A 115343-nucleotide genomic window follows, 5' to 3' on the forward strand; every position below is an offset into this window, starting at 1 on the left:
AAGCGCGGACGCCGCCCTCGATGCGGTTCTTCCACTGGCCGTCTTCGAAGTAGGTGTGCACGTCGCCGTCGGCCATGGGGGAACCCCTTCGCTCGGGTGCTCGACAGCGCAGGCAGGACGGCCGCGCGAGCGGTGGCCGTCGCGGCGCCCGAGCTGGGGTTGAACCCGAGACCACTTCCGAGGGCGGACCGCGGGGATCCGGCGTCGGTCGGTGGCTGCGTGCCTTGACGTCGAGCGGATACCCGGACAGGCGCGATCGAACCCTCAGGTGTGTTCGCGGGAAAACCGGGAAGCCCGCTGTCCGTGCCGGAAGGCGGCACGTCTCTGATGCGGTTCCACGAAGGGAAAGCCATGTCGGCAACCAGTCCTGCTCGCACGCGGACACCGGTGCAGCTCACCGCAATGGTCGTGTCGGTCGTGTTCCTGCTGGTCGGCGTACTCGGGTTCGTCCCCGGCGTCACCACGGACTACGACCAGCTGAGCTTCGCCGGCCACGACTCGATGGCCATGCTGCTGGGCGTGTTCATGGTCTCGGTCCTGCACAACGTCGTGCACCTGCTGTTCGGCGTCGTCGGCCTCGCTTCGGCCCGCACCGCACGAGGCGCGCGGACGTTCCTGATCGGCGGCGGGATCGTCTACCTCGTGCTCTGGCTGTACGGGCTGGTCATCGACCACGGCAGCGACGCCAACTTCGTCCCGGTCAACACCGCGGACAACTGGCTGCACCTGGGCCTGGGCGTCGCCATGATCGCGCTGGGCCTGCTCACCGCACGAGCCGGCGCGAACTCCCGCGCGGCCCGCGGTCCGGGTCTCGGCTAGTCCGGCGTCACGGTCGCCGCGAGACCGATCAGCCCCGGGAGCTCGACGGGGCTGTCTCACCCGGGGTCGGCCTGCCGCTCAGGGCGCCGCGCGCGCTGATCAGCGTGACCACGCTGATCAGGACCCAGACGAAGTTCGCGGCGACCCCGGGCCAGGCACCGCTGGCGGCGGCCGAGACGGCGAGCAGGGCGGCGCCCGACAGGTTGAGCGACTGGAACGTGGCCGAGCCCGATTCGACCACCCGGCCGGAGACCAGGCCGTACGCCGTTGCGGTGCCGAGTGCTCCCAGCCAGCCGGCCGTGGTGGCGGCCAGCGACAACATTTCCTCCATGGCGCCATCGTGACGGGCCGCGGGGATACAACGCAATCGAAGTTATCTGCTCCGGGGGTTAAGCTCCGCTGAATGCAGATCGATCCGCGCCGGCTCGCCGTCCTGCTCGCCGTGCACCGCGCAGGCGGCGTGCTCGCCGCCGGTGATCTCCTGCACCTGACGCCCTCGGCGGTGTCCCAGCAGATCGCCCGCCTCGAGGAGTCGACCGGCACGGCGGTGCTCGACCGCCAGCCCACCGGCGCCGTCCTGACCCCGGCCGGGCGGGTCCTGGCCGAGGCGGCCGAGCACATCGAGGCCGAACTCATCGACGCGCGCAAAGCCCTGGCCGCCCTTGCCGAAGACGTCACCGGCACGGTCGTCATCGCCGGGTTCCAGTCCGTCATCCGCTCGCTGCTGATCCCGCTCGTGCACCAGCTGCGGGAGCAGTTCCCCGCGCTGGAAGTGGTGATCCGCGAGATGGAGACCGGCAAGGCGCTGCAATCACTGCGTTCGGGCACGGTCGATCTGCTCATCCTCGAGGACCGAAGCCTTTCAGGCGAGGGAAAACCGGCGCGCGGCACCCGCGACGTCCCCATCCTGGAAGAACCGTGGCTGGTGGTCCTGCCCGCCGGCACCCCGGACCCGGCCAGCACGGCCGACTTGGAGCACCTGACCTGGCTGGGCGTCGACTCCGAAACGGCGGCGCACACGGCCACCGAGCACGCCCGCCGCGCATTCCCGCCCGCCCCGGCGCCCGGCCACAGCTACTACGACTACAACGTCGCCCTGTCGATGGTGGCGGGCGGCCTGGGCATCGCGCTCGTGCCCGCGCTCGCGGTGCGGGAAGCGGTCCCGGACGGTGCGAAGGCGGTGTCGTTGCCCGGCCTCGGAACCCGCACCCTCGTCGCGCGGCACCGCACCACCCGCTCGGAGCCACGCAAGGAGGTGGTGACGGTCCTCCACGCGATCGTCGCCCTCGCCGCCGGTCTCGACGCCGACATGCCGCGGACCGAAAACCCGGCAGATCCGTCCTGACGCGTCGGTGCCACGCTTGTCATGGCCGGCAGCGCAACCCGTCCAGCACGAGGGTGATGACACCGTCGGCCTCGGCCCGCCAGCCCGGTCGGTCGTGGGCCGCGCCGATGCCGTGCAGCGCCATCATCACGGCACCGGCGTCCACGTCGTCGCGGACGGCGCCGTCCCGCACGGCGGCGGCCACCAGGTCGGCGACCGCCTGCTCCAGCGCCCGGCTGCCTTCGGCGAGGTCGCCGGCCCGATCGGCCATGAGCGTGGCCAGCGTCCGGGCCAAGCCCTCGTGGGCCGCGATGTGGTCGACCATGCCGCGCAGGAAGGTCGCCAAGGCCTCCGCCGGGGGCAACGTGGCCTGCAGCCGGCGGGCGCGGTCGCACAGGGCGGCGACTTCCCCGCGGTAGACCGCTTCGGCCAGCGACTCCCGGGTGGGGAAGTGGCGGTACAACGTGCCGGTGCCCACCCCGGCCAACCGGGCGAAGTCGTCGAAGCGGAGGTCGAAGAAGCCGCCCGCGTCGAAGACCTCCCGGGCCTTGGCGAGCAGGGCGTCGCGCTTGCGCCGGGCATCGGCCCGCAGCGGCTTCTCGGCGGTCACGAACCACCCTCCCGTTGATAAATGGAGATGATCTCCATATTTTCAGAAGTGGAGATGACCTCCAGATCGACAATACCCCACGAGGTGCGGCGTGAAGATCCTGATGTTCGGCCGAGGCGTGATCGCCACCGTCTACGGCTGGGCCCTCCAACGGGCGGGGCACGACGTCGAGTTCTACGTCCGGCCGGGCCGCGCGGCGACGTACGGGGACACGGTGGAGCTCGACCTGAGCGACCTGCGGCGCCGGGTGTGGGGGCAGCGCGTCACCGAGAAGTGGCCGGTGCGCTACCGCGAGGCCCTGGAGCCCGGCCACGACTTCGACCTGATCGTGCTCAGCGTGCCGCACCACCGCCTCGAGGAGGCAACGGCCTTCCTGGCCCCGCGCCTCGGCCAGGCCACGGTTTTGGTCTTCGGCAACATCTGGACGGAGCCCCCGGCGGCGATCGGCACCCTCCCGGCCGACCGCATCGCGTGGGGCTTCCCTCAGGCCGGCGGCGGCTTCGACGCGGGAGGAGTGCTCCGTGGAATGCTGATGCGTTCGGTCGTCTTCGGCACGCTCGGCGAGCCCCCGACCGACCGAGAACTGGCGGCGCGCCAGGCGTTCCGCGAGGCCGGACTCCGCATCAAGGAACGCCCCGACTTCCGCGGCTGGCTGTGGGTCCACTTCGCGTCGGACGCGGGCCTGCTCTCGCAGGGGCTGCGAGTGGGGTCTCTGTCCAAACTGGCCGGGTCGAGGAGAGACCTGCGCGAGGGCCTGCTGGCGGCCCGCGAGCTGCTGCCACTCCTCGAGGCACGCGGCGTCGACCTACGACGTCACCGTGGCGGTGTGCTGCTGTTCCGGGCACCCACCTGGCTGACGGCTCCGGTGCTCGCCTGGCTCACCGCTCACGTCGAGCCGGCGCGCGTGAGTTTGGCGGCGCACTCCGACCCCGAGGCCGAGGAGCCACGCGAGGTCTGCCGGGACACGCTGACCGAAGCACGGCGGTTGGGCATTCCGGTACCACGGCTGGAAGCGGCGGAACCGAACTTCGCCCGGTAGCAGAGCCCGGAACCGCAGCCGTACTCGTCCACGTCCGGCCGACGTCCACTGTGGTCAGCCGGCCTACTGGTTCTCAGTACCAGCCAAGCGTTGAGCGCGGCCAACCCGGCGCCGCCGCCCAGCCGCCCCGCGGGCGACCGTGGATGTGCGACCTGCGGCCGGCTGACGCAGATGTGGCAACATCCCACCGTGTCTCTGGTGACCTGGGAATTCGATGGCGGCTTGTACTGCGCTGCGACCACCGAGACTGGCGTAGGCGAGGATCGGACCACGTATTTCGAGCTCAGTGAGGCGCGAACGGTTCCAGCCTCAGCTGCTATGCCTGCTTCACCGGCTCCAGGACCGACCGCCGTGACGGTGGTTGTCTACGCGCCCGAAGAAGAGAAGCCGGCGGACGTCTTCTTCGACGGGGAGCAGACGCTGCCGTTCGTCGTCTTGCAGCACTTCGTCGAGATCGTCGCTTCACAGGCTGGCGAGCACGCAATCCTGGGGCTGCAGTCCTGACTGCCCCGGACGCAACTGGACCAGACAAGTGCGGCCCCTGCCCAGGTTCTTCCTGGTCAGGGGCCGTTTTCTGCTGGTGCTCGCGAGTGCCCCCGGTGAGATTCCGGCGGCAATCACACCAATCGTCGTGCCCGAAGGGCTGCTAGTTCGGGTCGATGTGCGGCTGGTGATGGAGCGTCGGCCGCGGGGGAGCGCGCGATGAGCGGGGTGGGCAGGTTCAAGCCTTCGGCAGGGTTCTACCTGGACGGTGTCACTCCCGAGCAGCGGATTTCTGTTGAAGCGCGGGTCAACGAACGCAGCTTCGAGATCGATAACCTGGGCGGTGACGCCTGATGATCGCGCCAGAGCGCAGTTCGTCACCCGATTCGGCGATCATCGTGCGAGCAGTCTCGGTGATCATGGGTACCGTTGTCGGGCTGACGTTCTTGTTTGGCTTCGGCAACGTCCTCAGCCTGGCCCTCCGCCTGGACGTGCCGGGGTGGGTGGCGCCGCTCGTTGCTCCTGCAGTCGACTCTCGATCCTCGGCCTCCTGCTAGGCACCCGGCACTTGGCGCTCGCCGGCGCCTCGCGGGACGTGCTGCGTCCGGCGCGCCGGCTACTGATCTTCGCGAGTCTGGTCACGTTGGCGTTGAATGTGGCAGAACCGCTCGTGGCGGGCGAGTACGGCAAGGCGGCGTTCGATGCGGTTGGTCCTTTCCTGTTGATCGGCTGGGCCGAAGTCGGTGGCGGTCTACTGCGGGCGATCGGTGCAGTCAGTCAGCCCGAAGTCTCTGGAGGCGTCCCGGATGTAGGAAACGCTGCACAGCGGCAGCGGGAGGCGCTGGACTGTGCTGGAGTCGCTCAGAGCCACTCTGTCGAGCAAGAGGACGATTGTCCGATTTTGGGCAAGGGTTCGCTCGATGTACGTCTGGATCGTGCTCGACAAGAGGATGCGGTGCATCGCGCAGAACACCAGAAGCCGATATCTGCCGACACGCTGCGTGTTCGTCTACGTATCGGCGCTGGTCGAGCGCGTCGGCTAGTCAAGATCATTCGTGCCGAGCAAAGCATGGTGGAGGTCCATGGTGGCCCGGTTGATGGGAACACCGCGCGTGGTGTAAACCGTGGGTAACGCGGCTGTCACGACCGTCGGGCCGGTCAAGTCGATGTGGGCGGCCTTGTCGTCTAGCGCTTCCATGCGCCAGCCCGATCACTGCATCCGTTCTCAGCATGCCGGACATTCTTAACCGGGCGTGGCCAACGGCTAACCCGAGCTATCCCACGGCCCTCAAACGCCGGTGGCAAAGGCCAGTCCCAGGAGCACGCCGATGACCAAGCCTGTGCCGAGCGTCCACAGGACGATCTTGACGAGCGAGCCGACCGAGCATTGGATCTTCACCTCTGCCTCCGCGGAGTCGGGCTCCGGCGGGCGACGGCGGTCCGCGACAGGAAGGTCTTCATGCCGCGTGACGGTACGACGGACGACCAGTTTTTGTCAATGTGACCATTATGGTCTAGGCTTCGGGTTGTGAAGAGCCTGGATGCTCCCCAGGCCGCCGTGGCCGTCGACCTGGTGGTGCTAACGATCCGAGAGCGTGAGCTGCACGTTCTCGTCGTCGAACGTGCTAACCCGCCGTACCGCGGTCGGAGCGCATTGCCGGGCGGTTTTGTCGAGAACGACGAAGATCTGGACGCGGCAGCGAGTCGTGAACTGGCCGAGGAGACGGGCTTGGACTCGAGCTTGTTGGCGATCGAACAGCTTCGCAGCTACGGAGCGCCAGGGCGTGACCCTCGGGGACGTGTCGTGTCGGTCTGCTACGTCGCCCTTATGCCCGACTTGCCGCTGCCAGTAGCCGGAGGCGACGCGGAGGCCGCTCGCTGGAATCCCGTCGATGAACTCCTGGCCAGCCCAGATCGGCTTGCATTCGATCACCACAAGTTGCTTGCCGACGCGGTCGAACACGCACGGAGTCGGCTCTCGTACACCACGCTGGCTACGACGTTCTGTGCCCCGGAGTTCACAATCGCCCAGTTGCGCGATGTCTACGAGATCGTCTGGGGAACCCGGCTCGATCCGTCAAATTTCCATCGCAAGGTCACCAGCTCCACGGACTTCGTCGTTCCCACCGGTACCCGGGCCGTAGGAGCCGGTGGCCGCCCTCCCATGCTCTACCGCGCCGGTCGTGGAACCCTTCTTCACCCTGCCATCCTGCGAGACAAACCTGAAGGACCGGACCTCCGATGACGACGAACGACACACGCACGCTGGGCACGGTGGTCATCTGCACCGCCCTGGAAGTGGAGTACCAGGCCGTCCGTGAGCACTTGCAAGGCCCACTCAAGGAACACGAGAAGAGCGGCTCCCTCTACGAAGTCGCTCGATTCCCCACCGAGCGGGGAACCTGGACCGTGGTGCTGACCCAAACCGGCGCGGGCAACAGCCCGGCGGGAGCCCACCTCGAGCGCGCCATAGGTGAATTCGATCCCGAGATCGTGCTCTTCGTCGGCGTGGCAGGGGGAATCAAGGACGTCGAGCTCGGCGACGTTGTGGCCGCAGACCACGTGTACGACTACGAGACCGGAAAGGACACCGCAGCTGGATACCAAGCGCGCGCGAAAACCGCGCCCGGTGCCTACCGGCTCGTCGAACGAGCCCGCAAGATCGCCCGAACCGGAGAGTGGCAGCCCCGGATCCGTCCTTCGCAACCGGCGTCCGCGCCCCACGCCCTGATCAAGCCTATCGCCGCCGGAAGCAAGGTGGTGGCCGACCGAGAATCGACCACAGCCCAGCTGCTGCGCGAACGCTTCGGAGACGCCGTCGCCGTCGAGATGGAGGGACACGGATTCCTCTACACCGCCTACATGAACCGCCAAGTGGAGGCGCTTGTAGTGCGGGGAATCTCCGATCTGCTGACCGACAAGAACGAGGTGGCCGACCAGCAGTGGCAACCGATCGCATCACACCACGCCGCAGCGTTCGCCTTCGAGCTGCTGAACCAGTTACCGCCGCCCGACGCAACCACTACCGGGCAGGAGCTAACCCGGCAGAACGACATGGCCGCTGTCCGGGCGGTCACCGAGGCAAACCTCCTGGTCCTTGATGACCACGCCACGTTGCCCGGCGAGGCCGGGCGATTCGCCGTCGACCGGGCGGAAATCCCGATGCTGCTCGATGCGGAAGGCAGCTTCGTCCTCGTCGGGGAGCCGGGTTGCGGCAAGTCCGGTGCACTAAACCGGCTCGCGCACGAGATGATCGATCGAGGCGAGGACGTCGTGCTCCTCACTGTCGACACCATCGGTGCCCGGCCTGGGGAGATCGGCGACGGCGTCGAGCTAAGCCGACCGTTGCTTAATTTGCTGCAGGACTGGCAGGGCTCCTCTCGTGCAACGTTGCTCGTCGACGGCCTGGACGCTTCCCGTGGCGGTCCGCTCACCTGGCTGGTCAACCTCATCCGCGAGCTCAGCCGGTCCCGGTGGCGAGTCATCGCGACGATGCGGCGCTTCGATCTCCGTAACAGCCAAACCTGGACTCAAACCTTCGCCGGCGCACCCGTGTCCGACCAAGTGCAGCATGTCGACAACAGCCTAAGACGTGTTCGGCACTTCCTGCTCGGGGCATTCTCGAGCGATGAGCTCGAGGTGCTCGCCGGCGAGCACCCCGACGTCGCGCAGCTCATCACCGGAGCCAGTGTGCATCTTATTGACCTAGTGCGGACCCCCTTCAACCTCCGGCTCGCGTGTGAGCTGCTGGAATCAGGGGTCAACCGAGCTTCATTGGCCGAGGCACGTGACCAGCTCGAGTTGCTGCAGAAGTACTGGGAAGTCCGCGTGGCTCGTCATGTCGACAGCCCGGCGCGCCTACGAACCCTGGAACACCTCAGTGCGGCGATGCTGACCCGGCGCGCCCTTCGGGCAAACGCAGCCATCCTCCCCGACACGCTCCTCGATGCGAGGACAGCGCTCGTCCAGGATGGAGTCATCAACGAGATCCCAAGCCGATTCAAGGCCGGCGGCGCACCTTCGATCACTTACTCGCACCACATCCTTTTCGACTACAGCGTCGCTGCACTCATTCTGACCCGCGACGACGAGTCCCGGCTCGTAGCTGCGCTGCAAGACGATCCGAACCTGGTACTCGTTGCCCGGCCCAGCATCGACCTCCACCTCGCCGACCTGTGGCACCTCGACGACAACCGTGGGTACTTTGCTCAGGTCGTGGCAGCCATCGCCCAGCACGGCGACAGCCTGACCGGCGTTGCCGCGGTCCGCACGTTCGTCGCTGAAGCACGAAGCGACACCGACGTGCGCTGGCTTACCGAACTCTCTGTCAGCGAACCCAAGACATTTTCGATCGTCATAGGTTGGCTCGCCGGGGTCCTCGGCGCCGACGACGACGCCCTCCGTCAGTGCGTCCGCAATAAGATCGAACTTTGGGTCGATGTTCTCGCCGCCGGTACGGCGCAGATCCAGAAGAATTTCACCCATGCCATGGTCAACCAGGTCGATCGGCTCCTAAAACAACTCCATACCCAGCAAGCCATGACGCTCGAGGTGCCCGGAGCAGTTCTGTGGGCGACGAGCGTCGTGGCGCTCATGCGCGTTGCACTCGAAGCTCCCGCAGACCGGGAACCGCTAGGTATGTCCCTTGTTCGTTATCTGCCGCGAGCGGTCGCCATCGACCCATCGCACGGCGAAGTTCTCCGAGACACCCTCAAGCCTGAGATAGCGGCAGCCTGGCGTCCGCTATACCTCTTCTACTACGTGAGCGAGGCCGAGGGGATCGCCGGTGCTGACCCCGACCTTGCCATCGAGTTGCTCGCGACAGTCCTAGGCCGCGGCGAAGCCGGCGACGAAACCATCCCGTTATTCCAAGGAGTCGTGTCGCTGCTGACAACTCCCAAACAGGATCTCGAAAGCGCCCAGTACGAGGTTGGACGGGTCATACCTAGGGTTCTCGGCGTCACGGGCCTGGCACGCGCCATGGACGTATTGGTGGCCGCTCTACCCGTCGACGTGAACGGGGATGGCTATCCGATCACGTGCAGATCCGTCCACGGCCAGGTCGACATGTTCGGGCGCGAACTTCGGCATGGGCGGGCCCACGGGGTCGCCGCCATAATCGTCACGGGGTTCGCCGACGCTTTGGGAAGCCTTGATCTGCCGACCGACGAGCTCGACGGTCTCGTGAACGACTTTGTCAGCCGGATCCGACATCCCGGAGCGTGGCGGGCCATCCTGACCGCTGCCGCGGGAAGACCCGCCGACGTGGGAGTCGCGTTCCTGCCCACCCTGGCTTCTGGTGGGCTACTCGCGCACTCACACACCCGCGCCGCGGCTGGGAAGCTCATCAAAGCGGTCAGCCCCTTGATCTCACCGGGACAACAGCAGGAACTTGAGCGCGCGATCTTGGCGGCGCCGCAACTTTTCAGCGACCCTTCTGACGAGGAGATCGAGACTCTGCTCGGCCAGCTCGTCGGCTGTCTTACCGTCGACGCAATTCAGGACGCCTCGCTCGCTGAGCGCCGACACCTGCAGCAAGCCGCCGAAGGCCCGCCTACGATCCCCGAACCACAAGGAAGTATGGCGATGCTCAGCCCAACGACGTTGACGGACTACCTCGGAGAACAAGACACCGAGCTGACCGACCCTCAGCAACGAAATGCCCTCGACACCTTACGTGTGACCGTCGAGGGTCTTCCCCCGAATCTCGAACCAGAGCACGCAACAGCGCTCGAAGACGCGCTCCGAGTCGCACTCGCACTCGGCGTTGGAGGACCGCAGCAAACCGAACCCGGTGCAGAACTTGTCTTCCGGGCCATCGAGCACCTCGTTCGCTACGCACCACCGGAGCCAGGATCCGAGCTGGCTTCCTTGGTCATGCCGCTTCTGCTGGCCGCCGCTGCTGGTCAACCCGCAAATGGCTCTGACAGGAAGGCGTGACGCCGTGATGACGTGGTCTCCGACACCGACACGGACAGCCGTGAGCACACTCAGCTACCTGTGGTGTCAGCCTGCGTGGCGTTCCTCGGAATCCGCTCTACAGATCCGCCAGGTACTTGCCGCCAAGCTCGACGATGCCGACGACGTCACTCGACTGCACGTAGCCCAAATTGCTCACCTGCTTGCACCTGACGGCGAATCAGGGCTCGAACTCGTCCGCGACCACCTCCTGCGTGAACAGAACCCTCTGGTCTCGGCGTTGCTGGCTCGAGAGCTGTTCAGGTACGTGGAGAAAGACGCGCCGGAAGTCGATGCGATCCTGCGGACGCTTATAGGTCAAGAACCCTGGTCCACGCTCCTGAACGGAACTGAGGATGGGCCAGACGTGCGAGAACCACTCGAGCTCCTCGCCGAACTCGCGCTGGTCCTGTCGATCCGGTACCGGACCCCCGCGGCTGAGGAACTGGCTCGGACGTGGATGGCTGAACCGACCACTACCGCAGCAGCCGCAACTGCTCTGCTCCTTCTCCGGGCATGGCTGGAGCTGCCGACGGAGCGCCAGCAAGATCGGGAGAGAGCATTTGACTTGCTCGACACCGCAATCAGCTCGCTGACTAGCTTGCGCCCCACCACGACTGATCCCGATCTTCTAGGTCGCCTCTACATCACTGCCGACCTCGTCGCTCGTACCGTGAACTTCGCTTCGGAGAACAGTTGCAAAAGCGGCCCCATCGAACCGCAATTTGCGGCTAGAGCGCTGCCCTCGCTGGCCGGGCTCGCCGAGTTCAAACACCCTTCGATCACCCACTCGGTGATCGAAGCCCTGGGCCATCTCGCTCCGGCTGACCCGTCGGGCGCGTTCCGGGTTGCTGCGGCAGCAGTCAGCACCGGTGATAGCTACACATACGATCAAGTCGCAGCGTCGGCAACCACTACACTTATCGAACGCTACTTGTCCGAATTTCGCGGCGACGTCATCGCAGACGATGACCTGCTTACTGCAATCCGCTCCGTCTTACACGCCTTCGTTGATGCGGGCTGGGCGGCAGCTATCACTCTCGCCTATCGGCTCAGCGAGGCGTTCCGGTGAATTTGGCGGTGATTGCTAGTCCTAGTTGCCTTGGTTGTCGATGTGCTGCTCCAGGGCAACGCGGGCCTCGGCCAAACGCGCCTCGGCTTTGCGCAAGGACGCGATCATGTCCGCGTTTTGTCGTAGGGTTCCTCGTCCAGTTCGTCGGCATCGTCGTCAACTTGAGTCGACTGCCGCCGCCTCAGCTGTCGCACCCACGTCACCAGCTGCGCATTGTCGTCGTCGACTAGGTGCTCCGCTGCGCGAACCCATTCGGCCTCCTATCGATGGCTTCCTCGGAGGGACAGTCTCCGGCATGACGGTTACGTGGCGAGTGCGGCTAGCTTCGCGGGATCGTGGAGACGGAGAAGCTGCCCGCCGGAGAGGTGCGGCGGCGCGCTGACGTCGAGCGGTTGACGCGAGAGCTGGGACACGCCGAGCAGGAGCGGGACCGAGCGCAGAAGAAGGTCGACGCCGCAGCCCGGCGAGTCGGCAAGATCCAGCGCGAGCTCGCGGAGTTTGAGAAACAGGTTTTGCTGGCTGGTAGGTGACTCAGCGGGCGCGGTAGTAGCCCTTGTGGGTATTGCGGTTGATGAACTCGACCAGGTGCTCACGGGAGATGTACTTACGGGTGCCGAGCAAGACATGGTCAATGTCGCCGTGGTTGACCATCTGGTACAAGGTCGAGTAGCTCAGGCCGAGGGCCTTGCCGGCGTCTTTGAGGCTGAGCAGCAGCGGGCCGTCGTCCGCGAGCGAGGTGGGTTTGATGACGGTGTTTTGTTCGGCTTCGATGACGTCGAGTTCGGTGCCGGTAGTTTTCCAGGAGCCGAGATAGCCGTAGGGCCGCTCGACCTCCTCCTGCACTTTGGCGGCGGCGTCTTCCTCGCTGGTCGCGCGGACGAACCGTTCGGCAACCTGGACGCGGGTGACGACGACTTTGTAGCGCATAAAGGTCTCCTGGATGGTCCGCGCTGTGTATTTGACGGGCTGCTTGAGGCGGCGTTCGACGCGTTGCATCGCGCGGGCTGTGGTGTCGGGCACGGGGTGGTCGGCGCGCCGTTGACCGCGGCCGAGCGGCATCGTCGGCAGGTCGGCCGCGGTGGCGTGGTTGGCGATGGCCGGCGGGTAGCGGCCGTGGTCGAGGTAGTAGCGGCCGCGGTCGGTGATCGCCACAGTCCAGGTCTTGTGTTTGCGGCTAATCGTGGCCAGGCCGCGACTTTGCAGGGCTCGGATGGTGATTTTATGGCTGTGGTCGGGCCAGTCGCGGTTGGGGCATCCGTCACTGAGCCAGCGCAGGAGCTCAATCTGGTGGGGGGTCAGCCGGTGTGGCACGGCCGTAGTCCATCAGGCCAACGGCCGCAGCGGGTTCTTTTTGCGCGCGAGTACCAAAAAGGGTGACATGTGCCCGACGAGACGTCGAACATACATTCGTCGCGGCTGTCCTCGCCGGTGGAAGTATTGCTCCGTGCTGTGTTGACTGCGATCAGTCGACCCTGGCAGCTGGATTGGCAGCGCCGCTCACATGTTTGGTGCGGATTCGCTGACCTTGCCCCGCTTGATTGAGCCTGGGTGGTGCTGCCGATGGAGTCAACGCGGCTCGGACGAGGGGGCGACGAGGCAGAGCGGACACTCCGGTCCAAGATGCTGATTAAGCAGCAGCACGAGCTGCCTCCCGTCGAGCGGCTCAAGCTGGGTGTTGCACGGGCCGCGATCAGTGAACACGCGACGGCAGGGTGGCTGGTCAGGACTCGCGCTCGGCGGCAGGCACGGCAGCCGTGGGGTCGGCTGGGGGCGGGTGCAGCCGGACGGCTCCGGTGACGTCGACGAAGCGGTAATCGCGTTCTTCGTCGGGCGTCATCGCGATGAAGTGCAACGGCGGCAGGTTCCCTTCCCACGAACGTGCAGTGTACAGCTCGGTGACGTGTTGGGGGTCGATGTAGACGATTAGCACGTCGAGATCGCGGGGTCGCTCTGTGCGGAGCATAGAGCCGAAGACCCAGAGTTGCAGGTCTGGGAACCGCGTGGCGCACGCGCATAGCACGGCGAGGATTGGCCAACGACGCGTTAGGTCCATGGCTGGCGCAGGGTGCGGACGAATTCGTTCATAGTGAGGAGCTTGACGCCGGTGTCACGGGCTGAAGCGGATACGCGATTGCTGAAACCCTGGACGTTGGGACTGGTCGCGATGTACGCGTCAAGCGCGGGGTGCTGGATTACCGCGTTGGTGAATGCGTGATCGGTGACTTCGTATGCCTCGCTGGTGACAATTGTGAGAGAGCGGAGCCCGCCGGAGCGTTTGAGCACCCAGAGGTTGTGGCCCTTACGCAGTACGCGAGTGACAGCTGGGGGGCGTGTGATGCGGCTGCGCACGTATTTAGCCTCGCGCTCCTCGTAGGTACCGATGTCGTTGCATTCGTGGAGCGCGCTGTTCAGATCGCTGAGGCTGCCGATGGCTAAGCGGCGCTCGCGAACGAATTCGTAGGTCCCGGCGTGGATGTCTTGGCTGCTGGGAAAGATGATGATCATCTGTGTTTGGGGTAGCTCGTGAAGCGCTCGGACTACCACCGCGGTGGTGATGACTTCGATGGTGGAGCGTTCGCAGCAGTACGCGACGGCGTCAGGTCGTCCGGGACGCGTGACGACTAGGCCGTTGTCGCCAATTGGCACGACGACGCGCTTGTCGATGCTGCGCTGCGGATCTGTGCGGATCTGCTGGACCACCCAGTCGCGACTATTCACTGCTCGTCCTCGAGGATTGTGGCCATCTCGAGAGGGAACCGCGTCGAGCCAGCGGTCCAGTTGCCGTCGAGGTGACGTTCTTCAAATTCCTGGGCGTGGATCGCCCACGTGTGAAATGTGGCTTTCTCCTGCGCGGTGAGCAGCTGACGGTTGGCGTGTAGCACTCGCTGGAGCTGCTGGTTGTTGGGGATGATCGTCGTGGCAACGTGTCGCTGCCATTGGTCGGCGCGGTCGTCGTCGAAGACCCCAGTGCGTGGGCCGTAGCGGTCGAAGATTGCCCTGTTGGCTTCGAGTAGCGGTTCGACGTGGACGCGGGCTTCGGCCCGTGTGTCGAATACGGGGGTGCCGAACGCCTCGGCGCGTGCCTTCTGGCTGCGCTGCTTCCACTCGCGCAGCAGGGTGGCGGGATAAGCGTCTGGCGCTTTGTCGATCATTTTGTGACAGGTTGGGCACAGAAGGAGAATGTTCTCGGGCTGTGCCCGGTCGGGCTCGGTGAGTGCGGGGTCTTCGTCTGCTCGGGGACCGATGCTGCTGGCGGGGATGATGTGGGCGAGCTCGCCTAGGTGAAGACGCTGCTGTTCGATGAGAACGTGCAGGTCAGCGCGGCATTGCGGGTTCTGGCAGTGGCCGCCTGACTCCGACCACAGTAAGTTCTTCGCCGGTGTCGACAGGGGTAGGCGCTTGGTGGTGCTGTCGGCCACCTCAGTACCCTTCCCGTCGGGGTGGGCGGGCGCTGTTTACGCAGGTCAGTGGCGTGTTGTGTGGTGATCGACGCGGACGTGCCGGAGTCTGCGAGGTGGCCATGAAGCGACGCTAGCACCGAGAGTCGAGGTGAGGCGATCGCCGACGAGCCGAGCTGTCGAGGCTGGCAGAGTCGCCGACCTCGACGGTTCGGACTTCCGTTAGCGGGCGCCCACATAGGAGCGGACGGCGGACGAAGTCGTTGGAGCTGCTGGCACTGACGTAGGTGGCCCGCCCGCTGCACGTGGTGTTCGGGATGGTGAAGCAGATGGTGGTGTTTGCCGACGTGCCGGCCGTGCACGGGGTGCCGATGTAGTCGTTGCCGGGGAACAGGTAGAGTTGTCCGCCCTGAACACACGAGTACCGCTGAAGGCTCGCGGGTGCGGCGTTGGCGCTGACGGCGTTACCGAGCAGGATCGCGGCCAGGGTGGTGGTGACAGCGGTTCCGGTGGCGAGTTGGCGCGCTTTCATGGTGATCATTATGACCGCTGTTTGGCCGCTGGGGCGGACTTGCCGCGCCGTGAGAGGGTTTCCTGGTGCCCATTCCACAGCGATTTCGGGATAGTAGAATCCCAGTGAGTCGAGGATCGTGTGGCACCGCGGGCACCGTAGCCGCTGGCCGGCCTCCCGGCGGGAGGGTGTCTCCTGCCATTCGTAGCCGCAATTCGGGTCACGCCACCACAGGTTCCTGCGCGAGTTCGGTGAGACCGTGGCCAAGCGGATCTTTCCGTCTTGTCCGGGTGCCACTGGGCGGCGAGCTCACGGTTGATCCGGTGGGCGACCGGTTCGGCTTGAACTCGTCCCGGCGCTGGAGCGATTTGGACAATTCCCGCACGTCCGACCTGCGGTGCAGTCGATACATGTCGACAGTTATGGCATCGATGGTGAACCATCCGTTGGTGTTGGCGACTCTTTGTCAAGCTATCGGCTGTTCGCGGCCGTTATTCACGAAGCTTTCCGTCCAATTCTTGGCGTGCTGGTCAGGGTGTTTTCGCCCGGCGGCCTAAGGGCAAGCAGGTTGACGTGTAACCGGTAGTCCAGTATGCGAGTTCTGGGGCCGAGGTTGCATTGGTTCGCTATATTGACGAATTACACGGGTATCTCAGGGCCGCTGCAGAAACGCCGGTGGTTTTGGTAGCAATAAGGCAGATTCACTTCGGCGGCCAAATGAACGTGAAGCCTCGGCGCGCGCGTCGAGGCTTGGGTGCGCGAATGTGGCCAAACTGGTACCTGGTAGGCATCCCTGCTGGTTATTGATTTAAATTTGGTTCCTGCAGCCTGAGTGTTGATACTGTCGGCTGCGGAATATCTCCTTGTGACGGTTGCTGGTCCTGAACGGGAACAGTTGACATTTTCAACAGGTTGCATCATTAAAAAGTTGATGTATACTGGGTCAAGATCGGCACCGACTGTCGCCATGATACTTAGCTTGTCAGGCCGAAATGGCTAATCGGAGGGATGTCGTTGTCGTTGTCGGCAAGATCGTCGCACGGTCCTGACGACCGCGAGTTGCTGTATTCCGAGCTTGCGGCGCATGACCGTCTCGGCGAAGTGCTTCGCGAGCAACCCGAGCGGACGTTCATATCGGATTGGAATGGCCACCACCCCTTCGTGCGGCCCTTTCTCGGTGAATTCGCCGACGTGCCAATCGTTGATCTCGGTTGGCTCGGTTCATACAGTCACATGGACGAAGATCTTGATCTGGCTGCGGCGATAGCCGACCTGCATGTGCGCCGATACGGGGAACCATCAGTCACTGCCCGTCGATGTGTGCCGGGCGCTGGCGCGACTAGCTTCCTGACCACGTTGTTGATGTACCAGTTCCTCAACGGTGTCACTGAGCTCGCCTACCTTCCACCGGTCTATTACAATGCAGGCTGGTGGATCCGAAAGTTGGGCTTCGCCGTGCGTCGGGTGGCTTCGGACGTCGACTTCGCCGAGGATGTGTGCTTGACGCTTCCATCGGACCGCTGCTTGCTGTGGCTGACTGATCCGGTGTGGTTCGCCGGTGTGCCAGTCCGTCACGAGACGGTGAACGCCATCGCGGACTGGCAGCAACGAACCGGTTCGACGGTAATCGTGGACGGCACATTCCAGTACATGGGATGGGATGGCGCGAATCCGGAGGCGACCGAGCGACTGGATCCTGACCTAACATTCAGGCTTGTCTGCCCGACCAAAACGTTGGCGCTGCATGGGTTTCGGTTCGCTTACGCCATCGTTCCCGAGCAGCATGCCTCAGCGTTCGCGGAGCTGCACGGCAGGTTGCACGGGGCTGCAGGGCTGACGGACCGACGATTCGCCCATCGCGCGGTTGCCGTGTTGGGCACTGACGACGGGGCGTTGCCGCTGATGCGGTTCGCACGTACTCGGTATCTCCGATTACGCGCAACAGGCGCCGTGCCAGACGCCATCGAGCCGTTCAGTGGGTATTTCGCATTCGGCCATCCCGTCGTGGCTGCTGACAGGATCGCTGGGATGGACATTGCTTGCTTCGGCGGGACGGGACATCCGGGGTTCGTGCGGATCAACTTGCTGAACTCGGCGGCTGTGGAGTGCCTGCTGGACCACGGGGCTTAGGCCGTCAGGGCATGACTGGCGGCTAACTGTTGACTGCGTTGGCGGGCTTGGCAAGCATGGAGTTCGCCGATGAGTTGAAAGGCGAACCGATGTGGCAGGGTCGGCGGCGGAGTTGAGCACGTCCGCTGGCCGGCGTCGACAGGATGTGAGCTGATGGTCCGCTCGTCCACCTTCGCAACCGCCGGAATAGGAATGGCCCGCGGGCAGCAGGTCGTCCTCGCCCCAGACGTGCGGATCGAGCCGCTGATCCGACAATGGGCGGCGTGGCTCATGACGCTCGATCCGGTGAACGCCGCCATGTACCTGGTAGGACGCCAGCGTCCGATCCTGCAGTCTTTCCTACGTCACCCAGACCGGCACGTTGCGGCGGCGAAGGACGACCGTACGGCAGGCGGATTGTTCGCCAATCTCAGCGCCCAACAAGGTGGAAATGTTCAGCGGTGGCTTGACGATGGTGAAGTCGCCGATTCTTCCACGCTCGCAGTCGGCGCGGCGCTGCTGGACCTAGTGAAATCTGGTGGTGGGTCGGCCGCATCGGTGCTAAGCGGCGGAGTCGAGCGCGTACACGACCTGGCGGGAGGTGAGTCCAGTCAGTCCATCCGACTACTCCGTCCTGTCCTGCAGCGATCCATCGAGCCGGGTATGGAGAGTGTGGCGGTCTGGCCGGGGGTAGCACGGCCGCACTTCCTCAACACGCCCCGGTTGACCGACGACCAGCGCCTGCTGCACGTGGACTCCGCCTTCGATAGTGACCAACTCGGCGAACTCCTACGCCTGCGGCACTCCCCGGCTCCCATCGAGGTGGCGCTTGCCGCCCTCGGGCTGGACCGGGTGGGTGACCACCCGGCCGTGGCGGCGCTGCTCCGGCCTGTCGAGGCGCCGGCCGTGGAGGGCGAGCACATTGCTCAGACGTGCATCGACTTCTTGGGGCATTGCAGTGTGCTCTTCCGCGACAGCGGCACAAAGCTCCTGGCTGATCCGATCACACCGCCGGTGCAGGACCACGTCGGGCTGCCACAGCGGCTCGATGCAGTGTTGATCTCTCACGGACACCCCGACCACCTCGTTGCCGAAGCGTTGCTGGCACTGCGAGATCGAATCGACCTGGCCCTCGTTCCCGCAACCCGCTCCGACAGCTTCGCGGATCCCAGCCTGCGCGACTGCTTGCTCCGGCTCGGCATACGCAACGTCGTCGAACTCCGACCCTACGATCAGGTCGCGGTCCGGTCCGCCACCGTGACGGCGCTGCCGTTCCAAGGCGAACACGGCGGTCTCGATATCGGAGGCAAGACCACCTGGCATATCCGGATGTCCACCACAACCCTTATTCTCGCTGCCGACTGTGCATGCCAGGAACCGGCAGCGTTCGACGGCGTCGCAGACCAGTTCGGCGCCGTGGACATCCTGCTGACCGCAATGGAACCGCGCGGAGCTCTGGCACGGTGGCTCTATGGTCCACTCGTAGGACGTTCGGGCATCCAGGACCGGCTCGACGGCGCCGACGCTGACGCAGTGTTGCGGTTGGCCGCCGCGGTGGGCGCCCGGCAGGTGGGCATCTACGGCTGCGATGGGCCTAAAGACGCTGGGCACCTGTTCGGTCGGCCGGCTCCGCAAGGCGGAGACGAGCGTACCCTCGACACTAGCGAGCGCGAGGTCGACCGTTTACGGCGCCTTGCCGCCGCCCACAAGCTACCGATTTTCACACTCGACAGGCCCGGCAGAATTACGCCTCCGCCGGGTGAACGGTGACCGGCCGGCTTGTTGGGCCCCCGTATCCGAGGGTGGTCGTCGGTTACAGCGGCTTGCACGGCAGCGCCGAACATCATCGCTGGTCGTTTCCTGGGGCCAGTGCCGCCGAGCAAAGGCATTTCCAGGGATACGACGCCGCGGCTGCGGTGTTCGTCGACGGGCACTTGGTCGCCGCCTGTCAGCAGGAGCGATGGTCCGGGCGCAAATTCGATCATGCGTTCCCCGGTACCGCGGTCCACCAGTGTCTGCGCCTGGCGGGACTGTCGATCACGGACGTCGACGCTGTGGCGCACAATTTCGACCATGGTGGGTTGCGCAAGCTGTACGCGCGCAACCCGCTGGCGGTCGACCGGTACGACGCAGTGCTCGATCCATGCCTGCAGGGCCGTTGGTTCGGTGAGCATTTCGGCCACGTCCCGCCCTTTTTTCCCGTGCGTCACCACATCGCACACGCCACATACGCAGTCGCCGCAGCGGGCCGAGACCGACTGACTGTGGTCATTGCGGACGGCCTGGGTGAGACGGATGCGCTCACTGTCTTCGCCTACCACGATGGTCGGCTGGAACGGGTCCGCTCCTGGCCTTGGCGAGCCTCACTAGGGCTCTACTACAGCCTTGTCACCCAGCACCTCGGATGGCTAGCTAACAGCGACGAGTACAAGGTAATGGGCTTGGCCGCCTATGGCGATCCCGACCGATACAGGCAGATCTTCGACGATGCTGTTGTGCTGCGCGACGACGGCGGAGTCGACGTAACATTTCTCGGCCTGCCTGACGAGCCTGCCCTCCGGGGACTGCATCGCCCGGCCAGCGCTTGGCTCATCGACCACCTCGGCACTACCCGCATGCCAAACGTTTCCGTGGAGCAACGCCACGCCGATGTGGCAGCCGCAGCCCAGCAACGCCTAGAACAAGCTCTCCGACATGTCATCACCGCAGCGGTGACGGAGACCGGAATCGGAGATGTCGCGTTCGGTGGCGGAGTAGCCCTCAACTGTCTGGCCGTCGGACGCCTCGCTGGCCGTGCCTGTGACACCCTGCTGGTGCCACCCGCCCCAGGTGACGACGGCACCGCCATCGGGGCCGCCCTCGCTGTGCTCGATCTCGATGCGGCCAGCGCGTCGTGGCCGCCACTGCCCCTGCTCGGACCGGCACCGAAAGCCCCGATTGCCCTGGCTAATCGCTCAGACCACATTGCCGCTGTCGCTGACCCACAGGTCCGAGCACACGTGGGCGCCCAAGTCTTGGCTGCAGGTGCCGTGGTTGGGTGGGCGCATGGGCCGATGGAGTTTGGACCACGGGCCCTGGGCAACCGCTCGATCTTCGCCGATCCGCGCACGAAAGCCAGCCGAGAGCGGGTCAACCGAGCGATCAAGCAGCGCGAAAATTTCCGCCCATTGGCTCCCGTGGTCAAGGCCGAAGCCGCGCCGCGGTACTTCGATCTCCCCCCGGCGCAACTGCGACACATGACCGCCGTGGCACGCGCGCGGCCGACAGCCTTGCACGACGTGCCAGCAGTAGTGCACGCCGATGGCACGGCCCGAGTCCAGATCGTCCACCGGGCCGAGCATGCCGTTCTATGGCATCTGCTCGACGGGTTCGAGGAGTTGACCGGCGTCCCGGTATTGCTCAACACATCACTCAACATCAACGGTCGGCCAATGGCGTGCACCGCCGAAGACGCTGTCGCGACCTACGAAGCCGGGGCTCTCGACTTGCTGGTGGTCGATAATCACATTCTGGCGACCACGGCATGGCGCCCGCGCGTGATGGACGCCCTGCGGCGGACGGTTACCGGAGCCGAACGCCAGCCGCGCACCAGCCGCGGTGAGGTGTGACCGCAATGGCGGGTACATATCTAATCGGCGGCGGCTGGCCACCTGACCCGCTGCACGACGTGTACGCGGCGTTCGCAGATGAGGTGTCCGATCGCCCAGGCGACTTGGTCTACCTGCTCCAGACTGGCGTCAACCCACGGGGATGGCGTCGTCACTTCCGGGATCTCGGCCTGCCTTCTGCCCGGCAGGTGACGGTGCGGACAGGCAGGGCCGTCCAGCTTGACGATATCGAAGCTGCCGCGGGCGTGTTCGTGTGTGGCGGGGACAACCCCCTGTACCAAGCCGCACTGTCCGAGCACACCCACCCGATACGTGCTTACCTCGCCGAACATGACATCCCGTATGCCGGGTTCTCTGCCGGCGCCGCTGTGGCCGGTGCCGATGCGGTCGTCGGCGGTGCCGTGAGGATCCGACCGGACGGCAGACAGGTACCGGTCGCGCCGAGTGAGCGGGATGAGGGCGTACCGCTCCTTACGATCGTCCCCGGCTTGGGGCTCGTGCCGTTCGGCGTGGACGTCCACGCCACTCAATGGGGGACACTCACCCGGTTAATTCACGCCGTCGCCAGCGGCGTTCTTGACGACGGATGGGGACTGGACGCCCACGCCGCAGTTCGTATCACCCCCGACGGCCGAACCGACATCGTCGGGCCAGGCAACGTCTACCGCGTCCGTCCTACCGGGACCGGCAGCGCCGATGTCAGCGTCGACCGCTGCGTGCAAGTCGAGGTCCTGGCGCCGGGGAAAGGACCTGTCGTGTCACCACGCCTAACGAAGGACAGGAGGGCCTGGCCATGACTAGTGCGGTGCTGCCGTCCCCGCATACGCAGATGCAGTGGTTGTTTGACCATCTTTCGGCCCGAAGCCCGGGCAGCGGCGCGCTAGTCGGAGTGGCGTACGAATGGACCGCCAGCGAAATCTGCGCAGCCGTCGAGGCCTGCGCGGCTGCACTGTGGCCAAGCTTGACCGCCTGCCCAACCGGGGCCCCCGTTGTGCTCAAGGCACCTCGCAGCCGACCAGACGCTGTCGTGGCACTCCTGTCGATCTGGCGGCTCGGCCTCGTGCCCGTGCTGAGCGAAGCGGACTGCACGTGGACACAGGACGGCACGCTGGTCGAACCGCCGATCCTGTCCCCGGCAAGTCCCGCTCGCACTGTGCAAGCGAACGAGACTGCCGAATTCAAGGTTCTTGGGCAACACTGGATGCTCAACGGCACGCCAGTTTCGATGCCCCTGCCGTGCGCCCGGCCTGGGTACATCATCGGCACCAGCGGCACGACAGGCCCATCTGCTCCAGTGCTCAACCACGCCGACGGATTGCAGGGCACGGTCACCGGGCTCGTAGAGCGATACCACCTGAGTGCGAACAGCAGGGCCCTGCTGTTCGCACCATTCGTCTACGACGCCGCGCTGGCCGATCTGCTCCCAGTTCTGCTGGCCGGAGGTGCCGCTGTCTGTTGCGACGACGGGTCATGGCAGCGGCCGTCCGCGCTTGCCGCCCGAATTCGATCAGCCGGCGTGACCCACGCGGTCGTCCCCCCGAGTGTGCTACGCAGCGTGCTGCCTGCCCTGGAAGCCGCCGACATCCGACTCAGAGTGCTGGTCAGTGCTGGAGAGCCGCTTGATCCGGCACTGGCTGATCGACTGACGGCACTCGCGGAAACGGTAGTCAACGCCTACGGACCGTCAGAGGCAGCGATCTGCGTAACCACGTTCGAGGTGGGGCCGGCGGTCGCTGAAAAGATCGACCATGGCGCTGTTCCCGTGTCCGTCCCAGTCGGTCAGCCCCTGCCCGGCGTCGCAGTGCAGGTGATCGACGATGCCGGCACACAGGTCGGTCCGGGTGTGGTCGCGAGGGTCATGGTGCGTGGAGCCAGCGTGGCGCACGGTTACCTCGCTCCGGTGGGCGGCAGGGCTAGGCCTGAGCGGTTTCAGCCGCAAAGTTCGTCATCTGAGCTGTGCCCGCCACAGGTGCTCGACACGGGCGACATCGGGCTGCTGTCCGGCAATGGCGATCTCGTGCTGATGGGGCGCTCAGACGACGAGACTAAGCTGCACGGTCGCAGGATCCGGCTGACCGCGATCGAGGCCGCGCTGCGCATGCTGCCCGACGTTGCCGACGCAGTGGTCGCAGTCCACGAGGACCTTCTGCATTGTCTGTGGGTATCGGCACTGAGCGACACGACCGATTGCGGATCCGCCTATGGCGCAGTCGCCCACGTCGGTCCGCCTGCCCAAGTGGGCTCGCTGCCACCACCCGTGCCTTCTATTTGGTATCGGGTCGCCACCCTGCCAACCACCGCGAGCGACAAAGTCGACCGTGCTGGCGTCCTCAGCCAAATAATGGCGTTGACTCGCTCGCATGTGAGCACGGTTCGACCAGTAACCGAGAGCTCGCTTCGGTCGGACGGCGATGCGGTTGGTGCCGTGATCGAACGGCTGTGGCGACAGCACACGTCCTCACCCGGTGAGTTGGACGAGGACTTCTTTGCCGTTGGCGGTGACTCACTGCGGGCGATGGAGCTGCTCGACGACATTGAGACCGAGACCGGTCGCTACATCGACCTCGCCGACTTCCTAGAGGCACCGACCATGCGCCACCTCGTGACCCTGCTGCATACAGGTGAGCTGGCTAGCTCAAGGCCCAATCCAGCCGGCGGGGAGATGCAGTGAACACGGTCACCCTTACGCCGGCCCAGCGTGACATCTGGGCCGCTCAGCGGTTGGGTCCCCAGGTCGCCCACCACTTGTGCCGGGTGCTCGACCTAACGGGCGCTGGTACACCTGCGGCGCTCCAGGGTGCCGTGGACAGGCTTGTCGCCACCTGGTCAGCGCTAAGGCTAGGAGTAACGGATCAGGGCGGCCAGCCACACCCGTTCGTCAGATCCGAAGCCTCGGTCGTCGTGCATGTGGATCGACTGCCGACAGATGGTGATCTCCCGGCCACTGTAGCTGCGGCCATGGCGGAGCCCTTCGACCTCGGCGAGCCGCCACTCCTACGGGTCTGGCTACTTGAGGGCCAGCGCGACGGCCGGTCCGCGTCCATTCTGGTCGTGGTAGCCCACCATTTGGCCGTGGACGGGGTTGGCTTTAACCATCTGGTGTCGTGCCTCGTCCGAGATTGGGCATGCCATCAGCAGGGAGTGAACGCCGTGGCGGTCCCACCACAAGTTGCCATCGAGCACAGCACCGACATCGACGTGGCGTACTGGACGTCCGAGTTCGGTGGTGCCCTCGAACAGAGTCTGCCTGACCGGGACTGCCGGACACCACCGGGAGGTCGACTCTACCGACGCGACGTGGTCAACGGTGACCTCGATGCGCAGGTGCGAACCTGGGCCCGGCAACACGGGCACAGCCACGCCTCGGTTCTGCTGACCATATTCTCAGCCGCGCTACATCGCTGGTGCGACACCGATGATGTGATCATCACCAGCCAGGCCAGCCTTCGGCGCCGACGGGACGCCAAGATCTCGATGGCGACCACGACGGTGCCATTACGTAGTCGGCTCCACGACGAGGACGCCCCCAGATTCGTTCGCCGGACCCGTGAACGTTTCGTCGCCGCGTTGCGACATCGGGATGAGCCGTTCGCCGACGTCCTCGGCGTACTGCGACCAACCCGGCGGACCGATGGTACGAGCGTGTTCAGCGACTACGAGTTCAACCACATGGTCGCGTGGCGTCCACCTGTGGAGCTCAAGAAGGTCGGTTGGCAGGTCACCGACGTACCGGTGCCTGACCCGGCGACTCAATATGCCGTCACGCTGTCTGTAGTCGACGGTGGGAACCACACCGTGCTTCGCTGGCACGCCGACGGCAGGCGGCTCGACCAGGTCGACCTGGACAGCGTGGCCGCAGTCTTCACCGAACTACTCGGCGCCATAGTCAAGGGAAACGCTGACACGGCCCCGCTGGCGGCACTGCAAGTCGTGGACCAGGCCCAGCATGACGCCCTGCACCGACTGGGAGCCGGCCCTGTCGCAGCGGTGTCGCCGACGACCGTGACTGAGCAATTCCTGAGCCAGCCCGCCACGCGAACGGCTATCCGTCGTGGAGCCGACAGCCTCACCTACCAAGTGTTGGCAGGCATGGCTGGCGGCGTGCAACAGGCGCTGTCCGAGCACGGAGTTGCTGCGGGAGACCGGGTTGCCGTCCACCTGCACCGCGGACCGACATTGGTATCCACGCAGCTGGCGATCTGGGGCCTGTGCGCCGTGTACGTGCCGATCGACATCGCCAACCCCGGAACACGGATACTCCGGATGCTGGACCAAGTCCGACCCAAGGTACTGATCACCGACCAGCAGCTTGATGTCGACGTACGGACGTGGCTTCAGTCGGCCGGGGTGACGGAGTTGGCGGGCGACCAGCCACCCGCAACGCTGGTCGCCCAACCCGCGCCGACCCCAAGGCACCCCGCGTATGTCGTGTTCACGAGCGGGTCGACGGGCGCACCGAAGGGAGTCGAGATCGGGGTCACCGCCATGAACAACCATCTTGAGATGATGCTCGAAATCGGCATCGGTGCTGGCGACTGCGTCGCACAGAACGCGCCCCTCGGCTTCGACGTGCATGTATGGCAGTGCGTGGCGGCACTAACCGTCGGTGCGGCAGTGCGTATCGTTGACGACGCTGAGGCGCGCGACCCCTCGCTGCTGGCGCGTGCCGTGGCCGCCGACCAGATCACCATCCTGGAGGTCGTGCCTTCCCTGCTCGATGTTCTCGCCGCGTTGGCCGCCGCCGGTGCGTTGAACCCGACGATGCTGCGCCCACTGCGGCACCTGCTGCCGACGGGGGAGGCAATGCCGATGGCACTGGCCCGCCGCTTGCTGAAACTGCTCCCCGGAGTCCAGATCACCAACGCGTACGGTCCCGCCGAGGCTGCCGACGATGTAACTCTGCACCGGATTCGTGGCGACGAACCACAACACACAGCACCGCTGGGGCCCGCTGGCCGCAACGTGCACCTCGCCGTGCACGACCGGTGGCAGCGACACCGCCCGCACGGGTATGTAGGTGAGATTGCCGTGGCCGGGCTCTGCGTCGGCAACGGCTACGTCGGACCCGACACCCTGCCGGCCTTCAGCGTCGATCCCTGCGGCGCCGGACCGATGTACCGCACCGGCGACGTCGGCTTTCTCGACGACGGCGGGGTGGTCCATTACCTGGGCCGACGCGACCAGCAGGTCAAGGTGGGCGGTCGGCGGATCGAAATGGGCGAGGTGGAGGCCGCCCTGCGGACCGTAGCCGGGGTCGACGCCGCCGCAGTCGTGTGCGTTCAGCGCCGAGGCCATGCCACTCTGGTCGCCTTCGTGGCGACCGACGCCTCGCCATTGGAGGGTGACCTCAAAGCCGACCTGGCTGCCAGGCTGCCCGCCTACATGGTCCCAGCCAGGGTGCTCGTTGGCCCGGATCTGCCGACAACTGACAACGGCAAGCTCGATCGTCGGACGCTGCAGGAGCGCGCCGCGGCCATCGTCGACACCGATACCGCCCCGACGGATCACACGGACCTTCATGCCTCGGCGGTGGAGGCTTCAACGGTCGAAGCCGTATGGCGAGTCGTGCTTGGGGTCGAAGGAGACCTTGACCGCGGGGCAGGCTTCTTCGCCCTTGGCGGGGACTCCTTCACTGCCCTGGAACTGATTGCCCGCCTTGACGCTCTCGGTGTTACCACTGACCTCGCCACCCTGTACGCCAACCAGTCCCTGGATGCCTTCGAGCGGGCCGTCGCCACGCCGACCACGGTCCTGTCACTACCGGTGCCGACACAGGGCCTCCTGCCGTCCGCAGTGCTCCAGACTGCCACCGCATCGGCGACCACTCGCCCACCAGTTGTGGCTTTCCGGTTCGACCCGTGGATGGTTGACGTGGACACGCTCACTGCGGCACTGAATCGGGTCGTGGCCAAGATCGTCGCACTGCGACTGGCGATCGAGCGGCGCCCTGACGGTCAGTGGCACTACGCGCTGCTGGACCATCCAGCTTTGGTGCCTGTCGTCGAAGCTGACGTCGACGAAGACGGTGTCCTGCTGCACGTCGCAGCGGGCGCGCTCAATGCAACGGCTGGGGTCAACCTCGCAGCCGCGTACTGTCAAAGCGCAGACGGCCGCTTGGAGATCCTGCTCGCCGCCAGCCACGTCGTGGTAGACGTCGCCGCCGTTCCGCAGCTGGTTCACGCCCTCGGGGACGCCTTGAGCGATGACTCGCAGGAAGTTCAGGACGTTATAGCCCATGTCGATGCGCATTCAGGGTTTCTGAACTGGCTCGCAGCCCTCCGCGACGCGGAACTGGCCCGGAAGGCAGCGTCCGACGCCAAGACGGCAGCGGTCGGAGGAAACCCGAGTATCTACAACAGCTCCTCCGACCGGGAGCCGCCGCTATCGGTCACGCAGCTGCAGGTCGAGATTCCGGCCTCGCTGAATCTCGACGACCTCGACGCTGCGGTGCTCACGGCGGCAGTTCTCCTGTCCGGTCAGCCCGCCACCGCAGTCGATGGGATCTGGCGAGAATTCGACGGGCGTCCACTCGTTGCCAACCGTTCTGGTCACATCGAGGTCGGCTGCTACACGTTGTTGACGCCCGCACTGGCCTGGACCGGACTGATCAATCATGTCCGGGAGCTGTCGCCGGCCCAAGCCCTGCCCTTGGTGCGCCACACCAGGGTCACCGGAGTGGACCGTGGCCGCCTGTTCCAGGCGGTTGAGTCTCCGCAGGGTGCCGGCGCTGTGGTCAACACCCTGCATCAACCGATTCGGTTCGGTGCAGCTGCGCTACCGGCAGCTAGGCTGGTGCCAGCAGTCGCCGCTCACAACGCGGTGACGAGCCCGCATCTTGTCCACGTCGACGCCCATCTCGACACCGCAGGGCAGACCCTCACACGGCGGTCAGCGACGCTAACCGTCACATTCCATCCCGCCACGACCGCCCAGTTCCGGCAGGCGTGGATCGACGGGCTGCGCGACTGCGTGACCGACGGGCTGGCCGCCGCCTCGCCGCAATCGGCGTCGGCGGGCACAGTCGCGGTGCCGCCCGGCGCCGAACTGCTGAACCTCAGCCCGGCGTCACTGGAGGACTTGGTGGAAGAGCTGGAGAACCGAACACCGTGACCGCGGCAGCCAAACATAGTATCGAGGCGTTGCTGCCTTGCACGGCGGCGCAGGCCGCCATTGCTGAGGCGAGTCAGGATGCGTACCGGGAACAGACCGTTGTGCGTGTTACAGGACCGTTGGAACCAGGCCGAATGCGGTTGGCATGGGCGCAGGTGCAGCACGATCACCAGGTCACTCGTCTGACGTTGCACCGCCATGACGGTCGCTGGGTCCAGGTCGTCCGGACCGAGGGCCACCCAGCGAGCTGGGCGGTCCACGACCTCCGCCGCATCCCGGCGGCCCAGCGCAGGCTGATCGTCACTGAGTTGACACACACAGCAGCGCAGGCACTCGACGTGCGGGCCGGGCCGCTGCTGCGGCTCGATCTGCTGATCGAATCCGATAATACCGCGCTGCTAGTGCTGACCCACCACCACGCCGCAGCGGACGGCAGCACCATCGGGCTCCTGCTCCAGGCCCTGGCAACCGGATACGCCGGACAGCCCGACCCGCCACGAGTAGATCTCGTGTCGGCTACCCGCCGGCTATGGGCCAGGACGAGCGGCTCTCCGCTCGCAGATTTCGCCGACGACATCGCCGACATGCCCGCGCTGTTGCCGACCTGGCCGGAACCAGTCGGCCTGACCGAACTCGTCACCGAACACCGCACCGTGCCGATCGACATCACCCAGATCAAGTCGGTCGCCGCTACCTATGACGCCACACTCGCAATGGTGGTCCAGGCTGCGCTGCTGGCAGTCCTCGCCCACGGCCGGAGCGAGCCGTCGGCATGCCTTAGCCTGGCAGTCGACCTGCGTGCACTGGTTCCCGAGGCGTTACACACCGGAGGGCTGTTTCTGACCACCCTGCCGATCACCGCGCGGATCGGTCCCACCGACACCGGCCTCACCATCGCCGCGCAGCTCGGACAACGGGGCGGGCACCGGCGGCTCCATCCTGACATCTCGCTGCCGCAGGTGCTGATGGCAGCGTCAGCCGCTGGCCATCAAGGCATGCCGGACACGCTGCTCACCATCCAGGGTTCAACACGCCTGCCGCCCGCGCCACCTGGGCTGTCGTGGCATCGGGTCCGGAGTACCGAGCGCACCGAGTTCGCGTTGAATGTCGACGTCGAGTGGAGCGACGACATCGTGCTGCGGGTGCAGTTCGACCGTGCCCGAGCCCCTGTCCACCAGGTCAGCGAACTGCTTGACCGTGTCGTCGCTGTGCTCACCCAACCGTCCCGACCGGTGGCCACACTGCTGCGCGAGCCTGGATGGCTGCGGATGGTCCGCAGTCAGTCCGAGGTTGGCAGCCCTGAGCTTTCTGACCTGCTCCCTCGGGTCTTGACCACTATCCGGCGAGTCACGCAGGAAGAGGTCGGCCCCGACGACGACCTGCTTCGAGCCGGGCACAGCTCGCTGACTCTGATGTCGATCGTCGTGGGCCTCGCCGAGCAAGGCGTTCCATGCACGGTTGGTGCGCTGCTCGACCAGCCGACCGCGCGGGCGGCGGCGGCATACTCGGCCCAGCGACTGAAGAAGAACCAGGTGCTGACAACAGCAGACGGTATTGCGGCGTCGGCCTTCACCCCGATCGAGGCGGGCCTGCTGGCGCGAACCGACCGCATCGAATGGGGACCACAGCCCATGCACGAGCAGTCGGTCCTGACCTTCGCAGAGGTGCTGGAGCCGATAGCCGCCCGGCAAGCATGGCGGTGGGTCGTCGAACGATACCCAGCGCTAGGGCGCAATTGGAGCGAAACCGTCCAGCTGACAGTGCCGGAGCTGGCCACCGCCAAGGCCGCAGACGCCCACGCCGCTGCCCGCAGCTGGCTCACTGCCCAGCTTGGTACCCCATTCCGGCCTGACGCCCCGCTTCTGCGGGCTGCGTTGTTCGTCGATGCGCGCAGCAGCAGCCTTGCGCTGGCCTTCCACAATGCGTTGCTGGACGGATGGTCATTTCCGACACTGATCCGTGAGCTACAACGGTCCTACGCGGCCGTGGCCGCTGGCACCGAACCTCCTCCGCCGCTGGGGGACGACGGCCACGTGTACCGGAGGTGGCTCGCCGGACGGCAAGACGGTGATCACGAATTCTGGGGTCAGGCGCTGGCCGGATCGGTGTTCCCGCCGCGTTGTGAGACACCACCACCGGGCGAACGGGCCGTCGCACGGTGCCGGCGGGCCCTGCCAGACCTGGCCGCCGTAGCCAGCGAAGTGGGCAGCACCCCAAATATGGTCGCCGCCGCACTTACTGCCGCCGCATTCGCCCACGTTACCGGGCAACCGCCGGACGAACCGCTCGGAGTGCGGGCCTCCGCGCGCCCGACCGAGCTTCCTGGCGCGATGCGCATGGTCGGCCAGTTCACCGCTGAGCTGCCGATGCCCCAGCTCACCAGTACACCCCAGCCGTGGTCGGAGGCGATACGGCACCTTGCCGCTTCCATCGAGGTCGCCCGCCGCCACTCCCATCTCGGTGAAACCGGTATCCGATCCGCCGCAGCATGTCCGCCAGAGGCGGACCTGTACCGCAATCTGCTGGTCGTCGAGGAGTACCTCCCGATCGACGAGTGGGCCGCGCAGGCGGGACCTGATGCCTGGACCCACAGGAACCAGTGGCGCCGGGAGGTGTCTCCCTCGGTCCGGACGCTGTACGTCGAGCCCACCGTCGGCGGATACGACCTGGTGCTGTCCACTTCGGCCCGTGAGAACTCAGCCGATCTGCTTGCCGCCGTCGCCGCCCAAGCGAGCGCCATGCTCGACTCGCCTGCTCGCACCATGCCTACCGTCTTCGGTCTCGCTCCCGCTCTCACCACATCCTGACCCCACCACTTCGGGAGGTCCTGTGCCCGACGAGATCTGCTACATCGACACGCGCACCGTCGCAACCCTGCTCGAAGAAATCGCCGTCGTCGACGTAGTGGAGGAGGCGTTGCGCAGCCACGCGCTCGGACGGACGGTCATGCCCGCCGAGGCATACCTGCGCTGGACCACCGACGACGGGTGGGCCAGGAGTCTCACGTTGCCAGCCGCACTTGGCATGCCAACCGGGACAGCTGGGATCAAGGTGATCAACGGCAACGTGGCTAACCCCGGCAGGGGCGTCGCCCGCGCCAGCGGCCTTGTCCTTCTGTTCGACGTGCTCACGGGGCAGGTGAGGACGGTGATGGCAGCGGCGAACCTTTCGGCGATGCGGACTGCCGCGGTCAGCATCATTGGAGTCCGTCGGCTCGCCCCACGCCCAGTCGAGCACGCGCTGGTGATTGGTGCCGGGCCGATCGGCGCGGCACATGTCCGACTCCTGTGCCAAGAACCCACGGTCCGCACTGTGTGGGTGCATGACCTCGATGGCGATCGGGCTGCTGCGGTCGCGGCTCTCACCAGCGACGTTCGGGTCCGCGTTGATCCGGTCCGGGACCGGGCGTCGGTGATTGGCGACGCTGACGTCATCGTGGCGGCCACCACCAGCGTCAATGCCCACCTGGGGCTCCGGCATATTCGTCCTGGCACGCTAGTGGTCAATGTAGGTCTGGACGACTGTGCGCAAGACCTCCTGCTCGGTGCTGACCACTTGGTGGTGGACAGTTGGGCGCTAGTGGCTGACGACGACAAACGCCTGCTAGGCCAGCTCATCCGCAGCGGGCGGGTGACCGCGGCGGGGGATTCGACGTCGGCAAGGGCAGAGCAGGTGGTTCGAGCTGAACTCGGACAGCTCATTGCAGGTTCGGTGATGGTAAGCCCAAGACAGGACGACCGGGTGGTGCTCAATCCCTTCGGCATGGCCGTGAATGACATCGCCTTGGCAACGGCAGTCGAGCAGTCGGCCGCAGCCAAGGGCTTCGGTCTGCCCTTACCGCGGTAACCGAAGGTCCCACGGCACGTATCGCATCGCGGGCAGCAGGTCCGTATCACTGATCAGCACGTCGCGGTCGGCAAGCCAGTGGTCGTCGTAGATCGTGTTGGCGTACCGGTCAGCGCCGTCGGCGCAGAGGCAGACTACCGTCACATCGTCGGTGGCAGTGGCCAGATAGCGGGCGCATGCGGCGAGGATCGCCCCCGCCGACCCACCCACGCCTACACCGGTCTGGTCCCTTAGCCGGCGCGCGTGGGCGAAGGCTTGTCGGTCGTGGACCCGGGACACAATCACATTATCTGCCAGGGGGAACCCGATCCGTCGACTGCTGCCGATCCCGGTAAGCAAGCGAGGCCCCGGTTCACCTCCAGTGGCCAGCGAACCTATGACATCAACAGCGACCACCGTCGTCTGCGGACTGAGTAAAGCTAGACGTCTGGCGAGCCCGCTCACAGTACCGCCCGTGCCAACAGCAGCGAACACCACGTCTGGAGGCTTGGGGCACTGAGCGAGGAGCTCCGGCGCAGTCTCAGAGTAGTGGGCTAGCGGATTGTCCGGGCTGTCATATTGGTTGGTCCAGACGGCTCCAGGCAAGGAGTCCTGCAACTCGAACACACGCTCCAGGCGGGCAGATAGGTGAGAACCATCGTCGTCACAGCAGTCAACGATGTCGACCCGAGCTGGCGTGGTGGCCAACAGGGCGTGGATCGCCGAGGTGGTCTTGGAGTCGACAACGACGGTGAACGACACACCAAGTTCGGCCGTTAGCAATGCCAACGCGACCGCGAGGTTGCCCGATGAGGACTCCACGACATGACTGCCAGCATGCAGGCGCCTGCAGCGAAGCAAACCCAGCAGCAAGGCCCGGGCCGTGCGCCCTTTCGTTGATCCGGAAGGCGAGCGACCTTCCAACTTGAGCAGCAAGGGGAAGAGCCGAGCTCCCACTTGCACTCCGACCTGCACCATTGGGGTAACATGCTGGCGGTTCAGCGCACGTGCCGCGTGGGCGCGCCATGCCGTGTCAATCAACGGCGGCTCGGAGTCACGCGATCCATAGCACGAGGGCGAAAACCTGGACTTGCGGCGTAGTCCCATCGCCCCGTTCCTCCCCTGCCTGCCAGTGGGGCGCATTCTCTCAGCATCACCCTCCGACCCGCTAGCGGCGCGCTGCGGCGGTCGGCGCTGGGGATGCGCCTGTCAAAAGTGCTGTCTCCTCTTGATCGGCTGCGCCGAAGTTGCCTCAGGCCTCCGACAGTCGATCGCCGAAACCAGCGCACTGGTCGGTGCCGAGGGCGATGCGGGTGTCGAACAACCGGCGCCGGCACGGCGGCTAGTCAAGATCATTCATGCCGAGCTTCAGGCAGAGATCGCAGGCTACCCAGCTGCTGGGACGCAATAAATTAAGTTCGTGATCGCGCTGCCACGTTGGCGGCTTGACGTTGGCAACGACCTGTGCAGCAGCACGGGGGCCTCGTCAACGCCGCCTCGCCGCTGCTCCCGACGGTCAGGTGGATAAAATACGGAGCTCAGCCTCTGCGGTTGATCTTGAAGCGGCTCTTGTCAAGTCGCTGCGACGAGGCGCCTCATGACGCGTGGGTTGTACTGGAAGCGCGGTGTTCGGAAGCTCGGGGTAAGTAGATGCCAGGAGTCGAGGAGACGAGGGCGGAGATCCGCTTCGCTCTGAGCCAGTTGAGTGCTCAGAACCGCCATCATGAGTTCGAGCATCTTGCTCGTGCTCTCGCACGCATGACGATCAGCGTGAACATTATTCCGGCGACCGGCCCGGTTGCCGCCGGCGGTGATCAAGGGCGCGACTTCGAGACATACCGAAGCGAGCTACCTGAGCAGGTCCAGCTACTCGGCCGCGAGCTCGGCATCCGAGACGAAGACGGCGTGGGTTTCTGCTGCACGCTTCAGCAGGACAACGTCTCGTCGAAGTTCGCTGAGGACGTCGCGACGATGGCGTCCAAAGGTACACAACTGTCGTTCGTCGTCGCATACTGTGAGGCGAACGTTCCGACAGCTGCCCGACATCGACTTCAGGAGCGCGTGTCGGCCGAATATGACATTCACGTTGAAGTGTTTGACGGGACCGCCATTTCAGAGCTGCTCGCACAGCGGCACACCTTCTGGATCGCTGAGCAGTACCTGCATCTTTCCGCGCGGGTCATGCCCGCCAATCCGGATCGGCCCGAGTGGTACGAGGCGGACTTGGACCGCTGGCGGTCCGACGATGAGCCACTCATTAGCATGGGACAGTTCGTCGATCTGGCAGGGTGTCTACGATACGCTACCTCTCATCGAGAAGCGGTAGAGGACCTGCCATTCTGGATTGCGAAAATGGAGCCGCTGCTGGATGGAACGCCACTTCTAATCAAACGCAAGGCTCAATACGAGCTCGTCGTCGCCAGGTTGCGTGGTCTAGGTGACATGCGTCCTGTCGATCCCCTTGCGGCCGACTTCATCGAGAGTGCCCTTGAGACAGATGAAGCCCCTGTTCTGCGCGATGCAGCCGTTCTTCTCATGTACTGTATTGGCGCACGGGCCAGGGGAGTAACAGCCCATTCCGACGAGCGACTCATGACTTGGAACAGGCAGCTGACCGACCTGGTTCAAGTGCTCCTGGGCCACGACCCGACACCGAGCCGTAGGTGCGCCTTGCTCGACGTTCTAGCCACTCTCAAGCTCCAACCGGATCTGGACGCAATCAGGGAATCCGGTGCCACGTACGCACTGGGGCCCAGTGTTCCTCGGTGGTCCACCGCTGACTGGAACGCAGCGGTCAGCAGTGGCGCGGTTCGGCTAGTCGACGTTCTTGCTGTTGACCGGACAGGGGCACTCGACGCATTAGCCGAACTCGTCACCTACCTCGACCAAGCACCTCTGTTTCCGGTATCAACCATCGCAGAAGAGCTGCGTCTGCGCGCAACTCAGTTGGTCGATGACAGCCGATACGACGCAATCGTCATGGCAATTGACGGCCGTAGCGCCAAAGTCGAGGGAGGTCATGCGACTGCCGAGCGGGCACGCGATCGGGCGATAACGTTCTTAAATGCCGGCCGGTTACTGGAATCCCTGCGCGACATTCATCGTGCCCGATCGGGCTGGTTCTCCGGCGAGAACAGTCGCGGCATGCTCCTTTCCGCATTCACCAGGGAACATGGTTCGCGGCGACACATCTCAACCAGGTGGCGATCATCGCACACATGCACTTGACGGAACAGCCGTTCGACCTGAGCAGGCATGTCCCCCTTCAGCGCGCGTTGTTCGAGCTGAGCATTATCGAAGCGTTGGCCACCAAGGCCGGACCGCCGTACGAACAGTTTGTGAAGGATGCAATTGCAGACGCTGGCGTCGAAGATCTCCACCAGGAAATAATTGCCGGCATACAAGACGGACCTTGGTGGATCGACCTGAGTGCCGACGAACTCAGCTCGAAGATCTTCAATGAACTTGAGCGTCCACCGTTTGCAGACGCGGGCACTAAGCGTTCAATCAGGTGGAGCGCTCTTGGTGTCCGCTGGTCGGTTGAGTTCGACAACACATACGCCGACACTCTCGTCGGCGAACGACTTGCCGCCACAGCACAGATCATCCTTGCCGATCTCGCGCTTCGCGACCCGGTTCTTCTACCTGGAGCTGTAACCTTCAGTGTCGCCGCCGGCACGCCCACCAGTGAGATGGACTTCCAGCATCAGCAGGGCTCCGACGGCGCACGGTGGGAAGTTGTACTGCCGAGTATCCACATACGCGACCGAGATGAGTACGATCGAATCGCACGGGAGACGCTCGCTGTTGTCCACTGCGCCGTACGCGAAGCTTCCGTCCTGCCCGACGAGCGCCTCGAAAGCATGCTCTTTGAGGCACTCGATGCCGGAGTTCTCAGCAATATCCTTTTTGGCGTCCCATTCGATATCGCATATGCTGACTCGACCAAGGCCGACGATTTTGCCCGAATTCCTCGGAGTGAGCGTTCACTTGTGGTTGACGATGGTCGTACTCCGGCGCCGGGGCCGATTCTCTCGTTCCCTGAGACGGCGGGCCTCGGATACTCCGTCGAAGACGGTATCAGACAGGCGGCTACTCGTTATGAAACGATTCCTCGATTGTTGAGGTCGACACTGCCGAGCTTGCGTCGCGATTATCACTTCCAGGAAACGGTGCAGGCATTGCGCGCGGACGGATGGCTGGATTGGCAGATCCTTGTCGCAGTTTTCAATGTCGCAGCCAACGCACGAATGCGGTCATCGCCTCCGCCGCGGTCTGCGGAGGAAGCACAGCGCTTGCAAGAACGCTTTCTTGCACCTGAACCTGCCGACGACCCACTTGACCCGAGCATCTTCGCGCCAGGGCTTCTTCATGAAGCGTTGATGATGTCACTCGGTTCCACCCTGCACAACTGGGGCCTGGCAATCCCCGTAAACGGGGTTCACCCCGAGGCGCTCCGTGAGTTACTTAGTCGCAGATACAACTACGGCGTCGACGATGCATCGCATATCGATCCTTTCGAGCCTTCATCTAACTGAAGGTGCGCGGATGTCTGCGACCAAAAGTTCCCTTGGCCACGCACAATAACCCCTCGCGCCTCATTGGCCGACATACCCCACTGTCGCGCGAGGTATTCGACTGTTCCGCGGAGGTCGGCGGGAGTGACTGGCCGGTTTCCGCAGCGGGCATAGGGGCCGTCAGTTTCAAGCAGTATCCGCTCCGGGGGAAGTCGCTGGAGCAGCGCCTCACCTTTCTTCGATCGGGTCATCGCGGGGTTGATCGAGAACCAGAGTCCTGCACTGAGTGCGTCGTCGACTGCGGCCAAGGGGCCGGTGTACCAGTGCAGGATCGCCGGCACTTGTGCCTGTGCCAGCCGGGTGATGGTTTCGCGTTCGGCGCCGCGGCTGTGGACGGTGACAGGATGGGTTCGTAGCTGGGGGTCGGCCAGGATCGCCTCAAACACGCGAAGCTGCTGCTTGCGAGTTGCCACTCCGGTCCGAGAGAAGTCGAGCCCGATCTCGCCGATCCACGTCGCCTGTGGCAAGAGCCGGAGAAATCGAGCGAGATCGTGAGGGGAAGCACTCCCTGCGCGAAGTGGGTGAAAGCCCAGGGCGACGTCGACACCGTCGCGTCGGCCCAGGCGGGTACGCAGGAGGCGGTACTTGCCAGGGTCTTCAGTCACCGCGATCACGTGCACCCCCGCAGCGTGGGCGCCGTCCAGGACCGCGACGGGGTTGTCGTAGGCATCGATGTGGCAGTGGGTGTCAGTTAGCACCGGAGTAGTCACGATCACGGCCTCACCAGTTCGGTCAAGGCCCCGCGGGCTCCGCTGGCCAGCCAGGTGCGAAGCTCGGCGAGTCCCCGTCGCCAGACTCCAGTGAACGCTGCGCGTTCGCCTTGTGCGAGCGGGCCGTTGCGCAGGACGTCGCGATCCGGTCGATCCGCGAACGCACCGGTTACTACGGCCCGCAGGTCCGCTCCGCGGCGGCTGCGGCGGTTGAGGAGGATCGTGATGTCGTGCTCGTCGAACACGTCATAGGCGTACTCGTCGTCGTCCCATCCGACGTGCGCCAGCGAGGCACGACGAATCAGACAAGGGAAACAGTATCCGCAGTTTCCTTGCTTGCGGCCGACATAACGGGCGGTTTCGGGGTGCGAGCAGGAGACGCTGAGTGGCGCCAGCCGGCGCAGCAGTTCCGCGTTCCGGGATTTGGCGAGCATCTCGCCCTTGGTGCGCAGCCGGTACGGGTTGAGGACCGGGTTCGGGACGCCGATCGCGGTTGCGGCGGCGCCGAGTTGGTTCATGAAATGTGGATGGGTGGTGCGGGTGCTCGCGCTGCCGACACGAGATCGTGTGAGGGGCACGTTGATGCCGATGAAGCCGTTCTCCGGCACGTACACCGGCGTCTCCGTTCCCTCAGCGGCAGCGAGAGCCAGGGCAGCGGACAGGAAGAGGAGTGACCGAGATCGCGTGGTGTTCTCGCGGAGCCTGGGCAGCGCGCGTGCCTGATGGCTGTTCGCGGGAGCGGGGCGCAAGTAGAGGCGGCGGGAAACGATGCGTTCGGCGCCGTACTGTTCGTTCAGTTCGTCGAGGAGGAGTTGTTGGGCGGTCGATGCCTGTCCGCCTTCGTGGTGGGACAGCAGGCACAGCCGACGACGCGGATCTTCTTCGAGAAGATCGATGACTCCGCACAGCGAGTCGAGGCCGCCGGAGAAAAGGCACACGCCATCCACGTCGAGCCCAACCGGCTGGTCAGCAGCGGGAACGCCGGCCACATGAGCGAGCGGGTGGCGTTCGGACTTGTAGGGGCTGATCGCCCAGTGGTCGCCGGTCAGAAACCGCAGGGCTGCGTCAAAGCCGGCCCTTTGCCACGCGGCAGTGTCTTCGACGGGAAGTCGGAGGTGGAGCTCCCTCGTCCAGGAGTCCAATGTGTCACGCCGCCGGGTGGTCTTGTCGGCGCAGTACACGGCTGCTCCAAGCAAGAGGAGGTCGGCGGCTGGCCTGGGCGGTCTCCAGCCGGCGAAGAACTCGGGGCCGCTGTCGCCGGTTTGGATCGTGGCCGCGGTCCGAGCTGGAGCCCAGTCGAGTAGCCGGACGTCATCGGGTTCGGTCACCGAGGTGGTGAGATCGGTGCGCACCAGGTAGGTGGTCACTGTGCGTCTCCGTCCAGTCCTTGGAGTGCCTTGTACGTCATGCGGACGGTGTCCTCGGCGATCTGGCGTCCCTCAGGGCCGGCCCAGTCGACCGCGTAGGGGTCGTCGGGGATGCGGAGCGAGACGAGGACCTGGATGATCTGACGCATTTCCTCATCGGCTTGGCGCACAGCGTGCGGATCGGTGATGCGGCTGAGGCGTTCGGCAATGACCGGAACCCGGTTGTAGACGTACTGGGCGAGGAACGTTTCAAGCAAGGTGGGCAGGTTCTCCCGCGAGACGGCCGTCTCAGCGGTGTCGGTCAACTCGGTCCACGTGTCGGCGTCGCCGAAAACCTCGTCCAGCACGTCGCACGCAGCGTCACGGGCGGCTTGGGAGTCCAGGTCATCGCCGTCTCCTGCGATGAAGGTGATCAGTTCATCCAGGACGTCGAACCGGGTCCGGCCGACGAGAGTGTCCAGTCCCAGCGAGGTCAGTGTGTTTTCGAGCCCGGTTCCGCCGACTCCAGCGAGCAAGGCGCCGAGGCGCTGGACGCCACTGCGTCCGGCACGGGCGCCTGCGGCGGCGCCGCCAGCTCCACCTAACACGGGGACATGGCGAGCGAGCACTCGCTGGGCATATGCGCGGGTACTCGGAGATCCGGAGGTCAGCCCGCGTACGTAGGACGCGGTCGCGTGTTTGAGCGGAGTCCACGCTCCGCCGCTGCCCGCGGTGCGATCGGCCGAGGTCCCCATCAGCGCCGGCCGCTGAGTCGTTGTGCTTCGCGGGCGGTGCTGATCATGGTCTTCAGACCGGGCACATCGCTGTTTTCCCACTGGTCCAGCAGCGCGGACACTGTCGGGTGATTGGCAGGGAGGCGACGAACGGCGTTCCCGGCCTGCGCGGGTGGGACGGCCGCGGGTGGGATGCGCATGAGGGCGTCGCAGATGGATGACAGGGTGTCGGGTGCCCGCTCGGCGAGTTCGAGCGCGGCGACGAAGGCCGGTCCGCCTGGTCGACGCGTCAGTACTTCCACCAGCGCTTCCACGACCTGGGCACGCTCGTGGTCAGGCAGCTTTGCGATCTCGTCACAGGCGAGTCGGCGCGCTCCGGCGACCTCGGTCTGCACCCTGGTGAGTAGTTCCTGCAGGTGGGGAGGCAGGCGGGTGACGGCGACGCCGAAGGCGAGTTTGTCGCGGGAGTAGGTGAAATACGGCCTGAGGTCCAACTCACCGAGCGGAGGCTCCAACCCCAGCCACGCACGCACGTGCGATTTGTCCGCCCATGCCCGCACATCTTCGGCGACCGGCGGCTTTTGGGAGGCCCTCCGCCCCCGCTTGCCGGCTGGGGACCGGCGGGCGCCCGAAGACCCGTCGGCGGTCTCGCTCTCATCAAGCCGAGGCGTGTCCTTCTCGTCGTTCGGTTCAGAGGTGGTCGCTCCTGCCCGTGCGATGGTCTCCGCAGCCGCGAGCTCCGGGATCGGGCCGGGCGAGGTGAGTTGCCAGTCGAACAGCCGCTGGAAGTCGCTGAAGTGTTGTTCCTCCAGGACCATGAGCTTGGCTAGTACCGGCAGGTCGAGGGCGATCTTCCGGCGCTGCGCGCTGCGGTGCTTGAGCAGCAAGTTGTTGAGGAACCGCTTGAGCTGCCTCGGGTTCCCGCGCAGTCCGCCCCCGAGTACCTGGGCGATGCTCGCCGCCCAGTTCAGGTCGCGCACCAGCTCGTCCGGCACGTTGCCGAGGACCTCACCGGCAACACCGACGTTGAACGCGACCTGCAGGTTCCCGGCATCGCGGCGGCGGCGAGTCTCGTTCAGGACTTTGGCGAACTGTTCGTTGTCGAGGCGCAGTTCGGCCAGCAGCAGGTTGACGTAGGTGTCGGCCTCCGGAGCGGACAGCGGCGGGATGGCCACCTTGAGCTGCAGCATCTTCTCCAGGTAGTCGGCACCGATCCCAGCGCCGTCGGGCCGGCGCAACTGTGGATAGCGCGAGTCGATCGCTGACTCGACAACCGCCTGGTTGGCCGCCATGACGTAGGCGGTCTTGGGAGTGTTGAGGAACAACCGAATCGCCTCGAAGGTGTCCACCACGGTCTCGGGCAAGCACCGGTCGAGGTCGTCGATGAACACTACGACGGCATCCACGTCTTCCAACGTTGTGACGACCTTCGCGAACTCAGCCCGGAACCGCCCCGCGTCCGCGATCGCCTCAGCCGTGTCCTTGCCTGACGCGGCCTGCTTGGTCTTGGGATCCTCCAGCAGCTTGTTGGCTTCGCTCGCAGCGGCGTTCACCACGACCTTCGTCACGTCCAGGACCTGCGGATCAATGCTCGGATCCATCGCCTGGATCACCAAGGGAGCCGCGGTCTGGGCGCCGGCTACCGCGACCCGTCCGCCCCTGCGCCCCCACCGGCCGAGGCCCTGGGCGAACCTACGGAGCCTGGACACCTGTTCCTGCTCGTCGGAGGCGACTCGTTGGCCGACCGCGTCGAGCACGGTCGTCATCAGCGCGACCTTGACGTCGTCGTAGTCCTCGTACTGCCAGGGGCTAAACTCGACGCACACATACCGTGACAGCGACTTCTCGCCGTCCCGAATCTTCAGCAGCTCCTGCCGGGTGATCCGCATCAGGCTGCTCTTCCCAGAGCCCCAGTCCCCAAGCAGGCCCACCGTCAGTGGGAGCAGCCGCGGCTCGGTGAGCGCCACGAACAGGGTGTCCACCAGGAAGTCGAAGCCGAGAAGATCAACCTCGGTTTCGTTGTCCGCCCACATCGCCCCGCTCCATTCGCCGCGCCATGATGACTACCCGCTCCTCGGTGGCCGCGGGCCGAAGGCGAACACCGAGGATAAGTCGGTGATTGACGTCGATGGTCAATTGACAGGCGTGTCGGCGCCGACCAGGTACTGTTACTGCTCGTTACAGAGGTGTGATCGGCGCGTTGGGATCACGATGCAGGGTTGGCACTACACCATCGAGCGGCCGTCTACGCGCGTCGTTGCAACGTTTAACGGAACGAGCTGGTCAGTGAGGCGGAACTTTGTTGCGGCGGACGTAGGCGTACGCGATCTCATAGTTGACGGCACCCGACCAGTCACCGTCGACTCTGGGGAAACGCCTGTGAAGCCGGCCCTGGACTCGGCCGGTCAGGTCCAGCCCGGTTTCGATGACGTAGCGAGCGTGTCTTGGCCCCGGACGAACGGCTTGTCCAACTAGATCCAGACCCCGGTAAGTGCCGGCCTCTTTCCGGGGAGTTCGTCGCCTTCCCAATTGGTAAACGGGCTATCGACCACAGTGTTCACACCTTCCGGCTGCGTGAATCACGTTGTTGACGAGGTCCAGGTGCAGCCCGTCATCAAGCTCGGCCGAGTCAGCGTGTCGGCCGTTGGTCAGGAAGAACCAGCTGTGCTCGGCTTGGCCGCTATCGACACACGTCTCACATGTAACCTGCAGTGTTCGACCTGACCTGCAGATGCGGTAGCCGCCGTTCGTCAACACGCGGAGGCCACTCGCGCAGCGACTTGGAACGATCATGACCTGCCCACCGTGGCCGGTAATTCTGTAGCGCGCCCTGCGCGGCCGCAGGTCCGGAACATCGTCGCTGCTGGTCAAGCGTGGTGCCATAGCCGGATCCTACCCGTAATCGAACGTACATTCGACCGCGGCTCAACAGGTCGACCTATCCCAGCAAGATGCTCGTGAGCCGAGCATCTGTCGAGCCGGAGGTCGAGCGCTCACATGAGATGGTCAGGGCACGATCTGCAATAACGCCGCCGTCATGCCGATCAGGGTCTCGACTTCCGTCCGGCTGTAGGAGTAGTCCTTCGTGCCGGCGTCGACGTGTAGCGCTCCGCTGGCCTGGTCCTCCATGGCCGCGCGGATCCAGGCCCACCGCTCGTCGGCGGTGCGCTCGCGCTTATCCTTCCGCTGCCCAGGCCAGTTCCAGCCGCTGAGCGGCGTGATCGTTTCGAGCGCCTTGCGCACCTGCAGCATTGCGCTGTCGATCTCGTTGCCTCCAAGTAGACGTTGAGCCTCGCGCAGAAGGTCGGCGACTTCCCTGCGCGGCTCGTCATCTGCGGGGAAGGGAATCAGCATGTCAACGCCGAGGGTGCGGCCGAGGCCAGCGAGCTGCTGGCGCCACCTACTTTCGGCGATACCGATGTGCTCGGTCGCTTCGGGGGCGCCGGGGAAGCCGCTTGCCTGTGGCAGCACGCCACGCACCTGCAGTTGCAGTCGCAAATCACCCATCCTGGACTGTTCCATCGCGAGGAGCTGAGCGTTTGTGACGAGGTAGCGCAGTTCCTCCCGACGGATCTCGCCGACCGGCTTGAACGGCACGGAGGCAGTCGCTGAGCCGACCGGCGCGCGGGTTCCACTGGTCGTCGTCGCATACAGGGTCGTCTCCAACATGAGGAGCCGACCCGCCTCTGGCCCCACTTCGGGCACGCCCACCTCCAGTTGAAGCTGGAAGTAGTGTGCGCCCAACCCCCTGTGGATCCAGACGCTGTCGGGGGCGACGGTGACGTTGTAAGTCCCGAGGCCGGCTTCGAACTTGAGTTGATCCACGGCAGCATGTCCTCATCTCGTGCAGGTTGCTGATTGTGCCGTGGACGCACCGCTGAGGTGACGGATTTTCTCGCGATCCGCTGGCGAGCCCGTGCTGAGTCGCTCGATCGGGCGAAATGATCAAACGTGCATGACGACCATGCCGTCTGCATGGTCGGTGACCCAGGACGGCGGCTGGCGCCCTTCCAGGACGTCCGTAACGTAGGCCGGGACTTCGGAGCGCAGACCGCGGAGGATATGCGGAAAGTAGCTCGCACGGAAGTGCCCGTGGTCCCGCGGCGTCGCCTGGAAGAGAGCGCCAGCGCCGGTGTCGACTCGCTCGGCGATCGCATGACCGAACTGGGCGGCTCGGACTTCAGAGACCGCCTTGAAAATCATCCGCGCCACATGCCGGGCACCGTGCTGACGTTGGCTGAGGAAGGTCTTCAGATCCTCGGGCAAGGTCGGAAAGTTGAGGTCCCTGATCAGTTCTGGTGACGCTGACGGGTCAGCCAGGTCCTCCAATGGAACAGACTGCCGGTACGCATCCAGCACCACGCCGTCGCTGTTCTTGAGGATCTCGTCGACCAACAGGCCGGCCAGGACGGACACGCTGGCCCGGCCGCATCGCTTGCACGGGTCGGTGTGGAGTCGTCCGCACGTCAGCCCCTCACGGTAGTCGGCTCCGCCGAGCAGCAGGACGTACACAGCTGGGAGGTCGAAGAGATCTGCAACGTGCAGCAACCGGTCCAGCTGATCGCCGTGCCGGTAGCCGAAGTGGATCTCCCATCGAGCCCCGTCGCGGAAGAGACGCTTGGCCTGCGCGAGGGTGCCGAAGCACGAACCATCGCTATCGATCCACCACCACAGCCAGTCGGCTCCGACCTTGCCTTCCTCGTGCTTGGTGAATCTCGCCGTCGTGACGAATGGCGCTGCGTGCCGCCACAGCAGCGGGGTGACCTCCTCTTCGTACCACGGAAGACCGTAGAGGTCGCACTCCACCATGTGGTCTTCCGCGGCGCGGCGTGCCTTGCCGAGGGCTGCCGCGAGATCGAGCGGGGCTTCACGTTGCGTCACAAGACCCAGTGTCGCATTAGCGTCATGCGCGACTACGCGCCACGAGACAGCCGACAGCACGAAAGCTCCGCCAGCGTGCTCAGGCGGGTCGAAATCCACACTGAGGACGTCTCAGCCGGACAAGTGGGCCCGGAGTTCTAGCTCGGGCGCAGGCAGCACGCGCCGGTGCAAGACGTCTGTCTCGATGCGGCCGTCGTCATGTTGCCAAGTCCTCCGAGTGATGAGCCTGTGCGCCGAATGTCGAACGGCCACCCTAGACTGCGTCCACGTCGTCGCCGAGTACCGACGTCTCGGCTTCGGCCGTACGCTGGTCGCGGCCGCGGTGGCCCGTTCCCCGCTTTACCAGTGGACGGCTCCGCTGCCGGACGGTCCGGTGGCGCAGTCGTTTCGTGCCCGGATCGCCATGCGTCGGCCCGCCTTGCCTTCACCCGCGGCGGGTGAGATCAGAGGGCGAGCCTGTGCCGAGCCCAGGATCGGGCGGCCGCGGTTAGGGCCGGGCGGTGGGCCAGCGGCTGGTGGCATTCGAGGTATTCCCAGATACCCCAGATCGCGACCGCGAATGCCGTCTTGGTTTCGGCCGGGGTTTGCTGCCAGAGCGGGAGCTGGTCTGCCCAAGTTTCCCCAGCCGCCGGGTTGTGGCCGGCTTCGATGAGGCGGGTGATGAGGAAGGCCGGATCGGCCGCTGGGCTGGCGTTTCGTGACCAGGCCCAGTCGACGATCTGGACCTTTCCGTCGTTGCTGAGCAGGTTCAAGGCGTGCAGGTCGGTGTGGGCGAGCGTGTTGCCCGTGACGTGCTCGACCGCGGTGGTTTCCCAGCTCGTCAGCTCGTCGATGTGGTCGCGGGCCCACGGATCGAGATCGGCGGGAGCGTCCTTGGCGAGGCGTCGCCAGGCGGCCAGCCTCGCCCCACTGCTCGGCCAGGGACGGCGCGTCGACGGACACCGTGCTCAGGCCCGCTGCCATCGCCGTGACGACGTCCCGCACCGGGTCCAGGTCGGCGGACCCCGGGGAGAGGTCGACGTGGTGGCCGGGAGAGTGCTCGAAGCCCAGCAAAAGCCAGCCGTCGGCCTCGGTGCGCCACAGCAGCCGAGGAGCGACCGCGGGTGGGAGGAACCGGTTGACCGCGGCTTCGTGGCGGTGCATGCGGCCGCGCTTGCCATCCGCGTCGGCGATGCCCTTGCAGAAGAGGGTGCCCGTCTCGGTGTGCAAGGTGGCGGAGAAGTCGGAGTTGCGGCCCGCGTCGGGAAGTACGGCGTCGTGTACGCGGCCGGTTTCGCGCTCGATCGCGGTGCGCACCGCGACGGGCAAGGCTTCCCAGGTACTGCGCGGCATCCTGTCCGTCCTCCTAGGCCGCGACCGGCGGCGGGTCTTCGTGGCAGCCATTGTGACAGCCCGTGCAGCTGCCGAGCGCGGTACGTGGCCACAGCGCCTCGTCGAGGCAGAAGCCGAGCCGCCGCATTGCCGTGGTCGTCCGGGCGAAGACGGTCGCGGGTGACTCCCCGCTGTTCTGGCCGTCGGTGGGCACGTGGTGGAGGAACCTGCCGGCGACGCGGTCGCAGAAGGCGGCGTACTCATGGGTGTCGAGGATGAAGGTGTGCCAGCCGATGTCGACGAGCTCGCTTGGGGCGAGCCGGGCCTCGATGTTGGAGCCGCACGCGGCGAGGAACGCCAACGCCTGGTCCAGGATGCGTTCGGCGAGGTCGCGCTCGAAACGTTCCACCGTGACGATGCGGCTGCTCAGGCGTTGGAAGAGGTCTGCGGAGACCAGGGACCGCCCGGTTCGGTGCGTGCTGATGGTGATCGACATCGAGTTCTCCTCGGTTTCGGAGCGCTGGACGAACCCAGCTTCGGCGGCTCCGCTGCAGGTAGGGAGGCCAAGCTCAGGGGCGTCGCGGGGAGGCACGGGGCAGAGCGGGGCAGATGACCTTCACGCGGTGACTCAACGCGCAGGCGTGGCTACACTCGGCGTGACCGGGGAGGATACGTGCCAGAGCCGAATCGCCTCTTGAGGGCAGCGCGGGAACGACTGCCCTCGCCGAGCGTGCCCGGTGAACACGCATCCCGAGCCGATGTCGCCGACGGGGTGACGCGCTGGCTGTGGGAGACGACTCAGACCAGGTACCCCTTCGACGCCCACTACGTGGCAAAGCTCGAGCGTGGCGTTGTGCGGTGGCCGAGCGCGGCTTATCGAGCCGCTCTCCGGCACGTCTTGGGCGCGTCGGACGACACCGCCCTGGGCTTCGCCGCCACCACGAGTTCCAACAGCCCGGTCGTGCCGTCGTCGTTCACCGCTTGGCAGTCCGACGCCGTCGTCGACCGGGCGGTCACAGCGACCGAACAGGACCTCATGCCGACCTCTCGCCGGAGTCTGCTCGCGACGGCTGCTGTCCTGGCCGGTTCGGCGCTGGCCGCCGAGCTGACTCCGTTCCTCTGGCCGTCCGTTGCGGCTGCGCCGCGGCGGACGTCGACCGCGTTCACCGTGGCTGAGCTGACCTCGGCAGAAGAATTTGTCCAGTTCGTTCGTCGCTGGCGTTCGGCTAGCGGCTCCGTCGCACGCTCGACAGCCGTGGCGCAGCTCGACTCCCACCTTCGCCGTCTGAAGGAGGCTCCGTCCGGTACGGCGGAGACGCGTCGCGCCTTCCGCGTCGGCGCCGAGCTCGCCGACATCGTCGCGACGATGGCCTGGGACGAAGCTGCGCACGGCGCGGCGCAACGCTACTTCAAGCTGGCGGCACAGCTGGCCCACGTCGCCGGCGACGACGCGCTTGCCGCCGTCGCTCTCGCCTCGCTGGCCCGCCAGTGCTTCGACCTCGACCGGCCGGCCGACGGCCTGGAGGTCGTGCAACTGGCGCAGTACGCCACGCGCCGGACGGCCAGCCCGCGGCTGCGCGCTGTCCTGGCCACCCGCGAGGCATGGGCACACGCCCAGCTCGGTGACGCGCCCGCGTTCCGGCGGTCCGTCCGGCTCGCCGAGGACTACTTCAGCGAGGGGCTCCGGGACGGCGACGCAGCAACCCCCTCGGTCCGGAGCTTGGACGAAGCCGAGTTGATGGGCGTCATCGGAGCCCGTTATCGCGACCTGTCGCGACATGACGTCCGGCATGCGGCCGAAGCCCAGGACTACATCGGCCACGCGATCGCCCTGCGCGATCCCGACCGGGTCCGCAACCGCGTCTTCGACCTCATCGGGCTCGCCCGCAGCCACCTGATCACCCGCGAGCCGGAACGCGCCGCCGAGCTGATCGGCATGGCCCTGCCTGATGCTGTGCCGTGGACGTCCGGGCGAGTCGGAGTCAAGCTTCGGGACTTCCATCGGGAAGCAGGGGCGTTCGCTACGGTTCCTGCCGTGCGCGACGTCCGCGAGGTCGTCGCAGCGAAGCTCGCCGTCTAGGAAGAGGACACTCTGTGGTGCGCATCGGAATTACCGGCCACTCCAACCTGACCGTGGCCACCGCCGAGCTCGTGGCCGGCGAGCTCCGCGAGATCCTGAAGGAACAGCGTGACGATCTCGTGGGTGTCACCTGTTTGGCCCGGGGCGCCGACCAGGTCTTCGCTCGAGTCGTTCTGGAGTTGGGTGGGACGCTCGAAGTCGTGCTGCCGGCGGTGGACTACCGGGAGCGCAAGGTCAAGCCGGGCAACGCGGCCGAGTTCGACAGCCTTATCGCGGACGCGAGCGTTCACACGATGCCGTTCGCCGAGTCGAACCGCGACGCCTATATGGCCGCCAGTGAGCATGTTCTGTCCATGGTGGACAAGATGGTCGCAGTCTGGGATGGCGGGCCGTCCGGTGGCCATGGCGGCACCGCGGATGTCGTCGATGCGGCGAGGAATCGGGGGCTGGACGTCACGGTCGTCTGGCCGGAGCACGCTGCCCGAAGCTGAAATTCCTTCAGCGGCGGCCGATCCGATCGCGCCGAGACGGGATTCCCTTCCGTTGCCGGAGGACATCGTCACAGGGCTCACACTGCTGGTGGACGCGGTTGTTTCGACCCTCACCAGAAAGCTTGAACTCCGCCTCGCCGGATTCGCCGCAGAGCATGGTGACGGCTTCTCCCGGCTGCGGCACCGCAGTGAGGTCCATTCGATGCCACTTGCCGTTGAGGACCGGCTGGATCGTCAGCGGGTCGACGTAGATGACGGCGGCGACCATCACGACGCCCGAGCTTGGAGGGAATCGAGCCGAGTCTCGATCGTGACCGGCTGGGCGAAGGCGCGCCCCAGCAGCGCCCTCGCAGTGTCGTGGTACTTGTTCAGCACGTCCTTGTCCGTGCCGAACGTCGTGCAGTGGCTGTGCTTGAGCGCGACGGCGATCGGCCTGGAGCCGTCCTCGAAGAGCGTGAAGGCTGCCGCGGAATCGGGCCCGGACGGGACGATTTGAATTGTGACGTCGAGGCGGCGCCCTGCTTCGCGGAGCTGCCTGATCTGCTCCGCGCCGTCGGGTTCGTCGCGGGCCATGCGCAAGGCCTCGTCGCCGACCAAGAAGACGTACCGGCGTCCACCTTGCTCCATCGTCTGCCGACGACACTGGCGGTGAAACAGCTCCTGGTCGTGCCGTTCGGACTGCTCGGTGACCTCATCCCGAGCCGCGGCGGGCGGCGGTGGTGGTAGCAGGAGGTCCGGGATGCAGAACGGTGCCCACTCCACGATGCGGCTCGAAAGTTGCTCGTACGTCCACAAAAGATCGATCAGGGGCGACGCGGACTGGTCGACGAAGTTTGGAACATCGATTTGCTTGGCGATCTTCATGATCTGGTCGAACTCGGTCCTGCTGACTCGGAGGCAACCGAGGATATGGGCGACCAGCGTGGGCTCGGGGACGTTCGTCCCCAGTTCCACGTTCGACAGCTTCTGTGCGCTGATTCCCAGCATGCGAGCCAACTCGCGGAGTCCGATGTTCCGGCGCTCGCGCGCATCGCGCAGTCCGACGCTCACGGCGAGTACCGCAGGTTTGCGAGTTGCGTTCATCGTTCGGTCCTTGCTTTCACGTTGGCCAGCTGAATAATCTTCGGGAAGGTGACGAAGTCCGTGCAGTACTCGGCTGAGTAACACGTACAGAGCCAGGTCTTCCTCGCTCGGCCATTCGGGACCGCACACTGGCTCGTCTTCTGATTTCGGTTTCGAGGTCATGGTTTTCAGTTGCCGCCGGTCTTGGGTGGCACCCCTGGTGGCCGGGGCTCACATCGGAGGGGGAAGCGAGGTGGTCGACCAGCCACCGGGGTGCCGAAATCGACCTTCGCGGGTCGTCCAGCTGAATCACCAGGGCGTACATCCGGGGCGAATCTGTAGGAGATCTTGCGTGCAGCCTTCTGACCTGCGGTAATCTGATGACCTCAGGCGGTGATCTAGGGAGTGAATCATGGGAACGCGGCGCCACGGGCTCATCCGCGCTCGTAAGGCAGCTGGCTACACCCAGGAGACGCTTGCCATCGAACTGGGCCTCGACACGACTACCGTCGGGCAGTGGGAACGCGGCAAATCGGAGCCGCTGCCGTACAAGCGGCCGAAACTCGCAAAGGCGCTCGGCGTCACGTCGCGCGGCCTCGAAGAGCTGCTGGCCGAAGGCGCTGCCGTGGTGTCGCGTCCGAGCGCTGACTACGAAACTTGGACCGACGACTTGGACCGAGTCGCCGTCTGCCTCGGCCGCCAGGAGTTCGACCTGGCGAAGCTCCTGCTGGATCGCTGGACCGGCCGGCTGGTGCCCAGCGGCGATGACCGCGGACTCTACCTCTACGGCCGGTCGCTACGGCTCCTCGGTGATCTGCGTCAGGACCAAGGCGTCCTCACCGGACCGATGTCCGCCCGGCAGAGCTACGGACGCGCCATGGCGGTCTTCCGCGAGCTCGGTGCCGACCGGCGGGTCGCGCAGCTCGAACTCCAGCTGGCTGTCCTCGACGAGATGGGCGGCAATCACGAGCCTGCCGCCGAGCAGTACCGGCAGCTGGCCACGGACACCCGCCTCGACGCCCGCGACCGCACCCGCGCCCAGCTCTGGGTCGGTACCGCGCTCAGCAAGGCGGGCCGGAACGCGGACGCCATCACCTTCATCAAGCCCGCCATCCGGCAGTTCGAGGCTCTTGAAGAGCCGCAGGACTGGTCGGTGGCGTTCCAGAAGCTGGCCCTGGCGCACCGTGGTGATGGCAACCTAAGCCAAGCCGGTGTCGCCTTCCAGGTGGCGCTCGACCACCGGCCCGGCGACGCACCCATGCAGCGCGTTCGCCTCGACACTGCGCACGGCCACCTCCTGCTTTCCGACCCCGCCACGGCCGACAGCGGGCTCAAGCTGCTGGAGGGCGCCGCCGCAACCTCGACGCAGTACGGGATGATGCATCAGCTACAGGCCATCTCGGGCATTCGCCGCGCGTACGAACGCCAGGCGTAAGCCCGCGCACGCGACCCGAGGGAGTACGAACGCGCCGTGACGCGGCAACTTACCGATGTGGAGTGGCAGGACGCCGAGCTCGTGTGGGACTTCCACCAGGTCCACCACGAGATTTTTGCGTGCGACGTCGCCATCGCACTGGGATGCAACGACATCGGCGTCGCCGAGTACGCGGCCGAGCTGTACCACCGCGGCATGTTCCAGACCGTCGTCTTCACCGGGGCAACCAGCCGGGACACCGCCGCCATCTTCCCGCGCGGCGAAGCCGTCCACTTCCGCGAGCGCGCCTTGGAGCTGGGCGTGCCGGACACCGCCATCCTGGTCGAGCCTGAGGCCGCGAACACCGGCGCCAACATCACGCTCTCCCGCGACCTGCTCATCGGGGCCGGGTTGACACCGGACTCCGTGCTCCTCATCTCGATGCCGTACATGGAGCGGCGGGCGTTCGCGACCTGCCGGCGGCTGTGGCCTGAAGTCGCGGTGACGTGCACGTCGGCGCCGCTGACGCTGGAGGGGTACGTCAAGACGATCGGCGACGCCGCCGAGGTCGTCGACATGATGATCGGCGATCTGCAGCGGGTGATGATCTACCCCGAACGTGGCTTCGCCATCGAGCAGCCGGTGCCGCCCGCCGTGGCCGACGCGTTCGATCGCCTGGTCGCGGCGGGATTCAACAGCCGCCTGCTCTGACCGGCGGAAGTCGATCAAGTCAGTAGCGGACCGTCACGGCCGTGCTGCGATTGGGTGATCTGTCGCTACTTGTGTCCACATGGACACGGAGCGGGCATACCGTGGTTCTTCCAGGTAGGGGGGCCTGCCGGGCGAGTTTCGACGGCGGTGGGGAGGGCCGATGACTGGATCCCGCGGTTTTGCAGTGGCGCTGCGAGGTCGTGAGTTCCGCGCGCTGTGGCTCGCCGAAGCCTTATCGGTCTTCGGCGATCAGGTCGCGCGGGTGGCGCTCGCGCTGCTGGTCTACGCGCGCACGGACTCCGCGGCGCTGACGGCGCTCACCTACGCCCTGACCTTTGTGCCGGCGATCCTGGGCGGCTTCTTGCTCTCCGGTCTGGCGGACCGCTATCCGCGCCGGTCGGTGATCGTCGTGACCGACGTCGTGCGCGCCGTGCTGGCGGCGGCGATGGCCGTGCCGGGGATGCCGCTCTGGATCCTTTGGGCGTTGATCGGCTGCCTGACCATGGCTGCGGCGCCGTTCAAGGCCGCTCAGCTCGCGCTCCTCCCGGACGTGCTTCCGAATGGGCTGTACCAGGCCGGTCTCGGCCTCCGGCAGATCAGCACGCAGACGGCCCAGGTGGCCGGCTTCGGGCTCGGGGGCCTGCTCGTGACGAGCTTGAGCACGAGCGGCGCGTTGCTGGTGAACGCCGCGACGTTCCTGGTCAGCGCCGTTGTAGTCGCCGCGGTGGTCCGAACTCGTCCCGTCAGCCGAGCCGAGACGAAGACGACACCGCGGTCAGCGGCGGCGGGCAGCGACCCGCGCATGGTCGCTGTCTACATGCTGGCCGCGATGGTCGGATTCTTTGTCGTACCCGAGGGCCTGGCAGCTCCGTACGCGAACGCGGTGGGCCTGACGTCGATCGGGGTCGGCGTCCTGATGGCGGCCGATCCCGTCGGCAGTGTGCTCGGCGGCTGGCTGGCCAGCCGGCTCCGGCCCGATACCGCGCTCACGGCGAAGCTGGTCGTCGTGCCCGCAGCGGCGTCCGGCCTGCCCCTGATTGCTTGCCTCGCGTTACCAGGCGCTTGGTGGGCCGCAGGCCTCTGGGCGGTCTCGGGTGCGCTGTCCACCATCTACTTGATCCGGCTGCAGGCGGTCGTCGTCGAGCTGGTGCCGGACGCGCGTCGCGGCACCACGATGGGACGGTTGAGCACCTGCCTCTACAGCTCGCAGGGCATCGCGATACTCGGCGCCGGCGTGGTCGCTGAGCGGCTCGATCCCGTCTTCGTCGTTGCCGGGTCGGGCGCGGTGGCGTCACTCTCCGCGGTCGCGGCTGGGTTCGTCTGGTGGGCGGCTCGACCTCGGCAGGCGAGAACTGTCGAGGACGAGCCCGCACCGGCGGATTCAGCGCGCTCAGAAGTCCTTGTTACGCATAGTGACCCCCTCCCGGAGCGTCCGGCGGCGGGAGGTGCCGAGGTGCGGCGGCCGGAGCTCGAGGACCTCGGGTCCTCCCCTGGGAACGGAAGCGAGATCAGTATGCCGAACGAGGGGGTCGCTGAGCGCTCTGGTTGGTCACGATGGGCTATCTGGTTGCTACCGCGCCCTGCGGCGGTGTTTCTGCTGGTCATCGATGCCATCGCGGTAGCTGCCGTCATCGTTGACGCGGGGGCCCCGATGGCCTGGCGAGATGTCGTGTCCTGCGGGTTGATCGTCGGGCTCGGCATCTTGGCCGCGGAGATGACCCGCCGGGTCGAGCGGCGGCGACGGCGGTTTTCGGACACCCCGCACGTCAACTTCTCGTCCGTGTGGACCCTGGCCGCCGCGCTGACCCTCCCGACTGCCTTGGCGGCCCTCGTCGCCTTGCTGCTGTACGGGCACCTGTGGCTGCGCAGCTGGCGGGGCGTCGCCGGGATCCACGCGCACCGTGTCATCTTCAGCACGGCGAACGTGATCCTGTCCTGCCAGATCGCGGGGTGGGCAGCCCGGCAGCTGCACGTCGTGCCACCCGGTCAGGAACCCGGTGTCTGGACCGCGGTGGGCTTGGCCTCGGTGATCGCGATCTACTTCGCCGCAAACTCGACGATCGTCGGGGTGGCGATCGCTCTCGCCAGGCGGAGCCTTTCGTTCAAGCGGATGCTCGGCGCGCTCAACGAGAACATCCTCGAGCTGGCGACGTTGTGCATGGGCGCGCTGACGGCCGTCCTGCTGACTCTGCGCCCGTGGCTCGTGGTCGTGTTGTTCCTGCCGCTCTACGCGCTGCATCGCAGCGTCCTGATCCGCCAGTTCGAGCACGCTTCGACGACTGATTCGAAGACCGGGCTGCTCAACGCGGCGAGCTGGCACGCGATCGCGGCGAAGGAAATCGACCGCGCTCGCCAGCACGGCTTCAGCGTCGGTGTCCTGATGATCGACATTGACCACTTCCGCGACGTGAACAACGTTCACGGCCACCTGACCGGCGACAGGGCGCTCGTCCTCGTCGGCAACGCCATCCGGAGCGAAGTCCGGAGCGACGACCTCTGCGGGCGGTTCGGTGGCGAGGAGTTCGTCGTACTGCTGCCGGGCAGCTCTCCGGACGCGATTCACGCCATCGCGGACCGCATCCGCGAGCACGTCGAACGCACCGTCATCGAGCCGGATTCCGGACCCGGCTTCCACGTCAGCGTGTCGATCGGCGCAGCTGCGTTCCCCGCGGCGGGCAGTTCGCTGGAAGAGGTCCTGATCTCCGCTGACAACGCGCTGTTCGCGGCCAAGGACGCCGGGCGCAATCAGGTCCGAGTCGTCAAGTCGACCGCCTAGCGATGACCGCGGCTGTCGGGCTCGTGTCTGGTCGCGACGCTGCTGCGACCACGTGGCCAAGGGACGCAACGCGCGCAGAAGCGCACGGCCGTCGGGTGACAGCTTGTACCAGACATTGGAGAAGGCGCTGCCTTCCGCGCGTCGTTCGACGAGACCGTCCTGTTCGAGCCGCCGGAGCGTGTCGGTCAGCGTGCGAGCCGTCAATGGCTTCGAGTGCGCCGTCCAGCCGGAGCGCTCCTCGGCTTCGTTCACCTCGTTCCGCAGCTTGGTGAACTCCAGCTCGCCGAGCGCGAGGGTCGCGAGGACGGCGACGGTCCAGTCACCTCGCAGCAGGGCAAGTACCTCGTACACGCTCTGCCGGTACGGCACGTCCCAGTCATCCACACCTGCAGACCTATCACGAAGTGCCCCCCGGCTTGCCCCAGTCGAGCCCTTGACGTCCCGTCGGCAGGACACCTTCGTCCGAACGAGTGAAGATCCGTCGACTGAGTCCAGACTCACCCGCCGACTTACCTTGCACTCAGCCGAGGTCAGGCCGCTAAACCGGAAGTCACCCGGGCTCCGGCGCCTGGGAACGGAAGAGGAATCGAAGGGGACGGTGGCCGGCCGTGTCTGGCGAGAAGGCCGGCCGGTCACCGCGACCTACAGGGGGAGGGAAGCTGCGATGACGACTTGCTCGCTTGAGCCGATCAGTCGGCTACCCGTTCGCGAGGAGCATGGCGGCCAGCGTGCCGGCGATCAGGAACGGCCCCATCGGGATCGCGGTCCGACGCCGACCGAGACGCATGATCGTCACCGCGATCGCGGCGGCCAGCCAGGGCAGCAGACTGCCGAGAACGAGCGTTTGCCAGCCGAACCACGCAAGTGCCGCGCCGAGAGGAACGGCCAGCTTCACGTCCCCGCCGCCGAGCTGGCCGGGCGCCACGAAGTACACGGCGAGGAAGAACGCTGCTGTCACGGCCGCGCCGGCGACGGAGCGAGCCAGCGAACCGGCCTCGCGGTTGACGACGGCGGCCGTGACGACCGCGGCGCCGACCGAACCGGCGAGTCCGAGAACAAGCAGGTTCGGCAGGCGCCGCTGTCGGGCATCGACGAAGGCGAGCGGCACGCCGAACGCCGCCACGCTCGCGGAAACCGCGAACTGCGCCACGTCGGGAGCGCGCCAGGCGAGAGCGCCGACGAGTGCGGCCGCGATCACCAGCTGCGCCGCTACCTGCCGGCGGGGAGAACGGACCACGAGCGCACCACCCATCACGACCGCGACGGCGGCCGCGATGCCGGTCAGGATGAACAGGGGTAGCGGAATGATGTCGACTCCGTCAGGTGCGATTCGTCCATCATGGACGAAGGTGTCAACCCACGCGATCTTGCTGAGCTTCGCTGCGCTCACGCTCAGCGCGTGCTCCGGCGGCGGTTCTTCAGCACCGTCAGCCTCTGCGTCGAACCCGCCGGAGACCAGCTCGGCCTCGGTTCCGCGGCCGACTCCCGCGCCCCAGCTGGCAACGGACGCCTACACCAGCATGTGGCAGGCGATGGCGAAAGCCGGCGAGACGGCGGACTGGCAATCACCCGAAGTGGCGAAGTACGCGACCGGTGACGCGCTCGGCGTGATCAACCGCAGCCTCTACACCGACCACCTCAACGGCGTGGTGTCGAAGGGAGCGCCGGTGACGAGCCCGAAGGTCACCGAGGAGAAGCCGCCGAGCAAGCCCACGACGATCATGATCTCCGACTGCGGGGACAGCACGAACTGGGTGAAGTACAAGAAGGACGGTTCGCCTTTCAACGACTCGCCGGGCGGGCACCGCGCGATCACCGCGGAGGTCAAGAAGCAGGCGGACGGCTCGTGGAAGGTCACCAGGTTCGCGGTCGAGGGGGTGGGGACATGCTGAACCGTACGGCGCCCGCGGCCGTGCTGGCGGCGGCCATCGCGGTGATCGCCGCCGCGCCCGCGCTCGCCGACGGCTACGGCTACACCGACTGCAGCCAGTACCCGAATCCCGGCTGTGAACTCGGAGCGGGCAAGGGTGGGCAGCAGGGTGGCGACCACGGCAACCAGCCGAACAAGCCCGGAGGCCCAGGGCACCACAACTCCGGCGGCGGACCTTCGGATCCCGGCGGCGACACGATCATCGGCGGCGGCAACCTCGCCCAGTGCGGCTACGAGCGCAGCGGATACCAAGGACCGCCACCTGGAAGCGCTCAGCCGGCAGCGTTCCATGTCCCACCTAGGACTGGACCGGCCACGGCGGTGCCTGCTGTCTATCGGCGACTGGCGGGCGCGCAGCCACCGTCCGGTGCCTGGTACGTCTACAAGTGCACCGGGGCCGGCTTCCGGGACACGCTGTACCGGCCACCTGTCTGGATCGCGGACGGTGAACCAGGTCCGGCGCCGCTGCCATCGCCCGCTGAGCTCGCCGCGCAGGCGCGGAGCCAGCTGCGTCTGCCCGCGCCGAAGATCAAGGCAAATCCGGCCGGCGACCAGCTGGTCACCCTGCCGACCTGGCTGTGGCTGGACCGGAGCAGCTGGGGCGACGTCTCGGCCACCGCGTCGGTGCCGGGGGTCTCGGTGACCGCGGTCGCTAAACCGACCTCGGTGACCTGGTCGATGGGCGAAGGTGGCTCGGTGGCCTGCACCGGCCCCGGTTCGTCGTTCCCTGGGGGCGGTGACCCGAAAAGCGCGTCGCCGGACTGCGGCTACACGTACAAGGCGTCCTCGGCCGGCCAGCGCTCGGACGCGTTCCCGGTGACCGCCACGGTGAACTGGACCGTGACGTGGTCGGGCGCCGGCACGGGCGGCACGTTCCCGAACATGACGACCTCCGCCTCGGCGGCGTTCCGTGTAGCGGAGAGCCAGGGAATCGCGACCGGCTGAGGTCCGGCACGCACAACACAACCCTCGTTTGAGAAAAGGCACGTCGAACACCCGAGTCGACGCGTCGCGATGGCGTCATGCCTTGAGGAGGTCGGTGGTGACCACTACCGCAAGTTCAACCAGTCCGGACGCGAAACCCGCGTCGCTGAAATCGTGGGCGAGCCGTGATGGCAAGACGCCCGTGCGCCTGAGCGGCGGAGGCCGGCGCCGCAGCGTGCCCCACCTGCTGCTCGGCGTCCTGTTGGTCGCCGGGTGCGCGGCCGGAGGCGTGTTGGCCGGGATGCAGCTCGGCGACCGCGAAAGCGTCGTCGCGCTGGCCCGTGCTGTTGCTGTGGGCCAGCTTCTCGAGGTTCAGGATCTCAGGCAGGTCAGCATGGCGGCGGATTCCGAGATGGACGTTCTGCCCGCGTCGGCAGTGCCTACTGTGGTCGGCCGGCCGGTGGCTTTCAGCCTGCCCGCCGGCTCGCTGGTGACCCGCTCGGTCCTCGGCGTTCCTCAGATTCCTGCACCCGGCAAGGGTGTCGCGGCGGTGGGGCTCAAGCCGGGACAGTTTCCGCCCGACCTGGCGCCCGGCACCACGGTGGCGGTCCTTGCGACGCCAGGGCAAAGCGCAGCTGTCGGAACGCCGCTCGGTCAGACGTCGTCATGGACCGCGGTGGTGGCCGGCGTCGCTGCCCGGGAGACCGAGCAGATCACCGTGGTGTCCCTGCAGCTGGCCGAATCGGACGCTCGCGCGTTGGCTTCGGCGCCGGCGGGCCAGCTCAGCCTCGTCGCGATTGCCGGGGGAGGGCGATGATGCTGATCGCCGTCTGTTCTCTCAAGGGCTCGCCCGGTGCGACCACGCTGGCGACCGCGCTCGGCGCCTGCTGGCCGGCCCAGCAGAGTCCGGTCGTCGTCGAAGCCGACCCGGCCGGCGGCGACCTGATGGCCCGCTTCCGGCTGCCCGACACACCGGGCCTGGTCAGCTTGGCCGCAGCTGCCCGAGGCCGTGGAGCTGCCGACCCGACCCTGCTCGTCCAGCACTCCCAGCCTCTGCCGGGCGGCTTGCGGGTCGTGCCCGGCCCGGTCGGCGCTGAACAGGCTCGTGCAGCGCTCGCCGTGTTGGCCTCCGGCGTCTCGTCGCCGCTGCGTCGCGTGGCCGATCAGCCGGACACCGTGGCCATCGCCGACTGCGGCCGGGTCGATCCCGGTTCACCCGCGCTGCCGATCATCCGCAGCGCGGACGCGATGCTGCTGCTCGCGCGCCCGCACGACGACGAGCTCGCCCACGTCGCGCTCAAGCTGCAGGCCGCCCAGCAGTGGTCACGCCGACCGTGCCTCGTCCTGGTGGGCGACGGTTACCCGACCGCGGAGGTCTCGCAGACGCTGCAGATCCCGGTGATGGGCCTGGTGCCTGCCGACACCAAGGGCGCGGCGATGCTCAGCGGCCAGGGCACGAGCCGGCGCGGGGCGGGCAAGTACATGCTCGGCCGGGCCGCGGCAGCGATCGCGCTCAACCTCCACACGCACGGGCGCCAGCCGACCACCACCGACGGAAGCCGGCCACCGCACCTGCGGCTGGCGGTTGTCGGCGAGTCGGTCCCAGGCGTACCCCCGCAGCGGGTCGGCCCGCACATCCGGAACGGGGCGACGCCATGACGCGCCCCGACCTGGCCGCGCCGGTCAAGGGCCGCCCGCACGTGCCTGGACCGGCAGACCTTCCGCACCGGTCCGCCGGTGAGACCGCGGCGGTGGAGCGCCTGCGGCAGCACCTGCGCGACGAGCTGTCCAGCCAGCTCAGCCACCGCGTCCGCGCCGACGAGTCCGCCGGCCGGCCGCCGATGGACGCACCGGCACGCCGTCGCCTGGCCGAGGCCATCTTGACCGACGCGGCCGAAGCGCACGCACAGGCCGAGCTGCGCAACTCCGCGGCCGGCGGGATGCTCGTGGCGCCCGACGTCGAGCAGCGCGTGATCCGGCAGGTCCTCGACGAGGTCTTCGGCCTGGCCGGCCTGGAACCGCTGCTCGCCGACACCGACATCGAGAACATCAACATCAACGGCGACCGCGTCTTCGTCAAGCGCGCTGACGGCGGTCGCAAGCGTTTGCCTCCGGTGGTCGGTTCCGACACCGAGCTGATCGAGCTCATCCGGGACCTGGCGACCCGTTCCGGCGTGGAGGAGCGAAGGTTCGACCGCGGCAGCCCGATCGTGAACTTCCAGCTGCCCGGCGGCGAGCGCGTCTCGGCGGTCATGGCGGTGACCGCGCGGCCGTCGGTGTCGATTCGGCGGCACCGGTTCACCAAGGTCACCCTGGCCGACCTGCGCAAGAACGGGACGATCGACCTCGCCCTGGAGAGCTTCCTGAAAGCCCTCGTGAAGGCGAAGCGCAACATCCTCGTCACCGGAGGCACGGCGATCGGCAAGACGACCATGCTGCGCGGCTTGGCGTCGGCGATCCCGCCGTGGGAGCGCCTGGTGACGATCGAGGACGTCTTCGAGCTCGGCCTCGGCGAGGACGCCGATGTCCACCCGGACGTCGTCGCGCTGCAGGCCCGCGAAGCGAACATCGAGGGCCAGGGCGAGATCTCGCTGTCGGACCTGGTGTGGCAGTCCCTGCGGATGAGCCCGGACCGGGTCATCGTCGGCGAAGTGCGCGGCCCCGAGGTCATCCCGCTGACCAACGCGATGTCGATGGGCAACGACGGCAGCATGGGCACGCTGCACTCCTCCAGCAGCCAGGGCGCGTTCACCAAGCTCGCCGCGTACGCGGTGCAAGGCCCCGAGCGGCTGCCGATGGAGGCCACCAACCTCCTGGTCGCCGCCGCGCTGCACTTCGTGGTGCACCTGGAGAAGCCCCGCGACGACCCCAGCAAGCGTGTCGTCTCCTCGATCCGCGAAGTCGTCGGTGCCGACGGCGCCCAGATCATCAGCAACGAGGTCTGGCGGCCCGGCACGGATCTGCGCGCGGTGCCAGGCGCGCCGCTCCGCACCGACACCGTCGAGTTGCTCGTCGAAGCGGGCTACGACCCGGACCTGTTCGAGCGGCGCGAAGGTTGGTGGACGCCATGACCGTCGTCTTGCTTAGCGTGCTCGGAGGCGGTGTCGCCATCGGGGCCCTGCTGATCGTCGCCGGTCTGCGCGGTCGATCCGCGCGTGCGGTGAAGTCGTCGCGGCCAAGCACCTGGCTGGCCGCACAGCACGACCGCAAGCAGGTCGGCCTGCTCGCTGTCGCCGTGCTCACCGGCCTGGCGGTCGGCGTGGTCACCGGCTGGGTGGTCGGCGGCATCTTGGCCGTGGTCGCGGTGGTCGGCCTGCCGCGAATCCTCGGCTCGAACGTCGACCACCAGCGCCAGCTCCAACGCATCGAGGCGATCGCCGGGTGGACGGAGATGCTGCGCGACACCCTCGTCGCCGCGGCCGGACTGGAGCAGGCCATCCTCGCCACCGCCCCGGCCTGCCCAGCGGCGATCCGCGCGGAGATCACCGAGCTGGCCGTCCGGCTGGAACGCGGCGAACGCCTCGCGCCCTCCCTGCGCCACCTCGCCGACCAGCTCCACGACCCGACCGCCGATTTAGTGATCTCGGCACTCGTGCTGGCTGCCGAGCACCAGGCCCGGCAACTGGCCGACCTGCTCGGCGAACTGGCCGGCGAGGCACGCGAGCAGGCGGCCATGCGCATGCGGGTTGAGGCCGGCCGCGCTCGGACCCGGACCAGCGTGCGGGTCGTCGTGATCACCACGTTGGTCTTCGCGATCGGGCTGGTGCTGCTCAACCGCGGCTATCTCGCTCCCTACGACTCGGCGTTCGGGCAGATCATGCTGCTGCTCGTCGGCCTGCTGTTCACGGCCGCCTTCACCTGGCTCGGGCGGATCGTGCGCCAGCGTGACCCCGAGAGGTTCCTGACCGAGCTGAGCGCGATTCGCCAGCACGACGCCGACGTCGATGACCTGCTCACCGGGAAGGGAGCGTCATCATGATCGAGGCGTTGCTGTGGGGAGCAGGGCTTGGCGTCGGCTTGTGGGCGCTCGTGGTTTACGTCTTCCCGCCGCGGCCGCCGCTGCGGGCCCTGGTCGACCGGCTGCACGTGGCGCCAGCGCCGCCGCCGATCCTCACCGCGGAATCCGACGGTTGGGCGCTGCGGGTGGGCCGTCCGTTCGTCAAGCCGCTGGCTGCTCTCGGGTTGCCCAACAGCAAGCTACGCAACGACCTCGCGGTCACCGGTAAGAGCATCGAGCACCACCTGGCCGAGAAGGCGGCGCTGGCGCTGGCCGGGTTGCTGCTGCCGACCGTGATGCAGGTGCTGCTCGTCGTGGCCTACGTCGGCCTCGCCTGGGAAGTTCCCGCGATCGCCGGTCTCCTCTTCGGACTCGGCGGATTCCTGCTCCCGGACATCCGCGTTCGAAAGGAAGCCGAACGGCGCCGCTCCACCTTCCGCCACGCGTTGTCGGCCTACCTGAACCTCATCCGGGTCCTGCTGGCAGGCGGCGCCGGTGTCGACGGCGCGCTGTCGGATGCGGTCGGGATCGGCAAAGGCTGGGCGTTCCAGCAACTTCGTCGCGCTCTGGTCACCGCCAAGCTGACCCGCACCACGCCATGGGCCACCCTCGGTCAGCTCGGTGGCGAACTCGACGTGCATCAGCTCTCCGAGCTCGCCGCGTCGGTCAGCCTCGCGGGTACCGAAGGCGCCCGGGTCCGCGCGAGCCTCGCGGCCAAGGCCGCAGCACTACGTACTCGCGAACTCACCGACGCCGAAGGCGCTGCCCAGGCCGCGACCGAACGGATGAGCCTGCCCGTGGTGATGCTGTTCATCGGCTTCCTCGTCTTTATCGGATATCCCGCCCTTGCCAGCGTGCTGGCCGGCTTATGAGTCCACTTCAGACCGTCGTACCCATAAGGAGAAGCTGATGTTGAACGAAGTTCAGATTCTGATCGGCCGCGTCCGTGCCGAGCTGGAACGGCTCCGTCATGACGAAGGCGGCTACTCAACCGAAGCCGTCGTGGTGACCGCTGCCTTGGTCCTCCTGGCGATTGCCGTAGTCGCAATCATCGTCGCCAAGGTGACCGAGAAGGCCAACGGCATCACCCTCTAGGCCGGTGACCACGATGCCTCGAAACGTACTGCGCCGACTTCGCACGGATGAGCGCGGCGCCGGCACGGCCGAGCTCGTCATCGCCACCCCGCTGCTGTTGCTGCTGTTGCTGCTCATCGCTCAATTCGCGCTGTACATGCACGCAGTCCACATTGCTCAAGCCGCTGCGTCCCAGGCAATGTCTGCGGCCCGAATCTCCGGCGGCAGCTCAGCCACGGGTGACACCGAGGGACAACGAGTCCTCACGCAACTGGGCAACGGACCGTTGCAGGAGACCTCGGTGAACGTCCAGCGTGGACCTTCCCAAGTATCCGTGACGGTCACCGGAACTGTGACCAGCCTGATCCCATTCATAACCCTCTCGGTCCACGCAGAAGCCGTTGGGCCAGTAGAAAAATTCACCCCGCCGAGTGGAGCCGGGGCGGTGACGCCATGACCGCGGCCCGCAGCCTCCTTGCGCTACGGCGGGACGACCGGGGGTCCGCCGCGGCCGAGCTCACCCTTCTGACCCCGGTGCTGATCCTGCTGCTGTTGTTCGTCGTCTTCTGCGGCCGGCTGGCCGATGCCAAGCTGCGGGTCAACGACGCCGCCCACCAGGCCGCCCGCGCCGCCACTCTGGCCCGCAGTCCATCACAAGCCACCGCCAACGCTCAGGCCACTGCCAGCGCGGCCCTGCGCTCGGCCGGGATCGCCTGCCAGTCGCTGTCGGTTTCCGCCGACACTCAGGGGCTCAAGCCTGGGTCGACGGTGACCGTGACCGTGTCGTGCAGCGTCGGACTCGGAGACCTGACCGCGCTCGGCGTGCCCGGCAGCCGGACGTTCGAGTCCACCTTCTCCTCACCGGTCGACGTCTGGCGCGGCACCTCTGGAGGTACGGCATGAGATCGATCGCAGTGCTACGTCGGCTGCGCGAGGATGAAGAAGGCCGGGTGACCGCCTTCGTCGTCACCATCGCGCTCGCGGCGCTCCTCTTCGCCGGTCTCGTGCTCGATGGCGGGCTGGCGCTGGCCGCCAAGGTCCGCGCCATCGGCGAGGCGCAGGAGGCCGCACGGGCCGGCGCTCAGGAGATCGATCTGGCTGCGTACCGCGCCGACGGCTCGCTGCGCCTGGTCCCGCAACGTGCGGGCGCCGCGGCCCGCAGCTACCTCGCCGCCGCGGGCCACACCGGCAGCGTGACGGTCACCGGCAACAAGGTCGCCGTAACCGTCACCATCGACCAGCCCACCCAGCTGCTCGGGCTCGTCAGCATCGCTTCGATCACCGTAACCGGAGCCGGACAAGCTGAACCACAGCGCGGAATCTCCGGCGTACTTCCATGAGAGGACACGAAATGGCGACTACCGAGGAGATCGAACGCCGCATCGAGGAAGCTGACGCAGCCCGCAGCGCGAAGAGGACCGAGGCCGCGCGGCGCGTCGGCGAGCTCGTTCAGCAGCGGACTGAACTGGCCGAGAAGCTCAGCGAGATCGACCGGAAGCTCGGGGACGTCCTCGTCGGAGCGAGCGACGTCATCGGCATCGACGAGCTGGCCAAGTTCACCGATGTCCCGGCTGCCGACCTCGCCCAGTGGCGCGACGGCCGCAAGACGACCCGGGCCAGGCGCAAGCGGCAGACCGCGAGCACGCCTGCTCCGAAGATCAGTCCGAGCGCGCCGCCGACGCTCGCCGGACCGCGGACGTCGGCCGCCGATGCGTCCACCCGGGCGCCCGTACCAGTGCCGTGACCGTGCCGACCCTCTTTCGCCGGACGCGGGTGTTCGTCGCAGCACTCCGGTGCGCCCGCGGACTGCTCGCGTCCGGCGCCCTGCTCGGCCTCGTGGCTGGCCTGCCCTGGGCTCTGGTGCACTTCGTGGGCTGGCCGCTGCCCGACAAGCTGCCGACCTGGGACGAGATCCAGGCGACCCTGCTCAACTCGATGAGCGTCCGCTTCCTGCTGAACACCTTGGCGGTCGTCTGCTGGATCGTCTGGTTCTTCTTCGTTCTGGACGTCCTTCGCTGCTGCGTCGACGCGGCGCGCGGAATGACGTCGCCGAGTCGCCGTCCCGGCCCACTGCGCGGGGTCGCCGCGGTCCTCGTCGGGACCATCGTGCTTACCCTGCTCGGCAGCCGAAGCTCGTACTCGGCGCCGCTCGCAGGCACCGCGGCGCCAACCGTCGGCCTCCGGCCGGTCGCCGTCGTCGCACCCCTGGTTCCAAGTCCGGCACCACAGGCGACCAGCGTGGTGATCGATCCCGCTGCGCCTGCTCCAGCCGGCACGGTCCAGGTCACCGAGGAAGTCCGGCTCCCACACGACGGGGTCTACGACAGCCTGTGGCGCGTCGCCGAGCGCCTCTACGGTCCTGGCGGCGGCAGCCGCTGGCCCGAGCTCTTTCAGCTGAACCGCGGCGTGAAGCAGCCCGACGGACGCGCGCTGACGAACCCCAATCTCGTGCGGCCCGGTTGGAAGATCACCGCGTACATCCCAGCGCCCAACCAGGAGCACCCGCCAGTGCCGCCCCGACAGCCACCACCTCCCACGACCACGGCGCCTACCCGGCCCGCTCCGGAACCAACCGCGGCCGGGGACCACCGCGAAGACCGTCCCGAGCCTGCCGTGGACCTGATGACGGGCGTGTTCGTCAGCCTCGGCCTCGCCGGAGCGATCGCCGCGGCCGTGGTGTCGACCAGGATGTGGCGCCGGCGGCGCTACCGGATCGGAAGCGGCGACCGTGCGGACCTCCAGCGCCCGATCGCCCCCGTGGTCCGCGCCCTCAGCGCCGCACACGACGACGGCGATCTGCGGCCTGTTGAAGTTGCCGAGCTCGTCGACCTGGCCTCACCGGGAGAGTCGGACCTCGGCGGCGAGCTGGCCCAGGTGCCCGCGAAGATCGGCGTCCGAGAACGTCGCGAAGTGGCCCTGAACCTCGCCAGCACCCGCGGGCTTGGCCTCGCCGGCGCCGGAGCAACCGCGGCCGCTCGCGCGCTGCTCCTGCACCTGCTCGCCGAGCAGCAGCCTGCAAACGGTGTCGGCGTGATCGTGCCCGTTGACGACCTGCGTCTGGTTTTCGACGGCATCGCCGTTGAAGACCTGCCGAGCAGCGTTCACGTCGTCGCGACGCTCGATGCCGCGCTCGACGAGATGGAGGCGGCCCTGCTGACTCGTACTCGCCACGCGATCGAGGAGACCGAAGCTCGGCACGCTGTCCCTTCGCTCGTACTGCTCGCCAGGCCGGCATCCCACGCTGATCGTCGCCTGCAAGCCGTCCTCGACAACGGCTCGACGCTCGGCCTGGCCAGCGTGCTCCTCGGCCAGTGGCGTCCCGGGGCGACTCTGCTCATCCGCCAGGACGGCACAATCAGCGCGACCAGTCCGGGGATCGACGACGTCCTCACCGGTACGCGCCTGTTCAACGTTCCGGCTGCCGACGCCACCTCTCTCCTCGAAGTGCTCCGAGCTGCAGAGAGTGCCGCCGAACAGGCTCGGGAACCGGTTCCCGAGCAGCGATCAACGGAGGTCGAGGCGAGCAGCTCGCTCGAGCAGGAGGAGCGGCACGCCGAGGACAACCAGCCGGTGGCCCGCGAGGAACCGCCGGTCGGCACCAAGCAGCCCCGGCTGTTCCTGCGCGTGCTGGGCCGAGTCCAACTCGCCGTACGGGATGAAGCAGGTCATCGCGAGCTGAGCGGTGCATTCACGCCGAAGCAGCGCGAAGTCCTCGTCTTCCTCGCGCTGCATCCACGGGGAGTCCGGCGCGAGGTCCTCAACGAGGCCGTCTGGCCCGACAGCCGCCCGCCGCGTCCGTACAACTCATTCCACAACACCCTCTCGACGTTGCGCCGCGCGCTCGCCGACGCCACCGACGGCCAGACGGGCAACCTCGTCCTCAACGAGGACGGTCGCTACCGGCTCAGCGACGAACTCCTCGACGTCGACTTCTGGCAGCTGCAGCGAGTTCTGCCGGCGCAGTGCCCACCTGACGAGGACGGCAGTGCCGGCCTCCGCGACGCGGTCGAGCTATACCGCGGCGACCTCGCCGAGGATCTACTCGCCCAATGGATCGAACCCTTCCGGGAATCCGTCCGCCGAGACGTCTTGGACGCGCTCGGCGCGCTGATCCGCGCCGACGGCGACATTGCCCCGAAGACCGCGCTGGTTCTGCTAGAACGGGCTCGCAAGTTCGACCAGTACAACGAAGGCGTCTACCGCGATATCATTCGTATGCAGGCACGGTTGGGCCAGTACGCGGCTATTCCGCGGACCGTCGCGCTCCTGACCATGACGCTTGCCGAGATCGACCAGCAGGTGAGCGCCGAGACCTTCAACCTCGCGGATTTCCTCCAGCGTCGAGGCGGCGCGCGGTGGAAGGACGGCGCCAGCAGTGCGGCAGCCGGTTGACCGCCGAAGGTCGCTACTACCTGTAGGATCTCATGGCGCATGGCAGGTCGATCTTGATTTATCTGCGACTCTCCGGCTTCCTCCTGCCAGCGTAAACAAGATCATTCTAAAATCCGTGCTATTTTCTCACCTGCGATGTGGGACTGATCTGAGCAGACCGCGCGGGGGGGCGTGTCGGATACGGATAGACGACGACATCATCACAGACGTGTGGCAGACTGCTCTGAGAGCTTTGGCGAGATCGTCGAGGGGTGGGAACGTCGTGGACCGTGGTACACGAACCACCGTGATCGAAGACGAGTGCTGACGCATCGATGGGCGGTCCGCTATCCACACAACCCGAGGATGATTCGGGAGCAGCCACTCAAGATCGCTTCTCGTGGCAGCATCACTGCATCGCCGTTGACTGCGTTAGCCTGATCGTCGGCGACCAGGCCCGACGAGTGATATGTGAGATCCACGAGGATTACGTCGTCGAGTACGGTGACGGTCTGTGTGAGTTGGTCAGCTGCAAGCATCGGGAGGCCAGCAGAGGACCGTGGAGGCTCCTAGACCTTTGCGTTGATGGCGGAGTTGGGCATCTCTTCGGCCGCTGGTCGGCGTTTCCCGGGACTCTGCTTCGACTCATGACCAACGGTGGGCTCGCGGCTGGTAAAGCGGACGCAGCAGCGGTTGCTGTCGCCTGCTCGAAGGCTGCCGACGGTGTGCAGTTCGACGATGGCAGTGACGTCACGACGTGCAGGGATGCACTAGCCTGGGCGTTGATCGTGGCGAGGAACCGCAAGGCGTTCGACGGCATACCCATCGTTGCTGGGGTGTCGGCGGGACGAGCGGTCGCCGCACCGCATATCCCACCAGAGTTTCTCGCGCAGGTAGAGATGTTCATGCGAGCATTGAAGATTTGCTCAGATTTGCCTGACCGTCGCTTCGCCGAACCCGTCCATGCATATCAGGCCATGAGACCCTGCCTGGAGAAGCTCGGTTTTGATCCAGCACACGCTCCGATCAGTTACGCGCAACTGATAGAACTAGTCCATCGGAAGAATAAGGCGTCACCGTGGACCGAGGCTTACGGCGAGTGGGTTTGGAGCCGGCACGGCGCTACAGCTTCCGGCCAGTACTCGGCTATGGTGGCCGCGCGAACGATCGTGGCCGACGACGTGCTGCGCGTGATTCAGACATCACTGCCCCGCTCGGGCGGCACCGGTGTGACCGACATAGGTATGGTGGCAGTCGACCCCTCCGAAGCCAGCACGCCTACAGATCTAGCGCGGAAACTCAACGCACTGCGGGAGGCGCGCGGTCTGAGTCTGCGGGACTTGGAGGATCGCGACCGCATTGCCCAGGCTGAGCGCAGTGCGACGCCCATGTTGACCAGGGCGAGCCTCAACGTAGCCCTGAACCAGCATCGGTTGCCATCGGAGGGGTTTGTCCGGGCGTACCTCGACTGCTGCCGGGTGTCAGCAGCGGACCAGTTGGAGTGGCTGGGGGCGTGGCGACGCGCGCGAGCCCAGCCAACGGATGCCGTCGTTGTTCGCGATGCGTCGCCGCTGGCGTTGGGTGTTCAGGTTGCGGAGAACGGAGACGACGGTGCGGACACATTGGTGCCGTACGTGCCGCGCGACAAGGACGAGGTAGTGCAGGCGGCGTTGAAGGCTACCGGCTGTTTCCTAGTCCTGGTCGGTTCCTCGTCGGTCGGCAAGACGCGGACACTCTATGAGGCCGTTCGGCGTGTCGCGCCGGACTGGACAGTCGTGCGGCCCGACGACGTCGAGGACATCTTCCAGCTCGCTGCTGAGCAACCAGAACGCACCGTAGTGTGGCTCGACGAACTGCAGCGCTATCTCGGCGGGCAACGGCAGCTGTCCAGCGGCGTCATCAGTCGCCTGGTCACTGCCGGCATTAAGGTCCTCGCAACGATCTGGACGAGCGAGTACAACGCCTTGCTCACGCCGGCGACGGGCGGCGATGACCAGCTCAGAGGAGCACGGGAGGTCCTGCTGCTGGCCGATGTTGTCAAGATTGACCAAGCGCTGACCACCGGTGAACGTGAGCGGGCGGCGCAACTGGCTGTTGGTGACGCGCGACTTGCCGGGGCATTGCGGGCGACCGACTACACGTTCGTGCAGATGCTTGTCGGCGGTCCGGCATTAATGCGCTGGTGGGCCGACCTCTCTGATCCCTACGCACGCGCCATGATCGAGGCGGCCGTTGACGCCCGCCGAGTCGGAGTGCTGCTGCCGCTAGGAACTGCGCTTCTTATCGAAGCGATGCACGACTACCTTCACCCGCTTGACCGCATGGCCGATCCCACAACCTGGTTGGATCGTGCCTTGACTGAGGTGGCAGCACCCCTTACCGGGACGGTCGCCCCGGTGCGACGCGTCGGTGGACCGTCCGCCGGGTCGGCCGTCGGTCTTATTGTGGCTGATTTCCTGCTCCAACACATCCTCCAACTCCGTCGCGTCATCTGCCCACCGCACAGCCTGTGGAACTCCCTCATCAGCCATCTGCTGGACCCCGCCGACATCCGTCGGGTCGCCGCCAGCGCCCGGAAACGGATGCGCTACCGGTACAGCGAGCCTCTTCTGCGTCAGCTGATCGCGGGCGGAGAGGGATCGGCAGCCGTCGAACTGGCCGACATCTTCCTCAGCCACGATAGAGTCGACGCCGCCCTCGCGTTGCTGCAAGACTATGACGCACGGCACCCCCACGACCAGAAGGTCCGCCGGCATCTTGCCCATCTCGGCGTCCTGCGGCGCCGGATCGACGAACTACGTCAGGTTGACGACGCGACGGCACGGGAGACAGCGGCGGATATCCTTGCTGACCGTGGCCGAGCCGAGACGCTGCGACTTGACGCCAACGCGGGCGATCCCGCCGCGCAAGATGAACTCGCACAGCTTCTTGCTGACCGTGGCCAAACCCGCGAACTCGACGCCCGAGCCTCTAGCGGCGACACGTTCGCTGCTGACCGGCGAGCCGCCCTGTACGCCAGAGGTGAGGAGCTTGATGCGCTGCGCTCGCTCGCCGATGGCGGAGACGAGGCCGGATCGTTCCAACTCGCCAGACTGCTGGCCCGCCATCATTTGGTGGATGAACTGGCACAACGCGCGGAGAAGGGTGACCGCTTAGCCTTGAACAGGCTCACCGCAGTCGCGGGCTCTGCGTCAGTGCCCGACCCAACTGACGAGCCGACCGTCGACCAGCCCACCACGATCGCGCACCTGCGCACACAGGTCGCAGCAGGGAGTGGGGCAATGGCCTCAGATCGGCTCACCCGACTGCTGCTAGAACTGCGCCTCGCTCCCTGGCTATGGGAAGAAGTGGAGGCAGGTACACCATTCGCCGCCGAGCGACTGATCAGCGTGCTCATGGCACAAGGCACGTCCTCCGTACACTTGTTGCGCAGGCTGCAAACCTACGGCCTCAACGCGGACGGCTCAGTCGCTGGTCCGGAGGACACGGCATGACAAGCAGGCAACGCCGCCAGTTGCGCAGCTCATGGAAGCTGGCGCCCGCCCCGCGTCGCGCCTCGACCGGTGGTGAAGTCCCGGTCGATCCCGACCGGAGAAACGCCCAGTGCGGGCGCCGGCGGAAGTCACACCATCGGACGGCCAGTGGGTCATATGTGCGGCGTGTCGACGCCCGCCAAGGGGGGGATGCATGACCCAGATGCAGCTAGACGTCCTCTCCCAGGTGGGACTGGATACGGCCTATGTAGCCGGCAATGTGTGGCGACCCGCTTCCCATCATGTCGAGAACCTCAGCCCGGACGCCGAGAACCACCTATTAAACCTGCTTCACGACATAACGACGGCACCCGACATGCGTCGGGCAGGCGTGGTTGTGCAGGGCTCGGCCGGGATGGGTAAGACACATCTGCTTGGCTGGGCACGTGAACAGATTCAACGGCAAGGCGGCTACTTTTTCCTCATCGACTTGACCAGTTCCGACGACTTCTGGTCTAGCGTTGCGCTCTCGCTGGTCGACGGATTCCTCCGGCCCGGACCGGGCGGGCACCCGCAAGTCCGTACGATGCTAAGACGCTTGTCCTCGCACGTCGATCTCCCAGCGCCCACGCGGTCAGCGCTTGTGGGCGAAGCACCGCTTAGCCGCGCGGACGTGGACCAGCTCATCGACGCGGTGCGCGACTATGCTCCCCGTCTTTCCACGAAATGCCAGGAAATTGTTCGTGCCCTGGCGTTGCTCGCCTCTGACGACGGCAATCTGCAATATCTCGCTGATGCATACCTTCTTTCCCAAGCCGAGTCAGATACCGATGAATTCGCCGAGTGGGCCATTCAGCCGCTACAGCGGACGGCCGAATCAATCAGCTTGAACATCCTGGAGTTTCTCAGCCTGTGCGGCGCCGTCGTGGTCGGCGTCGACAGTATTCACCTCGCCGTGATGTCAGGGTGGAACCGCGGAGTATCGCAGGCTGCAAGTATCACATTGGACGAGGTCGCCCATGGACTTGCGGTCCTGCACGACCAAATCCGTCGTGGCCTCCTCCTCGTCGCTGCCCTTCCGGCAACATGGGAGGCAGTTCGCGATCGATTGGCGGGCCAACTGACGGGAAGATTCGATGAGTCCGTAACGCTGCGCGGTGTAACCTCCGAAACAGCGGCACGACAGTTGGTGGCGGGACGGCTTGGCCAACAGTTCCACCGGATCGGTTTTCTGCCGCCATACTCGACATGGCCCGTCAAGCCGACGGCTTTTTCAACGTCGATCGGGGCGTCTGCCCGGGCCCTACTTGTCGCCGTCGACCACCACATTCGGGAATGTATCCGAACGGGCGAGGTGGCGGAGCTCGAAAAATTCAATTTCGGTACACATTCACTAATGGCGACGCGGACCGAGTCGGCCATACCGGATGCGTCGCCTGACCTCGTCAAGCTTGACCGACGGTTCAGTTCCTACCGGCGCGACGCCGATGTCTTCTCAGCGATGAGCCCGTCGACCGAGGACGTGACGATGCCGCAGCTCCTTGCCGCTGGCCTGCGCGCATGGGTCGCCGAGCAAGGTCCGGAAGCATCGACTTATTCGGTGGATCCCCCATTGGCTGGTAAACCGATAATTCACGCGAGACTGCGGCGGATGCTCGATATCGACCTCGATATCGAGATCGACTGGTCCTTCCGAGCCATCGCAAGTCGTGATCCCCGGGCGGCCCTCCAACGCATTCGGATGGCAGCAGTTGCGTGCGGACTTTCCGTCCCGAACGCCAGGCATCGACTGTTCATCCTTCGCAATGTTCCATGGGGTGGCGGGCCGAAAATGCAAGAGGCAATACGAGCATTCACTGAAGCGGGCGGCGAAACCCTAACGGTTGACGACGAAGATTTGCGAATTCTTACCGCGCTTAACCAGATGATCAACGAAGGTGGCCCACACTTAGGTGCATGGATACGTGCTCGCAGGCCCACGCAGGACGTGGCCATCCTGCAACACGCGCTGCCTGCAGGAGATTGATCCCTTAATAGCTCCTAGCGGAATTGGAGATTGAGCAGCTCGTCACGGCGTCGCCGACATCAGTATGCTGGCATCTATTGACGTCGAAGACTGGAGCTCGTCGATGAGGAGGAGCGCTTGCTGGGTGAGAATATCGGAACGCGCCTATCCTAATGTGTCGATGACCAGCATCCAGGCGGCCCAGAATTATAGTCTCTAGTTTGACGCCTATGCTGCCGCAGGGGCCTGGTGGTCTACCTGCTGACGGTCTTCTCGAGGTGCCTGTTAGAGCGGTAGTCCCGTCGGCATGCGAAGCGCCAGGTCGGCACGTCTACCGTCCCTGCCGATGTGGCGTCCGACTCGGATGCCGGCAGGCATGTGAACAGTCGGGAGGGTGGCCGGCCGGCAGGTTTTGTGGCCATGCGACCGAATTTGATTGAATAGAATCCCCTCTCTTGCATACTTGTTTCTTATCTCCTGGGAACTACTCTTTTCAGTTCTTCTAGTTCCCCCATCTGCTTGTCTTCGTTTCGGTGGTGCACTGATCTACACGTTTACGTTCGGCCATGGACCCTTTGCTCTGCTACTGCAGTTCCGTGGCGGGCGCATAATTGTCGAAAAATAACCCGCTGGGCCTTGATTTCCCGTGGCTCGGCCCTAAAATGGATTATAGGAGAGAACGGGACGGCAACCCCAAACTCTCCGGTTCGCCAACCCAACACCGCTCACCTGACTGAAGGCTCAGTGATGACCATGCTTGAGGCGTGCGCATCCCAATTTTCCCTTACCGTCGATGCGACGGAAACCATCCAAGCTCTGGTAGATAGCTCCGACCACCCATGGGGGCGACGGCTCCACGATGCGCTGAAGTTCGCCACGTACGCGGAGTGCGTCTACGCCGTTGAGCCGTACCAGCGTGTCGAAGTTGCGGACTTCCGGCCGGACGCGCCCAAGTATCCCGACGTCGCCGACCGGTCCGTGTCCGGCGTGTTGGGTGAGCTGCAGGCGACCGGGTACGTCGACACGCGCGACGTGCTGCAGGAAGACGCGGGCCAGACCTACCTGTCCGAGGGACGCACAGTGACGGCCGTGCACGTCGTCCGGCCGTTCGCGCTGGTCGGCGTCGATTACCGCTTTTCCCGGGAAGCCGACAGCCGAGCGATCCGGTACGGGCACGCGTACGCCGACCGGTGGGAGATCACCGAACGTGCCTACACCGTCCCGGCAGGGTGGTACCTGGTCGGCGAGACGGGCGACTTCACGGCGGCCCTGGTCGGCGTCGCCGGCATCTCAGGGGACAGCGACGACTTGCTGTGCTCGCTGTTCGAAATCGAAGGGTTCGGCGCGTCAACCTGTCTTGCCGGGTGCGGATCGTGCGGGATGCACTGGTCGGCGGAGTCGGGATCGTGGCACTTCCGGCCCGACGACTGCGACGCCGACGCCTGGGACTTCGACGACGCAGCCGAGATCGACGACGAATCCGGCACCGTCGCGTGCCCGGCATGCGCTACCGGTCGCGTCGGCTTCTCCATCTTCTGATCTTTCGCCGTTGCGCGGGCGATCCCGCCTCTCCGTGAGCCGTGCGCTCACCTCTACTTCCCTGTGAGGCTGCAATGCTTGCTGTGCTCTCCGTGGACGGAACCCCGATCGGGCTGTCCCACGACCTCGCCGGATCGATCACTCTGCAGTTCGACACGGACTCGGCTCCGACGCATCGGTGCCGAGCGTGCGGGGAGGAACTGGCCGAGACTCCGGACGGCTACGAATCGACGTCCGGCGACACCGCGTGTGCCGACTTCAAGCCGACGGCCGACACCGACCCGGACTACGGCGAGGGTCCGCACGATCCCGAGCGGATCCCGCTGTCCTGGTGCAACAGTGCGGCCGTGCACACCGACGAATCCGAGGACTCGGTCACGGTGTCCATTTCGGTCGGTGACCCGCGCGGCGCCTTTACCTTCACCATCCGGCGCGTGCCGGACGACGCCGACGGCGATCTCGCCGGACGGCTGGTCATGCACACCCCGTACGCCGGAGAACCGATGCCGCACGCCGCCTTGACGGTGCTGCACGAAGGAACTCACGTCGTCGGCACCTACGCGCCGACTCGGCGTCTGCACTCGGTCCTCCCGCCGCCTGAACGCCTATGGAGGTTCCCGATGAACACCGCACCAGCAGGCGACCGCGCCCAGTCGGGCGAGGTCTATGTGACCGTGGCGGACTCCGGCGTCGTCTTCCCGGCCGTGATCGAGTACAAGCGTTGGAACGGGTTCGCTCGGCCGCGCTTCAGCCGCGAGGCGGCTGAAGCGGTGGTGGCCTGGCTGACCGACTGCCATGGTGCCAGCGCCGCCGCATTCGACGGTGAGGCAGTCGCCATCACCGAAACCGCGGTCTGTCGCGCGGAATGCATCGAACCGGGCGCCGATGGCCGCTACCCGATCGGCGCCGGTGGGTGGGAATGGGAACTGACCACGCCAGCCGTCGACGTCGCCGCCGAGCAAGCGTTGCTCGCCGGTGCTTACCGGCTCGCGCCCGAGGCGGGCGAAGTCCTGGTCAAGATCAACGCCACCGGCAGCGATCCCGGCTTCCCGGCCCAGGTGGACCCCGTGTCCGGCTGGAGCCGGTCCGGGACCCCGCGCTTCCGCCCCGACGTCGCGGGCGTCGTAGTCGCCTGGCTCAACGCCTGCGGGCGGCAGCACGCGGGCGCCACGGTGGCGTACTGGGAGGACAGCACGATCATGCTCCTTGACCCGCTCGCCGCGATCCAGGACGGATACGTGCCGACGCAAGTCGTCCGAGAGGCGGACGGCCGGTACGCGATCGGCGCCGACTTCGAGTGGGAACGCGCCAAAAGCTGACAGCTCGTGAACAGCGAGAACCACTAATAGCCGTGGTGTTCCGGGACGGCAACCCCGGCACACCACCGAACCACCAACACCGCACGACACCCATTCGAAGGGATCCGTCATGACGCGCACACCCCGTCGACCGTCGAGGCCCGGAACGAAGGCCCGACGCACGGTTTCGCCCGAAGAACGCGCCGAACGCCTCGCGACCGCCCTCGACCAGCTGCTGGAGGGCGTGGACAAGCTGATGTCCGCCGACGGCTGGCAGCAGCTGATCACCTCACGTGCCTGGCTGCGCCGCTACAGCCTCAACAACCTGATCATGATCCTGCAGCAGTGCCCCGAAGCCACCGACGTGAGGCCGCTCTCGGAGTGGAAGCGCGAAGGCTACGGCTTCATGCGCAAGGGCACGCACAAGATCAAAATCTGGAAGCCGTGCTTCCGCAGGACGACCGACGACGAGAACACCAAACCGACCGAAGGCGCCGAGACGGATCCGGACAAGGCGCCCGCGTTGTCCGGATTCATGCTCGTGCCGGTCGTCGACGTCTCCCAGCTGCAGGGGGATCCGCGGGCCGCGCAGCCGTCCCCGCCGGAACCGATCGCGCTGTGCGGTGACGCGCCACGCGGCCTGTGGGACGGTGTCGCCGCCCAGATCGGCGCATGCGGCTTCACGGTCGAGCGCGGAGACTGCGGCGCCTTCGGCCGAACCGTCTTCTCCGAGCGACGCGTGACCGTGCGCGACGACGTCGAACCCGCGCAGGCCGCGAAGACGCTGACGCACGAGCTGGCACACATCCTGTGCGACCACGAAACCCGTCTGGCCACCACGCCGCGGCATGTGCTGGAGGTCGAGGCCGAGTCGGTGGCCTGCGTCGTCGCCGCGGTCTGCGGCATGGACACGTTGGCGTACTCCGTGCCCTACGTCGCCGGTTGGGCGGCCGATCGCGAGACGGCACGCACTTCGGCGGAGTGCGTGCTCCGCGTCGCAGATCGGATCCTGGACCGGCTTGGCCACGCGGCAGCTTCACCCGTGGCGGCTCTCGAGGATCTGGCAGCTTCGCACGGCGTTCCCGCGGTCGCGTGAATCGGCCGGGGCGCGCTATGACTCCTTCAATCCTGGGCTGTGCCGAGCTCTACGGCCGCCTTCGCGACGTCACCAACCACGCCGGGGCGCAACGGCGAACCCATCTGCCCGCCGGCACGTCAACCGCATCCGCCTTCGACGACCACGACCCGCTCGGCCTGCACGGCCACGTCCTGCAGGGCCTCGGGGCTACCCCCGAATACCTCGATGGCTTCACCGGGGCCTCGGCCGGCTATCCGGCGTTCGGATTCCGGCTCACCGAGAAGGCAGCTCGCCTGGCGCGGCTCTCGGAGGAGTTCGAAGCGTCCTGGACGTGGGGTGACGCCATCCGAGCCGCGGCCAGCCTGGCGCACCAGATCGACAACGCCGAGGACGACCAGGCGCTCGGCGACGTGGCCTTGCTGGCCGTGGCCCGCCACGTCGGGCGTCAGCATCGACCCGAGATGACACCGTTGCCCGGGTGGTCGCCGCCCTATACGCCGCTGTTCCTCGATGGATACCCGGCGACGCTGTGCGGCCACGTGGCCGCAGATCTGCGCGTGGACGCCGTTACCGCGACCTGCACGCGGGAAACCCGGGCGGTCACGCTGTTCCGGTCGCTCGGCTGGCGACTCACTCCGCGGGCCGAAGCCTTGGCCGACGCGGTGCAGCATTACGAAGCAAAAGGGCTTCGCTGGCCCGACGCTATCGCAGCGGCGGCAAAGACCGATGTGACACATCTCGAGCGGCACAACTGGGACCGCTGAAATTCGGTTCCTGAATTTGTTAGTAGCGCCCGGCGGGTGAACACCTCCGGAGAGGCGCGGCAACCACCCGCCGGGCTCCAACACCGCACACCCCAGAAGGGTGCGCGAGCCTGCAGTCTAACGCACGGCTCGTGTCCGCGGTGTGACGCCGTGCCGTGCCTCTGATAGCTGGAGGGAACTCCCGTGTCTTCATCCCGTCGTGCAATCTCCACTTCTGTCGACGCTGGGCAATTTGCGCATAAGATCGCCACGGCAGTCGAGTCCGCATGGCACCGAACCTATGGAACCGGTCGGCTTGATATCCCGGTTTCGGTTGTTGCCACGCTTGCCGCCTTGCCGGAGAAAGATTCGTGCGGACACAGTGTCAGCGAATCGGTGCTCAACTGGGACGCCGACACCTTCCACGACTTCGCGCGGCACACCTGGTCATCGGTCATCCGGCACCGCACCGAAATCACGCACCTCCTCTATCCGATGATCGCGTGGATCTTCGATGATCCTGACCGCGACGTGCGTGGCCACGCACTGGCCGTCGCGCAGGCCGCGCTGCGAGCGGGGCAACCGCACCTCACCGGCACGGAACGGCGGTTCGAGGGCGACCTGCTCGGCACTGTGCTGACGGTTCTCCGGCCGAAGTCGGCGCTTAAGGCTCGTGGTCAGTTCTACACGCCCGGGTCCGTCGCGAAGCTCCTCGCCGGCATGTCCGACATCCAGGAGCACAGCAACGTCACCGACCCGATGATGGGGACGGGCGGCATGTTCCGCGCGGCCGCGGAAGTCATGCGCGAGCGGGAACGAGACCCGCGCACGATCCGCTGGATCGGGTGCGACGTCGACTCGCTCGCCGTGGCCTGCGCCACCGTGAACAGCATGATCTGGAACCTCGGAACCGACATCGTGTTCCGTGCGGGCAACGCGCTGGAGCGTGGTTGGCGAGAGGTCGCACTGGCTCAGCGTGAGGAACTTCGTCGACTTGCCGTGGATCTGGAGCGCGACCAGGTGATGCTCGCGTTCATACGGTCACTCTGAGCTGTAATTGCCGAGGTGGAGAAATGTGACAGGTGAGTCGTGCTTATTTGAAAACCTTAATATTTCGCTATTCCCAGCCGATATAGAAGCGTTCAATTAGGTCGATTATCAGGTCGGCGGGGTCCTCGCCTCGCTCTTTCATGTATAACATCTCGTCCAAGTGCTCGACAGTCAGAAATATGATAACCTTGCCATCTTCGCTGTATACAGTATTTCGCTTGATGTGTGCTGCATCATTGGGCACTTTACTGGATACGATTAGGGCAAGTCGGCCCATGGTCTTGGTGAGGTAGCTGCGCGTCTGATTGACTTCTTCTTTTCCGATATCTGAAACATCGTAATTCTTGAACTCAACCAGAATCATTCGCGCTTCTAGCTCATGCAGAAGTCGCCCCCAGTGATTCTTTTCACCGTGGTTTCGATTAGGGAAGATTGCATCGCGACGGTCGATCTCTGAGTATGAGCGGGCTTGTATGTGTGGCTTCGTCAGCGGTGGTATAAGGAGGTGACACAGTACCTCGGTGGCGGTGTCCTCGAACTGCTTCCAGCCGGACTTGCCGCGAGGAACCGCGCTGAGCTTGGTTCGAAGAGTCTCTTCGTGGCTCACCATCAGGCCGGAACCTCTGTGTTCTCACCGAAGTACCGAGATGTAACATCTGGAAAACGGCGAAGCAGCTGTTTGAGTTGGCCGCCGTCGATCACCCTAAGTCTCACGTCAGGCCTACGTTCCAATTCCGTTATGTAGTCGTGAGCCACCGATGTAAGTTTGGTGTTCGTGACCAGTAGACCGCGTGTTCGACTCGGGGCTAGGGCGACTAATGACGCCAAATTCTGGATTGCCTTAACTGAGACTCTCTGGTGGGCGTACAGCTTCGCCTGCACTAGCCACACCTCCGTCTCGGGAAGTCCGAATGGGTCGGTTCGTTGAAAGGTGGCCCGCAAATCCACCCCTCCATCTGGTTGGTGCAACCTGTCGTCGACGTCGAAATCGACGGCTCGAAGTAGGTCGGCAACTAGATTTTCGAAACGTTGTGGATTTAACCGGGCAAAGTCGACTTTTGATGCGGTTTTGATCTGTTTGACCAGAGTTTCGACGCCGGATTCAAAGTTTTCGGTTAGGTCGATCCAGGACCTCGCGTGAAACCCACTCGAGATCTCGGTAGGTGCGGTCATTACTGGAATGAGGTCAGCGCCACGCTGATCGAGGTCGCGTGATGACGCAAGTTCGAACTCGTCCCCTGTCCATGATGACGTGGCTGAAGGGGAGAGAAGTAAGACGACGACATCGCTCGTCTTTATGGCTTGCTCGACCATGGCTGCCCAGTCATGGCGGCCAGGGAGCTCCCAGGTGTCCTCTAGCACGTTGATGCCGGCCTCGGCGAGCGCTTCGCGGAGTCGCTGGGCATGACTGCGGTCCTCACGGGCGTAGCTCAAGAATACTCGGGACACGTACTTATCATACCTCGCATGGTCATCTGACTCATCGAAAGGCCGCATGTCGTCCTACTTTGGTAGTAGTTTTTGTCTTCGCCTGACAGAAAGTCGAGTATTCACTATTTTACTGGCCGCGAAGAAGCTAGGTAGTCATCCCCATTCCAGCGGTTCGGGCTGACCTGGACCGGCTCACCGAAGGTCGGGGCGTGCACCATCTTCCCCGCCCCGATGTACAGGCCGACGTGGTGGACGTTGCCGCGGGTGCCGTAGAAGACCAGGTCGCCGGGGAGTAGCGGCTGGCCGTCCGGCACCAGCGGGCCGGCGGCGTACTGGGTCCGGGCCGTGCGCGGCAGGGCGACGCCGGCAGCCGCGTAAGCCGCCTTGGTGAGGCCTGAGCAGTCGAAGCCGCTGTCGCCGTTCAGCGGTCCGTTCCCGCCCCAGAGGTACGGCAGCCCGAGCTGTCCGCAGGCGAAGTTGATCGCCGTTGCGGTGGCGGCGGTCGGTGCCTGGATGTTGTCGCAGCGGCCGATGCCGATTGCGGCCTTGCTGTACCTCTCGGCTTGGTCGAGGACTTCGTTGACGTACCAGTCCGCGTGGTTGTAGGCGAACAGCGCCTTGCGGATGTCGCTGGGCGCGCCGGACTCGCACAGGTAGTACGCCGCCGCGTAGATCGCGTCGTGCGTGTCCCACGGTGACGGCGGGGTCTTGCCGCCCGGCGGTAGTGGATACCGGGCGACGACGCCGTCGAACGTGGACTGGAGGAACTGCATCGGCCCGCGGGCGCCGAACGAGTTCTCGGTTCCCTCCGCGATGCCGATCAGCTTGCTGCGGCCGTGGTCGCTCTCGACCTTGCCGATCGCCGCGAGGATCGACCAGTCCAACCCGGGACACGCGGCAGCTGCCGCTCGGTAGAGGGCGAGGTAGTCTCCTGGGATGTCGGCGATCGCCTCCTGGCTGGGCTCGGTGCTGCTGCCGAACACAGCCTTCACGATGCCTTGCCCGATGCCGCCGATGAGGATGATGACGACCACGACCGCGGTGTAGGCGATCTTCATGGGCGCCTCCGGAAGCGGCTGGCGGGCGAGGCGGGTGGGAGCGGATTCGGAGCGGTCAGGGCCGCTGGATCCTGCTGGGCCAGGACCGAGCCTGACGCCGGCACGTCGCCGGGTAGATCAGGTTGGGGCCAGAGCTGGGCGAGCTCGACGAGCGGCAACCGGCCGGGGTGACGCGTTGCCGACCCGCCGATCGGCAGCCATCGGGTGGCGGCAGGGTCGCTAGCTGCGTCCGTGGCGGTGGTGGCCAGCGGCACGAGCTTGGGGCGGTCGAGCTGGGACAGGCAGTCGGCGAGCGCTCGGCGGGCGGACGTCTCGCGCCGATGGGTGGGCAGCCAGATGAGGACCGGGGTGGTGATGCCGGTCGCAGTGGCGAGCTTTTCGTAGCCGTAGAGCTTGCGGCTGAGCTTGCCGAGGTCTTCGGTGCCGAAGTCGAACTCGAGGAAGAACTCGACCTGATGGTCGTCTTCCCGCCACCGGCCGTAGGCGTCGGGGCGCACCATGTCGCCGAACAGGCGTCCGCACCGCAGCTCGGACCACCACGCCGTCAGCGACCTTCGAGCACCGGGACGTCGGCCCAGCGCGACGAGGGCGGTGAAGAAGCCGTTGACGCCGACCGTGTGGGCCAGGCGCAGGGAGTGCGCAATGCCGATCGCGTCTTCGTGCCGGTAGCCGATCGACTTCGGATCGAGCCCGTCTTCGTAGGCGAGGGCGACCGCGCCGGCGATGTCGAGCACGTAGTGCATCGGGGCGGTGCCGGTCGTGACGAATGGCTGGAACCGGTCGACGACCCGCCACTTGAACAGGTCAAGTAGCCGGTGGTTGGCCGCGCGCATGCTCGGGTAGCAGAGCTCGACGATCTGCTGGGTTGTGAAGACCTTGTGCTCGTAGAGCATCCGGGCCAGCCACCGGTCGCGCTGGGTCAGCCGCCCGGCGAGCTGGGCGTGGTGCTCGCCGGTGGTGGCTGCTCGCGGCGTGGGGCGCTTGGGCATGTGCCCGCGCAACGCCCGCTGAGGAGTGGGGTTCGAAATCATCGGAGTACCTCCGGTTTCAGGCGGCGCGGCGTGGATCAGCGGTGGGCGCTGCGCCTCTTTGCCTGATGGGCTCGATCTCGGGGACTGGTGGCCGGGTGTTGATCCGGGCTGCTTTGCGGATCGCCCTGGCGCGGCCGGGGACCGCGGGCGGCAGCTTTTCGGTCACCGCGGTGAACGGCGGTGCTTCCTCGCCGCCGAGGACCAGGCGGGCGGCGACGTGGAAGACGCCGAGGTTGGACAGGTCGTGCTCGTTCAGCCGCGGCATGGTGTGGCGTGCCAGCCGCTTCGCGTCCTCGGGGGAGGCGTTGAAGAAGATCTTCGATCGGGCGTTGGTGCTGATGCCTTCTTCGAGTTCCTTCGGGAGCTGTCCGAGGTACTGGTGGGCCAAGGTCATCGACAGGCGATATCCGCGAGCCTCGGCGAGCATGTCTTCCAGCGGGTACGCCAGGTTCAGGAAGTTGTGGCACTCGTCGACGTAGAGCCCGCAGTCGCGCCGCTGACGTTGCGGGACGCGGGCCCGGCGGGTGGCGGCTTGCCAGGTGCGGGCGACGACGATCGAGCCGACCAGCCGCGCCGTTTCCATCCCCAGCGCGTCGCGGGCGATCCGAACCAGGCAGATGCCGCCGGTGTTGAGCACCTCGTCCATGTCCACCGTGGACTTCCCGCCGGCGATCGCGGCGCGGACGAACGGGCGCAGCAGGAAGCCGCGGACCTTGTTCATCAACGGCGCGATGACCTGCGCCCGGCTCGCTTCGGACAGGGCGTCGTACCAGGACCAGAACCCGCGCAGCACATCATCGTCGATCTGGTCGCAGGCCCGTTGCCGGAACGCCGGGACTGTGAGGAGCTTCGGCAGGTCGACCAGGGTCGGCGTGCCGGGCATCGCGGTCAGGGTGAGCAGGCCGGCGCGCAGGATGTCATCAGTGCGCGGACCCCACGAGGAGGCGTAAACCCGGGAGAAGATGCTGACGAGGTTGTCGACCGCGCGGGCCTTGTCCACACCCTCCAGCGGGTTGAGCACTGGTGGCCGGCTGCGGGAGTCGGCGTCGAAGAGCACGACCTTCTCGCCGAGCTCCTCGGGGATGCGCATCAGCAGGTCCGACACGAGGTCGCCCTTCGGGTCGACGACCACTACTCCGCGGCCGGCCTCGGCGTCGTCCAGGATCAGGCGGGCCATCAGCTCCGACTTGCCGGAGCCGGTTGCGCCGAGGATGTGCAGGTGATGGCGCGCGTCGGCGACGTGCAGGCCGACCGGCCGGGAGTGCCCCGAGTCCGACAAGCCGAGTGGCTTGATCAAGTCACCGGCCGTGGCGATGCCGGGCGGCGGCGGTACGGCTTTCGCGCCGGCGCGCTGGAGGCCGGGCGTGGCTTCGTCGATCGGCAGGTGCGCGAGCGCGGCCAGCTCCGGGATCGAGAGCAGGTCGCCGTTGCCGAAACGACGTTCGGCCAGCACCTGGACTGGGGCCCGGCGGAGCCGGATCCGGCGCAAGTAGTTGTGCTCGGAGAAGGCGGCGAACGCCGAGGCAATGGCGTGGCCGCGTCCCCGCAGCACCTCCCGGACCGCTTGGACCTCGGCGGTCGTCGCGTGCTCGGGGACCGTGGTGGCGACCGCGTATCGGATTCGGGTCTCGAACTGGTTCTGCCGCAGCTTCTCCACGACGGCGCGGTCCTGCGCGGCGAACTCCAGGCTGGTTTGCCGATCCAGCAGCGGCGTCCGCGCACTGGACGACGGCTTCGCGGTCTTGCCTGGCGTCACGACGTCCAGCAGCCGACCGACCAGGCTGACCGAGTTGCCCGCGTGCACCCGCTTCGCCGCGCGCCGCGCCTTAGTCACGCGGTGCCCGGCGACGGGACGGGCGAGGATCTGCACGCAGGCCCGCTCGTGGGGGCCGAGCCCGACCGGGGCGCCGAGCAGGGCCCGGATCGGGTCGGCGGGGTGCTCGGTGCGGATCGGAAGTGCTTCCGAGCGAGCCAGCCGCAGCTCGCCGCCGACCGCTTCGATTCGCCGGCCCGCTGGCGCGGCCGTGGGGATCGGGGGCCTGGCCGGCGTCGTGCGGGTGTGCGCGCCGGGCCAAGCGGCCTCGATGGCGCGCTCGACCATGCCCGGCGGCACCAAGCCAGGCACCCACAAGCGGATCTGCACGCCGTCGTCGGTGAACGTCAACTCGAAAGCCAGGTGAGGTTGCCCGCCGAAGCGCCGCCGCCAGCCTGGTCGCAGCAGGCCGACCAGGTTGGACCACACGGTGATCGCGCCGGAAGGGTCGACGGTCGGCGGCGCCAGCACGGTGACCAACCGTGCGTCGGTGACCATGCTCTCGTGGAAGCGGCGGCGCCAGCGGCGTCGAGCGATCACCGCGGTGGTCATCACGACCGCCAGCACCGGCCCGGCGATCGGACCCCAAGTGAAGACGAGATCACGAAGGTGCGCCAGCACAGTCTGGAACGCACCGAGCGGGTCGCGCAGGTAGTCGCCGACAGGTGAGGCAAGAGAGGTGGACAGGGCGAACGGCCAGGACATCGAAACCCCCGAACATAAGTTGGAGCGCCGGATCAGGCAGCTCGCGGCTCGCCGCCTCGCTCAGGCCGTGCCTCACAACGGGTGTTGTCGACGACCAGCCGCAGGCGCGTGCGGCGAGCGGAACGTGCGGCGTCGACTTCGGCCTGCCATTCGGAGAACCGGCGGCCAGCCAGGCGCTTGAGGTAGCTCGGAATCCGGTTTGCCAGCACACCGACCAGCTGCGGGCCGAGGACCGCGAGGAGGTCGCTGGCTTCCTGCGACGCCCACCCCGCCTCGAGGATCGCCGCTTCGTCCGGGAACACGTCGGCGACGCGGTCCACGGTCGGGTTCAGCGCGGCGTCCTGCTTGCCTCCGTACGAGTAGACCCACAGGAAGTTCGGCGGCGGATCAGGCTCGACGAGGGACCGGAACCGGGAAACCTCCTTGGTGTACGCGTAGAAGTTCGTGTCCGGGCGAGTCCCGCAGATGTCGAGCCAGGCCAGCAAGTAGTCGTCGGAGAAGAAGTCGCCGCTGTCGTGGATCCTGATCCAGCCACCGCGGAACCTGGCCGCGCCGAGTTCGTCGACCATCGCAGTTCGCCAACCGGCCAGGTCGTCGAGGACGTACATCAGGTTCGCCTGGTGCTTGGCACGGACGACGGGCCAGGTGTACGTGCCGTGCCGGGCGTAGCACGCTTGCGCACAGACCCCGGCGCTCGGACACGTGTTGTACGTGCGGCCGTCGGCCAGCCGCCCGGCCCAGGCCGGTAGTGACCAGTTCCAGACGCCGATCTGGCGCATTTCCCTGTTCTGCGTCAGTAATCGAGCGGGCCGACCAACAGCGAGCGACGAAGACATGGTTATCCCCTGGTGTGTTTGAAGGTGCGGAAGATCACGCGATGTCGAGGTCGACGAATGAGGTCTCGGTCTCCGGGGAGGTGTCGGAGTACTCGGCCAGCTCAGCGGGGTTCGACGTGACGAGCTGGTGCTCGACCGGTGACGCGATGGACTGGAACGCCACTCGTTGCGTGCCGGTGCTGAGCAGTCCTTGGCCGCGGTCGGCGGTGAGGAGGAACTGCCGTTCGCCCTGCGAGAGGTCGAAGATCCGGCAGATTTCGTCGATTGCCTGCGGTGCCTGGCGCAGCAGGATTTGCGTCGCCGCGTTCGCGATGATCGCCTTGCCCAGGTCGGTGCTCGTCACGTCGGGGGCGTCCTGGGTCGCCACCGTGACGCCGCCCCACCACTTGCGTGAGCCCTTGGACATCCGGAGGAGGAACTCGCCGCCGGCCGGATCCTTCATCAGCAACCAGGCTTCGTCGACGACGACCTGCCGGGGTTTGCGGATGGCGGGATTGGACACTTGGCGCCACACCGCATCGAGCGAAAGAAGTGTGCCGATTGCCTTGAGCTCGCCGGGGAGGTCGCGCAGCGAGAACACGACGAGGTGGCCCTCGGGCCGTGTCGTGGTCGGACCGGAGAACAGCCCGGAGAACGCGCCCGTGGTGAACGGCTGTAGCCGCGCCGCGAGGTTCGCCCCGTCTGCCTCAGCCAAGACCTCCGCGAGGTCGGCCAGCAGCGGCGCCGGCCGGGTCCAGGTTCGCGGATCCGAGGTGATGCCGGCGCGCTGGTAGGTCGCGGTGATCGCCCGGTCGAGCGCGGCCCGTTCAGTCGCGGCGAGCTCGTTGCCCAGCAGCACCGAGATGACCGTGTGCAGGAACAGGCTGCGCCGGATGAGCGCGTCGCGGGGAGCTGTCCGGCGTCCGTCCGGCCGGGTGTGGATCGTCAAGTCCATCGGGTTCAGCCGGACCTGCTCGGCGCCGAGGTGGACGTAGGTGCCGCCGACCGCGGCGGCCAGCCGGGCGTACTCGTCCTCCGGATCGATGACGTGGATCTCGATCCCGCGATACAGGCTGCGCAGGAGTTCGAGTTTCACCAGGTACGACTTGCCGGCGCCGGACCGGCCGAGGATCACGCTGTTGTGGTTGTCGAGGGCGAACCGGTCGTGGTGGACGAGCCCTTGGCTGCCGACGTTGAAGCCGTAGAGCACGCCGCGCGGGGCACCAACTGAGGTCGGGTCCGGCGGCGGCAGGTCCGGTGACGTGAATGGGAACGCCGCCGACAGCGCGCTGGTGTCGAAGGTGCGGCGCATCCCGACCAGGTCCAGGCCCATCGGGAGGCTGGTGATCCAGCCCTGCAGGCTCCGGTAGGTGGTGGGCTTGCAGTCCAGCAGGAGCGACGCCGCGAGCGACCGGATCGCGGCGACCTCGTCGCCGAGCGCCTCCTCGGTTCCTGCGTGCACGGTGAGGTAGAGGCCGAGCCGGTAGAGCTTGCCCTCGCCGCGGGCGACTCGCGCGGACAGGTCGTAGGCGTCCTCGGTGGCTGCTTCGACCTGGGGGTCGATCAGCCGTCCCTTGTCGCTGGTGTGCCGGCGACCGGACTCCAGCTTCGACAGCTGCTTCTTCAGCCGGTTGGCCGCAGTGACGGGGTCGATCGGCTCGATGTGCAGCGAGACGTCGACCCGTCCGGGATAGGTCAGCAGGGGCTGCAGCCAGCCGGGATGAACCTCGCGCGGGTAGCCGGTGACGGCGAACGACGCGACCCATTCGCCTCCGACTTCGAGCGCTCGGGGACGCACGGAGATGGCGTCCGGGGTGAACGCGCCGGCCTGCCCCACGGGTGCCTGCCTGGTTGCGGCGTCGCGGTGCCTGGTCCTCTTCATCGGCGGTCCCTCCTTGCGACGTCGTCGTAGTCTTCGGGGTCTTCGTCGTCCTCCCACCCGGGCTTGGCAGCGCCGAGCGCGTCTTTGGTGGCGAACGCGGTGCGGCCGAAGGCGTCGTCGTTCCAGCTCTCGTCCGGGGCGGTGGTGATGACCTCGTCGGAGCCGGCGAGGTCGGAGTTCGGCGGGATCAAGCTGTCGGGGTTGCAGGCTGCGGCGAGGACCGCGGTGGCTTGACCGGCATCCAGCGGGGTGACCACGATCCCGGACGGCGACAGCAGCTCCACTGCCTCGCCCAGCCGACGCACCAACCGTGCTTCAGCGGCGCGTCGTACGGCGTCGTCGATCGACGCAGCCTGCTTCGCAGCCCTGCGTCGCGCCGACAACGCGGCCAGCGGCGAGGCGCCACCCAGCCCGTCGGTCGGGCCGCTGGTTCGTAGCGGCTCTCGCAGGATGAGCAGGACCTGGCGCCGCAGCAGGTCGGTCGCGCGGCCGAGCTGGTCGAGGTACTCGGCGTGCTCGCGTGCCGCCCGTTCCAGCGCTGGGTGCGGCAGCCCGCCGGCCTGTTCGCGAAGTTCCGCGATCTGCCCCGACAGGTCCAGCCGTTCCGCCCGGACGAGCACCTGGACTGGCGCGGTCAGCGAGTGCAGGTACCGGCCGAAGGAGGTGACGAGCGCCTCCTGCTCGGCAGGCGTGCGCAGCCCGAAGTTGATCGTGGAGCAGACCGCGACCACGGCGGCGCCGTCCTTGCCGAGATCGATGACGCCGGTGTCGGTGATGCCTTCGGCGGGCAGCCGCAGCGCGGCCGGTGAGACTGCCGACGCCGAAGAACTGGTTGTGCTCGCGGCCTGCCCGATCCACTCGGGTGTGGGCCGGACGCCTTCCGGCGCGGCAACCCGGTGCTGCGGGCTCATCCGCTGGCGCAGCGCCGCCAGCACGAGCCGGTCGAGGGAGATGCCGTCGCGTTGACCCAGAGCGAGGAACGCGGCGGCGACGCCGATCGGTATGGCGACGACGAGGAACACCGCCAGCGGGACGAACGCGCGAGTGACCGTGTACGTCCCGTACAGCACGATTCCGGTGACGGTCAGGATGAGCAGCTGCCGAGCGGTGAGCGGACCGATCACCCGGTCTTCGCGGTCGACATCGGCGGGAATCCGGACGGGCTGGCTCATTTCCCTTCACCTCCTGGAGTTGACTTCGGCGCGCAGAACATCGGCGGCGGAACGGACTGGGTACGGCGGTAGGCATCGCCGAGGCGGGGCTCCGGCGTCGCCTGCCGGAATGCCGGCGCGGTAGGTGCGGAAGTCGGTTTGGCTCGGAGCGGTTGTGGTGCTGGCGGCGTCGCCGGTCGGAACTGCAACTGCGGCGGCACCGATGCCGTGCGGATCGGGCGAGCCGATGGCGATGTGGCGCCGCGTCGACGCGGGCCGCCGGCGGCTTGAAAATGCGGAGTTGCCGACCGTGGACGTCGTTGTGGCGTGGGCGAGACAGGCGTCGGCGCGGAACTGAATTCGGGCATGGTCGGTCCCTGGTTCGCCGGGATCACGGCGGGGTCGTGGGTGCTGTCTTGGGGCGAGGGCTGCAGGAAATGCGGCGCCTGCGAGGGCAACATCGGCCGCTGAGCTGCGCGGGCACGCTCGGCGTCGTGGGCCGCCTTGAGCCGCCGGTTGACCGCTTCGGGGTTGGGCGCAAAACGCGGCTGTGCCGGCCACGGTGGATCAGCCGCCGCGCCGCCGCCGCGACCGGCGTTCTTCGTCGCACCGGCGGCGCCGGCCTTGCCGAACGTGCCGGTCTTGCCGGCGACCATGCCGAAGGTTTTCGCCGCGATGTACGCGCGAGCCAACCCGCCGAGGAAGGAGCGGCCGGAGCCGACCTTGACAGCCTTCAGCATCCAGAACGGGATCTTGAACAGGACGAAGAACAGAGCGATCGCGGCGATCAGCGTGCCGAGCGCGGACAGCGTCGAGCCGAACAGGTGCACGCCGCCGGACAGGAACGTGCGTACCGCGGTGATCAGCACCAGCGCCTGGGCGAACTGAACCCCTGTCGTCACGGTGATCGCCTTCCACCACCAGTGCGCCAGCGGCTCGGTGTGGGGCAGCCCGTGGCACATCAGGAAGAACGGCGCGCTGATGATCAGGACGAGGGTGATGACGATCCGGACGACGTAGACGACCAGGAGGCCGAGGCCGAGGACCACCAGCACGAGCGCGACCAGGATGATGAACAGTCCGCCGGTTTGGATGCCTTGGACGGCCTCCTGCAAGGTGTTGCCCAGCGAGGGCGCGTTGACTCCGGCTCCGAGGACACCCAGGGTCAGGCCGTTAGCCAGCCGGATGAGCTTGTCGGCGAAGAAGAGCGAGAGCGCCGAGGCGATGAATGCGATCGGGATGCGCGGCCCGATCTCCTTGATCGAGTAGCGCGTCTGGACCGTCTCGTGGCCCATCAGCAGGATGCCGCCGAGCAGGATGAGCAGTCCGTAGGCGGCGACTACGATCTCCCAGGAGCTGTTCCAGAGCTCGCCGATGCCGGGCAGGTCGCTGATCGTCGGCGTGGACAGCGCGGTGTGGCCGATCAGCTCGAGGATCGGATCCAGCGCGTCGTCGACGACACTGCGGAACGCCGAGTTGATTGCCTCGGTGATGCACGCGCCGACGTCGGTGATGCCGCAGTCCGAGTCGCCGTCGCCGCTGCCGGTGCCCGGCTGCTGCGGGTTCGTGCTCGGCGCCGGCGGAGTCGGCTGCGGGATGCAGTCCTCGCCCGTGCACGGCTTGCTCGGCGTTGTGGTCGGCGTCGGCGAGGTGCAGTCGAGCTGGCCGGGGAAGCTGCACGGCGTGGGCGTGGGCAGCGCGGTCGGAGGAGGCAGCGGCGGGTCCGCAGGCGGCTGCCGTGGCGCGGTCGGCGAGGCCCACGCGTTGACGGCGAGGATGCCGGCCAGGAGCACGACGGTCAGCACCAGTAGCCAGCCCGCTCGCCGGCGCCGCCGTCGGATGGAGACCTGCTGGCCGGCGTCGCTGACGGGGGCGAGCATCGGTCGATCCGCCGCGGCAGCGGTCTCGGACGGGTTGCCGGACCGGCGGTACGGGCGAACCGTGGGCAGGGTGCTGACGGCCATCGGTCAGGCCCCCACGATCCCTTTGAGGATCTCCACGACCAGGGGCGCGAGCGCCGCCAGGCCGTAGCCCCAGCCTGCGGACTTGAAGGCCGTCTTGGCCTTCTCGACCTCGCCGGGGTCGCCGCCGCCCATCACGTAGCGGACGCCACCGATGGACAGGAACACCGTGGCCAAGCCGGCCAGGATGCCCATGATCCAGTTGCGGACGTTGTTCAGGACGTCGGTGACCGAGCCGGCGAGGGCGACGACCATCGTGTCGGCGTGTCCGGCCGACGCCGAGGCCAGCAACGCGATGGCCGACAACTCGACCACCAGCACCACGTGCGACCACCGTCGGCGGCGTCCTGGCCTAATGGTCGGAGTATTCGAGAGCGTCGAACTCGTTTCCATGGTCCGGTCCGGCGGCTGGAGGCCGCCGTCGAGACGAGCGCTACGTGGCCCGCTCTCGGCATCGATCACGCGCATTGGGGCACCTCCGAAGTTCGGGCTGAGCGCGGGTTCGTCCCGCAGCCCTGAACTCCGGAATCCGCGTCCGTTTTGGACACGCGGCCCCGAACTTTCCGCTCCGATTCGCCGTTGGTGTCGGACACAGAAGGTGACAACTGTGGCGTCTCGCGAGCGGGTGTGACGGGGCGTGCCAGGGCCACCGCGGCGGCCACCTGAACGAGCAAGGGGTCGGTCGGATCGGTCTCGACGGCGCCTTCGCGCAAGTACGCTGCGAGCCGGAGCTCGGCGCGTTTGCGTGCCTTGTAGACCGCCCACTCGCCGGCCTGGTGCCGCGCGGCCCAGTCCGCGACCGACACCTCTTCCAACCGGGTCGCACCGATCAGCGCGGCTTCGGTCTCGGTCAGGACTCCGTCCGCGACGGCACGGGCGAGGACGAGATCCGGGTGACCCCACGGCGCGTGCGGCGGCGTCGATCGGAAACCCGGCGCGACCGGAGTCGGACTCGCCAACGCCTCGGCGAGAGCGTCGTAGCCGGACCGGTACGCGGCCCAGCGCAGCCGCAACATGATCCGCGGCGGGCGCAGGTCGATGGTCGACAGCGCCGCGAGGAAGCCACGCAGGACCTCGGCGTGAACGTCGGCCGGATCGCCGGCGAACCGATTGGACAGGATGGCCGCGACGGAGGTCAGCGCGGGCAGTGCGACGCCGACTGCGGCGACCGTCCAGGTTGCCCCCTCGGTCCGGGAGCGCAACACCAGGTGCGCCCAGACCGCATCCCGCGTCGCCTGCGGGCACCGGCGCGCCAGCAGCCGGTCGCGGACCTCGTCCAGCGGGATTTCCCCGTCCGGGAGGCCGGTGAACAACCTGCCGTTCAGCGAGACCGGATGCGGCCCCGTCACCAGCAAGGTGAACGTGTCGCGGGCGATATCCAAGGAGTTCGGTGCTGCCTCGCTGCGACGGCGGCGAAAGGCGGTTTGTGTAGCCATGTCTTAGCTCCCACGGCGTCGATGCGAACAGGAACGACGTCATGAAGCCACGCCTCGTACCACGGAAATACCAGTTCGCTGCTAGGCGTCGTCGGCAGATTTTTCGGCGGCTACTAGCGGTCTGCTATCTGGTCCTGACCCAGCTCGGGAGTCAAGATCAACATTCCGCTTGGAATTGAAGAGTTCAAAAGACGCACTACGCGGCTGACATGGCGTCATAGTTAGCCGTTAGTACTGTGCTAGTAGCTCTTTTGGCGGTTTCCTCCTGTATTAATCGGCATGCGAAAAGAAGTTCGATGGGTACATGTCCAAACTGTGGTCGAAATGCGGAGTTGAGGGGTGTCAGAACGCATGGCGCCCACCGCTCGGAGGAAACCGCGATGACCCCGTCACATCACGATGACTCGCCGGAAGGCAGCTCGAACGAGCACGGCGCGTCCGACCCGCCGACCATCCCGATCCCGCTTCCGCGGAGGCGCTGCACGAGGCACCGGGCCAACCTGCGCCATCCCCGCCCAGCCCGGCTGAGCACCGTTTGGCTGTGCGCTCAGGACGACGTCCTCGCGGGTACCGGATTGCTCGCCGGCTGGCTTCTCACCGCGATCATCAAGATCGTCACGACCTACACCCGGCCCGGCCAACGGGTGCTCCTCGTCGAGCCCGCGCCCTACCTCGCACCGTCTGCCTCGCGGCTGGCGGGAGGCGCCCACGGCCGGTCTCTGCCCGGACCGTATGGCGGGTTGCACGAGGCAGGCTGGACCGTCGTCCGGCTCGGTCGCGGCGTCCGGACGCAGACCGCGGTCGCCAACCCGGTGCCGGTTGGCGAACAGCACGGCGACGCGCCGGACGAGTCCGAGTCCGGACCCGGACCGCTCGCCCGCGGTCTCGTTCCCGACGAGTTCGCAGGGCACGGTCGCGGGCCGGACCCGGTCACGTCAACGTCCGGTCCGGACCGCTACGACCTGGTCATCACCGCGACCGAACCGCGCGCCCTCGACTGGTTCCGTCCGGCCGACTGGGCCGATCTGCTCACCTCAACGGGCACGCTTGCGGTGATCACACACGGTCATCGTGAACCGGGTCGCCTCATGGACCCGGCCGGTTCGCTCGTGCGCGCCGCGCACCACGTGGGACTGCGCTACCTCGACCGCGTCGCCCTGCTGCGCGTTCCGGTGCGGGACGGCGCGCTCGCCGTGGCGGCGTCGGCCGCGCAGATCTTCGCGGCGCCCGTCCGGCATCTCCCCGTGCACGACGACCTCCTCGTGTTCACCCGCCGGCCGACGTCGATGTCCGGGAGCGACGGCGGGGGAGACCTCCGATGAATGAGCGCTCTGTGGCATCGCTGTCGGTCTGGTCGACCGGTCAGCGTGACCCGCTCACGCAGCTCCGCGACGCGGGCTACGCGCCCGGCACCGAGACCGACACCGCGCGAATTCCACCGGCGGTCGCTGCGCACGCGATCGCCGCGTACTCGCGTCCCGGCGACCTCGTGTTGGACCCGGATTGCGGCGCCGGCACCGTGCTCGCCGAAGCGCTGCGCGCCGGACGGCATGCGCTCGGACTGACCACCCGCAGCCGCTGGTGGAAGCTGGCTCGTGCCAACGTCACCGCGGCCAAGGCTGGGGGCGCTTGGTGCGACGGCTCGGTCCTCGACGCCCGGCCGAAGGTGCTCGCGACCGTCCAGGCCGCCGGGCTGCTCGGACGAGTCGGACTCATCCTGACCAGCCTGCGTACCGCGCCGGACCGCACGACCGGTACGGACTCGGCAGCTGCGGAAGCCGTCGTCGCAGAGCTCTCCACGACGCTGGTCCATTGCGAGCCATTGCTGCGTTCCGGCGGATACGTCGCCGTCGTCTCGCGCCCCCGCCGCCGCGCCGACGGTTCCCTGGCCGACCTGACCACTCCGCTCAACGCGGCCGGCGTCGCGGCCGGGCTCGCGCCGGTCGAGCGGTGCGTCGCCCTGACAGCCGAGCTGCGTGGCAGCCGCCTCGTGACCCACGCCTCCTTCGCCGAACGCCGTGCCGCGGACCGAGCGCAAACCGCTGTCGTCGCCCACCTCGAAGTGCTCGTCTTCCAGCTCGTTCACGACGCCGAACTCGCCGCCGCTGAGGTCGGCCGGCTGCCCGTCAAAACCGTTGCAAGCCCCGGCTGGGGGCGAGCGGCATGACGTGCCCACGATGGCTGTCCAAGCTATGGACAACTCTGTGGTCAGGCAGGTCTCTCGCCGGCTCCGAAGTCCAGTCTCGTGACGAGCAGCTCCTCGCTGCCCACCACGCAGAGACCACCTGCCGCGCCCGCGCGGCGATGGCCGAAGTCGTCCGCGCCGGCTATCAGCTCGGCCCGCCGCCCTACGGCTACCGTGCCCTGCGCATCCGCGTGATCGAGCCAGCCGGACGCGGCAAGCTGCGGGCGGTTCTCGTCCCGGACTGGCGGACCGCCGCGGTCGTGAAGCAGATCTTCAGGTGGCGCGCCGACGACGGACTGGCGTTCGCTGCCATCGCCGTCCGGCTCAACGCGGACCCTCACCAATACCCGCCGCCAGTGCCCGGCGGCCGGTGGAACGGGAAGGCCGTTCAGCGGATCGTCGCCAACGTCAAGTACACCGGGCGCCAGGTCTGGGCGCGCACCATCGCCGGCCGTCCGGCTCCCGTCGAGCAGTGGGTGACTTCGGCGCCGAAGGTGCACGAGCCGCTGGTTGACGAGCGCGTGTTCCAGCGTGCCCAGCGCCGGACGGGGGATGAGCCGCGGTGCGCTTGACGATCGTTCCCGTGACTTTCCGGCAGGCTTGCGCGTTCATCGACGCGCACCACCGGCACCACCGACCGCCCCGCGGAATGAAGTTCGCGATCGGCGTCGCGCGTGGGGACGAACTGGTCGGTGTGGCGACCGCCGGTCGTCCGGTGGCTCGGTGCCTTGATGACGGCGTCACGCTCGAGGTCACGCGCAGCTGCACCGTCGGCGAGCCGAACGCGAACTCGAAGCTCTATGGCGCTGTCTGGCGTGCGGCGCGAGCCATGGGGTACGTGCGCCTTGTCAGCTACACACAGGAGGGGGAGAGCGGCGCGAGTTTGCGTGCCGCCGGTCTGCTCCCCGTTGCCGATCTCCGGCCCCGCTCGGGCTGGACGACGGCGTCTCGGCCACGGCCCTCGCGGGGCGTCGACAACGTCTGCCGGACGCGGTGGGAAATCTGCGCTGGAAGGTAGACAGCCGCTTCAGGCGTGTGCGTGCTGGGGTGATTCGTCTTGTGTGCCAGCTGTTTCAGCTGGTACAGCTGGCCGAGATCGCCAATGTCCGAGCGAGCACCAGGGGTCGGGGGAGGTGACGGCATGGCAGGCGCGGAGGACGTCATTCAGTTCCCGCATGGTCGGCGCGCTGCCGCCATCGAAGCCCAACGGCAGTGGGAGTTCAGCGCTGTTGTTCATGAAGCTCGCGGTGCTGAGGCGGCTTGGCTGGCAGCCGAACTCGGGACCGTCCTGCGAGACCTACTTGCCTGGGCGCGCGAACATCGCGAGCTTGGCGCCGAAACCGCAGACGACTCGCAGGGGCGTGCCGCATGACCGAGGCTTTCGATCCACCATCTCCGGCGGTCGCTGCGCGGGTCGGGCATGCGGGTATGTCCGACTTGGCGGTCTCCCCATTCGGTCTGCCGCTGGCATTGCGTGCGAAGGAAGTCCGGGTCGCGTGGGTGGGCAGGACGTCGACCGAGGAGCACCAGGATCCGCGGCAGTCGTTGCTGCGGCAGCTGGAGCGGTCCAAGGTCGCGCTGCCGGATTCCTGGGTGATCGTCGCGCACTTCTACGACGTCGAGTCCGGGCGCATGGAGCTGGACAAGCGGAGCCGGAAGTCCAACTACGAGCGCTTCGACATCCCGATTGCCCGCGACGGCGGCATCGGCGACCTGCTCGCCGAAGCGGCTCGGCCAGGTCGTCGGTTCGACGTCGTGATGTGCGAGTCGATGTCGCGGATCGCGCGCAAGATGTACGAGACGCTGAGCGTCGAGCGTCGGCTGGAAGACGCCGGCGTGACGGTGTTCGCCTCGAACGAGCCCATCATGCTCACCGGTGGCCGTGCCCAGCAGATCCTGCAACGCCGGATCAACCAGTCGGTGGCCGAGTACGAAGTGCTCAACATGCTGGAGCAGTCCTGGGGTGGGACGTGCACGCACGTCCGCGAGGGCTACAACATCGGCAAGCCGCTGTACGGCTACCGGGCGAAGAAGTACCGGCACCCGAACCCGGTCAAGGCGGAGAAGGGCATCACGAAGACCCGCCTGGAGCCGGACGGACAACGGGCCGAGACAGTCACGTTGATGGCCCAGTGGCGCTATCACGAGCAACTGGGCTTCGACACGATCGCCGAGCGGCTGAACGCGGACCTGGAAGCACACCCGCCGCCGGAACCACCCGGCGGTCGGCGCGCCAGGGGAGCGTGGTCGAAGTCTGCAGTGGCCGATGTGCTGAAGAACCCGAAGTACACCGGCTACCAGGTCTACAACCGCCGCGCCAGGCGCAGCCGGGGTGGCACCGGAGTCGTCAACCCACCGGAGATGTGGGTGTGGTCCGTCGAGCCAGCGCACGAGCCGTTGATTCCGAAGTGGATGTACGACGAGCTCGTCGAGCGTCGGCTGGCCAAGCGCGGGTCGCGGGACGGAAGCGACCTGAATCCGCACCCGAACACCAAGCGGGCCTACTTGCTTCGCGGGCGGGTGGTCTGCCGTTGCGGTCGCCGGATGCTCGGTCATCACCATCGCGGGCACAACTACTACCGCTGTTGGCCGAAGAACAACAACCGCGGCAGGCTGGACAAGTTCGCTGACCATCCCCAGACGGTGTACATGCGCGAGGACGCCATTCTCGCCGCGGTCAACCACGTGTATGCCGAGTACTTGTTCGGTCACCGCCGGATCGACCTGCTCGCCCCGCAGCTGGATCAAGCCGACGACCGGGAACGCACCGAACGCCGCGAGCGTCGGGCGCGGCTGGAGAAGCGAGCCGCGGACTTCGCCCGCAAGCAGAGCAACATCCTCAGCCAAGCCGAGGACGCCGACCCCAGCGATCCCTTCACCCAGGGCCTGAAGGACCGGTACAACGCGATCGGGGCCGAGCGGCAGCTCGTGCTGGACCAGATCACCGAACTCGATCAGGACGACCAGCGATCACCGGCCACGGCCACCCGCGAGGACCTCGACGTCCTCGACCTGCTGCCGCACCTGGCAGTCAACCTTCACCGCGCGCCGGCCGAACTCCAGGTCCGGCTCTACGAGCTCACCAAACTCCACGTCAGCATCGACCACGAAACGGACCACGCCATGATCGACATCACACTGCCCGGCGACAGGCTTGAGGAGGTGGCCACAGCCGCAGCGGACGTAGAAGTCGTCCGGATGGCCAAGCCGCAGGTCGACGCTGGTGTGATTGCTGCGGGTGCCCCCGGTGAGATTCGAACTCACACTGGACGGGTTTTGAATCCGTTGCCTCTGCCAGTTGGGCTACGGGGGCGCGACGCGACAACCCTACGGGATCACCGCTCTCCTCCGACCTTCGGGGGCGGGAGTGTCGTCCCCGCCACTTCGTGGTGAACGCCATCTCTCGAACTGGATCGTTCCCGGTAGGCTTCAGGTTCGCGGGAAGCCGCGAAAACCGACTGTCCCGCCGAGTCTTCAGGAGGACCCCGGTGACCGATCAGGCTACCGAGGCCAACGGTGCCGCCACCGTGCCGCAGCGACGGGTGCTCGTCGCGGAGGACGAGGCGCTCATCCGGCTGGACCTCGTCGAAATGCTGCGTGAAGAGGGTTACGAAGTCGTCGGCGAAGCCGGGGACGGGGAGCAGGCCATCGCGCTGGCTACCGATCTCAAGCCCGATCTCGTGATCCTCGACGTGAAGATGCCCAAGCTGGACGGGATCGAGGCCGCGGCCAAGATCACCGGGGATCGGATCGCGCCCGTCGTCATCCTCACCGCCTTCAGCCAGCGGGATCTCGTCGAGCGCGCGCGAGACGCCGGCACCATGGCCTACCTCGTCAAGCCCTTCGCGAAGCGGGACCTCGTGCCCGCCATCGAGCTCGCCGTCAGCCGGTTCTCCGAGCTGCAGGCGCTCGAGGCCGAGGTCGCCGGGCTCACCGACCGGCTCGAGACGCGCAAGGTCATCGACCGGGCCAAGGGGCTGCTCATGAGCCGCCAGGGGCTCACCGAGCCCGATGCCTTCCGTTGGATCCAGCGCACCGCCATGGACCGGCGGACGACCATGAAGGCCGTCGCCGAAGCCGTCGTGGAGAGCATCGGGAGCTGAACCACCACCGACACGGGGTGCGCCGGGCCGACCGGCGCACCCCGTTTTCGTGACGCTCCGGGTGCCCGAAAGGGCGTTGTTGGTACCTTTGCGAACCTTCCCGGCGTGGCCGGGCGCGGTGATCGACTCGTGGTCCGTAGACTCTGCACACGTTTAACCGGGCGTCAAGGGGCACTCCGCGGGCTGTTGAGCACCGAGAGTCACCACCCGCTGGTCAGATTACGACGAGCGGGTGTAAATCATACGTTAATACTCGTGACGACCGTCACGATGTGGCTACAAGAGCACGCGTGACTCTGTGCAACGGCTCCCGGGGCGGCTACTTTCAGCGGCCAGTCAGGTCCCACATGGGGACAGCCGTCCTACCGGGCGGTCAGGTGGCATTTGGAGGAACGAGTGCAGAAAGCACGACTTGCGCGGTTCATCGTGCTGGCCGCTGCCGGGGCCATTTCGCTCAGCGCGTGTTCGGCACGCACGGACAGCGGCTCGGGCGACAGCAGCGCGAGCTCGCAGTCCCAGGCCGCGGCTCCGTCCGCCGCCGCCGACGCGGCCGACCCCGCCGGTGACGGCAAGGCCCAGTGTTCCCCGACCTCCATCGCGTACGCGGGCACCATCAACGGCGCCAACGCCGCGCTGGGCGTCAACATCCTGAACGGCGCGAAGCTCGCCGTGGAGCAGCACAACAAGGCCAACCCGGGCTGCCAGGTCAAGCTGGAACAGTTCGACACCGAGGGCACGCCCGACAAGGCGCCCGGCATCGTGACGCAGATCGTCAACACGCCGGCCATCATCGGCGTCGTCGGCCTGCCGTTCTCCGGCGAGTCCAAGGCCGCGGGCAACATCTTCAACGGCGCGGGTCTGGTCACGGTCACCCCGTCGGCCACCAACCCGACCCTGTCCCAGAACGGCTGGAAGACCTTCTTCCGCGGCCTGGGCAACGACAACACCCAGGGCCCGGCCGCCGCGAAGTTCATGACCGGCGAGCTCAAGGCCAACAAGGTGTGCGTCATCAAGGACGACTCCGACTACGGCACCGGCCTGGCCGCGTCGACCATCCAGGCGCTCGGCGACAAGGGCACCTGCCAGGACTCCGTCAAGACGAAGCAGACCGACTTCTCGGCCGTGGTCAACAAGATCAAGAGCGAGAAGCCGGACGCGGTGTTCTACTCCGGGTACTACCAGGAAGCCGCTCCGTTCGCGCAGCAGCTGAACGACGCGGGCGTCGAGGCCAAGTTCGTCGGCCCGGACGGCGTCAAGGACGACGAGTTCGTCAAGGGCGCCGGCGAGGCGGCCTCGAAGGCGTACTTCACCTGCCCGTGCGTCCCGGCGGACCAGTTCACCAAGTTCACCGACGCCTACAAGGCCGCGGTCGGCAAGGACCCGGGCACCTACTCGCCCGAGGCCTACGACCTGGCGACGATCCTGCTCAAGGGTATCGACGCGGGCAAGAAGGACCGCGCCGGCCTGCTGGACTTCGTCAAGTCGTACGACGGCCAGGGCATCACGAAGCACTTCAAGTGGGACGACAAGGGCGAGCTGTCCAGCACGACCGTGTGGACCTACAAGGTCGAGGGCGGGAAGATCGTCCGCAACACCGAGATCAAGTAGCGCAACGCTCCCGTTCTGATTCCCGGGGTGCTCGCCCGGCGGCTGGATCCCGCCGGGTGAGCACCCCGGTCCCACATGGAGAACTAGTGTGTCATTGACTCATACCCTGAGCTCGCTCGTTCTGGCACAGAGCGACAGCTGGATCAAGTTCGACGTGAGCGCGTTCCTGGACCAGTTCTGGAACAACACGTTCGACGGGTTGGCCTACGGCAGCATCTACGCGCTCGTGGCGCTGGGCTACACGCTCGTCTACGGCGTCCTGAAGCTCATCAACTTCGCCCATTCCGAAGTGTTCGTCTACGGCGTCTACGCGACGTGGTTCACCTTCTACGGCCTCGGGTTCCGGCCCGGCAACACGCCCACGCTGTCGGTGGTGGAGCTGATCGGCTTCTTCCTGCTGGCCCTGGTGGCGTCGATGGCGGTTTCCGGCGGCACGGCGGTGGTCCTGGAACGCGTGGCCTACCGCCCGCTGAGAAAACGCGGGGCGCCCAAGCTGGTGTTCCTGATCACCGCGATCGGCGCGTCCTTCGTGCTGCAGCAGCTGATCTTCATCTGGCGTGGCGGCAATGCCGAACTCGGTATCCGCTTGATGCGCAACGAAGAGGTCTTCACCCTCTTCGGCGGGAGCGTCACCAACGTCACGATCATCACGGTCATCGCCTCGATCGTGCTGATGCTGGGCGCCAACTACTTCGTCAACAAGACCAAGTTCGGGCGCGGTATCCGCGCGGTGGCGCAGGACCCGGACACGGCGACGCTGATGGGCGTGAACAAGGAACGCGTCATCGTGCTGACCTTCCTCATCGGCGGTCTGCTGGCGGGCGCGGCGGCCCTGTTCTACATGATGAAGATCCCGCAGGGCGCGTGGTACCAGGGCGGCTTCCTCCTCGGCATCAAGGCGTTCACCGCGGCGGTGCTCGGCGGTATCGGCAACCTGCGCGGCGCGCTGCTCGGCGGCCTGCTGCTCGGCGTCGTCGAGAACTACGGCCAGTCGCTCTTCGGCGGCGGGTGGCGCGACATCGTCGCGTTCGCCCTCCTGGTGCTGGTCCTGATGATCCGGCCCACCGGCATCCTCGGTGAGTCGCTCGGAAAGGCCCGGGTATGACGACGACCTCGACCCAGCCGGCGGTGGCGAGCCCCGGCAAGCACTCGCTGCGCGAGCGCTGGAACAACCTGAGCCGCGTCCAGCAGTGGGTCATCCTGATCCCGCTGGTGGTGCTCATCTACTTCCTGCCGGTGCTGAACCCGCCGATCCTGACCACCCAGCCGGGGTACGACTTCCCGATCGCGATGTTCGAGGTGGCCCGCTACGCGCTGGTCGCCATCGGTCTCAACGTCGTGGTCGGCCAGGCGGGCCTGCTGGATCTCGGCTACGTCGGGTTCTTCGCCATCGGCGCGTACGTGATGGCGCTGTTCACCAGCCCCGACTCGTCGCTTTCGCACCTGCCGTTCCTCGTCGTGCTCCCCATCGCGATGGTGGTCACGATGATCTTCGGTGTGATCCTCGGGACACCGACACTGCGGTTGCGCGGGGACTACCTGGCGATCGTGACGCTCGGGTTCGGCGAGATCGTCCGCCTGCTCGCGGACAACGTCGGCCCGCTGCGCGGCAACTCCGGGTTCCACGAGGTCGGGCACCCGCCGGGCACGAACGCCGACGGTTCGCCGCTGTTCAACAACTCGAACGGCATCCCCTGGTACTGGCTGTGCGTCACGCTGATCATCGCCGTCCTGTTCCTGGTCGGGAACCTGGAGCGCAGCCGCGTCGGCCGCGCGTGGGTCGCCATCCGGGACGACGAGGACGCGGCGGAGATCATGGGCGTGCCGACGTTCAAGTTCAAGATCTGGGCGTTCATCAGCGGCGCGGCGATCGGCGGCCTCTCCGGGGCGCTCTACGCCGGGCAGCTCGGCTTCGTGAACAACCAGAAGTTCGACGTCGTCACGTCGATGCTGTTCCTGGCCGCGGTGATCCTCGGCGGGTCGGGCAACAAGGTGGGTGTCCTCCTCGGCGCCTGCGTCGTCGCCTACGTCCCGCTGCGCTTCCAGGCGATCGCCGAGTACAAGTACCTGATCTTCGGCCTGGCGCTGATCATCCTGATGATCTTCCGGCCGCAGGGCCTGCTCGGTGCGCGCCAGCGCCTGCTCGCCTACGGCAGGCAGGCGTACCAACGACTGCTGGGCCGCGGTGAGCAGATCAGCAGTGACGGCGCGCTGCAGACCGAACCGACCCCGGGGAGCAAGTCATGACCGAGCCCCAGAACGGCGGGCCGGAGGTCGTCGCGGAGGGCGGCCTCGTCGCCGAACTGCAGCAGATGACGGCGGAGGAGCGGGCCGAGCACGACGCCGAGGTCGCCGAGGTCGTCGCGCCGGACCGCGACATCGAGGTCGAGGTCGGCGAGACGCTGCTCGAGGTCGACGACGTGACGATGCGCTTCGGCGGTCTCGTCGCGCTCGACCAGATCTCCTTCGGCATCCGCCGCGGCGAGATCCTCGGCCTGATCGGGCCGAACGGCGCGGGCAAGACGACGTGCTTCAACGCGATGACCGGCGTCTACCGGCCGACCTCGGGCGAGGTCCGGCTGGAGGGCAAGGCGCTGGGCAAGACGTCGCGGCACGGCATCACCCAGCTGGGTATCGCGCGGACGTTCCAGAACATCCGGCTCTTCAGCGAGATGACCGCGCTGGAGAACGTCGTCGTCGGCACCGACGCGCGGCACAAGACCAGCCTGCTCGGCGCGCTGGTCCGCTCCCCGCGCCACCACCGCGAGGAGAAGGCCGCCGTCGAGAAGGCGATGGCCCTGCTGGAGTTCGTCGGCATCGCCGACCGCGCGGCCGACCGGGCGAAGAACCTGCCCTACGGCTACCAGCGGCGCCTGGAGATCGCGCGGGCGCTGGCCACCGAGCCGAAGCTGCTCTGCCTGGACGAGCCCGCGGCGGGCTTCAACCCGGCGGAGAAGGAAGACCTGATGGGCCTGATCCGGACCATCCGCGACGACGGCTACACCGTGCTGCTCATCGAACACGACATGAAGCTCGTCATGGGCGTGACCGACCGGATCGTGGTGCTGGAGTTCGGCAAGAAGATCGCCGAAGGACTGCCCGCCGAGATCCGCGAGAACCCCGCGGTGATCGCGGCCTACCTGGGGGTGCCTGACGATGACGTTGCTTGAGTTGTCGGACGTGTCCGTCCACTACGGACGGATCCAGGCGGTTTCCGGGCTGTCCATCTCGGTCGAGGAAGGCGAGATCGTCACGCTGATCGGGGCCAACGGCGCCGGCAAGTCGACGACGATGCGGGCCATCTCGGGCATCCGGCCGATCTCGTCGGGCAAGATCACGTTCGCCGGCGAGGACATCTCCAAGCTGCGCGGCGACCTCCGGGTCGTCCGCGGCATCTCGCAGGCGCCGGAAGGCCGCGGGATCTTCCCGGGCATGACGGTGATGGAGAACCTCGACATGGGCGCCTACGCCCGCAAGGACCGCAAGGACCTGGCCGAGGACCTGGAACGGGTCTTCGAGCTGTTCCCGCGGCTGGCGGAGCGCAAGGGCCAGTTCGGCGGCACGATGTCCGGCGGCGAGCAGCAGATGCTCGCGATCGGGCGCGCGCTGATGGCGAAGCCGAAGCTGCTGCTGCTGGACGAGCCGTCGATGGGGCTCGCCCCGCAGTTCATCCAGCAGATCTTCCGGATCATCACGGAGATCAACAAGCAGGGCACCACCGTGCTGCTGGTGGAGCAGAACGCGCAGCAGGCGCTGTCCCGCGCCCACCGCGCGTACGTCCTCGAAACCGGCCGGATCACCAAGTCCGGCACCGGCAAGGAACTGCTCGCGGACAACAGCATCAAGGAGGCCTACCTGGGCGTCGGCTGACGTCCCGGCGGCTTTCACCCCGGCCCCGCACGCTCCGGCGTGCGGGGCCGGTTCGCGTTCCCGGCCACAACCACCGGTTGTCGTCGCGGTCCGGAAGGCTGTTGGACCCGCTCGTCTTCTCGCGGTTTGCTTGGGGCACAACGAAAACCGAGGAGCACGAGATGATCGAGGGTATCGCGGCCGGGGTGCCGTTCGTGGCGGTGCCGCCGGCGAACGCCGGCGAACCGGCGGCGCTGGTGGCCGGCTGGCACCTGATGGACGTGCCGTCGAGCGAGCAGGCGATGGCCGAGGCCGTGCCGATGGCGGGTCTCCAGGCGTGGCGGGTGTACTTCGGGTTGCCGCTGAGCGGGGCGCGGCTGCCCGAAGGCGGCCACGACGAGGTCTTCCGGCGCGCGGGCGAGGACGCCGTCCTGAACGTCTTCGAGCCCGTGACCGAGCAGGCGGCGGCCGAGTTCCCGGCGGCGCTGGCCGAGCTGCGCGACCGGCTGCCGGGCGCGAGCGGGCCGCTCGGGGTGTTCGGCGGCTCGGCCGGGGCGATCGTGGCGCTGGAGGTGCTGGCGCGCGGGGACGCCGAGATCACCGCCGCCGCGGTGGTCAGCCCGGTCGTCCAGCTCGCGCCGATGATCGCCGCCAACGAGCGGCGCTTCGGGGTGACCTACGCGTGGACCGAGCGGTCCCGCGCGGTCGCGGCGCGCTACGACTACGTGAACCGGGCCGCCGAGCTGACCGCGCCGCTGCTGCTCGTGACCGGGGCCGACGACGACGTCGCCGTGCGCGAACCGGCCGCGGCCCTGCACGAGAAGCTGGGTGCCGAGCTGGTGGCGGTCGAGGGGATGGCGCACGAACTCCCGCCGGGCACGCCGGCCGCGGCCCGGGTCGACGCCGCGTTCACCGGGTGGTTCGCGCGGCAGCTGCGAGGATGACGTCGTCGTCCGGCACCCAGGCGTGCGCCGGGTCGTAGGCGCACCAGTCCTCTTCGCGGCTGGTGCGCCCGGCCAGCGACATCAGCCGCTTCAGCGCCGGGTGCGCCTTCCCTCGCCGCCAGACCAGCGACCACGGGAACAGCGGCGACGGCTCGAACGGCAGCACCTTCAGGTTCAGGTCGGGCGCGAGCTCCATGTCCGCGCCGGCGAGCGTGACGCGCCGCTTGCCGTAGCGGGTCTGCTCCAGCGTGTGCCGCAGGTCGTAGCTGACGCCGGAGTCGTCGATCGGCACGCCGAAGCGGGTGCACAGCTCGTGCACGTAGGACAGCCATTCGGCGGGGCCGCCGTGCCCGGGCAGCCAGATCCCGTCGGCGCTGAGGTCGGTCAGCGGCAGGGTGTCCTGCACGGCGAGGGGGTGCTCCGGGGCGAGCAGGGCGACCAGCGGCTCCAGCCGGACGACCCGGTGCTCCAGCTCGTCGGGCAGCGCCCGCCCGAAGCCGTTCACCCGGCCGAAGGCGGCGTCGAGCTCGCCGCTCAGCAGCTTCTCGACGGCGGTGGCGAACCCGCCGCCGGCGACCTTGTCCACCCGCAGCCCCGCGTCCCGCTCGGCGAGCCGGCGCAGCAGGAACATCGGGGAGAGGCGGTAGTCGAGCAGGTCGAGGCGCAGCGGCCGGTCGTCGGCGCCCATGGCGGCCACCGCCGCGTCGGCCACCCGGACCAGCTCCCGCGCGTGCGGCAGGAACCGCTCGCCTTCGGCGGTCAGCTCGACCGACCGGTTGGTGCGCAGGAACAACGGCGTCGCGAGGGCGTCCTCGAGCTTGCGGATGCGCTTCGAGAGCGCCTGCTGGGTGAGGAACAGCGCCTGGGCGGCTCGCCCGAAGTGGCGCTGGTCCGCGGTCACCACGAACGCCCGCACCTGGGCGAGGTCGAGGTCCACCGGCTCAGGCGCCCGGCGGGCGGTCCCGGACGACGCAGGTGAGCCGGGCGGTGCAGGTGCGGCGGCCCTCGTCGTCGGTCAGCACGATCTCCGCGGTGATGGTGCCGCGGCCGACGTGCAGCGGCGTCGCGACCCCGGTGACGGTGCCCGCGCGCACGGCCCGGTGGTGGGTGCAGGACAGCTCGAGCCCCATCGCCGCGCGGCCGGGGCCCGCGTTGAGGGCCGCGACCGTCGAGCCCAGCGCCTCGGCGAGCACCGCGTTCGCGCCGCCGTGCAGCAGGCCGTAGGGCTGGAGGTTGCCCTCGACCGGGATCGTGCCGACCACGCGTTCGGCCGTCGCTTCGAGCAGCTTCATGCCGATCTTGTCGTTCAGCTGCTGGTCCGCCGCCGCCGGGTCGATGCCCGACAGCCGCTCCACGTCGATGGGGGCGGCACTGTCCGTCACACAAAGCTCCTGTTCCTATGCGACACGTAAGAGTGTCGGACCCTCAGCCTAGACTCGGGCCCGTGAGCCCGAGTGAGAAGACGACCGTTGCCAACGCCACAGGATCGACCAGCGTCGCCGAGCGCCCGAAGCTGCTGCTGATCGACGGCCATTCGATGGCCTACCGCGCGTTCTTCGCGCTGCCGGCGGAGAACTTCAAGACCAAGACCGGCCAGGTCACGAACGCGGTCTTCGGCTTCACCTCGATGCTCATCAACCTGCTCCGCGACGAAGCGCCGACCCACCTCGCGGTGGCGTTCGACCTCTCGCGCAAGACGTTCCGCTCGGAGACGTTCGCGGACTACAAGGCGAACCGCAGCGCGACCCCGGACGAGTTCCGCGGCCAGGTCGACCTGGTCAAGGAAGTCCTCGACGTGCTCGGCATCCCGTCGCTGACGAAGGAGAACTTCGAGGCCGACGACATCATCGCCACGCTCACGACGCAGGCGACGGCGGAGGGCTTCGACGTCCTGATCTGTACCGGCGACCGCGACGCGCTGCAGCTGGTCACCGAGCAGGTGACGGTGCTGTACCCGAAGCGCGGCGTGTCGGAGATGACCCGGTTCACGCCGGACGCCGTCGAGGAGAAGTACGGGCTCACCCCGCGGCAGTACCCGGACTTCGCGGCGCTGCGCGGCGACCCCTCGGACAACCTGCCGAACATCCCGGGCGTCGGCGAGAAGACCGCGGCCAAGTGGATCAAGCAGTTCGGCTCGCTCGACGATCTGATCGACCGCGTCGACGAGGTCAAGGGCAAGGCGGGGGAGGCGCTGCGGGCGCACCTCAGCTCGGTCCAGCTGAACCGCCAGCTCACCGAGCTGATCCGCGACGTCGAGCTGGAGATCGCCCCGGCCGGGCTGGAGCTGCGCCCGTGGGACCGCGAAGCCGTGCACGCGCTGTTCGACGAGCTGGAGTTCCGCGTGCTGCGGGACAGGCTGTTCGCGACGCTGCAGAGCGCCGAGCCGGAGGCCGACGAGGGCTTCGAGGTCTCGGGGGCCGCGCTCGCGCCCGGCGCGCTCGGCGCGTGGCTGGCGGCGCACGCGAGCGGGGGCGAGCCGGTGGCGCTGGCGTTCCGCGCGGTGGGCGCGTCCGTCCGCTCCGACCTGCGCGCGGTCGCTTTCGCGGCGGCGGACGGCGAAGGCGCGTATGTCGACGTCACGGCGATGGACCAGGCGGACGACGCCGCGCTGGCCGCCTGGTTCGCCGACCCGGAGATCCGCAAGACCGGCCACGACCTCAAGGTCGCGCTGCACGCGATCCACGCCCGCGGCTGGACGCTCGCCGGGCTCGCCATGGACACCGCGCTGGCCGCGTACCTGGTGCGCCCGGGCCAGCGCACGTTCGAGCTGGACGACCTCGCGCTGCGCTACCTGCACCGCGAGCTGCGCTCGGAGACCGACGGCGGCGACGGCCAGCTGTCGCTGCTCGACGGCGGCGCGGAAGGCCTGGAGCAGAAGGAAATCCAGGAAGAGCTCGTCAAGGCCCGCGCCATCTTCGAGCTGGCCGGCGCGCTCGAGAAGGAGCTGGAGGAGATCGGCGGCGCGAAGCTGCTCGCCGAGCTGGAGCTGCCGCTGCTGGAGGTCATCACCGAGCTGGAGATCGCCGGGGTCGCCGTCGACCTGGAGCAGCTGACCACGCTGGAAGCGCACTACCTTTCGCGCGTCACGCAGGCGGCCGAAGAGGCGTACGCGGTGATCGGCAAGCAGATCAACCTCGGTTCGCCGAAGCAGCTGCAGGTCGTGCTCTTCGACGAGCTCGGCATGCCGAAGACCAAGCGCACCAAGACCGGCTACACGACCGACGCCGAGGCGCTGCAGGGGCTGTTCGAGAAGACCGAACACCCGTTCCTGCAGCACATGCTGGAGCACCGGGACGCGACGAAGCTGCGCACGACGGTCGAGGGGCTGATCAAGTCCGTCGCCGACGACGGGCGCATCCACACCACGCTGCTGCAGACGATCGCGGCCACCGGGCGGCTGTCCTCGACCGAGCCCAACCTGCAGAACATCCCCGTGCGCACCGAGGAAGGCCGTCGCATCCGCGACGCGTTCGTCGTCGGTGAGGGCTTTTCCGAGCTGATGACCGCGGACTACAGCCAGATCGAAATGCGGATCATGGCGCACCTGTCGCAGGACGAGGGCCTGATCGAGGCGTTCAACTCCGGCGAGGACCTGCACACGTTCGTGGCGTCGCGGGCGTTCTCGATGCCGCCGGAGGAGATCACGCCGGAGCTGCGCTACCGCGTCAAGGCGATGTCGTACGGCCTCGCGTACGGGCTTTCGGCGTACGGGCTTTCGCAGCAGCTGCGGATTTCCACCGAGGACGCCAAGTCCCAGATGGAGGCGTACTTCGACCGCTTCGGCGGTGTGCGCGACTACCTCCACTCGGTGGTCGGGATCGCGGCGAAGAACGGTTACACCGAAACGGTCTTCGGCCGCCGCCGCTACCTGCCCGACCTCAACAGCGACAACCGCCAGCGCCGCGAGATGGCCGAGCGGATGGCGCTGAACGCCCCGATCCAGGGCAGCGCGGCCGACATCATCAAGGTCGCGATGCTCAACGTCCACCGCGAACTCGTCAAGGCGAAGCTGAAGAGCCGGATCCTGCTGCAGGTCCACGACGAACTCGTGCTGGAGGTCGCCGAAGGGGAGCGCGAACAGCTGGAGAAGCTGGTGCGCCACGGCATGGGCTCGGCGTACGAGCTCGCCGTGCCCCTCGAGGTCTCGGTCGGTTACGGGCGGTCCTGGAACGAAGCCGCGCACTGACCGTTCGCCTACTCTGCGTCGCGACCCGGATCACCGGGTCGTGGCGCGGGAGCACCCGGGCGGCCGTCGTCGGATGCCGTTCGCCGCGACGAAGCTGGCGGCATGGCCAGTGACTTCCAGCGACGCAAGATCTCCGTCGTCTTCGGCGCCCTCGACGCCGACGACGACGGGTACCTGACCGAGTCCGATTTCCGGGCGCTCACGGCGAGGTGGCTCGACGTGCGCGGCACCGACGGCGGCAGCCCCGACGGCGAGAAGCTCGCCGCGATCATGATGGGCTGGTGGGCGACCCTGCGTGCGGCGTCCGACCGCGACCGCGACGGCAAGGTCTCCCTCGACGAGGTCCTCGGCGTCGTCGACGAACTCCCGCAGATGCCGGGCGCCGTCACCGGCACGGCCGCGGCGATGTTCGAAGCGGTCGACGAAAACGGCGACGGCGCGATCTCGGCAGCGGAGTACCACCGGATGATCGAGGCGTGGAGCGGCGCCACGACGTCCACCGGCGACGCGTTCGCGCTGCTCGACACCGACGGCGACGGCCGGCTTTCCCACGACGAGTTCACCGGCCACTGGTACGAGTTCTGGGCGGGCGACGACCCGGCCGCGCCGGGCAGCTGGGTGTTCGGCCGGGTTTGACGAGTTTGCCGGTGCAGTGTCCGGTGATCTTTCGGGCAGACCGCTCAGCGAGCAGTCGGTCCCGCTGAGCGGTCTCCCCGGGGGCTCGTTCAGTCATCCGCGCACGAAAACCGTTGGCATTGCGACGAACGGAGGACTCCGTTCGGGTGAGCTATTACCGCTGGGTAGGGAGGTCGGCGCCCGAGGCGCGGCGATCACGGCGTAGGGTCCGCCGAATGGGGTTCGAGCGTGAGCGACGACGCTGGCGGGTCCGGCTGCACGACGAACTCGGCCGGGTGTGCGGGGCGGGCACGGTACTGGACGAGTACCACGTGCTGACGAGCGCGCACGTCGTCGAGACGGCCGGCGGGCCGAGGTCCGCGCTGACCGTCGACTTCGTCGGCCTGGCCGAGGCACTGCCCGGCACCGCGACCGTCGTCGAAGGCTGCTGGGTGCCCTCCGACGGTGGCGGGCACGGCGATCTCGCCCTGCTGCGCCTGGACCGCCCCGAATCGCGCGTGTTCCGCGCGCCGCTGCACCGCATGCCGCTGGGCGAGCACCAGCTCGTGCGCGCGTTCGGCTTCCCGCCCGGCTCGGTCGGCCGGTGGACGCACGCCCGGCTCGGCGCCCCGGAACCGACCGGCGGCGAGTGGGTCCGCCTGTTCCGCACCGCCGAAGCCGAACCGCTCGGCCCCGGCTTCGGCGGCACGGCGGTGCTCGACGAGGCGACCGGCCACGTCGTCGGCGTGGTCGTGGGCAAGGACACCGGGACGTGGATGGTGCCCGTCGAAACCATGCTCGGCCACCTGCCGCAGCTGAGCATCTGGACGTCCGGCAGCCCCGCCGTCGACGCCAGCTTTTCGCGCCCGGTCGGGGAAGCCGTCGACGTCTCGTTCGTGCAGCGCGTCGCGGACTGGTTCGCGAAGGCCGAGCCCGGCACGGTCTGGGTGGTCGACACCGGCGAGGCGGGCTCACCGGTGGCGGCGGCCCTGCGGTTCGGCATCGTCCTGGCCGACCGCGAACGTTCGCTTGGCGTGGCCGGCCTGCCGCCCGCGTTCGGGCAGATGCCGCCGGCGGGCAGCGTCGACCTGGCCGTCGACGCGACCGGCCGCACCGCCGACGCCGTCCGCCACCGCATCGCCGACCGGCTGACGAACGGGGTCGCCGGCCGCACCCTGGTCGTCGACGCGATCGACGACTCCGCCGAACCCGACCGCCTGGTCGGCGAGGTGCTCGCCCCGCTGGCCGGCCGCGCGGCCGAGCTGGGACTGCGCCTGCTGCTGGGTTTCCGCGAGGAGTCGTCCCCGGGAGTGGCGGCGGTCCGCGCGGGCACGGCGGCGGCCCGCCCGGCCCCGGACGACCTCGCCGGCCGCCTCGAGGTGCTGACGCAGGCGGTGGCGGAGCTCGCGGAGATCGAGGCGTACCAGCTGCGCGTGGCGACGCGCTTCACGGGCGTGGCCATGCTCCCGGCCCGCGCCCACCGCCTCCGCGGCGCGCTGAAGCAGCTGCGTTCGGCGGAGGTCGACGGCGACGCGGAGTGGGTGGAGCGCCACATCGACAGCCACGAGCACGCGGTAGCCCCAGCGGTCGAGGACGGCCGCCGCCAGCGCGCGGTCCTGGACGGCTTGATGGCCCGCCGCGAGGAACTCCGAGCGCGCCTGGCGGGCGACAACGAGCTGGCCCGCGAGCACGGGCTGGAGAGCGACCCGGAACTGGACCAGGCGTACGTCCCGGCGAAGCGCCTGCTGATCGACGGCCCGTGCGAGCTGACGGCAGCGGCCACGGCGGTGGACACGTACGCGGCAGCGGTCCGGGCGCGGTTGGAAGACCGCGGCTGAGCCGTCAGTTCTGGCGCCCGTCCGCGACCGCATCAGGCTCGGCCACCTCACTCGGCTGAGCCGATCACCCGAGACGGCCGCGCGGGACTACGGCTTGTGCGGGCGTTGGGAACGGTGAGTGGCAGCGGTCCGGGCCCGTCCGGAGGACCGCGGCTGAGCCGTCCGTTGTGGCCCCGGCCGCGACCACACCAAGCTCGGCCACCTCACGCGGCTGAACCAACCACCCCGAGACGGCCGCGCTCGAACATGCCTTGTACGGGCGTTGCCGAACCGCGAGCGGCAGCGGTCCGAGCCCGCCCGGAAGACCGCGGCTGACCTCAAGTTTCGTGAAGGCCACCTCCAGGAACTCTGCGTTCCTCAAGGTGACCTTCACGGCTTTCGCCCCACGGAATTGTCGGTGCCGCCCGGTAGCGTGGAAAACGGGGGCGCCCCCGCGGGCCAGGCTGAGCTACCGCCGCCCCAGACCCCGGATCAGCACCATCACCGCATCCCGGACCTCCGCCCGGGTCCGCTGTGGTCCGAACACCTGCCAGTCCAGCGCCACCACCAACATGGTCCCGAACAGTCCCGCCGCCGCCGTCGGGATCTCCACTCCCTCCGGCAGGCGCCCCGCCGACTCCAACCGGGACAGCTGCTGCTTCACGATCGAGATGATCTCCTCGCGCAGCAGCGAAAGCGTCCCGTGCCACTGGCCCGGCGTCCGCCACAGCTCGCTCACCAGGATCTGCGAAAACCCCGGGTACTGCGCGATGAACTCCAGCGTCGTGTCGACCTGCGCCTCGATCACCGCCAGCGGGTCCGCGTCCGAAACGGCGGAGCGCAACCGGAGAGCGAGCATGTCGACGCCGTACCGCAGGAGCGCGTCGACGAGGCCGTCCTTCGAGCCGAAGTTGTAGTACACCGTCCCCTTCGCGACCCCGGCCGCCGCCGCGATGTCGTCGACCGTCAGGCCGACCAGGCCCCGGCTCTTCGAGAGCTCCAATGTGGCCTCGAAGAGCTTCTGCTTCGTCCCGCCGCTCACAGGCTCAGTTCGGGCTTGAGCGCGGACACCGTCCAAACGCGACGTTTGCGCGCGGCCAGCGTGGACACCAGGATCCCGCCCACCAGGTAGGCCAGCAGCACGCCGATGTCGCCGAGCAGGTTCACCGTCGCGCCGCTGTAGAACAGGTGGCGGAAGCCGTCGATCGCGTAGCCCATCGGCAGCGCCACGTGCAACGGGTACAGCGCGTCCGGGATCGTCTGCCAGGGGAACGTGCCGCCCGCGCTGACCAGCTGCAGCACCAGCAGCACCAGGCCGAGGAACTTGCCGACCGCGCCGAAGAACGCGTTGAGCGCGTGCACGACCGACGTGAACGTCAGCGACACCAGCACCGCGAACCCGATCGCGCCCAGCGGGTGGGCGATGTGGATGCCGACCAGCCACGTCACCGCGCCGAAGAGGACGACCACCTGCGCGATGCCCAGCAGCGCCGAGGACAGCCAGCCGCCCACCGCGACGCGGAACGGGGCCGCGCCCGCCGTCAGGGCCCGCGTCGACAGCGGCCGCAGGATCAGGAACAGCACGAACGCGCCGATCCACGTGGCCAGCGAGATGAAGAACGGGGCCAGCCCCGCGCCGTACGTCCCCGCCGACGCCTCGCCGTTGGCGTTCACCGCCACCGGGTCCGCGATCGTGGTGGCCGTCGCGGTGCGGGTCGGGTCGTCCGGGTTCGGGATCTGCTGGAGCCCGGCCGCCAGCCCGTCGCGCAGCTTCACCGCGCCGTCCGCGAGCTGGTTCGTGCCGTTGACGGCGGTCTTTTCGCCGTCGTTGAGCTGCGAAGCGCCGTCGCGCAGCTGGTTCGCCCCGTCGGACGCCTGTGCGATGCCGCTCGCCAGCTGCGGGGACGCCGCCGCGAGCTTGGCCGCGCCGTCGGACACCTGGCGGGCGCCGTCGGCCAGCTTCGCGAGGTCGCCGTTGGCCTGCTGGATCTTGCCGTTGGCCTGGTCGACGGGGGAGCGCAGCTGGTCGGCCTTCGCGAGGATCGCCTGCACCTGCGTCTCCGGCACGCCGGCGTCGCGCAGGTCGGTCTGCAGCTGGCTGCGGTAGGAGTCGAGCTTGCCCTGGATGTCCGACGACGCCGTCGCGGCGATCGAAGCCGCGTCGGCGACCTTCTGGTCCCCGGCGGCCACCTGCGAAGCGCCGTTCGCGAGCTGCTGCGTCTGCGACGGCAGGGAAGCGGTGCCGCTCTTGATCGTGCCCAGGCCGGTCGCCAGCGTCGACGAGCCGTCCGCTAGCTTCGCCGCGCCGTCGGCCAGCTTCTGCTGCCCCGTCTTGAGCTGCGTGGCGCCGTCGGCGAGCTGGGACGCGCCGGTCGAAGCCTCCTGGATCTTCGCGTAGATCGTGGAGAAGCCGACCAGGAACCGGTCCGCTGCCTCGCTGCCGACCTTCTCCGCGATCGTCTTGCGCACCTGCTCGGCGACCTGCTTCGCGATCGTGCCGGACAGGTAGTTGTTGGCGTCGTTGGTGGTCAGCGTGATCGTCGCCTGCTGCGGCTGGAAGTTGCCGACCGACAGCAGCGCGGCGGAGAAGCCGCTCGGGATGCCGATGGCGAACGAGTACTTGTCGTCGCGGACGCCGTCGCGGGCCTCCTGCTCGGACACCTCGTGCCACTGGAAGGTGCCGGACTTGACCAGCTCGTCGGTCACCTCGCGGCCGACGTTGCGCTGCTGACCGCTCGCATCCTTCGCGCCGCTGTCGCTGGTGAAGACCGCGGCGGGCAGCTTGTCGAGCCGGCCGTACGGGTCGTAGTTCGCGTAGAGGTAGAAGGACGCGTAGAGCAGCGGTACCAGCACGAGCGCGACCAGCGCGAGCTTCGGCATCGTGCCGGTGGACAGGCGGCGCAGCTCGTTGCGCGCGATGCGGAAGGCGTTCATTCGGAGACCTCGTCAGTGCTCTCGGGGAGCTCTTCGGTGGGGGCGGGTGCGGGGGCGTGGTGCTGCGGCTCCGGCTGCTCGGCGGCGCCGAGGCGCGCGGGCGGGAAGGGGAGCGCGGACAGCGGGGTGGTCGCGGTCAGCACGACGACGGCGAGACCGCGCCCGGCCAGCTCGCGCGCGAGCCCGGCCCAGCTGTCGACGTCGCTGGTGTGCCGGTCCGGGGTGTCGAGGACGAGCACGCGCACGCCCTTGCGCTCCGCGGCCAGCTCGGTCAGCAGCCGGGTGCGCAGGGTGGGCGCGAGGTTCTCGAACCGCGTGCCCGCGAACGGCGCGGCGTCGTGCTCGCCGAGCCATCGGGCGACGTCCTCCTTGCCCGCCGGGCGGTGCGCCAGCGCGAGCTCCTCGCCGGCGACCACGCGCAGGGGCAGGGCGTCGTCGGGTTCGCTGACGTCCGGCGCGTCGACGACCGCGACGAGCTCCGTCAGGCCCGCGTCGACGCCCTCGGCGTGCACCGTGCCGGTGGTCGGCTTGAGCCGCCCGGCCAGCGCCAGGCCGAACGCCGTGACGCCGACGCCGGGTTCGCCGTGCACGATCGCCAGGTCGCCTTCGCCGAACGTCAGCGAGGTGGGCGGTAACAAGGTGCCGTGGTGCCCTTCGAGGGACACGCGATCGGCTCGGACCTGCACGATTTCTCCCGCTTCGCGAACTTTTGAACTGACCGGTCAGTTCAAAAACGTAGTCCCGACGGGAGGTTGGAGCAAGATCACCGGACGCACGTCACACGAGCGAGTGATTCACCGGAGCGCCGACGCCGGGCGCACTTCCCAGCTCGTCCACAGCGGACGATAGCCCTGCCGGTGCCAGAACACCGAGGCCAGCGGGTTGGTCGGGTTGTAGTAGAGGTACGTGCGGGTGGCGCCGCCGCGGTGGAGCTCCCGGTGCACGTGGGCCATCAGCGCCCGGCCGAAGCCGCTCCCGCGCTCGCCCGGCGCGGTCACGACGTTGTTCACGTACCCCCAGCGGCCGGTCGGGAGCAGCTCGCCCGCCTCGCTCCCCGGCGTCGAATCCACCCACGCGCAGTGCGCGAGCGCCCGGATCCCGCCGTTCTCTTCGGCCAGCCAGACGGGCGGTTCGTCCTCGTCGAGCGCGGCTCGCAGGCCCGGCCCCAGCAGGTCCGCGGTGTTGGCCCGGCGGGGCGCGGCCACGAGGCCGGTGTAGTCGAAGGTCGCCTCGGCCAGCGCCACCGCGGCGGCGTGGTCGGCCGGCCCGGCGCGGCGGACGGTGACCGCGGGGTCCGCCGCACCCGGGGGAGCGGTCCGCACCGCGACCGCCGACAGCGGGACCAGGCCGTGGTCGAGGAAGGCGCGGATCGCCTCCGCGTCCCGGCTCGGCCAGAGGACGACGCACGCCGAGTCGTCGCCGGTCGCCTCCGCGTCCAGCCGGCCCCGCAGCGCGCGCAGCAGCACGTCGACGCCCTCGGTGCCGGTGTCGCCGAAGTAGGGGAAGAGCTGCCAGGTGTCGGCGGCCGACCACAGCATCGGGACGTCGCCGGGGCCGAACCGCTGCCGCTGGAGGACGCCGGTCACCTGGGTGCCGGCCGCGGTGGCCGCGTCCAGCCGCTCGCCCTCGGCAGGCGGTGCGGCGGGCGGGAGCAGCGCGTCGACCGCCGCGAACCGCGCCTGGTGGGCCGCGAGCAGCGGCTCGGCGATGTCCATGGGGTTCCCCCTCGCGATCAGGACCAGGCGGGGCGCCGGATCCACATGGTCCACAGTGGACGATAGCCCTGCCGGTGCCAGAACACCGGGGACAGCGGGTTCGGCGGGTGGTAGAAGAGGAACGTCCCGAGCGCGTCCGGCCGGAGCAGTTCCCGGTGCGCCACCGCCATCAGCGCCCGGCCCACCCCGCCGCCGCGCGCCGCGGGCGCGACCGACAGCGTGTCGACGTACCCCCAGCGCCCCGGCCGCAGCCGCCCGTGGATGCTGTCGCCCGGCGCCGGGGCGGCCAGCGCGCACGCGGCCAGCCCGGCCGGCACGCCGTCGTCCTCCGCGAGCCACACCAGGCCGGAGAAGCGCAGCGCGCGGACGACCTCCGCGCGCAGCAGCGGCCGCGCGCCCGGCCGCTGGACGGCGGTGCCGACCAGCGACGTGTACCGCCACTCGGCCAGCCGCAGGTCGGTCAGGGCTTCGACGTCGCCGTCCCCGGCGCGGCGGACGGTGACCCGCGCCGGCCCGGGTTCCGCCGGCGGGTCCGGCGGCCGCACCGCCAGGCACGTCGACGGCGCGAAGCCGTGGGCCAGCAGGACCGCCGACGCCTCGGTGTCACGGCTCGGCCAGGCCACCGTGCAGCCCGAGTCCGCGCTCGGGCTCGTCCCGCGCAGC

Annotated in this window: 98 protein-coding genes, 1 tRNA gene and 4 pseudogenes (2 of these 103 only partly in view); 61 read left to right on the plus strand and 42 right to left on the minus strand. The window is 67.4% G+C overall.

The window, feature by feature from the left end; genetic code table 11:
* Nucleotides 1-76: the beginning of a DUF2188 domain-containing protein gene (locus ACLJQM_RS33220; protein WP_410634266.1), read on the minus strand. The gene continues 137 nt to the left of window position 1, outside the view; the window shows 76 of its 213 coding nt (coding positions 1-76); it begins with the start codon at nucleotides 74-76; its stop codon lies off the left edge, out of view.
* Between the two features lie 275 nt (nucleotides 77-351).
* Here ACLJQM_RS33220 and ACLJQM_RS33225 point away from each other — a divergent pair, with 275 nt between their 5' ends.
* On the plus strand, nucleotides 352-819 hold the full coding sequence (locus ACLJQM_RS33225; protein WP_410634267.1) for a DUF4383 domain-containing protein: 468 nt from the start codon (nucleotides 352-354) through the stop codon (nucleotides 817-819).
* A gap of 28 nt (nucleotides 820-847) precedes the next feature.
* Here the strand turns inward: ACLJQM_RS33225 and ACLJQM_RS33230 are convergent, their stop codons facing one another.
* Nucleotides 848-1150: a CBU_0592 family membrane protein gene (locus tag ACLJQM_RS33230; protein ID WP_410634268.1), complete on the minus strand. Its 303-nt coding sequence runs from the start codon at nucleotides 1148-1150 to the stop codon at nucleotides 848-850.
* A gap of 72 nt (nucleotides 1151-1222) precedes the next feature.
* Here ACLJQM_RS33230 and ACLJQM_RS33235 point away from each other — a divergent pair, with 72 nt between their 5' ends.
* Nucleotides 1223-2164, plus strand: a complete 942-nt coding sequence (locus ACLJQM_RS33235) for a LysR family transcriptional regulator (RefSeq protein WP_410634270.1) — start codon at nucleotides 1223-1225, stop codon at nucleotides 2162-2164.
* 19 nt (nucleotides 2165-2183) lie between these two features.
* Here ACLJQM_RS33235 and ACLJQM_RS33240 read toward each other — a convergent pair whose 3' ends face one another.
* The gene (locus tag ACLJQM_RS33240) at nucleotides 2184-2753 is read right to left on the minus strand and encodes a TetR/AcrR family transcriptional regulator (protein ID WP_360770140.1); all 570 of its coding nucleotides are present in this window, start codon (nucleotides 2751-2753) and stop codon (nucleotides 2184-2186) included.
* 91 nt (nucleotides 2754-2844) lie between these two features.
* Between ACLJQM_RS33240 and ACLJQM_RS33245 the strand changes: the two genes are divergently transcribed.
* From ACLJQM_RS33245 to ACLJQM_RS33280, 8 genes and pseudogenes are all read left to right on the plus strand, one after another.
* Complete coding sequence (locus tag ACLJQM_RS33245) at nucleotides 2845-3792, plus strand: ketopantoate reductase family protein (protein ID WP_410634272.1); 948 nt, start codon at nucleotides 2845-2847, stop codon at nucleotides 3790-3792.
* Between the two features lie 198 nt (nucleotides 3793-3990).
* Complete coding sequence (locus tag ACLJQM_RS33250; protein WP_410634273.1) at nucleotides 3991-4296, plus strand: hypothetical protein; 306 nt, start codon at nucleotides 3991-3993, stop codon at nucleotides 4294-4296.
* Nucleotides 4297-4494: 198 nt separating this feature from the next.
* The gene (locus tag ACLJQM_RS33255) at nucleotides 4495-4629 is read left to right on the plus strand and encodes a hypothetical protein (RefSeq protein WP_410634275.1); all 135 of its coding nucleotides are present in this window, start codon (nucleotides 4495-4497) and stop codon (nucleotides 4627-4629) included.
* A pseudogene (locus tag ACLJQM_RS33260) lies at nucleotides 4629-5407 on the plus strand (hypothetical protein). The gene ACLJQM_RS33255 and the pseudogene ACLJQM_RS33260 overlap by 1 nt, the downstream one beginning before the upstream one ends.
* A 405-nt stretch (nucleotides 5408-5812) precedes the next feature.
* Complete coding sequence (locus tag ACLJQM_RS33265) at nucleotides 5813-6520, plus strand: NUDIX hydrolase (protein WP_410634491.1); 708 nt, start codon at nucleotides 5813-5815, stop codon at nucleotides 6518-6520.
* The gene (locus ACLJQM_RS33270; RefSeq protein WP_410634276.1) at nucleotides 6517-10215 is read left to right on the plus strand and encodes a hypothetical protein; all 3699 of its coding nucleotides are present in this window, start codon (nucleotides 6517-6519) and stop codon (nucleotides 10213-10215) included. Before ACLJQM_RS33265 ends, ACLJQM_RS33270 begins: the two co-directional genes overlap by 4 nt.
* 40 nt (nucleotides 10216-10255) lie before the next feature.
* Nucleotides 10256-11305 (plus strand): hypothetical protein, encoded by a 1050-nt coding sequence (locus tag ACLJQM_RS33275; RefSeq protein WP_410634277.1) that lies wholly within the window; start codon nucleotides 10256-10258, stop codon nucleotides 11303-11305.
* A gap of 335 nt (nucleotides 11306-11640) precedes the next feature.
* Nucleotides 11641-11835: a hypothetical protein gene (locus ACLJQM_RS33280; RefSeq protein ID WP_410634278.1), complete on the plus strand. Its 195-nt coding sequence runs from the start codon at nucleotides 11641-11643 to the stop codon at nucleotides 11833-11835.
* A gap of 1 nt (nucleotide 11836) precedes the next feature.
* On the opposite strand, the gene ACLJQM_RS33285 is transcribed toward ACLJQM_RS33280, so the two are convergent.
* The 6 genes and pseudogenes from ACLJQM_RS33285 to ACLJQM_RS33310 form a co-directional block, all read right to left on the minus strand.
* Nucleotides 11837-12616: a helix-turn-helix domain-containing protein gene (locus ACLJQM_RS33285; protein WP_410634280.1), complete on the minus strand. Its 780-nt coding sequence runs from the start codon at nucleotides 12614-12616 to the stop codon at nucleotides 11837-11839.
* Between the two features lie 409 nt (nucleotides 12617-13025).
* On the minus strand, nucleotides 13026-13235 hold the full coding sequence (locus tag ACLJQM_RS33290; protein ID WP_410634281.1) for a hypothetical protein: 210 nt from the start codon (nucleotides 13233-13235) through the stop codon (nucleotides 13026-13028).
* Between the two features lie 113 nt (nucleotides 13236-13348).
* Complete coding sequence (locus ACLJQM_RS33295; RefSeq protein WP_410634283.1) at nucleotides 13349-14005, minus strand: hypothetical protein; 657 nt, start codon at nucleotides 14003-14005, stop codon at nucleotides 13349-13351.
* Between the two features lie 14 nt (nucleotides 14006-14019).
* Nucleotides 14020-14724, minus strand: coding sequence for an HNH endonuclease (locus tag ACLJQM_RS33300; protein WP_410634285.1), 705 nt, complete (start codon nucleotides 14722-14724; stop codon nucleotides 14020-14022).
* Between the two features lie 112 nt (nucleotides 14725-14836).
* The gene (locus ACLJQM_RS33305; protein WP_410634503.1) at nucleotides 14837-15235 is read right to left on the minus strand and encodes a hypothetical protein; all 399 of its coding nucleotides are present in this window, start codon (nucleotides 15233-15235) and stop codon (nucleotides 14837-14839) included.
* Between the two features lie 135 nt (nucleotides 15236-15370).
* Nucleotides 15371-15511, minus strand: a pseudogene (locus tag ACLJQM_RS33310) (zinc-ribbon domain-containing protein); the annotation flags it as partial.
* A gap of 711 nt (nucleotides 15512-16222) precedes the next feature.
* Here ACLJQM_RS33310 and ACLJQM_RS33315 point away from each other — a divergent pair.
* The 8 genes from ACLJQM_RS33315 to ACLJQM_RS33350 all read left to right on the plus strand — a co-directional run bounded on the left by ACLJQM_RS33315 (nucleotide 16223) and on the right by ACLJQM_RS33350 (nucleotide 31887).
* Nucleotides 16223-17344, plus strand: coding sequence for an aminotransferase class I/II-fold pyridoxal phosphate-dependent enzyme (locus tag ACLJQM_RS33315; protein WP_410634287.1), 1122 nt, complete (start codon nucleotides 16223-16225; stop codon nucleotides 17342-17344).
* A gap of 153 nt (nucleotides 17345-17497) precedes the next feature.
* Nucleotides 17498-19093, plus strand: a complete 1596-nt coding sequence (locus ACLJQM_RS33320; protein WP_410634289.1) for an MBL fold metallo-hydrolase — start codon at nucleotides 17498-17500, stop codon at nucleotides 19091-19093.
* A gap of 32 nt (nucleotides 19094-19125) precedes the next feature.
* Complete coding sequence (locus ACLJQM_RS33325; protein ID WP_410634290.1) at nucleotides 19126-20931, plus strand: carbamoyltransferase; 1806 nt, start codon at nucleotides 19126-19128, stop codon at nucleotides 20929-20931.
* A 59-nt stretch (nucleotides 20932-20990) separates the two neighbouring features.
* The gene (locus ACLJQM_RS33330; RefSeq protein ID WP_410634291.1) at nucleotides 20991-21728 is read left to right on the plus strand and encodes a Type 1 glutamine amidotransferase-like domain-containing protein; all 738 of its coding nucleotides are present in this window, start codon (nucleotides 20991-20993) and stop codon (nucleotides 21726-21728) included.
* 230 nt (nucleotides 21729-21958) lie between these two features.
* Nucleotides 21959-23602, plus strand: coding sequence for a non-ribosomal peptide synthetase (locus tag ACLJQM_RS33335; RefSeq protein ID WP_410634293.1), 1644 nt, complete (start codon nucleotides 21959-21961; stop codon nucleotides 23600-23602).
* Nucleotides 23599-28041 carry an AMP-binding protein gene (locus ACLJQM_RS33340; RefSeq protein WP_410634294.1) on the plus strand — a complete coding sequence of 1481 codons (4443 nt, stop codon included), beginning with the start codon at nucleotides 23599-23601 and terminating at the stop codon, nucleotides 28039-28041. The genes ACLJQM_RS33335 and ACLJQM_RS33340 overlap by 4 nt, the downstream gene beginning before the upstream one ends.
* Entirely contained in the window at nucleotides 28038-30848 is a 2811-nt protein-coding gene (locus tag ACLJQM_RS33345; protein ID WP_410634296.1) for a condensation domain-containing protein, read from the plus strand. The genes ACLJQM_RS33340 and ACLJQM_RS33345 overlap by 4 nt, the downstream gene beginning before the upstream one ends.
* Nucleotides 30849-30870: 22 nt before the next feature.
* Nucleotides 30871-31887 carry an ornithine cyclodeaminase family protein gene (locus tag ACLJQM_RS33350; RefSeq protein ID WP_410634297.1) on the plus strand — a complete coding sequence of 339 codons (1017 nt, stop codon included), beginning with the start codon at nucleotides 30871-30873 and terminating at the stop codon, nucleotides 31885-31887.
* On the opposite strand, the gene ACLJQM_RS33355 is transcribed toward ACLJQM_RS33350, so the two are convergent.
* Nucleotides 31876-33009 (minus strand): pyridoxal-phosphate dependent enzyme, encoded by a 1134-nt coding sequence (locus tag ACLJQM_RS33355; RefSeq protein ID WP_410634299.1) that lies wholly within the window; start codon nucleotides 33007-33009, stop codon nucleotides 31876-31878. The genes ACLJQM_RS33350 and ACLJQM_RS33355 overlap by 12 nt on opposite strands.
* 507 nt (nucleotides 33010-33516) lie before the next feature.
* On the opposite strand from ACLJQM_RS33355, the gene ACLJQM_RS33360 reads away from it, so the two are divergent.
* Together ACLJQM_RS33360 and ACLJQM_RS33365 are read left to right on the plus strand one after the other, a co-directional pair.
* The gene (locus tag ACLJQM_RS33360) at nucleotides 33517-35094 is read left to right on the plus strand and encodes a hypothetical protein (protein ID WP_410634300.1); all 1578 of its coding nucleotides are present in this window, start codon (nucleotides 33517-33519) and stop codon (nucleotides 35092-35094) included.
* Nucleotides 35067-36404 carry a hypothetical protein gene (locus ACLJQM_RS33365; protein WP_410634301.1) on the plus strand — a complete coding sequence of 446 codons (1338 nt, stop codon included), beginning with the start codon at nucleotides 35067-35069 and terminating at the stop codon, nucleotides 36402-36404. Before ACLJQM_RS33360 ends, ACLJQM_RS33365 begins: the two co-directional genes overlap by 28 nt.
* Here the strand turns inward: ACLJQM_RS33365 and ACLJQM_RS33370 are convergent.
* From ACLJQM_RS33370 to ACLJQM_RS33405, 8 genes are all read right to left on the minus strand, one after another.
* Nucleotides 36350-37159, minus strand: a complete 810-nt coding sequence (locus ACLJQM_RS33370; RefSeq protein ID WP_410634303.1) for a TatD family hydrolase — start codon at nucleotides 37157-37159, stop codon at nucleotides 36350-36352. The genes ACLJQM_RS33365 and ACLJQM_RS33370 overlap by 55 nt on opposite strands.
* Nucleotides 37156-38520 (minus strand): Qat anti-phage system QueC-like protein QatC, encoded by a 1365-nt coding sequence (gene qatC, locus ACLJQM_RS33375; protein ID WP_410634305.1) that lies wholly within the window; start codon nucleotides 38518-38520, stop codon nucleotides 37156-37158. Before qatC ends, ACLJQM_RS33370 begins: the two co-directional genes overlap by 4 nt.
* On the minus strand, nucleotides 38517-39128 hold the full coding sequence (locus ACLJQM_RS33380; RefSeq protein WP_410634307.1) for a hypothetical protein: 612 nt from the start codon (nucleotides 39126-39128) through the stop codon (nucleotides 38517-38519). Before ACLJQM_RS33380 ends, qatC begins: the two co-directional genes overlap by 4 nt.
* 125 nt (nucleotides 39129-39253) lie before the next feature.
* Nucleotides 39254-41266, minus strand: coding sequence for a P-loop NTPase fold protein (locus ACLJQM_RS33385; RefSeq protein ID WP_410634308.1), 2013 nt, complete (start codon nucleotides 41264-41266; stop codon nucleotides 39254-39256).
* A 973-nt stretch (nucleotides 41267-42239) separates the two neighbouring features.
* A complete protein-coding gene (locus ACLJQM_RS33390; RefSeq protein WP_410634310.1) occupies nucleotides 42240-43058 on the minus strand; it encodes a hypothetical protein in 819 nt (272 codons plus the stop codon).
* Between the two features lie 120 nt (nucleotides 43059-43178).
* The gene (locus tag ACLJQM_RS33395; protein ID WP_410634311.1) at nucleotides 43179-44114 is read right to left on the minus strand and encodes a hypothetical protein; all 936 of its coding nucleotides are present in this window, start codon (nucleotides 44112-44114) and stop codon (nucleotides 43179-43181) included.
* A 443-nt stretch (nucleotides 44115-44557) separates the two neighbouring features.
* On the minus strand, nucleotides 44558-44866 hold the full coding sequence (locus tag ACLJQM_RS33400; RefSeq protein ID WP_410634312.1) for a hypothetical protein: 309 nt from the start codon (nucleotides 44864-44866) through the stop codon (nucleotides 44558-44560).
* 593 nt (nucleotides 44867-45459) lie between these two features.
* Nucleotides 45460-45921 (minus strand): glycine-rich domain-containing protein, encoded by a 462-nt coding sequence (locus tag ACLJQM_RS33405; RefSeq protein WP_410634313.1) that lies wholly within the window; start codon nucleotides 45919-45921, stop codon nucleotides 45460-45462.
* A 234-nt stretch (nucleotides 45922-46155) separates the two neighbouring features.
* On the opposite strand from ACLJQM_RS33405, the gene ACLJQM_RS33410 reads away from it, so the two are divergent.
* Both ACLJQM_RS33410 and ACLJQM_RS33415 read left to right on the plus strand, forming a co-directional pair.
* Entirely contained in the window at nucleotides 46156-47505 is a 1350-nt protein-coding gene (locus ACLJQM_RS33410) for a hypothetical protein (RefSeq protein WP_410634314.1), read from the plus strand.
* Nucleotides 47506-47519: 14 nt separating this feature from the next.
* Complete coding sequence (locus ACLJQM_RS33415) at nucleotides 47520-47996, plus strand: hypothetical protein (protein WP_410634315.1); 477 nt, start codon at nucleotides 47520-47522, stop codon at nucleotides 47994-47996.
* Between the two features lie 7 nt (nucleotides 47997-48003).
* On the opposite strand, the gene ACLJQM_RS33420 is transcribed toward ACLJQM_RS33415, so the two are convergent.
* Both ACLJQM_RS33420 and ACLJQM_RS33425 read right to left on the minus strand, forming a co-directional pair.
* Nucleotides 48004-48264 carry a hypothetical protein gene (locus ACLJQM_RS33420; RefSeq protein ID WP_410634493.1) on the minus strand — a complete coding sequence of 87 codons (261 nt, stop codon included), beginning with the start codon at nucleotides 48262-48264 and terminating at the stop codon, nucleotides 48004-48006.
* Entirely contained in the window at nucleotides 48264-49046 is a 783-nt protein-coding gene (locus ACLJQM_RS33425) for a Scr1 family TA system antitoxin-like transcriptional regulator (protein ID WP_410634316.1), read from the minus strand. Before ACLJQM_RS33425 ends, ACLJQM_RS33420 begins: the two co-directional genes overlap by 1 nt.
* 424 nt (nucleotides 49047-49470) lie before the next feature.
* Between ACLJQM_RS33425 and ACLJQM_RS33430 the strand changes: the two genes are divergently transcribed.
* The 3 genes from ACLJQM_RS33430 (at nucleotide 49471) to ACLJQM_RS33440 (ending at nucleotide 53959) form a co-directional block, all read left to right on the plus strand.
* Nucleotides 49471-50493, plus strand: a complete 1023-nt coding sequence (locus tag ACLJQM_RS33430) for a helix-turn-helix transcriptional regulator (protein WP_410634318.1) — start codon at nucleotides 49471-49473, stop codon at nucleotides 50491-50493.
* Between the two features lie 36 nt (nucleotides 50494-50529).
* On the plus strand, nucleotides 50530-51183 hold the full coding sequence (locus tag ACLJQM_RS33435) for a YdcF family protein (RefSeq protein ID WP_410634319.1): 654 nt from the start codon (nucleotides 50530-50532) through the stop codon (nucleotides 51181-51183).
* A 160-nt stretch (nucleotides 51184-51343) separates the two neighbouring features.
* A complete protein-coding gene (locus ACLJQM_RS33440; RefSeq protein ID WP_410634320.1) occupies nucleotides 51344-53959 on the plus strand; it encodes an MFS transporter in 2616 nt (871 codons plus the stop codon).
* 39 nt (nucleotides 53960-53998) lie between these two features.
* On the opposite strand, the pseudogene ACLJQM_RS33445 reads toward ACLJQM_RS33440, so the two are convergent.
* Nucleotides 53999-54595 (minus strand): annotated as a pseudogene (locus tag ACLJQM_RS33445) (winged helix-turn-helix transcriptional regulator); the annotation flags it as partial.
* 61 nt (nucleotides 54596-54656) lie between these two features.
* Nucleotides 54657-55349 (minus strand): prepilin peptidase, encoded by a 693-nt coding sequence (locus ACLJQM_RS33450; RefSeq protein ID WP_410634322.1) that lies wholly within the window; start codon nucleotides 55347-55349, stop codon nucleotides 54657-54659.
* A gap of 142 nt (nucleotides 55350-55491) precedes the next feature.
* Between ACLJQM_RS33450 and ACLJQM_RS33455 the strand changes: the two genes are divergently transcribed.
* The 20 genes from ACLJQM_RS33455 to ACLJQM_RS33550 all read left to right on the plus strand — a co-directional run bounded on the left by ACLJQM_RS33455 (nucleotide 55492) and on the right by ACLJQM_RS33550 (nucleotide 77441).
* Entirely contained in the window at nucleotides 55492-55851 is a 360-nt protein-coding gene (locus tag ACLJQM_RS33455) for a hypothetical protein (protein ID WP_410634324.1), read from the plus strand.
* A complete protein-coding gene (locus ACLJQM_RS33460; RefSeq protein ID WP_410634326.1) occupies nucleotides 55845-56834 on the plus strand; it encodes a hypothetical protein in 990 nt (329 codons plus the stop codon). Before ACLJQM_RS33455 ends, ACLJQM_RS33460 begins: the two co-directional genes overlap by 7 nt.
* A 97-nt stretch (nucleotides 56835-56931) precedes the next feature.
* Nucleotides 56932-57630 (plus strand): hypothetical protein, encoded by a 699-nt coding sequence (locus ACLJQM_RS33465; protein WP_410634328.1) that lies wholly within the window; start codon nucleotides 56932-56934, stop codon nucleotides 57628-57630.
* On the plus strand, nucleotides 57630-58472 hold the full coding sequence (locus tag ACLJQM_RS33470) for a chromosome partitioning protein (RefSeq protein WP_410634330.1): 843 nt from the start codon (nucleotides 57630-57632) through the stop codon (nucleotides 58470-58472). The genes ACLJQM_RS33465 and ACLJQM_RS33470 overlap by 1 nt, the downstream gene beginning before the upstream one ends.
* Entirely contained in the window at nucleotides 58469-59884 is a 1416-nt protein-coding gene (locus ACLJQM_RS33475) for a CpaF family protein (RefSeq protein ID WP_410634332.1), read from the plus strand. The genes ACLJQM_RS33470 and ACLJQM_RS33475 overlap by 4 nt, the downstream gene beginning before the upstream one ends.
* Entirely contained in the window at nucleotides 59881-60792 is a 912-nt protein-coding gene (locus ACLJQM_RS33480; RefSeq protein WP_410634334.1) for a type II secretion system F family protein, read from the plus strand. The genes ACLJQM_RS33475 and ACLJQM_RS33480 overlap by 4 nt, the downstream gene beginning before the upstream one ends.
* On the plus strand, nucleotides 60789-61682 hold the full coding sequence (locus ACLJQM_RS33485; protein WP_410634336.1) for a type II secretion system F family protein: 894 nt from the start codon (nucleotides 60789-60791) through the stop codon (nucleotides 61680-61682). Before ACLJQM_RS33480 ends, ACLJQM_RS33485 begins: the two co-directional genes overlap by 4 nt.
* A gap of 37 nt (nucleotides 61683-61719) precedes the next feature.
* Nucleotides 61720-61905 carry a hypothetical protein gene (locus ACLJQM_RS33490; RefSeq protein WP_410634338.1) on the plus strand — a complete coding sequence of 62 codons (186 nt, stop codon included), beginning with the start codon at nucleotides 61720-61722 and terminating at the stop codon, nucleotides 61903-61905.
* 13 nt (nucleotides 61906-61918) lie between these two features.
* Nucleotides 61919-62341 (plus strand): TadE/TadG family type IV pilus assembly protein, encoded by a 423-nt coding sequence (locus tag ACLJQM_RS33495; RefSeq protein ID WP_410634495.1) that lies wholly within the window; start codon nucleotides 61919-61921, stop codon nucleotides 62339-62341.
* Nucleotides 62338-62787, plus strand: coding sequence for a TadE/TadG family type IV pilus assembly protein (locus ACLJQM_RS33500; RefSeq protein ID WP_410634340.1), 450 nt, complete (start codon nucleotides 62338-62340; stop codon nucleotides 62785-62787). Before ACLJQM_RS33495 ends, ACLJQM_RS33500 begins: the two co-directional genes overlap by 4 nt.
* Nucleotides 62784-63224 (plus strand): pilus assembly protein TadG-related protein, encoded by a 441-nt coding sequence (locus tag ACLJQM_RS33505; protein ID WP_410634342.1) that lies wholly within the window; start codon nucleotides 62784-62786, stop codon nucleotides 63222-63224. Before ACLJQM_RS33500 ends, ACLJQM_RS33505 begins: the two co-directional genes overlap by 4 nt.
* 11 nt (nucleotides 63225-63235) lie before the next feature.
* Nucleotides 63236-63628, plus strand: a complete 393-nt coding sequence (locus ACLJQM_RS33510) for a hypothetical protein (RefSeq protein ID WP_410634344.1) — start codon at nucleotides 63236-63238, stop codon at nucleotides 63626-63628.
* Nucleotides 63625-66276, plus strand: coding sequence for a hypothetical protein (locus tag ACLJQM_RS33515; protein WP_410634346.1), 2652 nt, complete (start codon nucleotides 63625-63627; stop codon nucleotides 66274-66276). Before ACLJQM_RS33510 ends, ACLJQM_RS33515 begins: the two co-directional genes overlap by 4 nt.
* A 626-nt stretch (nucleotides 66277-66902) precedes the next feature.
* On the plus strand, nucleotides 66903-69749 hold the full coding sequence (locus ACLJQM_RS33520; RefSeq protein ID WP_410634348.1) for a hypothetical protein: 2847 nt from the start codon (nucleotides 66903-66905) through the stop codon (nucleotides 69747-69749).
* Nucleotides 69750-69942: 193 nt separating this feature from the next.
* On the plus strand, nucleotides 69943-71754 hold the full coding sequence (locus ACLJQM_RS33525; RefSeq protein WP_410634350.1) for a hypothetical protein: 1812 nt from the start codon (nucleotides 69943-69945) through the stop codon (nucleotides 71752-71754).
* Nucleotides 71755-72480: 726 nt separating this feature from the next.
* Nucleotides 72481-73272, plus strand: a complete 792-nt coding sequence (locus tag ACLJQM_RS33530) for a hypothetical protein (RefSeq protein WP_410634351.1) — start codon at nucleotides 72481-72483, stop codon at nucleotides 73270-73272.
* A gap of 347 nt (nucleotides 73273-73619) precedes the next feature.
* Entirely contained in the window at nucleotides 73620-74591 is a 972-nt protein-coding gene (locus ACLJQM_RS33535; protein ID WP_410634353.1) for a hypothetical protein, read from the plus strand.
* A 223-nt stretch (nucleotides 74592-74814) separates the two neighbouring features.
* Nucleotides 74815-75666 (plus strand): hypothetical protein, encoded by an 852-nt coding sequence (locus ACLJQM_RS33540; RefSeq protein WP_410634355.1) that lies wholly within the window; start codon nucleotides 74815-74817, stop codon nucleotides 75664-75666.
* 17 nt (nucleotides 75667-75683) lie between these two features.
* Nucleotides 75684-76412: a hypothetical protein gene (locus ACLJQM_RS33545; protein ID WP_410634356.1), complete on the plus strand. Its 729-nt coding sequence runs from the start codon at nucleotides 75684-75686 to the stop codon at nucleotides 76410-76412.
* A 183-nt stretch (nucleotides 76413-76595) separates the two neighbouring features.
* On the plus strand, nucleotides 76596-77441 hold the full coding sequence (locus ACLJQM_RS33550) for an N-6 DNA methylase (RefSeq protein WP_410634358.1): 846 nt from the start codon (nucleotides 76596-76598) through the stop codon (nucleotides 77439-77441).
* Between the two features lie 67 nt (nucleotides 77442-77508).
* Here the strand turns inward: ACLJQM_RS33550 and ACLJQM_RS33555 are convergent, their stop codons facing one another.
* The 11 genes from ACLJQM_RS33555 to ACLJQM_RS33605 all read right to left on the minus strand — a co-directional run bounded on the left by ACLJQM_RS33555 (nucleotide 77509) and on the right by ACLJQM_RS33605 (nucleotide 90724).
* A complete protein-coding gene (locus ACLJQM_RS33555; RefSeq protein ID WP_410634360.1) occupies nucleotides 77509-78048 on the minus strand; it encodes a hypothetical protein in 540 nt (179 codons plus the stop codon).
* A 2-nt stretch (nucleotides 78049-78050) separates the two neighbouring features.
* On the minus strand, nucleotides 78051-78890 hold the full coding sequence (locus ACLJQM_RS33560; protein ID WP_410634362.1) for a TIR domain-containing protein: 840 nt from the start codon (nucleotides 78888-78890) through the stop codon (nucleotides 78051-78053).
* Nucleotides 78891-78994: 104 nt separating this feature from the next.
* Entirely contained in the window at nucleotides 78995-79930 is a 936-nt protein-coding gene (locus ACLJQM_RS33565) for an NlpC/P60 family protein (protein ID WP_410634364.1), read from the minus strand.
* The gene (locus ACLJQM_RS33570; RefSeq protein WP_410634366.1) at nucleotides 79927-80961 is read right to left on the minus strand and encodes a replication-relaxation family protein; all 1035 of its coding nucleotides are present in this window, start codon (nucleotides 80959-80961) and stop codon (nucleotides 79927-79929) included. Before ACLJQM_RS33570 ends, ACLJQM_RS33565 begins: the two co-directional genes overlap by 4 nt.
* 16 nt (nucleotides 80962-80977) lie before the next feature.
* The gene (locus tag ACLJQM_RS33575; protein WP_410634367.1) at nucleotides 80978-83479 is read right to left on the minus strand and encodes a type IV secretory system conjugative DNA transfer family protein; all 2502 of its coding nucleotides are present in this window, start codon (nucleotides 83477-83479) and stop codon (nucleotides 80978-80980) included.
* A gap of 32 nt (nucleotides 83480-83511) precedes the next feature.
* Nucleotides 83512-84315, minus strand: coding sequence for a GP88 family protein (locus ACLJQM_RS33580; RefSeq protein ID WP_410634369.1), 804 nt, complete (start codon nucleotides 84313-84315; stop codon nucleotides 83512-83514).
* A gap of 34 nt (nucleotides 84316-84349) precedes the next feature.
* A complete protein-coding gene (locus ACLJQM_RS33585; RefSeq protein WP_410634371.1) occupies nucleotides 84350-86176 on the minus strand; it encodes a VirB4 family type IV secretion system protein in 1827 nt (608 codons plus the stop codon).
* A complete protein-coding gene (locus ACLJQM_RS33590; RefSeq protein ID WP_410634372.1) occupies nucleotides 86173-87348 on the minus strand; it encodes a PrgI family protein in 1176 nt (391 codons plus the stop codon). Before ACLJQM_RS33590 ends, ACLJQM_RS33585 begins: the two co-directional genes overlap by 4 nt.
* Nucleotides 87345-89291 carry a hypothetical protein gene (locus tag ACLJQM_RS33595; protein ID WP_410634373.1) on the minus strand — a complete coding sequence of 649 codons (1947 nt, stop codon included), beginning with the start codon at nucleotides 89289-89291 and terminating at the stop codon, nucleotides 87345-87347. Before ACLJQM_RS33595 ends, ACLJQM_RS33590 begins: the two co-directional genes overlap by 4 nt.
* Nucleotides 89292-89294: 3 nt before the next feature.
* Complete coding sequence (locus tag ACLJQM_RS33600) at nucleotides 89295-89612, minus strand: pilin (RefSeq protein ID WP_233224036.1); 318 nt, start codon at nucleotides 89610-89612, stop codon at nucleotides 89295-89297.
* 134 nt (nucleotides 89613-89746) lie between these two features.
* Complete coding sequence (locus ACLJQM_RS33605; RefSeq protein WP_410634374.1) at nucleotides 89747-90724, minus strand: hypothetical protein; 978 nt, start codon at nucleotides 90722-90724, stop codon at nucleotides 89747-89749.
* Nucleotides 90725-91104: 380 nt separating this feature from the next.
* Here ACLJQM_RS33605 and ACLJQM_RS33610 point away from each other — a divergent pair, with 380 nt between their 5' ends.
* The 6 genes and pseudogenes from ACLJQM_RS33610 to ACLJQM_RS33635 all read left to right on the plus strand — a co-directional run.
* Nucleotides 91105-92046, plus strand: coding sequence for a hypothetical protein (locus ACLJQM_RS33610; RefSeq protein ID WP_410634375.1), 942 nt, complete (start codon nucleotides 91105-91107; stop codon nucleotides 92044-92046).
* 11 nt (nucleotides 92047-92057) lie between these two features.
* Entirely contained in the window at nucleotides 92058-92891 is an 834-nt protein-coding gene (locus tag ACLJQM_RS33615; RefSeq protein ID WP_410634376.1) for a DNA methyltransferase, read from the plus strand.
* A 137-nt stretch (nucleotides 92892-93028) separates the two neighbouring features.
* Nucleotides 93029-93481, plus strand: coding sequence for a recombinase family protein (locus ACLJQM_RS33620; RefSeq protein ID WP_410634378.1), 453 nt, complete (start codon nucleotides 93029-93031; stop codon nucleotides 93479-93481).
* Nucleotides 93482-93492: 11 nt separating this feature from the next.
* Complete coding sequence (locus ACLJQM_RS33625) at nucleotides 93493-93927, plus strand: XF1762 family protein (protein ID WP_410634497.1); 435 nt, start codon at nucleotides 93493-93495, stop codon at nucleotides 93925-93927.
* Nucleotides 93928-94050: 123 nt separating this feature from the next.
* Complete coding sequence (locus ACLJQM_RS33630; protein WP_410634380.1) at nucleotides 94051-94281, plus strand: hypothetical protein; 231 nt, start codon at nucleotides 94051-94053, stop codon at nucleotides 94279-94281.
* A 260-nt stretch (nucleotides 94282-94541) separates the two neighbouring features.
* A pseudogene (locus ACLJQM_RS33635) lies at nucleotides 94542-95579 on the plus strand (recombinase family protein); the annotation flags it as partial.
* Nucleotides 95580-95879: 300 nt separating this feature from the next.
* Here the strand turns inward: ACLJQM_RS33635 and ACLJQM_RS33640 are convergent.
* Nucleotides 95880-96173, minus strand: a complete 294-nt coding sequence (locus tag ACLJQM_RS33640) for a hypothetical protein (RefSeq protein ID WP_410634382.1) — start codon at nucleotides 96171-96173, stop codon at nucleotides 95880-95882.
* Nucleotides 96149-96222 (minus strand) — tRNA-Leu (locus ACLJQM_RS33645). The genes ACLJQM_RS33640 and ACLJQM_RS33645 overlap by 25 nt, the downstream gene beginning before the upstream one ends.
* A gap of 175 nt (nucleotides 96223-96397) precedes the next feature.
* Here ACLJQM_RS33645 and ACLJQM_RS33650 point away from each other — a divergent pair.
* The 7 genes from ACLJQM_RS33650 (at nucleotide 96398) to ACLJQM_RS33680 (ending at nucleotide 103413) form a co-directional block, all read left to right on the plus strand.
* The gene (locus ACLJQM_RS33650; RefSeq protein ID WP_247021332.1) at nucleotides 96398-97012 is read left to right on the plus strand and encodes an ANTAR domain-containing response regulator; all 615 of its coding nucleotides are present in this window, start codon (nucleotides 96398-96400) and stop codon (nucleotides 97010-97012) included.
* A gap of 426 nt (nucleotides 97013-97438) precedes the next feature.
* Entirely contained in the window at nucleotides 97439-98620 is a 1182-nt protein-coding gene (locus ACLJQM_RS33655) for a branched-chain amino acid ABC transporter substrate-binding protein (RefSeq protein WP_360770393.1), read from the plus strand.
* A 154-nt stretch (nucleotides 98621-98774) separates the two neighbouring features.
* Nucleotides 98775-99725, plus strand: coding sequence for a branched-chain amino acid ABC transporter permease (locus ACLJQM_RS33660; RefSeq protein ID WP_410634384.1), 951 nt, complete (start codon nucleotides 98775-98777; stop codon nucleotides 99723-99725).
* Entirely contained in the window at nucleotides 99722-100867 is a 1146-nt protein-coding gene (locus ACLJQM_RS33665) for a branched-chain amino acid ABC transporter permease (protein ID WP_410634386.1), read from the plus strand. Before ACLJQM_RS33660 ends, ACLJQM_RS33665 begins: the two co-directional genes overlap by 4 nt.
* The gene (locus tag ACLJQM_RS33670) at nucleotides 100864-101790 is read left to right on the plus strand and encodes an ABC transporter ATP-binding protein (RefSeq protein WP_247021338.1); all 927 of its coding nucleotides are present in this window, start codon (nucleotides 100864-100866) and stop codon (nucleotides 101788-101790) included. Before ACLJQM_RS33665 ends, ACLJQM_RS33670 begins: the two co-directional genes overlap by 4 nt.
* Entirely contained in the window at nucleotides 101777-102490 is a 714-nt protein-coding gene (locus tag ACLJQM_RS33675; RefSeq protein WP_247021340.1) for an ABC transporter ATP-binding protein, read from the plus strand. The genes ACLJQM_RS33670 and ACLJQM_RS33675 overlap by 14 nt, the downstream gene beginning before the upstream one ends.
* Nucleotides 102491-102651: 161 nt before the next feature.
* Entirely contained in the window at nucleotides 102652-103413 is a 762-nt protein-coding gene (locus tag ACLJQM_RS33680) for an alpha/beta hydrolase family protein (protein ID WP_360770151.1), read from the plus strand.
* On the opposite strand, the gene ACLJQM_RS33685 is transcribed toward ACLJQM_RS33680, so the two are convergent.
* Complete coding sequence (locus tag ACLJQM_RS33685) at nucleotides 103379-104350, minus strand: LysR family transcriptional regulator (RefSeq protein ID WP_360770153.1); 972 nt, start codon at nucleotides 104348-104350, stop codon at nucleotides 103379-103381. The genes ACLJQM_RS33680 and ACLJQM_RS33685 overlap by 35 nt on opposite strands.
* Before the next feature lie 4 nt (nucleotides 104351-104354).
* Nucleotides 104355-104795: a PaaI family thioesterase gene (locus tag ACLJQM_RS33690; RefSeq protein WP_086858832.1), complete on the minus strand. Its 441-nt coding sequence runs from the start codon at nucleotides 104793-104795 to the stop codon at nucleotides 104355-104357.
* 62 nt (nucleotides 104796-104857) lie between these two features.
* Between ACLJQM_RS33690 and polA the strand changes: the two genes are divergently transcribed.
* The 3 genes from polA to ACLJQM_RS33705 all read left to right on the plus strand — a co-directional run bounded on the left by polA (nucleotide 104858) and on the right by ACLJQM_RS33705 (nucleotide 110052).
* Entirely contained in the window at nucleotides 104858-107599 is a 2742-nt protein-coding gene (polA, locus tag ACLJQM_RS33695; protein WP_410634388.1) for a DNA polymerase I, read from the plus strand.
* Between the two features lie 102 nt (nucleotides 107600-107701).
* Nucleotides 107702-108235, plus strand: a complete 534-nt coding sequence (locus tag ACLJQM_RS33700; protein WP_360770160.1) for an EF-hand domain-containing protein — start codon at nucleotides 107702-107704, stop codon at nucleotides 108233-108235.
* 215 nt (nucleotides 108236-108450) lie between these two features.
* On the plus strand, nucleotides 108451-110052 hold the full coding sequence (locus tag ACLJQM_RS33705) for a trypsin-like peptidase domain-containing protein (protein ID WP_360770162.1): 1602 nt from the start codon (nucleotides 108451-108453) through the stop codon (nucleotides 110050-110052).
* 448 nt (nucleotides 110053-110500) lie between these two features.
* On the opposite strand, the gene ACLJQM_RS33710 is transcribed toward ACLJQM_RS33705, so the two are convergent.
* The 5 genes from ACLJQM_RS33710 to ACLJQM_RS33730 form a co-directional block, all read right to left on the minus strand.
* Nucleotides 110501-111073 (minus strand): TetR/AcrR family transcriptional regulator, encoded by a 573-nt coding sequence (locus ACLJQM_RS33710; protein ID WP_247021350.1) that lies wholly within the window; start codon nucleotides 111071-111073, stop codon nucleotides 110501-110503.
* A complete protein-coding gene (locus tag ACLJQM_RS33715; RefSeq protein ID WP_360770165.1) occupies nucleotides 111070-112965 on the minus strand; it encodes a YhgE/Pip domain-containing protein in 1896 nt (631 codons plus the stop codon). The genes ACLJQM_RS33710 and ACLJQM_RS33715 overlap by 4 nt, the downstream gene beginning before the upstream one ends.
* Nucleotides 112962-113651, minus strand: a complete 690-nt coding sequence (locus tag ACLJQM_RS33720; protein ID WP_410634389.1) for an ABC transporter ATP-binding protein — start codon at nucleotides 113649-113651, stop codon at nucleotides 112962-112964. Before ACLJQM_RS33720 ends, ACLJQM_RS33715 begins: the two co-directional genes overlap by 4 nt.
* A 108-nt stretch (nucleotides 113652-113759) precedes the next feature.
* Nucleotides 113760-114680, minus strand: a complete 921-nt coding sequence (locus ACLJQM_RS33725) for a GNAT family N-acetyltransferase (RefSeq protein WP_247021355.1) — start codon at nucleotides 114678-114680, stop codon at nucleotides 113760-113762.
* A gap of 17 nt (nucleotides 114681-114697) precedes the next feature.
* Nucleotides 114698-115343, minus strand: the 3' portion of a protein-coding gene (locus ACLJQM_RS33730; RefSeq protein ID WP_410634390.1) for a GNAT family N-acetyltransferase. The gene runs 266 nt beyond the window's last position; only the last 646 of its 912 coding nucleotides appear in the window; its start codon lies off the right edge, out of view; its stop codon occupies nucleotides 114698-114700.

Source organism: Amycolatopsis sp. cmx-4-83, from assembly GCF_046548815.1.
Lineage (GTDB): Bacteria > Actinomycetota > Actinomycetes > Mycobacteriales > Pseudonocardiaceae > Amycolatopsis > Amycolatopsis pretoriensis_A.

Excerpts from the sequence above, each read along its gene's own strand:
- ACLJQM_RS33665 (WP_410634386.1), top strand. The coding sequence starts at position 99,722 with ATGACGACGACCTCGACCCAGCCGGCGGTGGCGAGCCCCGGCAAGCAC.
- ACLJQM_RS33270 (WP_410634276.1), top strand. The coding sequence starts at position 6,517 with ATGACGACGAACGACACACGCACGCTGGGCACGGTGGTCATCTGCACC.
- ACLJQM_RS33575 (WP_410634367.1), bottom strand. The coding sequence starts at position 83,479 with ATGTCCTGGCCGTTCGCCCTGTCCACCTCTCTTGCCTCACCTGTCGGC.
- ACLJQM_RS33235 (WP_410634270.1), top strand. The coding sequence starts at position 1,223 with ATGCAGATCGATCCGCGCCGGCTCGCCGTCCTGCTCGCCGTGCACCGC.
- ACLJQM_RS33460 (WP_410634326.1), top strand. The coding sequence starts at position 55,845 with ATGCTGAACCGTACGGCGCCCGCGGCCGTGCTGGCGGCGGCCATCGCG.
- ACLJQM_RS33605 (WP_410634374.1), bottom strand. The coding sequence starts at position 90,724 with ATGGCTACACAAACCGCCTTTCGCCGCCGTCGCAGCGAGGCAGCACCG.
- ACLJQM_RS33475 (WP_410634332.1), top strand. The coding sequence starts at position 58,469 with ATGACGCGCCCCGACCTGGCCGCGCCGGTCAAGGGCCGCCCGCACGTG.
- ACLJQM_RS33595 (WP_410634373.1), bottom strand. The coding sequence starts at position 89,291 with ATGGCCGTCAGCACCCTGCCCACGGTTCGCCCGTACCGCCGGTCCGGC.
- ACLJQM_RS33570 (WP_410634366.1), bottom strand. The coding sequence starts at position 80,961 with ATGATTTCGAACCCCACTCCTCAGCGGGCGTTGCGCGGGCACATGCCC.
- ACLJQM_RS33610 (WP_410634375.1), top strand. The coding sequence starts at position 91,105 with ATGACCCCGTCACATCACGATGACTCGCCGGAAGGCAGCTCGAACGAG.
- ACLJQM_RS33580 (WP_410634369.1), bottom strand. The coding sequence starts at position 84,315 with ATGTCTTCGTCGCTCGCTGTTGGTCGGCCCGCTCGATTACTGACGCAG.
- ACLJQM_RS33480 (WP_410634334.1), top strand. The coding sequence starts at position 59,881 with ATGACCGTCGTCTTGCTTAGCGTGCTCGGAGGCGGTGTCGCCATCGGG.
- ACLJQM_RS33255 (WP_410634275.1), top strand. The coding sequence starts at position 4,495 with ATGAGCGGGGTGGGCAGGTTCAAGCCTTCGGCAGGGTTCTACCTGGAC.
- ACLJQM_RS33670 (WP_247021338.1), top strand. The coding sequence starts at position 100,864 with ATGACCGAGCCCCAGAACGGCGGGCCGGAGGTCGTCGCGGAGGGCGGC.
- ACLJQM_RS33385 (WP_410634308.1), bottom strand. The coding sequence starts at position 41,266 with ATGTGGGCGGACAACGAAACCGAGGTTGATCTTCTCGGCTTCGACTTC.
- ACLJQM_RS33455 (WP_410634324.1), top strand. The coding sequence starts at position 55,492 with ATGGCGAAAGCCGGCGAGACGGCGGACTGGCAATCACCCGAAGTGGCG.
- ACLJQM_RS33490 (WP_410634338.1), top strand. The coding sequence starts at position 61,720 with ATGTTGAACGAAGTTCAGATTCTGATCGGCCGCGTCCGTGCCGAGCTG.
- ACLJQM_RS33495 (WP_410634495.1), top strand. The coding sequence starts at position 61,919 with ATGCCTCGAAACGTACTGCGCCGACTTCGCACGGATGAGCGCGGCGCC.
- ACLJQM_RS33355 (WP_410634299.1), bottom strand. The coding sequence starts at position 33,009 with ATGCGCCCCACTGGCAGGCAGGGGAGGAACGGGGCGATGGGACTACGC.
- ACLJQM_RS33675 (WP_247021340.1), top strand. The coding sequence starts at position 101,777 with ATGACGTTGCTTGAGTTGTCGGACGTGTCCGTCCACTACGGACGGATC.
- ACLJQM_RS33405 (WP_410634313.1), bottom strand. The coding sequence starts at position 45,921 with ATGTCGATCACCATCAGCACGCACCGAACCGGGCGGTCCCTGGTCTCC.
- ACLJQM_RS33230 (WP_410634268.1), bottom strand. The coding sequence starts at position 1,150 with ATGGAGGAAATGTTGTCGCTGGCCGCCACCACGGCCGGCTGGCTGGGA.
- ACLJQM_RS33305 (WP_410634503.1), bottom strand. The coding sequence starts at position 15,235 with ATGAAAGCGCGCCAACTCGCCACCGGAACCGCTGTCACCACCACCCTG.
- ACLJQM_RS33680 (WP_360770151.1), top strand. The coding sequence starts at position 102,652 with ATGATCGAGGGTATCGCGGCCGGGGTGCCGTTCGTGGCGGTGCCGCCG.
- ACLJQM_RS33510 (WP_410634344.1), top strand. The coding sequence starts at position 63,236 with ATGGCGACTACCGAGGAGATCGAACGCCGCATCGAGGAAGCTGACGCA.
- ACLJQM_RS33360 (WP_410634300.1), top strand. The coding sequence starts at position 33,517 with ATGCCAGGAGTCGAGGAGACGAGGGCGGAGATCCGCTTCGCTCTGAGC.
- ACLJQM_RS33590 (WP_410634372.1), bottom strand. The coding sequence starts at position 87,348 with ATGAGCCAGCCCGTCCGGATTCCCGCCGATGTCGACCGCGAAGACCGG.
- ACLJQM_RS33440 (WP_410634320.1), top strand. The coding sequence starts at position 51,344 with ATGACTGGATCCCGCGGTTTTGCAGTGGCGCTGCGAGGTCGTGAGTTC.
- ACLJQM_RS33320 (WP_410634289.1), top strand. The coding sequence starts at position 17,498 with ATGGTCCGCTCGTCCACCTTCGCAACCGCCGGAATAGGAATGGCCCGC.
- ACLJQM_RS33545 (WP_410634356.1), top strand. The coding sequence starts at position 75,684 with ATGACTCCTTCAATCCTGGGCTGTGCCGAGCTCTACGGCCGCCTTCGC.
- ACLJQM_RS33725 (WP_247021355.1), bottom strand. The coding sequence starts at position 114,680 with ATGGACATCGCCGAGCCGCTGCTCGCGGCCCACCAGGCGCGGTTCGCG.
- ACLJQM_RS33530 (WP_410634351.1), top strand. The coding sequence starts at position 72,481 with ATGACCATGCTTGAGGCGTGCGCATCCCAATTTTCCCTTACCGTCGAT.
- ACLJQM_RS33565 (WP_410634364.1), bottom strand. The coding sequence starts at position 79,930 with ATGAAGATCGCCTACACCGCGGTCGTGGTCGTCATCATCCTCATCGGC.
- ACLJQM_RS33470 (WP_410634330.1), top strand. The coding sequence starts at position 57,630 with ATGCTGATCGCCGTCTGTTCTCTCAAGGGCTCGCCCGGTGCGACCACG.
- ACLJQM_RS33505 (WP_410634342.1), top strand. The coding sequence starts at position 62,784 with ATGAGATCGATCGCAGTGCTACGTCGGCTGCGCGAGGATGAAGAAGGC.
- ACLJQM_RS33700 (WP_360770160.1), top strand. The coding sequence starts at position 107,702 with ATGGCCAGTGACTTCCAGCGACGCAAGATCTCCGTCGTCTTCGGCGCC.
- ACLJQM_RS33715 (WP_360770165.1), bottom strand. The coding sequence starts at position 112,965 with ATGAACGCCTTCCGCATCGCGCGCAACGAGCTGCGCCGCCTGTCCACC.
- ACLJQM_RS33620 (WP_410634378.1), top strand. The coding sequence starts at position 93,029 with ATGGCCGAAGTCGTCCGCGCCGGCTATCAGCTCGGCCCGCCGCCCTAC.
- ACLJQM_RS33525 (WP_410634350.1), top strand. The coding sequence starts at position 69,943 with ATGACCCAGATGCAGCTAGACGTCCTCTCCCAGGTGGGACTGGATACG.
- ACLJQM_RS33485 (WP_410634336.1), top strand. The coding sequence starts at position 60,789 with ATGATCGAGGCGTTGCTGTGGGGAGCAGGGCTTGGCGTCGGCTTGTGG.
- ACLJQM_RS33520 (WP_410634348.1), top strand. The coding sequence starts at position 66,903 with ATGACCAACGGTGGGCTCGCGGCTGGTAAAGCGGACGCAGCAGCGGTT.
- ACLJQM_RS33430 (WP_410634318.1), top strand. The coding sequence starts at position 49,471 with ATGGGAACGCGGCGCCACGGGCTCATCCGCGCTCGTAAGGCAGCTGGC.
- ACLJQM_RS33630 (WP_410634380.1), top strand. The coding sequence starts at position 94,051 with ATGGCAGGCGCGGAGGACGTCATTCAGTTCCCGCATGGTCGGCGCGCT.
- ACLJQM_RS33225 (WP_410634267.1), top strand. The coding sequence starts at position 352 with ATGTCGGCAACCAGTCCTGCTCGCACGCGGACACCGGTGCAGCTCACC.
- ACLJQM_RS33315 (WP_410634287.1), top strand. The coding sequence starts at position 16,223 with ATGTCGTTGTCGTTGTCGGCAAGATCGTCGCACGGTCCTGACGACCGC.
- ACLJQM_RS33420 (WP_410634493.1), bottom strand. The coding sequence starts at position 48,264 with ATGGTCGCCGCCGTCATCTACGTCGACCCGCTGACGATCCAGCCGGTC.
- ACLJQM_RS33500 (WP_410634340.1), top strand. The coding sequence starts at position 62,338 with ATGACCGCGGCCCGCAGCCTCCTTGCGCTACGGCGGGACGACCGGGGG.
- ACLJQM_RS33585 (WP_410634371.1), bottom strand. The coding sequence starts at position 86,176 with ATGAAGAGGACCAGGCACCGCGACGCCGCAACCAGGCAGGCACCCGTG.
- ACLJQM_RS33705 (WP_360770162.1), top strand. The coding sequence starts at position 108,451 with ATGGGGTTCGAGCGTGAGCGACGACGCTGGCGGGTCCGGCTGCACGAC.